Source organism: Mesorhizobium sp. B2-4-14, from assembly GCF_006442155.1.
Classification (GTDB): Bacteria; Pseudomonadota; Alphaproteobacteria; order Rhizobiales; family Rhizobiaceae; genus Mesorhizobium.
This window is the reverse complement of the sequence record NZ_VFVA01000007.1, coordinates 1-113,763: the sequence shown is the minus strand read 5'-3', so window position 1 is coordinate 113,763 and position 113,763 is coordinate 1. Positions and strand designations below refer to the sequence as shown.

Genomic DNA, 113,763 nt, shown 5'->3' with positions numbered 1-113,763 from the left:
GCCGAGATCGCGTCGGAAATCTATTCCACCGCCGGCAATTACGATCTGCTCGCCAAATTCTATGTCGACGACGAGGAAGACGTCGGACATTTCGTCAACGAAAAGGTGCAGGTTCTGCCGGGTATCAAGGACACCTTCACCGTCGTCACGTTTCGCGCCTTCTAGCTACCGAGCGGATTCGCCCGGGCATCATGCAAAGCCTGAGCAAGGTGATATTTCAGCTGCCTTAAATTTAGGCAAGCGCAAGATACTGATCGGCTACACCCCTCAAATCACCGATTGCGCTTGATTTTCTCCGGCGACGCCAGTGAAATGGCGTCACAGGGGAGTATGCGATTGGCAGCGTTCGATGAAATGCTTCCGGAGGTCTCCGGACTTAGAAGACCGTATTCGGCTTATGACCGTTGGCTGAAGGAGCAGGATCCAGCCAGGCTTACCGAGAAGATGCAGGACGCCGAACGCGTCTTCCGCAAAACCGGCATCACCTTCGCCGTCTATGGCGAGCAGGAAGCCTCCGAGCGGCTCATTCCTTTCGACATCGTTCCGCGCATTATTTCCGGCCAGGAATGGCGGCGCCTGACACAAGGCATCGAACAGCGCGTGCAGGCGCTGAACGCCTTCCTCGACGATATCTACCATCGCCAGGAGATCCTGCGCGCCGGCCGTGTCCCCAAGGACCTGATCGCCAGGAACGAGGCTTTCCTGCCGGAGATGATCGGTGTGCGGCCGCCGGCCGGCGTCTACACCCACATCATCGGCGTCGATATCGTACGCATCAGCGAGGACGAGTTCTACGTTCTGGAGGACAATGCGCGCACGCCGTCCGGTGTCTCCTACATGCTGGAGAACCGCGAGACGATGATGCAGCTGTTCCCCGAGCTGTTCCAGAAGATCAAGGTGCGGCCGGTGGAGAATTACCCCCAGCTGCTGCGCCAGTCGCTGGCGGCGGTTCGCCCCCAGAGCACCAAGGGCGCGCCGACCATCGCGGTGCTGACGCCCGGTAGCTACAATTCCGCCTATTTCGAGCACGCCTTCCTCGCCGACCAGATGGGGGTTCAACTGGTCGAGGGCCAGGACCTGCGCGTTATCGACGGCCACGTCGCGATGCGCACGACCGAAGGCTATAAGCAGATCGACGTGCTCTACCGCCGTGTGGACGATTCCTTCCTCGATCCGCTGACCTTCCGGCCGGATTCGGCTCTTGGCATACCCGGCATCATGGATGTCTACCGAGCCGGCAACATCACCATAGCCAATGCGCCGGGCACCGGCATCGCCGACGACAAGGCGATCTACTCCTATATGCCCGAGATCGTCGAATTCTACACCGGCCGCAAGGCGATCCTCGGCAACATTCCTACCTGGCGCTGTTCCGAGCCGGACAGCCTCAAATATGTGCTCGAGCACATCCACGAACTGGTAATCAAGGAAGTCCATGGCTCCGGCGGCTACGGCATGCTGGTGGGACCGGCAGCGACCAAGCAGGAATGCGAGGACTTCGCCAAGAAGCTGGCCGCGAAGCCTTCCAACTATATCGCCCAGCCGACACTGGCGCTGTCGACCTGTCCGATCCTGACCGAGAAGGGGTTGGCGCCGCGCCATGTCGATCTCCGGCCCTACGTGCTGGTCTCCGACCGCATCCAGATCGTACCCGGCGGGCTGACGCGGGTTGCGCTGAAGGAAGGTTCGCTGGTCGTGAACTCCTCACAAGGCGGCGGCACCAAGGATACCTGGGTGCTGGATGATTGAGATGAGAGGGATTAGGCAGTAGGCAGTAGTAGAGGGGGACAGCGCATGCCATATCCAGTGGAGATTCAACTGTTTACTACTGACTACTCACTATTCCCTACTCACTAGCTCGAAGGGGCCGCTTCACATGCTTCTCGGCCGCACCGCCAACGGGCTCTACTGGATGAACCGCTACATCGAGCGAGCGGAAAACATGGCAAGGTTGGTCGATGCCGGCTTGCGCATGGCGCTGACCCGGACGCAGGACGCATCCGAAGAGTGGAACTCAGTGCTGCTCAGCGCCGGTTCGGATGCTGCCTTCACACAGAAATATCAGGACTACACGGCGGCCAATGTCGCCGACTTCCTTTTGCGCGACACGTCGAACCCGTCGAGCACCATGGCGTCGATCGAGACGGCCCGCAACAATGCGCGCATGGTGCGCACCGCCCTGACGCGCGAGACGTGGGAAAGCATCAACGAGGCCTGGATGGCGCTCAAGCGGATGCTGGCGAGACCGATCGACGAGCGTGATCTGCCCAGCGTGCTCGACGCCATCAAGCGCGAGACGGCGCTGATCCGCGGCTCGTTCTACGGCACCATGCTGCGCAACGAGATCTTCGACTTCTCGCAGCTCGGCACCTATGTCGAGCGTGCCGACAATACGGCGCGCATCCTCGACGTGAAATACTACGTGCTTCTGCCGTCGATCTCCTGGGTCGGTTCGACACTCGACAACTACCAATGGGAATCGATCCTGCGCTCGGTGTCGGCGCATCGCTCCTACCGCTGGGTCTATGACGCCGACTACAAGCCGACCAATATCGCCGATTACCTGATCCTCAACGTCCGCATGCCGCGATCGCTGACCTTCTGCTACCGCTTCCTGGCGGAGCATCTGAAATTCCTCGGCGACGACTATGGCGAACGCCATGCCTGCCATGCGACGGCGGAGAAAACGCAGGCGATGCTGAGAGCCGGGTCGATCAAGGACATTTTCGATGCCGGCCTGCACGAGTTCCTGGCCAATTTCATTCGCGACAACACCAGGCTCGGCGACGAGATCGCACAGGACTACAGGTTTAATTGACCATGTTGCCCAACCGAAGGACCGCGTTAGCGAAAAATGGTTGCCGGTTTTCGGGCAGGTTCATGCATCCAAACGGACGATAGCCATGCGGCTGAAGATCTCTCACCGGACCGAATACCGCTACGATGCTCCGGTCCAGTACCTGCTGCAGCGGCTGCGGCTGCTTCCGGTAAGCGGGCAGACACAGACGGTGCTGTCCTGGGCGTTGAAGGTCGACGGCGCGCGCGAGGAGGTGAGATTTACCGACCACTATGGCAACGACACCAGATTGTTGAGCGTCGAGGGCGACCACGACTTCATCACAGTCGAGGCGTCGGGCGAGGTGGTGACGCGCGACACATCAGGCGTCAGCGGTCCGCATCAGGGCTTCGCGCCACTCTGGTTGTTCGCGCAGGAGACGCCCTTGACCGCCATAGGCAGCGGCATCCGTGGTATTGCCGAAGCGGTCGGCACGGGCACCGATATCGAAAGGCTGCACCGGCTGATGGCCATCATCGGCGAGCGCGTCGCCTATACACCTGGCATCACCAATGCGGCGACCCCCGCTGAAGAGGCCCTGGCGCTGAAAACCGGAGTTTGCCAGGACCATAGCCACATCTTTGCCGCCGCCGCGCGCGCCATGGGTTTTCCGTCCCGCTATGTCAGCGGCTATCTGATGATGGAGGCGGCTGTCGAGCAGGCGGCAAGCCATGCCTGGGCCGAAGCACATGTTCCGGGCCTCGGCTGGGTTGCCTTCGATCCCGCCAATGGTATTTCTCCCGACGAGCGCTATGTGAAGGTGGCCACCGGCCGCGATTATCGTGACGCCTCGCCGGTCTCGGGAATTCGGCTGGGACAGGCGGAAGAACAGCTTGCGGTCACCGTCACGGTGGAGCAGTAATCCCTCAGGATTGCCGCCAGAAGCAATTCCAGGAAAAGTGTGAAGCGGTTTTCCGTCCGGAATTGCGTCGAGCCACTCTAGAAGAGATTCCATGACCTATTGCGTCGGCCTGAAGATCGATCGCGGGCTCGTGTTCATGTCGGACACGCGCACCAATGCCGGTATGGATTCGATCTCGACTTTCAAGAAGATGCATGTCTGGGAACAGCCGGGCGAGCGCGTCATCGTGCTGATGTCCGCCGGCAATCTGGCGACGACACAGGCCGTGGTCAGCCTGCTCGAGGAGCGCACCAAGGCCGTGGCGGACCGCCATGCCACGCTGCTCGAAACACCGTCGATGTATCAGACGGTGCGGCTGGTCGGCGACACGGTCAAGGAAGTGATCGCCCATTCGTCGCCTGTCGGCGAGAAGGCCGATTCCTATTTCAATGCCTCTTTCATCCTGGGTGGGCAGATCAAGGGCAGCCCGCCACGGCTGTTCATGATCTATCCCGAAGGCAATTTCATCGAATCGACCGACGACACTCCATTCTTCCAGATCGGCGAGACCAAATACGGCAAGCCGATCATCATCCGCGCCTATGAGCGGACGATGAGCCTTGCCGAGACCGTGAAGCTGCTTCTGGTCTCGTTTGATTCGACGCTGAAGTCGAACCTGTCGGTTGGTTTGCCGCTCGACCTTCTGTTCCTGGAGAAGGATGCTTTCCAGATCGGGCTGAAGAAACGGATCAGCCAGGACGACCAATATTATCGCGCCATTTCCGAAGGCTGGTCGAATGCGTTGAAGTCAGCCTTTGCCAGCCTGCCGGACTTTCCGGGGTAGTGCTGCCGCCAGGCCTCTCGCCGGTTGCTCCAATGTATTTAACATGTTAATTAAAGAGACGGCTGGGGCAACCGGCCCGCTCGCCGGCTATTGGGAGAAAAGCATGGACAATGAAGAGTTCCGCGACTGGTCGAGGCGGGCCGCCGACTGGGGCGCCGACTATCGCGCCAGCCTGCGCGACCGGCCGGTGCGGCCAGCGATTGCGCCGGGCGATATATTCAGGAGCATCGAGGCCTCTCCACCCGAAGCCCCGGAGCCGATGGACACGATCTTCGCCGATTTCGAAGCGAAGATCGTGCCCGGCATGACGCATTGGCAGCATCCGCGCTTCTTCGCCTACTTTCCGGCCAACGCGGCACCGGTCTCGGTGGTGGCCGAGTATCTGGTTTCGGCGATGGCCGCGCAATGCATGCTATGGCAGACCTCTCCGGCGGCAACCGAGCTTGAAACGCGGACCGTCGACTGGATGCGCCAGGCGCTCGGCCTACCGGAAGGGTTCTCCGGCGTGATCCAGGATTCCGCCTCGTCGGCGACGCTCAACGCCGTGCTGACCATGCGCGAGCGGGCGCTGGACTGGCAAGGCAACAAAAAGGGACTGGCCGGACAGGCGCGGTTGCGTATCTATTCCTCCGACCAGGTGCACACGTCGATCGACCGCGCGATATGGGTTGCCGGTATCGGCGAGGACAATCTTGTCCGTATCCCGGTGGCAGGTCGCTTTCGCGCAATGGACACCGCAGCTCTTGAAGCGGCGATCGTCGCCGACAGGAAAGCCGGCCTGCTGCCGGCGGGCATCATTGCTTGCGTAGGTGGTACCAGCACGGGTGGCACTGACGACGTTGTCGCGGTCGCCGAGATCGCCAAGCGGCATGGGCTCTACCTCCATGTCGATGCGGCCTGGGCCGGATCGGCGATGATCTGTCCGGAGTACCGGCGCTTCTGGACAGGTATCGAAGGTGCGGATTCGATCGTCTTCAATCCGCACAAATGGCTGGGCGCGCAGTTCGACTGTTCGATCCAGTTCCTGCACGATCCCGAAAGCCACGTCAGGACGCTGGCCATCAAGCCCGACTATCTCAAGACGCACGGACATGACGGCATCATCAACTATTCCGAATGGTCAGTGCCGCTGGGCCGGCGCTTCCGCGCCCTGAAATTGTGGTTCCTGCTGCGCGCCCACGGGCTGGAAAACCTGCGCACCATGATCCGCAACCATGTCGCCTGGAGCGAGGGCCTTGCCGCCCGGCTGGCAAAGGAGCCTGACTTCGAGATTGTCAGCCAACCGATGCTGTCGCTGTTTTCGTTCCGGCACAAGGCTGCCGTGAACGGCGATGCCGACGAGCACAATCTGCGGCTGGTCAATGCGATCAACGATGATGGCCGCATCTACCTAACGCAGACGCGGGTCGATGGACGGGTGGCGATCCGCTTCCAGGTCGGTCAGTTCGAAGCGACCGGCGATGATGTCGATGCGGCTTTCGCTGTCATCACGGAAATCGCGCGCGGCATGGCTTGATCAACCCGGATTCGAATCGGACACGGGTGCTGGCATAATCAGGAATTTTCGTTAGCCGGCTTGCGCCTTTTCATTGGTTTCGTTTTCCGCTATAAGCAAGAAAAACGAAAATGGGAGCTGTCCAATGTATCTGTCGCCGCGTCATGCCGAGATCATCCAGATGGCCAAGGACCACGGCCGCGTGCTGGTTGACGATCTGGCCACGCATTTCAACGTGACGCCGCAGACCATTCGCAAGGACCTCAACGATCTGTGCGACCAGAGGCTGCTTTCGCGCATTCATGGCGGCGCGTTGTTCCCGTCCGGCATCGAGAACATGGAGTATGAGGCCAGGCGCAAGATCGCGGCGGACGAGAAGGAGGCGATCGGCCGCGCGGCGGCGCGACTGATCCCCGACAACGCCTCGCTTTTCATCAACATCGGGACCACGACGGAGGCGGTCAGCAAGGCGTTGCTCGATCATGATGGCTTGATGGTGATCACCAATAATATCAATGTTGCCAACAGGATGCGTATCTATCCGTCGATCGAGGTTGTGATTGCCGGTGGCGTGGTCCGCGGCTCGGACGGTGGGGTCGTCGGCGAAGCCGCGGTTGACTTCATCAGGCAGTTCAAGGTCGACTACGCCGTCATCGGCGCCTCGGCCATCGACCATGACGGCGCCTTGCTCGACTTCGATTTTCGCGAAGTGAAGGTGGCGCAGGCGATCATCGCCAATGCCAGGCACGTCATCCTGGTATCCGACCAGACCAAGTTCGAACGCACCGCGCCGGTGCGCATCGGCCATCTGTCGCAGGTCAACACCTTCATCACCGACCGCTGCGACATCCCGTCGGTGCGTAGGATATGTCAGGAGGCCGAGGTTCAGTTGATCGAGACGTCGCTTGGCTGAAACCATTCACGGTCATTTCACGGGCTCGTGATATTTCGTTTGACATTCGTTATCAGTTCGAAATAATTCCGCCACGGTTTCGCAAAAGGCCAAAAATGGTGCAATGCGAAATCGTGGAGGAGCTCAGTGGACACATCTTCGGTCCGGGACATTTTCGTCATAGGCGGCGGCATCAACGGCTGCGGCATCGCCCGTGACGCTGTTGGTCGCGGGTTCTCGGTTTTTCTCGCCGAGATGAACGACCTCGCCAGCGGAACGTCCTCGGGCTCGACCAAGCTGATCCATGGCGGCCTGCGCTATCTCGAATTCTACGAATTCCGCCTGGTGCGCGAGGCGCTGATGGAGCGCGAGGTTCTGTGGAAGAACGCGCCGCACATCATCTGGCCGATGCGCTTCGTGCTGCCCTATGCCAAGGGCCTGCGTCCCGCCTGGCTGATCAGGCTTGGCCTGTTCCTCTACGACCACATTGGCGGGCGCAAATTGCTGCCAGCGACCAGAACACTCGACATGGCGAGCGATCCGGCGGCCAAACCTCTGAAACCATTGTTCAAAAAGGCTTTCGAATATTCGGACGGCTGGGTCAATGATGCGCGCCTGGTGGCGCTCAACGCCCGCGATGCCGCCGATCGCGGCGCGACGATCCGGACCCGCACGAAGGTGATCGGAGCCCGTCGTGAAGCCGGCATGTGGGTGATCAAGATCGAGAACCTCAGGACCGGCGATACCGAGGAGGTCAGGGCCAGGCTGCTGGTCAACGCCGCCGGACCATGGGTCGACCACGTACTCTCCGACGTCGTCGGCCTCAATGACGTGCACAATGTCCGCCTCGTGCAGGGCAGCCACATCGTCATCGCCAAGAAATTCGACGATCCGCGCGCCTATTTCTTCCAGAACAAGGATGGCCGCATCATTTTCGCCATTCCCTACGAGGAAGAGTTCACCCTGATCGGCACCACCGACCGGGACTATCCCGGCGATCCGCATGACGTGAGGATCAGCGACACAGAGATCGATTATCTCTGCGCCGCGGCCAGCGAATATTTCGCTCAACCGGTCATGCGGTCCGACATCGTCTGGACCTATTCGGCAGTGCGTCCGCTCTATGATGACGGCGCGTCCAAGGCGCAGGAAGCAACGCGCGACTATGTGCTGAAGGCCGATGCCGGCGAGGGGGCCGCCCCGATCGTCAATGCCTTCGGCGGCAAGATCACCACCTACCGCCGGCTGTCGGAATCGATGCTGGAGAAGATCGAAGGGTTCCTCGGCACACGCGGCAAGCCATGGACCGCCAACGCACCGCTGCCGGGCGGCGATTTCCCGGCCACCGGTTTCGATGCGCAGGTGACGAAGCTGAAGGCGGCCTATCCGTTCCTCGATGCGCGCCTCGCCCGCCGGCTGACCCGGCTTTACGGAACGCGCGCTCAGGTTCTGCTCGGCCTTGCCAAGTCGAATGCCGAACTCGGCCGCAACTTCGGTGGTGACCTTTACGAGGCCGAGGTGCGCTATCTCGTTGAAAACGAATGGGCAGTTACGGCGGAGGATGTGCTGTGGCGCCGGACCAAGCGCGGTCTGCACCTTAACCGCGAGCAGGTCGCAGCGCTCGATGAATTCATGCGCGGCATAAGCCGCCGACATGTCGCTGCTGCCGAATGAAGAGGTTTTGAGCTGATGCAGAAAGCCTGGGAGGAGGCGTCATGCTTGAATTGAGGAACGTTACCAAGACGGTCGGTGCGGTCGAGCATATTCGCGACGTGTCGCTGACGCTTCAGCACGGCTCGCTCAACGTTCTGCTCGGGCCAACGCTTTCCGGCAAGACCAGCCTGATGCGGCTGATGGCCGGCCTCGATGTGCCGACCACGGGTTCGGTCTGGTTCGACGGCCGCGACGTCACCGGCACGCCGGTGCAGAAGCGCAAGATCGCCATGGTCTACCAGCAGTTCATCAACTATCCGGCGATGACCGTCTACGAGAACATCGCCTCGCCGCTGCGGGTGGCCGGCGTAGAGCAGGGCAAGATCGACAGCCAGGTGCGCGAGGCCGCGGCGCTGCTCAAGCTGACGCCCTATCTCGACCGCACACCGCTCAACCTTTCAGGCGGCCAGCAGCAGCGCACCGCGCTGGCGCGCGCCATCGTCAAGAATGCCAGCCTGGTGCTGCTCGACGAACCGCTGGCCAATCTCGACTACAAGCTGCGCGAGGAATTGCGGGCTGAACTGCCGAGGATCTTCGCCGCCGCCGGCACCATCTTCGTCTATGCCACCACCGAGCCGCACGAAGCGCTGCTGCTGGGCGGCAACACGGCGACGCTGTCGGAAGGCCGGATCACGCAGTTCGGACCGACGATCGATGTTTTCCGCAAGCCGATCGATCTGGTGACGGCCAGGACATTCGCCGATCCGCCGCTCAACACCATCGTGCTGGCCAAGAAGGGGCCCGACTTCCTGCTGGAGGGCGGCGTCAAACTGCCGGTGCCGACGGAACTCGTGGGCATCGCCGACGGCAATTACACGATCGGCTTCCAGCCGCATCACCTGTCGCTCGAACGGCCTGATGCCTTGGCGGTGCCGGTGCGGGCGAAAGTCATCATCACCGAGATCACCGGCTCCGAGAGTTTCGTCCATCTCGACTTCGCCGATGCCCGCTGGGTGATGCTGACCCATGGCATCAGGGATTTCGAGACCGACGCGGTGGTCGAAGTGTTCATCGATCCGCGTCACATCATGGTCTTCGACCAGCACGGCCGCGCCGTGACCGCGCCGAAGCTGGCGGCATAGGAGGGCGATATGGCGCGCATCGACGTCAACCATGTCAGGCATTCCTATCTGCCTAACCCGCGAACGGACGCCGATTTCGCGCTGCGGGAAGTGCATCATACGTTTGAGGATGGCGGCGCCTATGCGCTGCTTGGGCCATCCGGCTGCGGCAAGACCACACTGCTCAACATCATTTCAGGCCTGCTTCATCCCTCGCACGGCCAGTTGCTGTTCAACGGCAGGGACGTGACCAACCTGTCGACACAGGAGCGCAATATCGCACAGGTGTTCCAGTTCCCGGTCATCTACGACACCATGACCGTCTACGACAATCTGGCGTTCCCGCTGCGCAATCGTGGCGTGACGGAGACCGACGTTGACCGCAAGGTGCGCGAGACGCTGGAAATGATCGACCTGGCGTCCTGGGCCAAGAAGAAGGCGAGAGGGCTGACCGCCGACCAGAAGCAGAAAATATCGCTCGGGCGCGGGCTGGTCCGCTCGGACGTCAACGCCATCCTGTTCGACGAGCCGCTGACGGTCATCGATCCGCACATGAAATGGGTGCTGCGCTCGCAGTTGAAGCAACTTCACCGCCGTTTCGGCTATACCATGGTCTATGTCACCCACGACCAGACCGAGGCGCTGACCTTCGCCGACCAGGTCGTGGTCATGTATGATGGCGGCATCGTGCAGATCGGCTCTCCGGCGGAACTGTTCGAAAGGCCGCGTCATACTTTCGTGGGCTATTTCATCGGCTCGCCCGGCATGAATGTCATGCCGGTGGCGATCGACGGCAGGACGGCGACGCTCGGCTCGCAGCGCATCGAGCTGCCTGGCGTGCCGAAGGCCGGCAGCGGCGCCGTCGAACTCGGCATTCGCCCCGAATATATCAGGCTCGGCCGCGATGGCATGGCCGTTTCGATCAGCAAGGTCGAGGATCTTGGCCGGCACAAGGTGGTGCGCGCCAAGCTGGAGGGTCGCGACATCGCGGCGGTCATCGGCGAGGACGAGACCGTTCCAGCCGAGCCCAAAGTGCGGTTCGATCCTGCCGGCATCAACATCTATGCCGATTCCTGGCGTGTCGAGATGGGGGCTTAGATGGAAAAGACCTGGAACAACAAGGCCTGGTTCCTGGTGCTGCCGGTGCTGGTGCTGGTAGCGTTCTCGGCCGTCATCCCGCTGATGACCGTCGTCAATTATTCGGTGCAGGACACGTTCGGCAACAACGTCTTCTTCTGGGCCGGAACGGAGTGGTTCGAGGAATTGTTGCATTCCGACCGCTTCTGGGAGGCGATGGCCCGCAACCTGATTTTTTCCTTCATCATCATGGCCATCGAGGTTCCGCTTGGCGTCTTCATAGCGCTCAACATGCCGAAGAAGGGCTGGGGGGTGCCGGTTTGTCTGGTCTTGATGGCGCTGCCGCTGCTGATCCCGTGGAACGTGGTCGGTACCATCTGGCAGGTATTCGGGCGCGGCGACATCGGTCTGATGGGCTATTACCTCAACGCTCTCGGCATCGACTACAATTACGTACAGGATCCGTTCGATGCCTGGGTGACGATCATCATCATGGACGTTTGGCACTGGACCAGTCTGGTCGTGCTGCTCTGTTATGCCGGTCTGGTCTCGATTCCGGACGCCTTTTACCAGGCGGCCAAGATCGACGGCGCGTCTCGCTGGGCGGTGTTCCGCTACATCCAACTGCCGAAGATGCAGCGCGTGCTGTTGATCGCCGTGCTGCTGCGCTTCATGGACAGTTTCATGATCTACACCGAACCCTTCGTCGTTACCGGCGGCGGCCCGGGCAATTCGACGACGTTCCTGTCGATCGACCTGGTCAAGACGGCGCTCGGCCAGTTCGACCTCGGTCCGGCAGCGGCCATGTCGCTGGTCTACTTCCTCATCATCCTGTTGTTGTCGTGGGTTTTCTACACCGTGATGACCAATTACGACGCGGAGCGCTGAGATGACCGGCGTCAACGAACGCACCGAACGTAGTGCGATGAACGGGACCGCCGCCTCCGAGGGGCTCGCCAGTTCGCTGTCGCAGAGCGAACTGGACAGGCGGATGCGCCGGCGCGGCGAGGAATCACGCTGGTGGTGGATGGTGCCGACGCTGTACATCTTTGTGCTGCTGCTGCCGATCTACTGGCTCATTAATATGAGCTTCAAGACCAATGCGGAGATCGTCAACTCGCTGACGCTGTATCCGCACGAACCGACCCTGCATAATTACTACACCATTTTCACGCAGTCGGCCTGGTATTCCGGCTACATCAACTCGATCACCTATGTCGTGATGAACATGGTGATCTCTGTCACCGTGGCACTGCCGGCGGCCTATGCCTTCTCGCGCTACCGCTTCCTCGGCGACAAGCATCTGTTCTTCTGGCTGCTGACCAACCGCATGGCGCCCCCAGCGGTGTTCGCACTGCCGTTCTTCCAGCTCTATTCCGCCTTCGGACTCATCGATACCCATATTGCGGTGGCTCTCGCCCACTGCCTGTTCAATGTGCCGCTGGCTGTGTGGATCCTCGAAGGCTTCATGTCGGGCGTGCCGAAGGAAATCGACGAGACAGCCTATGTCGACGGCTATTCGTTCCCGCGCTTCTTCATCAAGATATTCATGCCGCTGATAGCTAGCGGCATCGGAGTCGCGTGCTTCTTCTGCTTCATGTTTTCGTGGGTCGAACTGCTGATCGCCCGCACGCTGACCACGACTGCCGCCAAGCCGATCGCGGCGACCATGACACGCACCGTGTCCGCGTCGGGCATGGACTGGGGGCTGCTGGCGGCCGCCGGCGTGCTGACGCTGATCCCCGGGGCGCTCGTGATCTGGTTTGTGCGCAACTATATCGCCAAGGGCTTCGCCCTGGGGAGGGTCTGATCCATGAACCTCAATTTCACCTGGATGGCATGGACCTGGCCGACGGCCGCCTTCTTTGTCGTCATCGCGCTGCTTCTGTTTGGCATGGGTGTTTGGGAATACGCTTCGCCGGGCGGCAACCCGCGCGTCGGCGTGCTGCGCTTCGAGACGACGCGCGGCGATCGCCTCTTCGTTTCGCTGCTTGGCAGCGCCTTTATCCATCTCGCTTGGTTGGGTCTCGTTGGATCCAACCTGTGGTGGGCTCTCGCTCTCTCCGTGCTCTACGCCGTTGGCGTGTTCCGCTACGTATAGAGGGAGAATACTGATGGAGCGGCCGCGTGTCGGCGGACGCTCCAGATCGCACTTGAAACCTTTTAAAAACTCGGAGGAGACACAATGCGACGGCAATTTTTAACGTCAACGACTGCCCTTGTCCTGTTGCTCGGCGCGGGCAATGCCTATGCCGGAATGGATGAAGCAAAGACCTTTCTCGACAAGGAGATAGGCGATCTGTCGACGCTTTCGCGCGCCGACCAGGAAAAGGAAATGCAGTGGTTCATCGATGCGGCCAAACCGTTTGCCGGCATGGACATCAAGGTCGTCTCGGAAACCTTGACCACACACCAGTACGAATCGCAGGTGCTGGCGCCTGCTTTCACCGCAATTACCGGCATCAAGGTCACGCACGACGTCATCCAGGAAGGTGACGTCGTTGAGAAGATCCAGACCCAGATGCAGACCGGCCAGAACATCTATGACGGCTGGGTCAACGATTCGGACCTTATCGGTACCCACTGGCGCTACCAGCAGGTGCGAAACCTGACTGACTGGATGGCGGGCGAAGGCAAGGACGTCACCGATCCGATGCTCGATGTCAACGACTTCATCGGCACCAAGTTCACCACTGCGCCGGACAAGAAGCTCTACCAGCTTCCCGACCAGCAGTTCGCAAACCTCTACTGGTTCCGCTACGACTGGTTCAACGACGAGAAGAACAAGGCCGACTTCAAGGCGAAGTACGGCTATGACCTCGGCGTGCCTGTCAACTGGTCGGCTTACGAGGACATCGCCGAATTCTTCACCGGTCGCGACGTCGGCGGCAAGAAGGTCTACGGCCACATGGACTACGGCAAGAAGGATCCGTCGCTCGGCTGGCGGTTTACGGACGCCTGGCTGTCGATGGCCGGCAATGGCGACAAAGGCCTGCCGAACGGCCTGCCGGTTGACGAATGGGGCATCAAGGTGGACGAGAACTCTCGCCCGGTCGGCTCATGCGTGGCGCGGGGCGGCGATACCAACGGCCCGGCGTCGGTCTATGCGATCCAGAAATACCTCGACTGGTTGAAGGCCTATGCGCCGCCGGAGGCGCAAGGCATGACCTTCTCTGAATCGGGCCCGGTTCCGTCGCAAGGCAACGTGGCGCAGCAGATCTTCTGGTACACCGCCTTCACCGCCGACATGGTCAAGCCCGGCCTGCCTGTCATGAACGACGACGGCACGCCGAAGTGGCGCATGGCGCCGTCGCCGCACGGCTCCTACTGGAAGGACGGCATGAAGCTCGGCTACCAAGACGTCGGCTCGTGGACGCTGATGAAGTCGACGCCGACCGACCGCGCCAAGGCCGCCTGGCTCTATGCTCAGTTCGTCATCTCCAAGACCGTGGATGTGAAGAAGAGCCATGTCGGCCTCACCTTCATCCGCGACTCCACGATCCACGACAAGAGCTTCACCGAACGCGCTCCCAAGCTCGGCGGGCTGATCGAGTTCTACCGTTCGCCGGCGCGCGTACAGTGGACGCCGACTGGTACCAACGTTCCCGATTATCCGAAGCTGGCGCAGCTCTGGTGGCAGAACATCGGTGACGCCTCGTCGGGAGCCAAGTCGCCGCAGGAGGCAATGAATGGCCTCTGCGCCGATCAGGAGAAGGTTCTGGAGCGTATCGGGAAGTCGGGTGTCCAGGGCGATATCGGTCCGAAGATGGCCGAAGAGCATGACCTTGCTTACTGGAACGCCGACGCGGTGAAGAAGGGCAACCTCGCGCCGCAGCTAAAGCTCGATAACGAGAAGGAAAAGCCGATCACCATCAACTATGACGAATTGGTCAAGAGCTGGCAGAAGTAAGACAATCCATGCGGGCGCCGTGCCCGTGTGAAATTGGGGGAGGCGGCGCATTGCCGTCTCCCTTCTTTGTGTCAAGGCGGAGGACGCGGGAATGAGCGGTTTTGTGCTGGCAATCGACCAGGGAACGACATCGACCCGGGCAATTCTGTTCGACGGCGACATGAAAGTCGTCGGCAGCGGGCAGCAGGAATTCACCCAGCACTATCCCGCGTCCGGTTGGGTCGAGCACGATCCGGAAGAAATCTGGGCAAGTGTCGTGGCTACCGTGAAAGCCGCGCTGAGGGCCCCCGATTGTGAGGCTTCGGATGTGGCCGCCATCGGCATTACCAACCAACGCGAGACCGTCGTCATCTGGGACAAGGCGACCGGCAAGCCGATCCACAATGCCATCGTCTGGCAGGACCGCCGCACCGCGCCGCTCTGCCAAAAATTAAAGAAGCAGGGCCTGGAGAAGAAATTCACCCGCAAGACAGGGCTTCTGCTTGATCCCTATTTTTCCGGCACAAAGATCGCCTGGATGCTGGACAAGGTGAAAGGCGCCAGGAAACGGGCGGAGAGGGGCGAATTGCTGGCAGGTACCATCGATAGCTTCCTGATCTGGCGGCTGACCGGCGGCAAAGTCCACGCCACCGACGCCACCAACGCCTCGCGCACGCTGGTCTACAACATCGCTGAGAATATTTGGGACGACGAACTGCTTTCCATCCTGCGTATCCCCGCCGCTTTGCTGCCTGAGGTGAAGGACTGCGCCGACGATTATGGGGTGACGGAAAAGAGCCTGTTTGGCACGGAGATAAAAATCCTCGGTGTCGCCGGCGACCAGCATGCCGCGACCATCGGCCAAGCCTGCTTCGAGCCGGGCATGATGAAATCCACCTATGGCACAGGCTGTTTCGCGCTGCTCAACACCGGCAACGATCTGGTACGCTCAAAGAACCGGCTGCTGACCACGATTGCCTACCGGCTGAACGGCAACACCACCTATGCGCTCGAAGGCTCGATCTTCATAGCCGGGGCCGCCGTGCAATGGTTGCGCGACGGCATCAAGGTGATCGGCAAGGCCGAGCAGAGCGGCAAACTGGCTGCCGAAGCCGATCCGACGCAGAACGTCTATCTGGTGCCGGCCTTCGTCGGATTGGGCGCGCCGCATTGGGACGCGGAGGCGCGCGGCGCCATTTTTGGGCTGACGCGCAATTCTGGCCCGGCGGAATTCGCCCGCGCGGCACTCGAATCCGTCGCCTACCAGACCCGCGACCTGCTGGATGCTATGCACAAGGATTGGAAAGGCGCCGCAGCCACGGTGCTTCGCGTGGATGGCGGCATGGTGGCGTCGGACTGGACGATGCAGCGCCTGGCCGACATACTCGACGCGCCGGTCGATCGCCCGACCATACTGGAGACGACCGCGCTGGGTGCGGCCTGGCTCGCGGGCTCGAAGGCCGGCGTGTGGCCCAAGGCGAAGGAATTCGCCAAGACCTGGGCGCTCGACCGGCGATTCAAACCGGACATGGACTCCGCCACACGATCCGCCAAACTGGCAGGCTGGCGCGATGCCGTGCGCAGGACCCTGAGCTCGCAATAAGGGGACTGCGCGGATGGATGTGGGGGAAATGACGCCAGATTGGTATTCTGATTGGCGCGATGAGGCCTTCGAACAGCTGAAGGTCAAGAACGAGCGCCTGCACAAAGATTTCCGCCTCGGCACCTGGCCGCGCTATGACTATGACCTGAAAACTGGGAAGCTCCTGTTCTCGGAGGAAGGAACGGTGAAGGTCATTGCCGAGATCCAGATCGCGGGCACCACGAGCGCCAAGGCAAACAACTGGCTCTGGGCCTGGGCAAACGCAAATTTGCCTGGCGAACTCCTCGGCGACGCAAAGCTGGTTCGGTCCTTCGGGGAGAAGAATGGCATAGACGAACTGGCCCGGGCCTATGTGACGGATGGGAACAACGACCTTGAACCGCTCGGTTGGGAACTGACCGGAGCAATGGTGCGGATTTGCAATGCCCTTGGCGCCTATCGCTCTCCAAGCGGCGAAGGTGGTGGACTTTATTTAATCATCAAAAGGATCGGCTGGGCCAACTGATTCGATCCTTTTTTACGATCTCAAGACCATGGGAAACCCCGCGCCCGTCCGGCGCGGGGTTAAAGAGACTCGTCCTTGATAGCTCCAATCAGTAGGGGGAGCGGCACTCCCGACGAGGACCATTGTTCGGCTGGAAGGTATTGTCCGAAGCGCGGTAACTCCGGTAATGGTCATAACACCACTGCACGTGGGCATTGCCTTCGTAAACGCGGTGGTTCTCGCTGTTGACAATAGCGCCAGTGATCAACGCGCCGGTAGCGAAGGCCGCAAGCGGGAACCAGTAGTCGCCATGGCGGCGATAGCCGCGATGATACTCACGATAGCCGCGATGGCCGTTCCAATACATGTCGCCGTTGCGAGCAAAGCTGCGATTGCGCGAGAAACTGCGATTGAACGGACGGTTTCGCCTCCATTCCTGATATTGCACCGTCTGCACATCCGGCGTTGCGATCTCGGGCGTGGGCACATAGGCCGGCTGGGCGTTGACCGGCACGGTCTCCGCAGCAATGAGTGTGGCTGAGAGGGCCGCAGCAAGAAGGCCCGATTTGACTCTGCTCATGGTATTCTCCTCGAGGGTTTTGCGAACGTCCCTGTCGACGGAAAACGAACGTCGCACGCGATTTGTTCCGCGGGAGGCGGGCGGCGGCTATCGGGTGAAGATCGTGGCCCACTCCTGACGGACTGCCCGCCCGACCGGTACCAGCAGGCAAAGGTGCCGCGATTTAGGGCGAAGAAGCGGCTGCCGAGCCGTCTTTTCCGGTTGACCGCTCGCGGCACTCTCCCTATGTTCCGCGCAATTTCGGGGGCGGCCTTTTCGAGCCCGCGGGAGCGCGTAGCTCAGCCGGTAGAGCAACTGACTTTTAATCAGTAGGTCATGGGTTCGAATCCCATCGCGCTCACCAAACATGCTCATCGCCAGCACGACTATGAATACCCAGGGCAACTATATGGGGACCGAACTCGCGCAAGTGCCTGGCACGCGAGTTCACCGTCTGGGATTGCTCATCACCTGCCAGGGCGGCGGCATCCAGCTGATCACACGCCCGGCGTCAAGATCCTTAAGTCTTATATCGAGCACCCGTCGTATAGGTTATTATTCCAATTTTGACCAAGGGGCGACATTGAGTCTTACAAACAGTAACGTCAAGACGTTTCACGTTTGGCTGGCGGCTTTCTTTGTTGGCGCCATTTTCCTGGGTGGCGTATGGCTCGGCAAGATTACGCTACCGATAAGCACGTTGATATTGCCGGTATTCTTCATGAGCCGCGCCCAGTTCAACTTGCGGCTCCCTCCGGCCTGCGTTCCGCTCTTGGTGATAGTCGTCGTCGTCCTGATCCAGTTCGGCATGTATCTCGGTAACCCCGCCTTCAGATGGAAATCCGATCTGGCGGTCTGGCTACCGGTTGCCTTTGCAGGCTTGACGATCGTGGCGCTGAGGCGCGCCTCTATTTCTGATCGGATGGCGCTTCGGTCCATGATCGCCGGCGGCGCGGTGACCGCCGCAATTATGGTTACGATGATCGTGTTTGTTCCAAACGGCGCGTTTCTTCTGCCGGGCCAAGACGCGGCCAATGTCGAGGCTGCATATGCAGCGGACGTGGAGAGGACCACGTCCCGCCCCATCATCGTGCAGCCGTTGGCGCAAGACCCCGCATCCATCGATGCCGAAAATCCTCCCCCTCAAACGCCACCAGTAGCTGCGCCCGCTGGCAGGGAGGCTTTCTCGCCTAAGGTCGGAGATCAAGGGTTCTATGACCTGAAAAACAGAGCCAGAAGCTTCCTTGGATTGTCGAATTATATCGCCGTTTTTTTGGTGTTTCTATTCGCGGTAACGCTTTTTTCCGGGCTTCCTCTCGTCGCCGCGGTCTTTGGTATCCTTGTGTTTCTGACCCTGTCCCGCTTTGGGATAGCCATGCTAGTGGTTGTCACTGGCGTCTATGTCTTGCGCTCGAAAGTGAACCCGGTGAAAGCTGCGACGTCGGCAGCGATCCTCTGCGCAGTCGGTCTGGTTGTTCTATATGTCCTAAGGGACGCCGTGCCACATATGCCTCACTTGGCGTCCTTGATGGCTAGGTTCGAATATTGGCGCTCCGGCGTCGATGCACTGAGGCTGCATCCGATCGTCGGCGCGCCTCGATCTGTCTATCTGATCGAGATGGGCTACAGCATCACATGGAACCCGCACAATTCGATTCTGTGGCTGGCCGTGAACTTTGGTCTTATCGGGGTTGCCGGCTACGGTGCCTACGTATGGATTGCTGTGCGAGAGATTGCCAAAGCGGCCGTCTCGTCCAGCCTCTGGACTGGAGTATTTGTCGGTATGGTCGCGCTCCTGGCATGGAGCTTCGAAGAGATTATCGTGCTTACGCCTGCCTTTGAGCTGTTGCTGGCAGCGATGTACTCCCTGGCGCGGTCCGCCGCCGCAGTTGACCCGCCGACAACGGCCTTAGTCTCCGTCTCGCAACAAGAGTGAGCGATATGTGCAAAGGCAAGGCGGAGAATCCGTTTCGTTCGAAGGCGCAACTGGACTAGCTCGCCCAGCCCTTGTGGGATCTCCGCACGGAAATCGAAGGATGATCGCGAAGCTGATCGGCGCTGTCACCGGTAGTGAAGACGCCGGGGAGGCATGCCTGCGCCTTGACTCGCCATGAACCGTTGCGGCGCGAGGTGATTGACCGCTCAGCCGCTCTGCGACAAATGAACGTGAAGAACGGCGGCTTTCTTTGCAATCAGTCCTTCCAAATCCGCGTCCGACCGTTTGGTGCCGGTCCGTTCCCGCAGCAGCGAGATCACCGCTTTCATAGAAAGCTGGGCCGTCTGACCGCTCAGGATGGCATCCACCGCGCCGGCAACATCCGGCGTCTCCGTTGGTGCTCGCATGATCGGCTCCTTTCTGTTCAGGTCGGCCTCGGTGCCGGCCGGTCCTCTGAGGCCGCGGTCGAAGAAGACGGGCAGGCCGTTCTTGACGGCGAGAGCGGCGACCATATCGTCGAGCTTGCGGTCGGAGAGTGCCGGGTCCGAAGGAGCGGGTTTCAGGATTCTACGGATCACTCGGGCAGCCTGGTCCGTCGACACAAAACCAAAACGCCGCTTTCTGGCCTCGACATATTGTTCGATGATCATGCTCAGACGTCGGGCTGCAACATCCTTCGGTTCCTGCACCTAGGCCTCCTTGGCTGCCATGCGTGCGATATCGGCAGCACAAACAGGAAATAGGGCAGCTTGATCGAACATCAAACAGGGGAATTGGCCATCATTCGCTCCATCTTCTCGTAAGACAGGAACGATCCCGCGCCTGAAGCATTTCGCTCTATGACCAGCTCATTGAGGGAACGCCGGGCCATGAAGATTGCCCATGTCGCACCGCTTTACGAATCCGTGCCGCCAAGGCTCTATGGCGGCACCGAGCGTATCATCTCCTACCTTACCGAGGCTCTCGTCGACCTCGGCCATAGCGTGACCCTGTTCGCCAGCGGCGATACGAAGACCTCAGCCAATCTGGTGCCATGCCGTGAACGGGCGCTTCGTCTCGATCCCCGTCCGCTGAAATCCGAGATAGCGGCGCATTTGTCGATGCTCGACGAGGTGCGCAAACGGGCCGACGATTTTGACGTCATTCATTTTCATCTCAGCCATTTCCTGCATTTCCCGTTTTTCCGCGACATGCCGCAGCGCACCGTGACGACGCCCCATGGCAGGCTGGATTACGCCGACCTCCCACAAGCCTACGATCGGTTCCCGCGGTTCCCGATGATTTCCATATCCCGCAGCCAGCGAGCGCGATTCGCATCCGCGAACTGGCTGGCCACGATCCATCACGGGCTGCCGATCGAGCTCTATGAACCCGATTTCGAGGCAGGATCGGATGGTTCCTATCTTGCCTTTCTCGGCCGGATGTCGCGTGACAAGCGGCCGGATCGGGCGATTGAGATCGCCCGCCGCACGGGGCTGAAACTCAAGCTCGCGGCCAAGATAGGTGATGGCGATCGCGCTTATTTCGAGGAAGTCGTCCAACCGATGATCGATGACGACCGGGTCGAATATGTCGGCGAGATCGGCGAGGACCAGAAGAGCAGGTTTCTTGGCAATGCGGCAGCCTTGCTGTTTCCCATCGATTGGCCCGAGCCTTTCGGCCTTGCCGTGATCGAGGCCATGGCCTGTGGTACCCCTGTGATGGCCTGGAGTTGCGGCGCCATGCCCGAGATCATCGATCATGGGGTCAGCGGCTTCGTCGTCGAAACCATTGAAGATGCTGTGGCGACGATGCCGGCTCTCCTCCAACTCGACAGGCGGCGAATAAGAGCGGTTTTCGAGAGGCGGTTTTCAGCCGACAGAATGGCCAGGGATTATGTCGCGGCCTATTCCCGGCTGAGCGACGGCCATCAGCAAAGCAGAGCCTCCTAGGCCCTTCACCCGTTCGGAAACCCAACACGGGGACAGTCTTCTTGACCATCATCCAACTCGACGAACGCAAGCTTGATCCGGCGATAGCGCTGGCTTCACTCGATGAAACCGCGCCCAGGGAGCCGCACAGGCTCTTCGCGCTCAAGCATGGCGATTGCTTTGCCGTCGCCGATGCCTATGGCGACATCCGTGGTGTCGGCGACGGGTTCTTCCGCGATGACACGCGCGTGCTTTCTGAATATCGCCTCGCGATCGGCGGCCGTTCGACATCCCTTCTTGGTGCGTCGCTCAGCCAGGACAATGTCCTGTTCACCGCCAATCTCACCAATCTGCCGATCGAAACCGTTGGTGGCCGGCCCATTGCGCAAGGCGCCATTCACATCGAGCGCGTCAGGCTGCTGTGGCAGGACCGCCTCTATGAGCGGCTGACGCTGTCGAACTACGGCCGGGAGCATTCCACCATCCTGCTTTCGCTGCGCTTTGCCGCCGATTTCCGCGACATGTTCGAAGTTCGTGGATCGACGCGGCCGAAGCGGGGCACCTCACATACGGCCGAGGTTGGCCGGAGCTCCGTGATGCTTCGCTACGAGGGGCTGGACAAGGTCGAGCGCAAATCGGCGATATCGTTTTCGCAAGTGCCCGACGAACTGACCTCGGAACGAGCGGACTTCCTCATCGCCGTCACCAAGCGCAGCCGCAAGACGCTGTATGTCGAGGTTGGCACCGATGCCAGGGATACGCCCGAACGCGAGCGGTTTCGCGCTGCGGCCGCCCGCGCGCGTTTCGGCATGCGCGCCAAGCGTCGCCACGGCGCAACGCTGCACAGCTCCGGCAGGGTGTTCAACGACTGGATCGAACGGGCGCGTGCCGACGTGGCGCTGCTCACAACGGAGTTGGCGACAGGTCCCTATCCCTATGCCGGCATTCCATGGTTCTCGACGGCCTTTGGCAGGGACGGGGTGATCTCCGCGCTGCAAATGCTGTGGCTCAACCCCGGCCTGGCGCGCGGCGTGCTCGCCTTTCTTGCGCAACACCAGGCAACCGAAACCTCGCCCTTCAGCGACTCCCAGCCCGGCAAGATCATGCACGAAACGCGCAAGGGCGAGATGACGGCGCTCAGCGAACTGCCGTTCGGCCGCTACTATGGCGGCGTCGACACCACGCCGCTCTATGTCCATCTTGCCTGTGCCTATGCTGACCGCACTGGCGACACGGACCTTATCGATGGCCTGTGGCCGTCGCTGTGCGCCGCCGCCGAATGGATCGAAGCCGCGAGCCGGCCGACAGGATTTGTCACCTACCTCCGTGCGGCGGAATCAGGCCTCGCCAACCAGGGTTGGAAGGACAGTTTCGATTCCGTTTTCCACGCCGATGGTCGCATCCCGAAGGGGCCGATCGCGCTGGTCGAGGTCCAGGGTTACGTCTTCGCGGCGTTCCAGGGGTTGGCGAAGCTGGCTCGGCTGCGCGGCGAAGACGAGAAGGCCGAAGGTTGGGAGAGGCGTGCTCAGGAAATCCGTCAGCGGGTCGAAAGCCATTTCTGGGTGGAGGAGCTTGGCTATTATGCGCTGGCCCTGGACGGCGACGGCCAGCCTTGCAAGGTGCGCACGTCCAATGCCGGACACCTGCTTTATGTCGGCCTGCCCGACCCGGATCGCGCGCGGATCGTCGCTGACCAATTGCTGTCGGCTTCATTCCACACCGGCTGGGGACTGCGCACGCTGGCGGATGACGCGATCTTCTTCAATCCGATGTCGTACCACAACGGTTCCATCTGGCCACACGACACCGCGATCTGTGCGGCAGGCCTTGCGCGATACGGCATTCGCGACAGCGTGGTGCGGCTGATGAGCGGTACATTCGAATCCGCCGTCCATTTCAACATGCGGCTGCCTGAGCTGTTCTGCGGTTTCACCCGCGCACCTGGCGAGGCGCCGATCGCTTATCCGGTCGCGTGCTTGCCGCAGGCCTGGTCGGCAGGCTCGGCCTTCATGCTCATGCAGGCGTGTCTCGGCCTTCAGATCGACGGCTGGACCGGTGAAATCCAGGTGACACGGCCGCGCTTGCCAATCGGCATCGACAATCTGGTGGTCCGCCATCTCGCGGTCGCGGGTGTTGCTGTCGATCTGACATTTCAGCGGGTAGGGGACCGCGTCGGCGCTTTCCTGGCCGATCGCCATGAGGGGCTGGTGCCTCTCGTGGTCAGAAGCTGAAAACATCGGAACCATCGCGCGCTGCGGACGTTGGACCCCCGCACGATGGGTGCCGGAACTCAGTCGACGAGGCCCGCCGCGGCATCCCATTGAAAGGTAATCGACTTCAAATGCCCGACAACACTTCGTACCTGGTCGCTCCCTCGTCCGCCTTGTGGCTCCTTGTCCTTGTAGCTGTCGGCATCCTGATCATCGCGCGGGCGACCATGATGTTGCGGGCGAAGAGGAGCAGGAAGCTTGCCGCCGTGACGGTTGAGCCGGCTCGCGGTCCATTGCCGGAATTCGCGAAGAATGGGCAGTCCGCCGCCGCTGCGCTGGTGCAGTGGTCGCCCGAAACGCTGCGTCACATATTGGCGACGGAGCTTCCCGATGCCCAGGTGATCGTCGTGTCAAATCGCGAGCCGTATATCCACAACCGCAAGGGGGAGGACATACAACTGGTCGTACCCGCCAGCGGCCTCGTCTCCGCCCTGGAGCCGATCACCCGGGCCTGTGCAGGCACGTGGATCGCCTATGGCGGTGGGTCGGCCGACACGCTCGTGGTCGACAAAAATGACAGGGTCGAGGTACCGCCCGAAAACCCTTCCTACACGTTGCGTCGTGTCTGGCTGAGCGAAGAAGAACAGCAAGGCTATTATCTCGGCTTTGCCAATGAGGGCCTCTGGCCGCTGTGCCATATCGCCTTCACCCGGCCAATATTCCGCGCCTCCGATTGGGAGTCCTACGAGGCGGTCAACCGCAAATTCGCCGACACCGTTGTCGCGGAAGCCCGCAACGGACGGCCCATAGTGCTGGTCCAGGACTACCATTTCGCGTTGTTGCCGCGGATGATCCGGGAGCGCCTGCCGGAGGCGATCATCATCACCTTCTGGCACATTCCATGGCCGAATTCGGAGGTGTTCAGCATCTGCCCATGGCGCGAGAAGATTCTCGAAGGCCTGCTCGGCAGTTCAATTGTCGGCTTTCACACCCAGTTCCATTGCAACAACTTCATCGACAGCGTCGACCGCTTTCTCGAGAGCAGGATCGAGCGGGAGGATTCGGCCATCTCCTATGGTGGCCAGATCAGCCTGGTTCACGCCTATCCGATTTCGATCGAATGGCCACCGGTGCAACTCGGCAAATTGCCTGACGTGGCGCAATGCCGCCAGCGTGTTCGTGAGAGATTCGGACTGGCTGAAAATATCAGACTGTGCGTGGGCGTTGAACGTCTCGACTACACCAAGGGTATCCTTGATCGCTTCAACGCGCTCGATGAACTGTTGAAACTCCATCCCGAATGGATCGGCAAGGTGGCGTTCCTGCAGATCGCCGCGCCCAGCCGCGGAAGCTTGCCTGCTTATCAGCAGTTGCATGAAGAGTGCCTGCGTCAGGCAGAGGATCTCAACCAACGCTATGGTCGCGAGGGTTATACGCCCGTCGTGATGGTGACGGAACACCACTCACAAGAACAGGTCTACGAGCTCTATCGCGCCGCTGATGTTTGCATGGTCACGAGCCTGCATGACGGCATGAACCTGGTCGCCAAGGAATTTGTCGCGGCGCGTGACGACGAACAGGGTGTCCTGCTGCTCAGTATGTTCGCTGGAGCTTCCAAGGAGTTGCTTGAGGCGCTGATCGTCAATCCCTATGACGCGGCAATGATGGGCGACGTCTTGCTTCAGGCTTTGACCATGTCGCAAGAGGAGCAGCGCCAGCGCATGCAGCGCATGCGTGAGGTCGTTCGCGACAACAATGTCTATCGATGGGCAGGCAGCATGCTGCTCGACGCCGCGCGCTTGCGCAAACGCATTGAAATCGATCGCGCCGTCGGTGCCGCTCCGGTGGCTCCACGTAACGTGATATCGTTGCTCGACCGCAAGCGGGTGGCGGCTCTGTGATGTCGATACTTCCGAACCTGCCCGCGCCTGACGTTCCCCAAGGGCCATGGGCCTTGTTCCTGGACATCGACGGCACGCTTCTTGAACATGCCGCGCATCCTGACGCAGTGGTTGTCAATGACGCGTTGCGCATGCTGTTGGCAAGACTTGAAGCGCAATTGGACGGAGCGTTGGCGTTTATCACGGGACGGTCGATTGCCGCTGTCGACCATCTCTTCCAGCCCCTTCGACTGCGCGCCGCCGGGCTTTATGGTCTCGAGCACAGGCTCGCTCGTGATGGTCCGGTCGAGGCGGCGGGCGAGCCGGCCGACATTGCAGCACTTGCCGGGGAAATCGAGGCGGAACTGGCCAGCGCTGATGTCTATATCGAACGCAAGGGACCGATCCTGGCCATTCATACGCGTGCGGCGCCACACTTGCTTCAGCGTGCGACACAGTTGGTCGAACGGGCGTTGAACAGGTTGCCCCCGGGATATCGGGTGCTGGCTGGCAATGCAGGGGTCGAGCTGATGCCGCTTGAGGCTGCCAAAGGAGCGGCGATCAGGCGCTTCATGGCGGAACCGGCTTTCAGGGAACGATGCCCGGTGTTTCTTGGCGACGATACGTCCGATGAGAACGGGTTCGACGTCATCAACGAAATGGATGGGGTCTCGGTACGTATCAGACCGCGCGCACCGACAGCCGCGCACCATACGCTTGCCAATGTCGACGAGGCACTCGCCTGGCTGGACGCCGTGAGCCGGAGTAATGCGAAGAGACTTACCGCCTGACCATCTCATGAACCGAAGGAGCCGGCAATGACCCAACTCGCAAGCCTCATTCGGGAGATCATGCCTACTTGGCTGCGCCGGCGCCCGCGCCAGAACGCGCAGCAGACCGAGTCAGGGCTCGATCCGTCTCGCCCGGCGAATGCAGATATGGTCTGGCGCAAGATTGTCGAAAAGGATCTCTTTGGCGCCAATACACAGGACTACGCGGAAACTCCAGACGAAGGGACCAAACGCCACTGAAGGACGGCTTCAGTCTTTCCCAAAAACCAGCGAAACATGGCCGCCCGCATGACGTTCGAGCCGGCCGGCGAGATCGAGTTCCAGAAGCACCATGAAAACCTGGGCCGGGTGCAGGCCGGTGTGGCGGATGATTTCGTCGATCGACACCGGCGTCGGGCCGAGCGCCTCGACTACCTCTGTGCGGTCGCTCTCGCCGGGCGGCGGTGTGGCCGAGAAATCGGGCGGGTCCTCAAACGGCGACACGTCAGGTGCCTGCATGCCGGTCAACGGCGCGATTGCCCTGGAAACATCCGATGCTTCGGTGACCAGCGTGGCGCCGTCCTTGAGCAGGCCGTTGGTGCCGGCAGCACGCGGATCGAGCGGGGAGCCCGGCACGGCAAAGACCAGGCGGCCCATTTCGCCGGCAAGCCTGGCGCTGATCAGGGATCCCGACCGCTGCGCCGCCTCGATCACCACCAGCCCAAGGGCGGCACCCGCGACGAGACGATTGCGGCGCGGAAAATCCTGCGCACGCGGCTGCCAGCCGAATGGCATCTCGGAGATGACCGCCCCATGTTCGGCGATTTCCTCGCACAGGCCGGCATTTTCGGGCGGGTAGGGCAGGTCAAGGCCTCCAGCCAGCACACCGATCGTGCCGGTCGACAGGCTGCCCTGATGTGCCGCTGTGTCGATGCCGCGTGCCAGGCCGGAGATGATCCCATATCCATCGCGCCCAAGATCGGCCGCCAGCATGCGCGCCATCTTGATGCCAGCCAGCGATGCGTTGCGCGCGCCGACGATGGCTACGCCCGGCAACCGGAACACGGCGGCATTGCCCTTGACCGCCAGCAGCGGTGGCGGATGGTCCATGCTGCGCAACAGCGGGGGGTAATCGGCCTCACCGATGCCGACAAAGCGTGCACCATTGCGCCGGGCTGCTTCCAGTTCGGCTTCTGCCTCGGCAACGGAAGGGATGCGGACCATCCGGTTGGCGCCCCCGGAAATCATCAGTTCCGGCAGCATTTGAAGCGCGACTTCGGCCGACCCGAAGCGGTTGATCAGGTCCCGGAAGGAAGCAGGGCCGACATTCTGGGTGCGGATCAGCCGCAGCCAGCTCAGCCGCTGCCGGTCGCTGAGGCGCGGCCCGGCGGCTGGATCGCTCACCCCTTGGCTCCGATCTTGCCCTCTGTGCCAGCAAGCAGGCGTGAAATGTTGGCGCGATGCTTGATGAAGACGATGATGCTCATCACCACGAAAACAGCGGCGATCCGCGGTGTGCTCAGGACGTAGAGAGCGATCGGCACGATCACAGCTGCCGTCAGTGCTGCCAGCGAGGAGTAGCGGAAGAGGTATGCCATCGCCAGCCAGGCGACGGCGAAGATCAGCGCCACTTGCCAGGCCAGGCCGATCAGCACGCCGAGATAGGTGGCGATGCCTTTGCCGCCCTTGAAGCCTAGCCAGGCCGGGAAGAGATGGCCGAGAAAGGCGCCAAGGCCGGCCCAGACCGCTGTTTCAGGCGCGAAATGGCCTGCTATCAGCACTGCGGTCGTGCCTTTCAGCGCATCGAGCAGCAAGGTCGCGGCTGCCAGGCCCTTGTTGCCGGTGCGCAGCACGTTGGTGGCGCCGATATTGCCGGAGCCGATATTGCGCACGTCACCAAGACCAGCGGCTCGCGTCAGCAACAGCCCGAAGGGAATCGACCCCAGAAGGTAACCGAATACCAATGCCAGGATCAGGCCGTAAGTCATTGTTTCCCCCGCATTTCCCCAACCGGATCAGGCGCGACGCCCGTTCCCGGTCTATGCCGAGAACACTGTGCGGCCCGCGACCAGCGTTTGCAAGACCTTGCCTTGCAGGCGCGCGCCTTCGAAGCAGGTGTTTTTCGAGCGCGAGCGGATCCCGCTCTCACTGACGATCCAGGGTTCATCGAGGTCGACAAGCGCAAGGTCCGCGATGGCGCCGGGCTTCAGCGTGCCGCCGGGCAATCCGAACAGCCTTGCCGGCGCGGTGGAGAGTGTCTCGATCAGCCGCGGCAATGGCACGTCGCCATTGTGGTAGAGCCGCAAGGCGGCGCCAAGCAACGTCTCCAGCCCGATGGCGCCGGCTGCCGCGTCGGCGAAGGGCAGGCGCTTGGTGTCGACATCCTGCGGATCGTGCGAGGAGACGATGATGTCGATCGTACCGTCCTTTACCGCCTCTATCATTGCCAGTCGATCTTCCTCGGCGCGCAGCGGCGGCGTCAGCCGGAAGAAGGTACGATATTCGCCGACATCGTTTTCATTGAGCGACAAATTGTGGATCGACACGCCCGATGTAACCGTCGCGCCGTCGGCCTTCGCTCGCGCCACCGATCCAACCGCCATAGCCGTCGAGATCTTGGCCGCGTGGTAGGAGCCGCGCGTCAGCCGAGCCAGCGCCAGATCGCGCTCGAGCGGAATGGATTCGGCTTCACGAGGAATACCGGAGAGACCAAGCCAGCTCGCGTAAAGGCCCTCATTCATCACCCCGGACGAGGCAAGATCTGCATCCTGCGTCTCATGCACAATCGTGGCGCCGAAGTCGCGCGCATAGGTCAGCGCGCGGCGCATCATCAGCGCGCTCGATATGGTGTGGCGGCCATCGGTGAAGGCGACGGCGCCTGCTTCGCGCAGCAGGCCGAACTCGGTCATCTCGCGGCCATCAAGGCCCCTGGTGATGGCCGCCGCCGGGAAGATGTTGACCACCGCCGTGTCCTTGGCGGTGCGCAGCACGAACTCGACCAGTGCCACATTGTCGATCACGGGATCGGTATCGGGCATCATGACGATGGAGGTGATGCCACCGGCCGCCGCGGCGACACTTGCCGACGCAATGGTTTCGCGATGCTCGCCGCCGGGTTCGCCGATGAAGACGCGGCCATCGACCAGGCCTGGGATGATCGCCTTGCCGGCACAGTCGATCAGCGCAGCCCCATCGGGCGCGCCCTGGTTCAGCGCCGCCTTGCCGGCGGCAACGATTTTCCTGCCGTCGACAATGACGGAGCCCACTTCGTCCATACCGCGCGAAGGGTCGACGATGCGGGCGCGCTCAAAGACCGTCGTGCTCATGCGCCGCAGCCCTCTTGGTTGCGGCCCTCTTGATTACGACGGGGATCGAGCAGCGCTTCCATCACCGCCATGCGCACGGCGACACCCATTTCCACCTGTTCCTGGATGACGCTTTGCGGGCCGTCGGCGATTTCCGAGGCGATCTCGACGCCACGGTTCATCGGGCCGGGATGCATCACAAGCGCATCGTCCTTGGCGGCCTTCAGTTTCTCGGCGTCGAGGCCGAAATAGCGGAAATATTCGCGGGTCGACGGTACGAAGGCGCCTTCCATCCGCTCACGCTGCAGGCGCAGCATCATCACCACGTCGGCATCCCTGAGGCCTTCGGCCATTGAACGCGACACGATCACGCCCATTCTGTCGATACCGGAGGGCAGAAGCGTCGAAGGCGCGACGACCCGCACCTGTGCGCCGAGCGCGTTGAGCACCATGATGTTGGAGCGCGCCACCCGCGAGTGCAGGATATCGCCGCAGATCGCCACGATCAGCTTCGACAGCGGGCCCTTGGCGCGGCGGATGGTCAACGCGTCGAGCAACGCCTGCGTCGGATGCTCATGCGCGCCGTCGCCGGCATTGACCACCGAGCAGCCGACCTTCTGCGCCAAAAGGGCGGCGGCACCCGCCGACTGGTGGCGGATGATCAATATGTCCGGCCGCATGGCGTTCAGCGTCATGGCGGTGTCGATGAGCGTTTCGCCCTTCTTCACCGAGGAACTCGCCACCGACATGTTCATGACATCGGCGCCGAGCCGCTTGCCGGCCAGCTCGAACGAGGACTGCGTGCGGGTCGAGGCTTCGTAAAAGAGATTGATCTGGGTGCGGCCTCGCAGCGTCGAAGTCTTCTTTTCGGACTGCCGCGAGATCGCGACCGCCCGATCCGCCCTGTCGAGCAACAGTTCGATGTCTCCAGGCGAAAGATCGCTGATGCCCAGAAGATGGCGATGGGGATAGAGTGGCAGGGACGAAGCGTCGGTCATCTCAAGGGGCTGCTATAGGGTGCGGATTTCACGCCCGCAAGCACCCGCTTTGGATTGGTGCCGTTCTCCCCGGTATTTTCGTCGCGCGCCCAGCGATGCTTGGGTTATATCTAGCCGACGGCCTCGGATTCGTGGCCTTTGGCAACAAGGACAGAGCGTGACCGACGACGTAACGAACCAGCCGCCGCCGCTGACGGGCGGCAACGCCTGGCGAGGCGATCCGTTGCTGATCCAGCTTGCCGAGCGCTTTTCCGATCCGGTACGCAAGGACCTCGATGGGCTCGGCCGTTTCGTCTTGACGCAGGAAGCGCAGGAACTGGCGCGCCTGGCCAATGTCGAGACGCCGAAACTCAGGACCCATGATCGCCAGGGACGGCGCATCGACGTGGTCGAATTCCATCCGGCCTACCATGCATTGATGCGGCGCTCGGTGGCGAACGGATTGCATTCTTCGGTCTGGGAAAATGGCGACGCCGAGATCGGCCGCCGCCATCAGGTGAGGGCCGCCCGTTTCTACCTGACCGCGGAGCTCGAGACCGGGCACCTCTGCCCCATCACCATGACCAGCGCCTCGCTGGCGGCGCTGATGGCCAGTCCAAAACTGTTTCGCGAATGGGCGCCGCGCGTAACGACGCGCAAATATGACCAGAGCCAAAAGCCGCCGGTCGAGAAGACCGGGCTGACGCTCGGCATGGGCATGACCGAGAAGCAGGGCGGCACGGATGTGCGCGCCAACGTGACCAGGGCCGAGCGCGTCGGCAGCGGGTTCTACCGCCTGACCGGGCATAAATGGTTCATGTCAGCGCCGATGTCGGACGCCTTCCTGGTGCTGGCGCAGGCGCCGGAGGGGCTGTCATGCTTCCTCGTGCCGCGCGTTCTCGGTGACGGGACGGGCAATGGCTTCCGCTTCCAGCGCCTCAAGGACAAGCTCGGCAACCGCTCCAACGCCTCTTCCGAGGTCGAGTTCGTCAACGCCATCGGCGAGATGGTCGGCGAACCCGGCGCCGGCGTGAAGACGATCATGGACATGGTGACGCTGACGCGGCTCGACTGCGCGGTGGCGTCTTCGGCGATCATGCGGGCGGGGCTGGCCGAGGCGGTTCATCATGTCCGCCATCGCCAGGTGTTCGGCGCCAATCTGATCGAACAGCCGTTGATGCAGCGCGTGCTGGCTGACATGGCGTTGGATGTCGCTGCCGCCACGGCACTGTCGTTCAGGCTGGCGCGTTCCTTCGACGAGGCGGCGAGCGACCGCGGCGAGGCGGCGTTTGCCCGCGCCATGACGCCGGTCGTCAAATACTGGGTGTGCAAGATCGCGCCACCGTTGCTCTACGAGGCGATGGAGTGCCTCGGCGGCAATGGCTATGTCGAGGAAGCGCCGCTCGCCCGCTACTACCGCGAGGCTCCGGTGAACGCTATCTGGGAAGGCTCGGGCAATGTCATGGCGCTCGACGTGCTGCGCGTGCTCGGGCGTGCGCCTGGCCTGTTCGAGGAGGTGCTGGCCGGCATCGACCGTGACCTCGGCGCCGGCGGGCGTGGCACGATCGGTGTGCTGAAGGCGGCGATGCAGGTCGCCGCAACCGACGAGGGCTCGGCCCGACTGCTGACGGAACAACTGGCGCTGTCGGCGGCGGCGGCGGAACTGCGGAGGCTGGGGGCAGGGCGGATTGCCGATGCCTTTGTCGAGACCCGCCTGGCCGGCCAGTGGCGCAACACCTATGGCATGCTCGATTCGCGCCACGACGCCCGCATGATCATCGATACGCTCTATCCGCCGTTGACCTGAACCGAACGCCGTCCAAGGACGGTGCCATCCAGCTTTCGATGATGCAGTCGGCATTCTGATCCGAGGCCGCCGCCGTTAACCTTAACAAATGGTTTCCATTGCGGCGGCGAAGCGCAAAGCCCACTGTCATTCCTGTCGAAGCAGGAATCACGATGCGACATGTATTGACCTCTTTCTTGTCCGTGCACTGGGCGATCGTTTTCGCCCTGTTGGCACTGATCTGCATCGACGGAAACCGTGGTGTGGCGGCGGCTCTAGGCGTGCTCGGCGTGACCATTGGGAGCGCTCGTTTCGTCGATCTGGAGAACGTCGTCGTGGTCGCGCCGCTGGCGATCGCATTGTTGGTCGTGTCGGTGCTGTTCTTCTGGGCCTTTGTCGATACGCTGATCAACGACACGGCCAGCCCGGGCGCGGACAGCGTTGTTCGCATAGCCTTCATCTCGGCTTCCGGCGTGTTGTCGATGATCCTGATCGGCGGCGCAGCTCAAGGCATCAACGGTCTTTTCATGGTGGTGGCCGTGCAACTGGCCGCGCTCCTGGCGTCGTATGTCGCCATGCTCGCCGAGCGGCGCTCGGCAGCGGTGTCGGATGATGCCGATTTCCGCGCCACGGCGCATGGCATGGCGAAGGCGGCGGCCCATAACTCGCTGCTGTCCCTGATCTCGGGCCGGGCCGGGCCGAAGGGAGGCCGCTGATGCGCTACATCTTCGCGATGTGGGCGGGCCCGATGGCGATTTTCTGGGGCTGGTTCTATCTGTCGGCCAACGACATCAATTTCGGCTACGTCATGTTCAGCCGGCAGACGCACGACTTCTTCTTCCAGCTCTACGGTCAGATGCTGGGCATCGACCCGTCGATCATCCCCGGAATGGTGGCGAAGACGTGCATCTTCGACGGGCTTCTGCTGATGGCGCTGTGGGCGTTCCGCCGCCGCCGCGAAATCTGGGGCTGGATCAAGGGGCGGACGGCGGGTCAGGCTCCGTTCGAGCGGCTGCATCGAGTGACTGGAGCCGGTCCAGAACTCCCTGCAGAATAAAGGCCGCCGCGGCCGAATCGATCTTGCCGGCGCGTTTGGCGCGCGAGAAATCCATTTCGATCAGCGTCCTTTCGGCCGCGACCGTCGACAGTCGCTCATCCCAGAACACGAATGGCAGGTCGCTCAATTGCGCCATGTTGCGCACGAAGGCGCGCGATTTCTGTGCGCGCGGGCCTTCGGACCCATCCATGTTGATCGGCAGTCCGATCGCCACCGCGCCGACGTTCTCCTTCTTCAGCAAAGCCAGCAAGGCCGCGGCATCGAGCGAGAATTTCCTCCGATTGATGACCGGACGTGGGTGAGCGAAGGAGAAACCCCGGTCGGAAACCGCGACGCCGATCGTCTTGTCGCCGAGATCGAGCCCTGCCAGCGTCCTGCCATCGGCGAGCCATGCCGGCAATTGCTCAATCGTGATGATAGCCAACGGTTTCCCTCGTCTTTTTCAGCCGCGCGCGCTCTTGCGGATGCAAGGCACACTATACCCTTTGATCTCGGGGCTATCGGCGTTCTATCCTGTGGGCCGGCAAAAATCGAGGAATGCATCCATGAAACTGACCTGGTACGGCCACTCGGCCTTTCGCATCGAAACCGGCGACGCCAAGATCCTCATCGACCCCTATCTGGTCGGCAACCCGTCCTGGACGGGCGGCTGGGAAGGGCCGGCGGAGGGGATCACGCATGTCCTTTTGACGCACGGGCACAGCGACCACATCAGCGGCGCGCTGGAAGTTCTCGGCAAGAGCGGCGCCCAGTTGGTCGCCAATTTCGAGATCTGCATGTATCTCGTCGGGAAGGGCGTCAGCGACAAGAAGATCAATCCCGGCAACATCGGCGGCACGGTCGATTGCGGCGGCTTCACCACCACTTTCGTCCAGGCGCTGCACTCGTCCTCGTTTGGCGAAGAGGGCGGCAAGAACGTCTATCTCGGCAACCCCGGCGGGCTGGTTCTGCATTTCCCGGAAGACAGCACGCTGTATCATATGGGCGATACCGACATCTTTTCCGACATGGCGCTGATCAACGAGTTGCATGAGCCGAAGATCGGCATCGTGCCGGTCGGCGACCGTTTCACCATGGGCGGCGCGGTGGCGGCGCTTGCCTGCCGCCGCTTCTTCAAGTTCGAGACGGTCGTCCCTTGCCACTTCGGCACCTTTCCTATGATCGATCCGACCGCCGAGAAATTCGAGACCGGCCTGGAAGGATCCGGCGTCAAGGTCGCTTTGCCGAAGATCGGCGAGACGATTACGATCTAGAAACAGTCGGCGCGTAATGGCAGCTGGAGATCGTCAGCGGAGGCTTTTTATGTATCGCCATCCTCCGCTGCCGGCTATCCTTGCAGCCGCTCCCTGATGCGCGGCTGACCATCTCGGTCCATCACGATACCGGGTACCGGCAGAGCTAAACGGCTTCGGAGTACGCCGGCCCACGCTTCGCATGATGCATGTTGCGCACCGCGTGCCGCGCCGCTATAGCCCGGACTGGTTTTCCCCGAGGCAAATAGGCAAATACATGTCCGTTGATCTCAAGACAGTGAAGCGCGTCGCGCATCTCGCCCGCATCGCGGTGAGCGAGGAAGATGCCGAACGCATGACCGGCGAATTGAACGCCATACTGGGCTTCGTCGAGCAGCTGAACGAGGTCGATGTTTCCGGTGTCGAACCGATGACCTCGGTGACACCGATGGAGATGAAGAAGCGCAGGGATGTCGTCACCGACGGCAACAAGGCGGCCGACATCGTCGCCAACGCACCGGCGGCCGAAGAAAACTTCTTCCTCGTGCCGAAGGTCGTGGAGTAACGCGCCGATGGCAATCGAGATCGCCATCGAGACGCCGTTGCAGGACGACGTGCGCGGCCTGGTCAGGGAACTCAACGAAACCCTGCTCGAATTGACGCCGCCGGAGCATTGCTACCACCTGACGGTCGAGCAGATGGCAGGCCAGGACACGACCGTTTTCATCGCCCGCGATAGGGGCGTCGCCATTGGTTGCGGTGCGCTGAAACGCCATGGTGACGGCATTGGTGAAGTCAAGCGCATGTATACGCGGCCTTCGCATCGCGGCCAGAAGATCGGCGCCAGGATCGTCGAGCGGGTCGAGGCGCTGGCGCGCGATGAAGGGCTGAAGCGGCTGGTGCTGGAGACGGGCGACCGCCATCCCGCCGCATGGACCGTGTACGAGCGTGCCGGGTTTTCGCGCTGCGGCCCGGTGCTGGATTATCCCGATTCCGAGTGGTCGGTGTTTTACGAAAAGAGCCTTTGATGAGCGACCTGACCCGACTGACGATTTCGCAGGCCCGCGCCAAACTGCGCGGCAAGGAAATCACCGCGACCGAGATCACCGAGGCTTATCTCTCCGCGATCGATCGCGCCAATCCGGCGCTCAATGCCTATGTCGCGGTCACCGGCGACAAGGCGCGCGACATGGCCAAGGCGTCCGATGCCAGGCTGGTCAAGGGCGAGGGCGGAGCGCTGGAAGGCATTCCGTTGGGGATCAAGGACCTGTTCGGCACCAAGGGTGTCCACACCCAGGCCTGCAGCCACGTGCTCGACGGCTTCAAGCCGCGCTACGAATCGACCGTCACGGCAAATCTTTGGGCCGACGGCGCGGTGATGCTCGGCAAGCTCAACATGGATGAGTTCGCCATGGGCTCGTCCAACGAGACCTCCTATTATGGCCCGGTCATCAATCCGTGGCGGCGTTCGCGCCTCGACACGGTGGTGATGCCGACGACGCATCAGGGCGATGGCGGTTTCGTATCGGCCGGTGGCACGAAAACCCAGCGCAGCCTGGACAATACGCAGCTGGTGCCGGGCGGTTCTTCCGGCGGTTCGGCGACCGCCGTCTCTGCCTTCCTGTGTGCCGGCGCCACGGCGACGGATACCGGCGGCTCGATCCGCCAGCCGGCCGCCTTCACCGGTACGGTCGGCATCAAGCCGACCTATGGCCGCTGCTCGCGCTGGGGCATCGTCGCCTTCGCTTCTTCGCTCGACCAGGCCGGCCCGATCGCCCGTGACGTGCGCGACGCCGCGATCCTGCTCAAGTCGATGGCCTCCGTCGATCCAAAGGACACCACTTCCGTCGACCGGCCGGTGCCGGACTACGAGGCGGCGATCGGCAAGCCGATCAAGGGCATGAAGGTCGGCATCCCCAAGGAATATCGCGTCGATGGCATGCCCGAAGAAATCGAGGCGCTGTGGCAGAAGGGCATTGCCTGGCTTAAAGAGGCCGGCGCCGAGATCGTCGACATTTCCCTGCCGCATACCAAATATGCGCTGCCGGCTTACTATATCGTGGCGCCCGCAGAGGCGTCGTCCAACCTGGCGCGCTATGACGGCGTCCGCTATGGGCTGCGCGTGCCGGGCAAGGACATCGTCGAAATGTATGAGAAGACCCGCGCCGCGGGCTTCGGCCGCGAGGTCAAGCGCCGCATCATGATCGGCACTTATGTGCTCTCGGCAGGCTATTACGACGCTTACTATCTGCAGGCGCAGAAGGTGCGCAACCTGATCAAGCGCGACTTCGAAAACGTCTTCGCCGCCGGTGTCGATGTCATCCTGACGCCTGCGACACCGTCCGCCGCCTTCGGCATCGCCGACGAGGATATGGCATCCGATCCGGTCAAGATGTATCTCAACGACATTTTCACGGTCACCGTGAACATGGCCGGCCTGCCGGGCATCGCCGTGCCCGCCGGTCTCGACCCCAAGGGGCTGCCGCTCGGCCTGCAGCTGATCGGCAGGCCGTTCGAGGAAGAAACGCTGTTCCAGACGGCGGCTGTCATCGAACAGGCGGCCGGCACATTCCAGCCGGAGAAGTGGTGGTAAGGGTATCGCTCGACTAGCGCATGGCCCCGAATACCGGAATCGATTTCGGAAAGGATCATGCGCAGAATCAAAGTTTTACAGCGTCCTTTGCGCGTCCAGGCACGCGCGGCGCTGTGATGAGGTGAGCGATGTTCTTCTATCTTTCCAAGATATTCTGGTTCTTCATTCAGCCGCTCAACCTTGCCATCTTGCTACTGCTGGCAGGCTTGCTGGCAGCGCTTTTCGACCACCGGCGGCTTACGGGCACCAGCAGCGTGCTCGCCTTCCTGATCCTCGCCCTGTCGGCCTGGACCTCGCTTGGCGCCATGATGCTCAATCCGCTGGAGGAACGCTTTCCACGGCCGCCGCTACCGGAGAAGGTGGACGGCATCGTCGTGCTCGGCGGCGGCTTCGAGGGCGCCATCAACCTCGTGCGCGGTGGCTACGAATTGAGCACCAGCGGCGATCGCATGGTCGAGACCGCGATCCTGGCCCGGCGCTTCCCGCAGGCCAAAGTGGTTATATCAGGCGGAAACGGCTCGCTTTTCCTTGATGGCGAGGGCGACGCCGACACCGCGCCCCGCCTGCTCGGCCCGCTGGGTGTCTCGGCTGATCGCCTCGTCCTCGAGGACAAGTCCCGCAACACTTATGAAAATGCGGTCTTCAGCCGCAAACTGGTCGATCCGAAGCCGGGCGAGACCTGGCTGCTGGTGACCTCCGCCTTCCACATGCCCCGGGCCAAGGCATTGTTCGACAAAGCCGGTTTTCCAACCATCCCATGGCCGGTCGACTATCGCACCTCTGGCAAAGAGGGCGTCGGCCTGTTTCGCGACAACGCCGCCGATTCCTTGCAGAACACGACCATGGCGATCCGCGAATGGATCGGGCTTTTCGCCTATTGGCTTTCCGGCCGTATCGATCAGCCCTTTCCGGCGCCGGGCGGCTGACCAATGACGGCGCGCCGCCGAGAAGAACTGGCGCCGCACGAGCACGGCCAGCAGCAGAAGCGTCGACAGCACGAACACCACGGGATCGACGAACCAGCCGAGATAGCCGATCGAGAAGAACACGCCGCGCAGGCCCGAGTTGAAATGCTTGCCGGCCAGCATGTTCATCTGCGTCGCGCGCCAGACAGCCGTTTCGGTGACCGGGTTGCGCGAGGCTTCGCCATGCGGGATCGGCACGGCGCCTATCAGGATCGAGCAATAGTTGAACAGCCGGTAGGCCCAGCCGAATTTGAAGAAGGAAAAAGCCAGGATCAGTACCAGCCCGAGCACCTTGATCTGAAAGGCCGAGCGTGACGGCGCGCTGCCGAGCGGCAGGTTGCTTAGCACTTCAAGAACCCGGTCGGAGGCGCCGAGCAAGGCAAAGCAGCCGCCGAGCGCGATCAGCGAACTGGAGGCGAAGAAGGCGGTTCCCTGCTGCAGGCCGCTCATGATGGCAGTGTCGACGATGCGGATCTCGCGCTCGGCCATGGTGCGCATCCAGGCTTCGCGCTGCGCATTCATCGCCGTCGTCAGTGACATGCGGCTGACCAACCTGCCGTCGGAAGCAAGCGTGTGCAGCACCCAGGCCAGGAGGAAAAAGCCGAGCGCCGCGAGGTCTGCCGTCGACAGGTAGGAGGAATCGTCCATGCTTTCTTGTACCTGCTTTGGTTGGCTCAGGTCAGCAAGGGTTCGGTGGCTTCCATCTCCAAGGCCTTGATGACTTTGTCGGTGCTGGTGACCCATCCCAAGGCGTTCTCGAAATTCCACAATGTCGATTGGCGATTGAAATCCGGGCCCGAATGGTTGATCGCGTCCTCGACCAGGATAGGCCAGAACTCCAGCATGTAGGCGTCGCGCGCGGTTGCATCGACGCAGATGTTGGTGGCGACCCCTGTGAAGAGGAGATAGCGGATTTTACGGGCACGCAGGTATGTTTCCAGGCCGGTGTTGCAAAAACCGCTGTAGCGCGATTTGCGAATAACCTCGTCGCCCGGCTCGGGCTTCAGGGCGTCGACGATCCGCCAATCCCAGCTGCCGTCGATCAACAGTCTGCCGCGAAGCTCCGGGCGCTCGCGCATCAGCACCATGCCCAATTCCTTCTGGTAGTTCGGCGAGGAAGGGTCTCCCGCGTCGCTGAGGTCGGGTTTGTAAGACATCTGGAGGTAGACCACCGTCACGCCGCATTTGCGGGCGGCCGCGAGCAGGCGCCTGTTGGCGTCGATGGCCGGGGCCGCGCCCGATATGTCGATGCCAGCCAGGTCGAACATGCCGCCCTCCGAGGCAAAGGCGTTCTGCATGTCCACGACGACGACCGCTGTCCGGGCGGGATCGATATGCACCGGTTTCGGCCTGGCATCCAACACAAGCATCAAATCCCCCTGGGCAACCGCAAAAATCGCATCGATGCGCGACGTGCAGAATAGCCGCGCCCTGATTCTCCCGCAATCAATGTCGCTGCCGGAGCAAACAAGGTCGGCAGATGCTGCGCCGCGATTGCCAAAAGAGCGGAAACATCCCGACACAATTCCTATATGTAGTCCTCGACGTGACTCAGGAGACAGCGTGTTCCTTTCGGTTTTCGACCTGTTCAAGATCGGCATCGGCCCCTCCAGTTCGCATACGATGGGGCCGATGACGGCCGCGCGGCGGTTTCTCGACGAGGTCGCGGGAGATGACTGGCCTCGGCCCGCCGGCGCCAAAATTGCCCGCATCGGCGCCAGCCTGCATGGCTCGCTCGCCTATACCGGCATCGGCCATGGCAGCGACCGCGCTGTCATCCTTGGCCTCGCCGGCCAGACCCCGCAAACGGTCGACCCCGACCAGGCCGATGAAATCGTCAGCCGGATCACCGCCGACAAGCTGATCTCACCGCCCGGCCATCCCTCCTACCGTTTCGACCCGGCCACCGATCTGGTGCTCGACCGCAAGACGCCGCTTACCGGGCACGCCAACGGCATGGCGTTCTATGCCTACGATGCCGGCGGCCGCCTGCTGCTCAAGCGCATTTACTATTCGATCGGCGGCGGCTTCGTGGTCTCGGAAGAAGAGTTGCAGCGGATGAGGGCCAAGGGGTCGGTGCCGGCAGAAGGCAAGAAAGTGCCGTATCCCTTCAAGAATGCGGTCGAAATGCTGAAGATGGCGGCCAGGAGCGGCCTCTCCATTGCCGACATGAAGCGCGTCAACGAGGAAACGCAGATGTCGCGCGAAGAGCTCGACGCCGGTCTCGACGCCATCTGGAATGCCATGAAGAGCTGCATCGACCGTGGTCTGTCGCAGGACGGCGTCATGCCGGGCGGGCTGAAGGTGCGGCGCCGCGCCCGGCAGCTCCACGACAAGCTGCAGGAGCAGTGGCAGCAGAACCGGCCGAATCCCTTGCTCGCCAATGACTGGCTGTCGATTTACGCTATGGCCGTGAACGAGGAGAATGCCGCCGGCGGCCGCGTTGTCACCGCCCCCACCAATGGGGCCGCGGGCACGCTGCCGGCAGTGCTGCGCTACTGGCTGCATTTTCATCCCGAGGCCGACCAGCCGAGCATCCGCGACTTCCTGCTGACGGCTGCCGCTGTCGGCGGCATCATCAAATCCAATGCGTCGATCTCCGGCGCCGAGGTCGGCTGCCAGGGCGAGGTGGGCTCCGCCTCGGCAATGGCCGCGGCGGGCCTGTGCGCCGTCATGGGCGGCACGCCCGAGCAGGTCGAGAACGCCGCCGAGATCGCTCTCGAACACCATCTCGGCATGACCTGCGATCCGGTCGGCGGGCTGGTGCAGGTGCCGTGCATCGAGCGCAACGCGCTTGGCGCCGTCAAGGCGGTGACGGCGGCATCCCTGGCGATCAAGGGCGACGGCGTCCATTTCGTGCCACTCGACGCAGCGATCGAGACCATGCGCCAGACCGGCCTCGACATGAACGAGAAGTACAAGGAAACCAGCCTTGGCGGCCTGGCTGTCAATGTCGTGGAGTGCTGAGCAGGCGTCTGGCACTGTGGAGAACTTGTTCAGGCCGTTGACGCGTTGGTGCGCCGGATTAAATCTTCGGGAATGGCTCTCAATCTCCTGAAACTATGCGTCGGCTGCGACAGCGTCGAGGATCTCGAGGAATGGATTGCATTCCGCCTCGACGAACGGCGCCGGGCCGGCGAAGCGGCCGAACACTGGCACACGACCCGCATGGTGCCGACGCGCGGCGCCGAGATCACCGACGGCGGCTCGCTCTATTGGGTAATCAAGGGCAGCGTCCAATGCCGTCAGCTGATCACGGAGATCCGACCTTTTACCGACGATGAGGGCATCGGCCGCTGTCACCTGGTTCTCGACCAGCAAGTCGTGCGCACCGACTGGCAGCCGCGCCGGGCATTCCAGGGGTGGCGCTATCTGAAGCCATCGGACGCACCGGCCGATCTCGGCAAAGGCAAGGCAGGTTTGGTCGAGATGCCGCCGAAACTCCGGCGCGAGCTTGCCGACCTGGGCTTGCTATAGCTCATCGAGCCGAAGCGTTGCCCGTCGCTGTCGCGGGCTGGTTTCTGGCCCTCTATCTTGCTTCGCACTGGACTTGCAAGCGGCGCGACAACGCCACATCTTGAAATTCATGCGCGATGAAACTGTCGAAGTCGACGAAGGCTGCGGCGTTGGCGGACCCGGTTCGTATCGCGGCCCTATTCTTGTCCGCGGGAAGGCCATGATTCCGGCGCAGAAAAAGTGTTGAAGGACATCACGCGGTTGTCCAGGCGGACAGGGCACCTGCGGGGCAGTGGGAAATGTTAGGCGCAATTATCGTTCTGGTCGCATTGCTGCTGGTGCTGCTGGGCATAGCCTCGGCTTTCCTCCAGGCCAATCCGGCCCGGCTCGCAACCGGGATGAAAACAGTTGGGCCGATCCTGCTGGCACTGGTTGGTGGCGCGGTGCTCCTGGTCGGACGTCAAGGGATCGGCGGTATCATCCTGTTCGCGTCGATCGCCTGGTACGGCGCCACGCGCGCGAGCCGGCCAAATGCCAATCTGGCGCCTGGGAAACGCTCGATGGTGCGGACGGCAGCCCTCGAGATGGAGCTCGACCACAATACGGGTGGCCTAGAAGGACTGGTTCTGGCCGGCCGCCACGACGGCAAGATGCTTGGCGCGATGGGTCTTTCGGAATTGCAGCATCTCTACCGCGAACTCTCCGGCGATGCGGAGAGCCGCCAGCTGCTAGAGACGTATCTTGACGGCAGATTTCCCGTCTGGCGCAAAAACACTGAGACGAACGGTGGCGAAGGGCTGGGTGTTGCGCCAGGTCCGGGCGCCATGACTAAGGAGGAGGCCTACAAGGTCCTTGGTCTTGAAGCGGGGGCCGCCGCGGCGGATGTCCGCAAGGCGCACCGCCGCCTGATGCAGCGCCTGCACCCCGATGTCGGCGGCACGTCTTTCCTGGCGGCGCGGATTAACGAAGCCAAGGACGTCTTGCTCTCCAATCACAACTAGTTCTCCTTCGACGCAGAAATTTTCCGGGAGATATCTCGCCGCCTTACTGCTGGACGGCGTAGCAGGCGATCTTCTTCTTCTTCAAAGCGGTGCAGGCCTTCCAGGCGGCATCCTTCGAGTCGAAACCGCCGAAACGGGCGCGGTAGTAGGTCTCGCCGTCCTTGTCGAAGGCGACGGTGAAGCCGGAAGCATCGGCCAGCACCTTGGGCGCTTGCTTGGTGGTCTTGTCGAGGAATGCCTGGGCTTCGGACTGTTTCGGCGAAGAGGCGACCTGGATCGCCCAGCCTGACGGTACCGACGCGGTGCTGACCGGATCGACGGCAGGGGCCGGCTCGGCATAGGCGGCCACGACCTGTGCCGTGGCGACCTTCGGGCTGGAGACGATGACCGTCTTCACCTTCTTTGCCGGGACGACGAGTTTGGGAGTCTCGGCCTCGGCAGCGCTGTCGGCATTGTCTTCATCCTGGGCGACCGTCACGTCCTCGGCAGCGGCGTCATCCGCGCTGGCCACCGCCACCGGTTTGTCGTCCGGGGTCGGGGCGTCGTGCTTGGGCAGGAGGACTTTGGCAATTGCCTTGACCGGGTTGCTGTCGGCCTTGGCAACCAGATCACCATCGCCACGGGTCGAGGCCCTCGGCATATAGGCATGGATCAGGCTCGCCATCTGGTTGTCACGGCTGCCGCCCGAGGTGCCGCCCATCACAACGGCGACAAGGCGGCGGTTGCCGTCGGACACTGACGAGACGAGATTGAAGCCGGAGGCGCGGGTATAGCCGGTCTTGATGCCGTCGACGCCCTTGATGCGTCCAAGCAGACGGTTGTGACCGTTGATGCGCTGGCGGCCGTAGAGAAAAGATCGCTGCGAGAAATAGCCGTAATATTGCGGGAAATGCTCCCGGAGCGCGATGCCGAGCGTGGCCATGTCGCGCGCCGTAGTGAACTGACCCGGGTCGGGCAGGCCGTTGGCGTTGCGGAAGACGGTGCCATTCATGCCGAGCTGACGCGCCTTGGCGGTCATCATGCGGGCGAAATTGGTTTCGTTGCCGCCCAACATTTCGCCGAGTGCTGTCGCCGAGTCGTTGGCCGACTTGGTGACTATCGACAGGATGGCGGTCTCGACCGTGACCGAACCGCCCGGCTTCACACCGAGCTTCGTCGGCGCCTCCGCGGATGCCTTGGCGGAAAACACGACTGGCGAGTTCTTGCCGATCTTGCCCGCCGCCATCGCTTCGAAGGTCAGATAAAGCGTCATCATCTTGGTGAGCGAGGCCGGGTAGCGGCGGCCGTTGGCATCGGCTGAATAGAGCACCTTGCCGGTCTTGGCGTCGACCACGATGGCGGACGACCTCGCCGCCAAGGACGAGGCGGCGCCGGCAACGACAAACGTCATCGCCATGGCGATGATCATGATCGTTTTGAGGGGAGAGGTGGATTTGGAAACGATGCCCGACAACGCCTGACGCACTGGTAGTTCCTTTGAATTCTCGTTGCTTTGGAGGCGGCAAAGGGATCCTGCCTCACTTCCGGCCAAGCTACCGGGGCAGCGTTACCAATCCGTTTATGGTAACCGCCGCGTTCACCATTTTCTTCGGGCTTGAAGCTCTCTTTATTCGAATCTTAGCCATTGACGTTCGGGCGGTGCCTCCAGCGGGCGAAATGTTGACTTTTTGTGCAGCGCACAATATATAACGTGCATTGCACAAAACGCCGCCCGGGCAGGGCGCGTCCTATGAACAGGCAACCGTCAAGGGAATCAGGAAATGACCCAGACCTACGAAGATTTCAGCAAATACGGCAAAGAGTTTGCCGACACCGGATTGAAGAGCTTCGCTTCGCTGTCGAAGGGCGCTCAGGCGATCGCCACCGAGGCCGGTGAATACACCAAGAAGAGCTTCGAAGCCGGCAGCGCCGCCTTCGAGAAGCTGTTCTCGGCCAAGTCGCTGGACAAGGCGATCGAGATCCAGTCCGACTACGCCAAGCAGTCCTACGAGGCATTCGTTGCCGAGGCCACCAAGATTGGCGACCTCTATGCCGAACTCGCCAAGGAAGCCTACAAGCCGTTCGAATCGATCGTTGCCAAGGCGAAGTAATTTTCGCCTGACAGTCTAACTCCGGCCCTTTGGGCCTGGGACAAACCCGGTCGCGGAAACGCGGCCGGGTTTTTTCATGTCAATTTCCGGTCCAGGGCCGCGTCACGCTTCACGATTGCGAAAATCCGCCAAGTTTGGTCACCTAGCCATATTGTCAGCTAACCAGAAGGGCTTAAAATCGTCCATCGAACACCTACATGTTGAACTCGCATGAGGATTCGAAGAGGCAGGATTACGTGACGATCGGTTTGACTGCCACGAAACAAGTGGCGCGGATGCAAAACGGCGGCGGCGACGGCAATGAGGCCGGCCGCGGGACGGCCGTCATCACGCGCACCAAAACCAAGACCAAGAAGCCCAGCCTCTACCGGGTCCTCATCCTCAACGACGACTACACTCCGATGGAGTTCGTGGTTCACGTGCTGGAGCGTTTTTTCCAGAAGGACCGCGAAGCCGCCACACGCATCATGCTTCATGTTCACAATCATGGAGTGGGCGAGTGCGGGGTCTATACATTCGAGGTGGCCGAGACCAAAGTGTCTCAGGTCATGGATTTCGCCCGACAGAATCAGCATCCGCTGCAATGCGTGATGGAGAAGAAGTGAGGTAACATGCCGGCTTTCTCCCAAGGCCTGGAAAAGGCGCTTCACCAGGCGCTGACGCTCGCCAATGAGCGGCACCATGAATATGCAACCCTTGAACATCTGCTGCTCGCGTTGATCGACGACACGGAGGCCGCCGCCGTCATGCGCGCCTGCAACGTCGATCTCGACGAGCTGAAGCACACTGTTCTCACCTATATCGACACCGAGCTCGACAACCTCGTCACCGGTTACGACGAGGATTCCAAGCCGACGGCCGGCTTCCAGCGCGTCATCCAGCGCGCTGTGATCCATGTGCAGTCCTCGGGCCGCGAGGAGGTATCGGGCGCCAACGTGCTCGTCGCCATTTTCGCCGAGCGCGAGAGCCATGCCGCCTATTTCCTGCAGGAACAGCAGATGACCCGCTATGACGCGGTCAACTATATCTCGCACGGCATCGCCAAGCGTCCGGGCGCATCGGAGACGCGCTCGCCGCGTGGCGCCGATGACGAGCAGGGCGGCCAGAATGGCGCCGAGCCGCAGGAGGAAGGCGGCAAGAAGAAGCAGCAGCAGGATGCGCTGACGGCTTATTGCGTCAACCTCAACAACAAGGCCAAGGCCGGCAAGATCGATCCGCTGATCGGGCGCGAGTCGGAGATCAACCGTACCATCCAGGTGCTGTGCCGCCGCTCGAAGAACAACCCGCTCTATGTCGGCGATCCCGGCGTCGGCAAGACGGCGATCGCCGAGGGGCTGGCCAAGCGCATCGTCGAGGGCGATGTCCCCGAAGTGCTGCACAACGCCACCATCTTTGCGCTCGACATGGGCACGCTGCTGGCCGGCACGCGCTATCGCGGCGATTTCGAGGAACGGCTGAAGCAGGTCGTCAAGGAACTCGAGGATTATCCCGGCGCGGTGCTCTTCATCGACGAGATCCACACCGTGATCGGTGCGGGCGCGACGTCGGGCGGCGCCATGGATGCGTCGAACCTTTTGAAGCCGGCCCTGTCGTCGGGTGCGATCCGCTGCATCGGCTCGACCACCTACAAGGAGTTCCGCCAGTTCTTCGAGAAGGACCGCGCTTTGGTGCGGCGCTTCCAGAAGATCGATGTCAACGAACCGACCGTCGAGGACGCCATCGAGATCATGAAGGGCCTCAAACCCTATTTCGAGGAATTCCACAAGGTCCGCTACACCAGCGAAGCCATCAAGGCCTCGGTGGAACTGTCGGCGCGCTACATCAACGACCGCAAGCTGCCGGACAAGGCGATCGACGTGATCGACGAGACCGGGGCCTCGCAGATGCTGGTGCCGGAAGCCAAGCGCAAGAAGACCATTGGCATCAAGGAGATCGAAGCCACCATCGCCACCATGGCGCGCATCCCGCCGAAGACGGTTTCGGCCGACGACGAGAAGGTGCTGCAGGGCCTCGATATCGAGCTGAAGCGCGTCGTCTACGGCCAGGACACGGCGATCACGGCGCTGACCTCGGCGATCAAGCTGGCGCGGGCCGGCCTGCGCGAACCGGAAAAGCCGATCGGCTCCTATCTGTTCTCGGGCCCGACCGGCGTCGGCAAGACCGAGGTCGCCAAGCAGTTGGCTGCTTCGCTTGGCGTGGAGCTGATCCGCTTTGACATGTCGGAATATATGGAACGCCACACCGTTTCCCGGCTGATCGGCGCGCCTCCCGGCTATGTCGGCTTCGACCAGGGCGGTCTGTTGACCGATGGTGTCGACCAGCATCCGCATTGCGTGCTGCTGCTCGACGAAGTGGAAAAGGCACATCCGGACCTGTTCAACATCCTGTTGCAGGTCATGGACCACGGCAAGCTGACGGACCACAACGGCAAACAGATCGACTTCCGCAACGTGATCCTGATCATGACCACCAATGCGGGTGCGTCGGATGCGCAGCGCGCGGCGATCGGTTTTGGTTCGACCAAGCGCGAAGGCGACGATGTCGAGGCGATCAACCGGTTGTTCACGCCGGAGTTCCGCAACCGCCTCGATGCGATCATCCCGTTCGGCTCGCTGCCGGTGCCGGTCATCCATCAGGTGGTGCAGAAGTTCGTCATGCAGCTCGAAGCCCAGCTCTCCGAGCGTGGCGTCACCTTCGACCTGTCGCCGGATGCGATCGCCTGGCTCGCCGACAAGGGCTATGACGAGCGCATGGGGGCACGGCCGCTCGGCCGCGTGATCCAGGAGCACATCAAGAAGCCGTTGGCCGACGAGGTGCTGTTCGGCAAGCTGAAGAAGGGCGGCACGGTGCGTGTCACCGTCGAGAAGAAGGAAACCGGCGAGACCGGCCTGAAGCTCGAATCGCTGGCCGACGAAGCGCCGGTGAAGCCGAAGAAGGAAGAGCCGGAAGACGCGCCGAAGCCGCGCAAGGCGGTGGCCAAGAAGCCTTCCGCAAGGAAGGTAGTGGCGCAGAAGCCGGAGCCCAAGGGCAAGGATGGCGGCAAGCGCAGCCTTGTACCGCAGCTGCCCCGCAAGGGCTGACAGCTCTTGCTCCAGTAATAAAAAAGCCCCGGAGACGGGGCTTTTTTATTGCGCCATAGTCATCATGCGAGTGCGGCGAACAGACGCCTCAGCTTGCGAGTGCGGCACGGATCTTGCCGGCATTCTCGGCCAGCACTTCCGGCTTCTCCATCTGTCCGGAATGCGGTTTGAGCGGCACGCCCTCGAAGCGCGGAACCACATGGACATGCAGGTGGTAGACGGTTTGTCCGGAGGCCGGCTCGTTGAACTGCATGAGGGTGACGCCGTCGGCGTTGAAGGCCTTTTTCACGGCCACCGCCACTTTCTGCACGACGGCAAACAATGGGCCGAAGGTCGCCGGGTCGGCGTCGAGGATGTTGCGCGACGGTGCCTTTGGCACCACCAGCGTATGCCCCGGTCCTTGCGGCATCACATCCATGAAGACCATGACCGCATCGTCTTCGTAAACGCGATGCGAGGGAATTTCTCCACGCAGGATCTTTGCGAAGATGTTGTCGGTGTCATAGGCGGTTTCAGCCATGGCGAATGCTCCAGATTGTGCCTCGCCGTCCCGTGTAGCGAAGCTCTTCGGGAGCGGCAAGACGATGACGGGCGATCAGGCGAGATCGACCATCCAGATTCGACAAGTGCGCGATGGAAGCGCCTTTTGCGATGCGATGATCTATCGAAATAAAATGCGGCGCAGACGCCAAACCCTGCATGTGTCCTTAGGGGCTTACGCACCCATGGCCGGGGCATGGCATGCCAAAAAGCCTGCTATTCCTCGAGATCCTTGCGGAATGGGGTATGCTCTTCCAGATATTCGCCCATCCGCTCCACCTCGCGCCTTTCGCGCCTGAGGTAGTCGGCGACCGCGTTGCGTAAGCCAGGGTGCGAAATGTAATGGGCCGAATGCATGGTCACCGGCCGGTAGCCGCGTGCCAGCTTGTGCTCCCCTTGCGCGCCCGCCTCGACCACCTTCAGCTTGCGTTCGATGGCGAAGTCGATGGCCTGGTGGTAACAGACCTCGAAATGCAGGAAAGGGTGATCCTCGATGCAGCCCCAGTTGCGGCCGTAGAGCGCGTCGGAGCCGATGAAATTGATGGCTCCGGCAATGTAGCGCCCGTTGCGCCTGGCCATCACCAGCAGGATGTCGTCCGCCATGCGTTCGCCGATCAGCGAAAAGAACTGGCGGTTCAGATAGGGGCGGCCCCATTTGCGGCTGCCGGTGTCCATGTAGAAGGTAAAGAAGTCGTCCCAGGCCTTTTCGGTCAGATCCTTGCCGGTCAGCCAGTCGATTGAGATACCGTCGGCAAGCGCCTCGCGCCGTTCCTTCTTCATTGCCTTGCGCTTGCGCGAAGCCAGCGTGGCGAGGAAGTCGTCATATGTCGAAAAGCCTTCGTTGAAGAAGTGGAACTGCTGGTCGGTGCGATGCAGGAAGCCCGCGGCCTCGAGCGTCGCGACGTCGTTCTCCTGCGCGAAGGTGACATGCGCCGAGGACACGCCGAGCTTGTCGGTCACCATTTTGAGACCGGCCGCAAGACCAGCCTTCACCGCATCCTGATCCTCGCCCTTGCTGACCAGCAGGCGAGGGCCGGTGACGGGCGTGAATGGCACGGCGCACTGCAGTTTCGGGTAATAGCGGCCGCCGGCCCGCTCGAAGGCATCCGACCAGCCGTGGTCGAACACATATTCGCCCTGGCTGTGCGATTTCAAATAGCAGGGGACTGCGCCCAGCAGCCTGCCTTGTGCATTTTCGAGCCGCAGGTGATGTCCTTGCCAGCCGGTGCGCCTGACAGCGCAACCGGAATCCTCAAGCGCGCTCAAAAAAGCAAATGAAACGAGGGGATTGTAGCCGCTTTCTGCATTATTGCGCGACGTGCCGACAAAGCCATCCCATTCATCGCAAGTGAAGGCACCGATACCAGCGGCGATGCGGATTGAAAACTCCGCGTTCGCTGTTTGCCCGTCGCCGTCATCGCCCTGATCCATGCGGCTTATTTAAGCTCCATCCGGGCCGCTACAAGTCACGTTTGAGTCACCTCGTTCAGGCGATCTCGACGAGGTCGGGTTCGAACCCTTCGAATGTCATCTGATCCGCATATTTGAAGGTCAGGTCGACCGCGGGCTGATCATGCACTGTCCAGGTGATAACTGGCATTTTGAGTTTTTCACGCACGAAACTGACAAACGGGTTCGGCAGGTCGCCGGCGGCATACGACGTGAAGGAGAGCTCATGCGCCAGCATGGCGAAATGCGCTTCGATCAGCTTGAGGTCCCTGCCGTAGGCCGTCAATCCAGCGGGAAGGCCAGGCGCGTGCTTTGGGAAATCGCGGATCAGCCAATGATCGAACGACATGATCGCCGCCTTGCCCGTGTAGCGCTTGAGCATCTTGCCGACTCGCGCCACCAGGCCTTCGTCCCGACCGGGAATCCCTTTCAGTTCGACGACAATGGGCACGCGACCATCGACGAGGTCGAGCGCTTCCTGCAGCGTCGGCACGTGATCGGCCGTGCCCCCAACCTTGAGCGCGGTCAGTTCAGCCGCGCTGCGTTGCCAGACGAAGCCATCCTGTCCGGTCAGCCTTTTCAGGTCGTCATCATGGATGATGATGGGAACGCCGTCCGACGACAGATGCACGTCGCATTCGATGGCATAGCCACGTTCGGCCGCGGCTGCGAAGGCGGAAAGCGTGTTTTCCCAGCGCGTCTTGTTCATGTCGTGAAAGCCGCGATGGGCAACGGGCCGGGCGATCAGCCAGGAGAGGTCGGTCATGTCAGGCCTTCGCTCACTCGACTTCGAAGATTGCTTCGATTTCCACCGCGGCGTTAAGCGGCAGCGAGGCGGTGCCGACAGCGGAGCGGGCATGCTTGCCGCGCTCGCCAAGGGCGGCGACCAGGAAATCGGAGGCGCCATTGGCAACCAGATGCTGCTCGACAAAGTCAGCGGCGGAGGCGACGAAGACGGTGATCTTCACCAGCCTGCGGATCTTCTCAAGATCACCGAGGGCGGCCTTGGCCTGGGCCAGAATGTTGATCGCGCAGTATTTTGCCGCGTCCTTGCCGGTAGCGGTGTCGACGTCGCGGCCGAGCAGCCCGGTCGCCTGCAGCTTGCCGTCCTTGAGCGGCAACTGTCCGGCGGTGAACAGCAGGTGGCCGGTCCTGCAATAGGGCACGTAGTTGGCCGCGGGCGCGGCCGCGACAGGAAGCGTCACGCCGAGATCGCTTAGCCGCTTTTCGATTGTTTCACTCATTGCTTTTCCCTATTGCTGGAAGGCGCCGCGCTGGCCGGGCCGAAATTGCTATTTTTGCCTCGCTTCCGCCACGACTTTTTTTAAGCTGGACCATCTTTCCCTGCGGCCTGCCACCAGCCGCGACGATCGGAGTACCTCATGCGCGCAACGCGCCTCGCATTCAACGCCGTTTTTTTGTCGGCGGTCTTCTCGATGGGCCCCGCCTTTGCCGTGCCGGCGTTGCAGGCGCACCGCGCCGTGTACGACCTTACCCTCAACAAGGCCTCAGACCGCTCCGGCATTACAGGCATATCCGGGCGCATGGTCTATGAATTCAACGGTTCGGCTTGCGAAGGCTATACGGTTAAATTCCGTTTCGTCACCCAGATCGTCACCAACGACAACACCAGACTGACCGACCAGCAGACGACGACGTTCGAGGACGCCGAAGGCAAGACCTTTTCGTTCGTGACCAAATCCTTTGTCGACCAGAATCTCGACAAGGAGGTCAAGGGTATGGCCACGAAAAATGCCAAGGGGTTGAAAGTCGTTATCGACAAGCCCGAGAAGAACAGCCTGGAGCTAGCCACCACCCAGTTTCCGACCCAGCATCTGGTCGAACTGATCGGCAAGGCCGAGAAGGGCGAAAACTTCTACCAGACAAACCTGTTCGACGGTTCGGAAGATGCCAACAAGGTGATGACGACCACCGTCGTCGTCGGCAAGAAGACCGACGCCGACAAGGCCGATCCCGAGGCGCCGGCGCTGGCGAAGCTCGCCACCGACAAATACTGGCCGGTCGACATCGCCTATTTCGACGACAGCGCCCAGAACGGCGAAGAGGTGCCGGAATACCGGATCAGCTTCAAGCTGCACGAAAACGGCATCACCCGGGATCTCGTCATGGACTATGGCGATTTCTCGATGACCGGCAAACTGGTCAACCTGTCGCTGTTCGACCAGACAAAGCCCTGCCCGGTGTCGAAGTAGCAGCGCAATTGAGCTGGCCGCGGCGGGCTTGATGGCGGTCTATGTCGATGCGGCGATCTGGAAGTGGGCCGGTCATCTCTGGTGCCACCTCCTGGCTGATGATACCGACGAGTTGCATCGCTTTGCCGCCGAGCTCGGCATCAAGCGCTCGTCCTACCAGGGCCCGCCCAAGACATCGGCGCCGCATTATGACATAACCGGCTTCGAGCGCGACCGCGCGGTGCGGCTCGGCGCCGTCGAATGCAGCCGCGAGCAGATCGTCGCAATCTTCCGGCGCGTGCGTGTGGCCAACGGAAAGGCTAAGCCATGACACCAACGGCATTCCTGGCTTATTGCGCCGCGATTACGCTGGCCGCCGCGACGCCAGGTCCGGCGATGTTCGCGGTCATCACCAATGGTGTGTCGCGCGGTTTCCGTCGCGCCTTCATGGCCGGCGTCGGCGTCGCCGCCGGCGATGCCGTGCTGGTCACCCTCGCACTGCTCGGGCTGGTGGCGCTGGCCCAGACGTTCGAATGGGTCTTTCTTCTGCTGAAATATGCAGGCGCCGCCTATCTGATCTATCTCGGGATCCGGATGTGGCGTGCCGCAGCCGCGCAGCCGGATAAACCGCAGGCGACTGAAGCAAGGTTGTCGCGATCGTTCCTGCTCGGCGCGTCCATTGCGCTCGGCAATCCAAAGGCGATCCTCTTTCACGCCTCGATCATGCCGCTGATCCTCAACCTCGATACGATGACCTTTTTCGACGGCCTGCTCGTGGTGGCCGTTGTCATCAGCGTCAATGTCCTTACCATGGGGGTCTATGCCGCCCTGGCGGGCCGAGCATCGGGCTGGTTCACGACGCCGAGGCGCATGCGGCTGATGAACAGGTTCGCCGGCAGCGCCATGATCGGTACCGGAGCGCTGATTGCCGCACGCTGAGCGCTGACGCGCCACAACGCTTGCGTTTGTCGCGCTTCCCCTCTATATGCCCGCTCATTCCACACACGGACTTTGGTGTCTGCCCGGGAGAAATCCGGCTGAAACCTCCGGTGGCGTTCGAGGACTGAAGTCCAAAAATGCCTGTGTCCGTGGAGGCTAACCGGAAAGGAAAATGAGAATGGCACTGCCTGATTTCAGCATGCGCCAGCTTTTGGAAGCTGGCATTCACTTCGGCCACCAGACCCATCGCTGGAACCCGAAGATGGCGCCCTACATTTATGGCGCCCGCAACAACATCCACATCATCGACCTGTCGCAGACGGTGCCGTTGCTGCACCAGGCGCTTAAGCAGGTTTCGGACACCGTCGCCAAGGGCGGCCGCGTGCTGTTCGTCGGCACCAAGCGCCAGGCGTCTGATATCGTCGCCGATGCGGCGCAGCGTTCGGCACAGTACTATGTCAATTCGCGTTGGCTCGGCGGCATGCTGACCAACTGGAAGACGATCTCGAACTCGATCCAGCGCCTGCGCAAGCTCGACGAGATGCTTGCCGGCGAGGCGCAAGGGTTGACCAAGAAGGAACGCCTGAACCTCGATCGCGAGCGCGAGAAGCTCGACAAGGCGCTGGGCGGCATCAAGGACATGGGCTCGACGCCCGACCTGATGTTCGTGATCGACACCAACAAGGAAGCGATCGCCATTCTCGAGGCCAAGCGCCTCGGCATTCCGGTCGTCGCGATCATCGATTCGAACTGCGACCCGGACAAGATCGACTTCCCGATCCCCGGCAATGACGACGCGGCCCGCGCCATCCAGCTCTATTGCGACCTGATCGCCAAGGCTGCGATCGACGGCATCGCCCGTCAGCAGGGCGCGCTCGGCGTCGACATCGGCGCTTCGGTTGAAGCCCCGGTCGAACCGGCGCTCGATCCGGCTCCGGCGTCGGAAGCTCCCAAAGCTTGATAGTCGAAGGCCGGTTGCGGCCTTCATCTTTCTCATATTTTGGCACGCTAAACAGACGCACCATCGAATGCCGATGGTGCGTCGGTGCATTTAAAACAAAGAGGCGACAATGAGCATTTCGGCTGCACAGGTCAAAGAACTCCGCGACTTGACCGGCGCGGGCATGATGGACTGCAAGGCGGCGTTGAACGAGACCAACGGCAACATGGAAGAGGCCGTCGACTGGCTGCGCAAGAAGGGTATCTCCAAGGCCGACAAGAAGGCCGGCCGTACCGCTGCCGAAGGCCTGATCGGCGTCGACAATGGGGTGCGCGAGGCTGCGGTCGTCGAGGTCAATTCCGAGACCGACTTCGTTGCCCGCAACGCCGCCTTCCAGGAAATCGTCGCCAACGTCGCCAAGGTGGCGCTTGCCTACGGCACGACCGAGGCGGTTGCGGCGGCCCAATATCCGGGTTCGGACAAGTCGGTCACCGACACGATCAAGGACGCGGTCGGCACCATCGGTGAGAACATGGGCTTCCGCCGCTCGGCCAAGCTCACCGTGCCACATGGCGCGGTGGCGACCTATGTGCACAACGCGGTTGCCGACGGCCTCGGCAAGCTCGGCGTGCTGGTCGCGATCGAGACCACCGGCAATGAGCACGCCGCCAACGCCTTTGGCCGTCAGGTTGCCATGCATGTCGCTGCCACCAACCCAATGGCGCTGACGGCAGAGCAGATCGATCCGACCGCGGTGGAACGTGAAAAGGCGATCTTCTCCGACCAGGCGCGCCAGTCGGGCAAGCCGGAGGCGATCATCGAGAAGATGGTCGAAGGCCGCCTGCGTAAGTTCTACGAGGAAGTCGTGCTCCTGAAGCAGGCCTTCGTGCTCAATCCCGACATCACCGTCGAGAAGGCGCTGAAGGATGCCGAGAAGGAAATCGGCGCCCCGGCCAAGATCACGGCCTATCTGCGCTTCGCGCTCGGCGAAGGCATCGAAAAGGAAGAGACGGATTTCGCGGCGGAAGTCGCGGCGGCGGTCAAGAAGTAAGCCGCTTACCGCCATATCCCGAAAGCGGTTTTCCGGCCTGGCGTCCGCAGGGATGTCAGGCCGATTTCTTGCGCGATGTCGATAAAGGCCCGCAGTTTCAGCGCCCGATATAGGCGGGGAGACAGACGATCACGGCGTGAAAGGGTGGCGCCAGCCGGATCGTGACCATGTCCTGCGCGATCATTTTCTGCTTCGGTTCACAGTCCAGGTCAAGGTCGCCGGAGGCGTCGTGACCGGCGACAAGCCTCTCTGCCATTCGCCGCCCGTGGTGGTCGAGGGCCGGGCCGCCAGCCTCAGCAGCACCTGATCCAGAAAGCCTGAAATTTTGCACAAGGGCGCGGCGTGACATCGCTGCGCCCTTCGTGTATCCGATCAACCCGCCATGACAGAACCGCCGGGTGAAGCAAGGGCCTTTCGCCTCCGGAACCTGCCGCGCCGAGATTTTCGAGGAACCAGATGACGGTGAAGCCCCTCTACCGACGTGTCTTGCTGAAAGCCTCGGGTGAAGCGTTGATGGGCGAGCAGCATTTCGGCATCGACGTTTCGGTCGTGGATCGCATTGCCGCCGACATCGCGGAGGCCCGCGCGCTGGGCATCGAGGTCGGTGTCGTCATCGGCGGCGGCAATATCTTTCGAGGTGTGGCCGTCGCCTCCAAGGGCGGAGATCGCGTCACCGGCGATCACATGGGCATGCTGGCCACGGTCATCAACTCGCTGGCGCTGCGCACGTCGCTGAACAAGATCGGTGTCGACGCCGTCGTGCTGTCCGCGATCGCCATGCCCGAGCTGTGCGAGAGCTTTTCGCAGCGCCAGGCGACCGCCTACATGAATCAGGGCAAGGTGGTGATCTTCGCCGGTGGCACCGGCAATCCGTTCTTCACCACTGATTCGGCCGCGGCACTTCGCGCCGCCGAAATCGGTGCCGATGCACTGTTCAAGGGCACGCAGGTCGATGGTGTCTATTCGGCAGATCCGAAAAAGGACCCGAATGCGACGCGTTTCGAGCGCATCAGTCACGCTGAAGTCATAAAGCGCGGCCTTTCCATCATGGATACGGCTGCGATTGCACTTGCGCGCGAAAACAACATTCCGATAATCGTCTATTCGATCCACGAAAAAGGTGGTTTCGGCGATATTCTGAGGGGCGGCGGCCGCTGCACGGTCGTCGCGGATGATTGATCCGGGCCTGATCCCTAAAAAGGGAAACCGGCTTTTCGAGAATCAGGCTCGCACATGGGGCGTTGCCCCGAAGCAGTGAACCCGCGGCAGACGGGTCGAGGAGACTAAGATGAGTGGTGAGTACGACGACCTCAAGAGGCGCATGGATGGGGCGATCGCCGCGTTCAAACATGATCTGGCTTCGCTGCGGACCGGTCGCGCCTCCAGCAATCTGCTCGATGCCATCCAGGTTCAGGCCTACGGCACCACCATGCCGATCAATCAGGTGGCCAACGTCACCGTGCCGGAACCACGTATGATCTCGGTGTCCATCTGGGACAAATCGATGGTCGGCGCGGTCGACCGCGCCATCCGTGAATCCAATCTGGGCTTCAACCCGATCGTCGACGGCACCAATCTCAGGATTCCGCTGCCGGAACTCAACGAACAGCGCCGCAAGGAACTGGTCAAGATCTCGCATGGCTATGCCGAGAACGCCCGCGTCGCTGCACGCCATGTGCGCCGCGACGGCATGGACTTCCTGAAGAAGGCCGAGAAGGACGGCGCGATCAGCGAGGACGATCATCGCAAGCGTTCGGATCAGGTCCAGAAGCTTACCGATGAAACGATCAGCACCATCGATCATCTGCTTTCCGACAAGGAAGCTGAAATCATGCAGGTTTAGGGTTGGGCTTCGGCTGACCCGAAAGCGAGATCATGACAACGCCCGCGCATGTCGCGATCATCATGGATGGAAATGGACGCTGGGCCAAGGCGCGCGGCATGCCGAGGCTCGCGGGTCATCGCGCCGGCGTCGAGGCGCTACGCAAGACGGTGCGCGCGGCACCGGCTCTCGGCATCTCATTCCTGACCGTCTATGCCTTCTCGTCGGAGAACTGGTCGCGGCCAAAGTCCGAAGTCAGTGACCTAATGGGGTTGTTGAAACTGTTCATCCGCCGGGATCTGGCCGAACTGCACCAGAGCGGCGTGCGGGTCAGGATCATCGGCGACAGGGCAGGGCTGCAGCCGGACATAAGAGGCCTGCTCGAAGAGGCCGAATCGCTGACAATCCGGAACACGTCACTGACGCTGGTCATCGCCTTCAACTATGGCGGACGCGATGAGATCGTGCGCACGGCGCGCAAGCTCGCCGAAGCCGTCGGGCGGGGTGAGTTGGACAGCGAGGCGATCACCGCCGACAGCTTTGCCGCCTCTCTCGACACACAGGGCATCCCCGATCCCGAACTTGTCATCCGCACCAGCGGCGAGCTTCGCCTTTCCAACTTCCTCCTATGGCAGGCTGCCTATAGCGAGCTCGTCTTCCTGCCGTGCTACTGGCCGGACTTCAGCCGCGAACACCTGGCAGAAGCCCTGCGCGAATTTGCCGGCCGCGAACGCCGTTTCGGCGGACTGGACCCGCAAGACGTCGCATCGCGACCGGCCGCGGGATGAGCAATCTTCAGCTCCGCGTCATTTCAGCGGTCGTGCTTGCCATCGTTGCCCTTGGCCTGACCTGGCTGGGTGGCCTGCCTTTCCGGCTGCTGTGTGCCGTCATGTCGGCGATGATCTTTTACGAGTGGACGCGCATGTCGCGGCCCGCTGGGGCCAAGCGGCTCGGCTTCCTGCCCGAGATGCTGACTGTCGTTTTCATCGGCGCCTTGATTGCCGGCCTTCCCGCATTCTGGCTGCTGTCCCTCGTCTTGTTTCTGATTGCGGTGACAGCGATTGCCGCTCTGGTTCGCGAGACCGGGCAGTGGGAGGCGAGCGGCCTTGCCTATGCCAGCGTGTCCGGCCTGTCGCTTGCCTTGCTGCGCAATGGCGATCATTCGGGTCTTGTCGCCATCCTGTTCCTGTTCGCGGTCGTCTGGGCGACCGACATTTTTGCCTATTTCGTCGGGCGCGCCGTCGGCGGTCCGAAATTGGCGCCGTCAATATCACCCGGCAAGACGCGCAGCGGCGCGCTTGGCGGCGCGGTTGGCGGTGTTGTCGCCGGGCTCATTCTGGCCGCTATTGCCGGTGCCGGCAATCTGGCCTTGCTTGGCGTGGTGGCGCTCGTGCTTTCGATTGTCGCCCAGGCCGGCGACCTATTCGAATCCTGGGTCAAACGGCGTCACGGACGCAAGGATTCGGGCGTGCTCATTCCAGGCCATGGCGGCGTCATGGACCGCGTCGACGGGCTTGTCGCGGCGGCTCTCGCCCTATACGTCATCGGCTGGATGGCGGCGGGCGCCGATCATCCGGCGCAGGGGCTGTTTCCCATTTGACCTTGTCGTTTCACGATCTGGTGCGGATACGCCTTGGATTCGCCTGGATTGATGTCACAGTCACGCCTCAACGGCGGAAGAATTTTGAGGGCATGACTTGAACGGGATTCTTCACGCGATTTTCAGTACGGAAGGTTTCTTCCTCGGCACGCTCGTGCCGTTTCTCTTCGTGCTGACCGTGGTGGTGTTCGTCCACGAAATGGGCCACTACCTTGTCGGCCGCTGGTGCGGCATTGGCGTCAGGGCCTTTTCGATCGGCTTCGGTCCCGAACTCATAGGCTTCAACGACAGGCACGGCACGCGCTGGAAGCTTTGCGCCATACCGCTTGGCGGCTATGTCAAATTTGTCGGCGACATGAGCGCCACCTCCAGCCAGCCGACATCGCAAGAACTCGAAACACTGACCGACGAGGAGCGCAAGGTTGCCTTCCACACCCAGGCGATCTGGAAGCGCGCGGCGACGGTGGCGGCCGGGCCTCTGTTCAATTTCCTGCTGACGATCGTCGTCTTTGCCGTGCTGTTTGCCGCTTATGGCCGTTATGTCGCGGAGCCCATGGTGGCTGAAGTTACCGCCGACAGTCCGGCGGCGAAGGCCGGCATCATGCCCGGCGACCGATTCGTCAGCGTTGATGGCAGCAAGGTCGAGACCTTCGGCGACGTGCAGCGGCTGGTCTCGGGCCGTGCCGGCGACACCATCACCTTCGTCATGCTGCGCGACGGCAAGGAAGTCACGGTGACCGCGACCCCGAAGTTGATGGAGCAGGAAGACGCGCTCGGCAACAAGATCAAGGTTGCGGTGATCGGCGTCGTCAACAACAAGGAACTCGGCCAGCCCCGTCTCATCACCTACACCCCGGTGGGAGCGGTTGCGGCGGCAGTCGAGGAAACAGGCCATGTCATCGAGCGCACGGGCCAGTTTTTGCAGCGCTTCGCCGTCGGACGCGAGGACAAGTGTCAATTGGGTGGTCCCGTCAAGATCGCCGACATGGCCGGCAGGGCGGCCAAGCTGGGTTTCGAGTGGCTGGTGCAGCTTGTCGCGCTGCTGTCCGTCGGGATAGGCATTCTAAACCTTTTGCCGATTCCCCCCCTCGACGGAGGCCATCTCTTGTTCTACGGGGTGGAGGCCGTCATCCGCCGGCCGGTGTCGGAACGGATGATGGAAATGGCCTATCGGGCCGGTCTGCTTCTGGTCTTGTGCTTCATGGGTTTCGTATTCTGGAACGATCTGTTTGGGTGCTGAAATCATGAAGAAATTTGGCTTTGGCATGGTCGATGTTGAGACGCCGTTTACCATGCACGGGGATATGAGTGACGCGAAAGCCACGCAGCAGGGTTAAGTAAATACAAATTAACCAGAAGCCTTGCGTGTAGGGAAAATCCGGTTAATACGGTAGGGGAAATTACCGCACGTCCGGTTTTCTCGCCGTGGGGACTACGAGAAAAGGTTATTAAGCCCGATGAAGGCAGCATCCAAGTTTTTGAACGCCGCGTCAGCGGCGGCACTGTCCGCCGCTTTGGTTGTGCCAGGCGCGCTCGCAGTGCAATTCGTTGCCACATCGGCGGCTGAAGCCGCTGTCGTCAGCAGGGTGGAGGTCAGCGGCAACCAGCGTGTCGACGCCGATACGATTCGCAATTACATCACCATCAAGCCGGGCAAGGCCTTCTCGAGTTCCGACATCGACGCCGCGGTCAAGGCGCTGTTCGGCACCGGGCTATTCTCGGACGTGCGGATCAACCAAGTCGGCTCGACACTGGTGGTCAAGGTTTCCGAATACAAGGTCGTCAACCAGGTGCTGTTCCAGGGCAACAAGAAGCTCAAGGACAATGCACTCCAGGCCGCGGTCCAACTGAAGCCGCGCGGCACCTTCTCGCAGGCGACGCTGGATTCGGACGTCGAGGCGGTCAAGGCCGCCTACAGGCGCATCGGCCGTGACGATGCCGGCGTGACCACGCAGGTCATGGAGCTCGGCGACAACCGCGTGAACGTGGTGTTCCACATCACCGAAGGCGACCGCACGCAGATCGCGGCGATCAATTTTGTCGGCAATAGCGCTTATTCGAGCCGCCGCCTGTCGGACGTAATCAACACCAAGCGCTCGTCCTGGGTTTCGTTCATCCTGCGTGACGACGTTTATGACGAGGACAAGCTGCGCGCCGACCAGGAACTGCTGCGCCGCTTCTATTACAATCACGGCTATGCCGATTTCCAGGTCGTGTCCGCTGTCGGCGAACTCGACAGCGCGACGAACAAGTACACGGTTACTATCACCGTCCAGGAAGGCGAGCGTTACACGTTCGGCGATATCAGCGTCGAAAGCACCATCCCGGAAGTGGACTCGAAGGCGCTTGAATCGGTGGTCGAGACCCACAAGGGCGATGTCTACAACGCCAAGGACGTCGAAGACACCATCGTAGCGCTCACCGAGAAGGTGGCCGGTTCGGGCTATGCCTTTGCGCAGGTGACGCCACGCGGCGACCGCAACTTCGAGAACCATACGATTTCGGTCGTTTATACGATCGACCAAGGAACCAAGGCCTATATCGAGCGCATCGAAATCCGCGGCAACGACCGCACGCGCGACTATGTCATTCGCCGCGAGTTTGACGTCAGCGAAGGCGATGCGTTCAACCAGGTACTCATCCAGCGGGCGAAGAAGCGCCTGGAAGACCTGAATTATTTTGACAAAGTCGAAATCTCGACAGTGCCCGGTTCGCAGCCCGACCAGGTTGTGCTGGTGGTCGACGTGGTCGAGAAATCGACGGGCGAATTCTCGGTTGGCGCCGGTTATTCGACTGGCGGTGACACGGCCGGCCCGTCGGTCGAAGGATCGATCACCGAGCGCAACTTCCTCGGCCGTGGCCAGTACATAAAGCTGTCGGCGGGTGGCGGCAGGCATTCGCGCGACTACAGCCTCTCGTTCACCGAGCCGTATTTCCTCGGGCGGCGCATCGCCGCCGGCTTCGACATCTACAAGTCGACGCGGCAATACAACGGCAATTACGACAGCGACACCACGGGTGCGACCGTGCGCTTCGGCCTGCCGATCACCAACAGCATTACGACCCAGCTGGCCTACAACATCTCGCAAGAGAAATATTCGGTGGATGACAGTTGCGGTCCCACCAGTCCAGGAGATCCCAGCGGCACCTGTAACATTTCCCAGGCCGTTCTGGATGGCATTGAGCAAAGCCCCTGGATCAAGTCGTCGGTCAGCCTGGGGCTGGTCTACAACACCATCGACGACATGAAGAACCCGCATGAGGGTATCTACGCCAACACGACGGTGGAGGTCGCGGGCCTGGGCGGCGATGCCAAGTTCGTGAAAATAACGGGGCGCGGCAGCATCTACCAGACGCTTTCCGAGCAACTCGACCTCGTAGGCCTGGTTTCGGGTGGCGCTGGTCATGTTGAGAGTTACGGTGGCGGCGATCTGCGCATTTTCGACCACTTCCAAAGCACCGATCGCATGATCCGGGGCTTCGCCTATGGCGGCATCGGGCCGGTCGCTTCCGGAACCAGCGGCGACCATGTAGGAGGGACGACCTACTTCAACGCGTCGACCGAGGCCCAGTTCCCGCTTCCGGTCATTCCCGAGAGCTTCGGCCTGCGTGGTGCAGTGTTTGCGGACGCGGCGACGCTTTATGGCAGCAAGCTCGCATCCGGCTTGGTCAATCCAGATTCTACTGGTATGAAATTGCGCGCTTCGGTGGGTGTCGGCGTGATGTGGGCTTCGCCGTTCGGCCCGATCCGTATCGACTATGCGATCCCGGTCAAGAAGGAAGCGACCGACGATGTGCAGGAATTCAACTTCGGCATATCGACCCGCTTCTGATCGGCGGCTAACGATGCTCCCGGATTTTTCGGATCCGGGAGAAATGTTCCGACCTAGCTGGATATAGCTTCTGGAATGACCGATCCGGTGTTCTTCGCGCCATCACGCCGGTATACGGCGGCCGAAGTCGCGAATCTGACCGGCTCGGTGCTTGTCGATTCCGGCCAATCCGATGTTTCGATCGAAGCACTGGCACCAGCCAGCGAGGGCGGAGCGAATGCGCTCGTCTTCGTGGACGGCAGGCGTAATTCCGCGCTGATGCCATCGCTGCGGGCCGCGGCGGTGCTATGTCCAGCCGAATTCGCCAACAAGGCGCCGGTCGGCATCGCTGTGCTGATCCACCCGCGACCGCAGCAGGCATTCGCGCTGGTCGGGCGACTGCTGTTCCCCACGGCCGCCACGCCAGGGCCAATGACCGGCGAAACCGGCGTTTCGCCGCATGCCCATGTCGATCCAACCGCGCATGTCGAAGCCGGCGTGATCATCGAGGCCGGCGCGGTCGTTGGGCCGGGCGTCTCGATCGGCAGCGGCACCGTGATCGCGCCCAATGCCGTCATCGGGCAGTCCTGCCAGATCGGACGTAACGGCTATGTTGGCCCGGGCGCGAGTATCCAATATGCGCTGATCGGCAACCGGGTCATCATCCATGGCGGGGCCAGGATCGGCCAGGATGGCTTTGGCTTCGTCGGCGGCGCCAAGGGGCCGGAACGTGTTCCCCAGATCGGTCGGGTGGTCATCCAGGACGATGTCGAGATCGGCTCCAATTCCACTGTCGATCGCGGCGCCATGTCGGATACGATTATCGGTCAGGGCACCAAGATCGACAATCTCGTGCAGATCGCCCATAACGTCCGCATCGGTCGCAATTGCATAGTCGCCGGGCTTTCAGGTATTTCCGGTTCCGTGGTCGTGGGTGACAATGTCACCATGGGCGGCGGCGTCGGACTTGCGGATCATCTGACCATCGGCACGGGAGCCAAGCTTGCCGCCAGAAGTGGATTTATGAGCAATGTTCCTGCCGGCGAGATCTGGGGCGGCTATCCGGCGCAGCCGATGGCGGAAGCGATGCGAGAGATAGCCATGTTGCGCACGATGGCCAGGGCACGCAAGCAGGGCAAGGACAATGGCTGACATGGTGGCGGCGACGACGCTGGAAGCGGTCGACATAATGGGGCTGATGAAGCTTCTGCCGCATCGTTATCCATTCCTGATGATCGACCGCATCGTCGACATCGATGGCGATGAATCCGCCATCGGCATCAAGAACGTCACCATCAACGAGCCGCATTTTCAGGGCCATTTCCCCGAGCAGCCGGTGATGCCGGGCGTGCTGATTGTCGAGGCAATGGCGCAGACGGCCGGCGCCATCTGCATCCGCAGCCTTGGGGCGTCGAAGCCATCGCTGGTCTATTTCCTGACCATCGACAACGCCAAATTCCGCAAACCGGTCGTTCCCGGCGACCAGTTGAAGATCCACGTCAAGAAAATCAAGAAGCGCGGCAACCTGCTCAAATTCGCCTGTGAAGCCATGGTCGAGGGCACCAAGGCGGCCGAGGCCGAGATTTCAGCCATGATGGTCACCGGCGACTGACGATCGAATGCTTATGAAAATCATGACTTCAATCCATCCTTCCTCCGTCGTGGAGGAAGGCGCTCAGATTGGCCAGGGTGTGCGTATAGGGCCGTTTTGCCACGTCAGCGCCGAGGCCGTGATCGGTGATGATGTCGAATTGGTCAGCCATGTCTCGGTGATGGGCGCGACCACCATCGGTTCCTCGACCAAGGTCTACCCGATGGCGATACTGGGTGGGCCACCGCAGAACACCAAGCACAAGGGCGGACGCACCACGCTGGTTATCGGCGCCAACTGCACCATCCGCGAAGGCGTCACCATGCATGTCGGCACCGACACCAGCCGCGGCGAGACGACGGTGGGCGACAATGGCAACTTCCTCGCCTATGCCCATATCGCCCATGATTGCGTGGTCGGCAACAACGCCACCTTCGCCAATGGAGCGACGCTGGGCGGCCACTGCGAGATCGGTAACAGTGTCTACATTGGCGGCCTGACCGCCGTCCATCAGTTCGTGCGCGTTGGCGATAACGCGTTTCTGGGCGGTTGCTCCGCGATCGTGGGCGATGTCATTCCTTACGCCATCGCCGTTGGCAACCGCGCCAGCCTGCGCGGCCTCAACATTATCGGCCTGAAGCGTTCCGGCCTGCCAAGGTCCGAAATCCATTTGCTGCGGAAAGCTTACAAGACGATCTTCGACCGTTCCCGAACCGTTGGCGAAAACATCGAGTTCGCGAAAGCAGAGTTCGCTTCGTCCCCAACCGCGATGAAGATCATCGATTTCATCACCAGTCGCGGCAAGCGGCACTATGCGGTGCCATCGCTCAAGGGTGGCGATGACGACGATGCCGACGATGAAGACTAAGACAGCGGCAAGCGGTCTTGATCTCCCGCCTGATGCCAGGGTTGGCATCATCGCCGGCGGCGGCAGTCTTCCGGTCGAAGTCGCGCAAGGCTTGGCCACACGAGGGTATCCGCCTTTCGTCCTGTTGATGGAAGGCGAAGCTGATCGCGAGCGGGACCTGCGTCTATACGAGCATGACAGCCTGGCCCTGGAGCAGATCGGCTCCCTGGTACCGACGCTGAAGCGATATGGAATCACGCATCTGGTTCTGGCCGGCGAAATCAAACGAAGGCCGCAATTGGCCAGGATTCGCCTGAGCCTTGGCCTGCTGGCGATTTTGCCCTCGGTGATCATGGCGCTGGCGCGTGGCGATGACGGCCTGCTGAAGGTCGTGACACGCGGTCTGGAAAGGCGGGGCATCAAGGTGATCGGCGCGCATCAGGTCGTTCCCGAACTCGCCGCCGCCGAAGGCACGCTGACCGCCACGGCACCGAAGCAATCGGACTGGCGTGACATCGAAGCGGCGAGGCAGGCAGCCAAGGCCATCGGCGCACTCGATATCGGCCAGGCGGCAATTGCCATCGGTGGCAGGGCGATCGCGCTCGAAGGCATCGAAGGTACGCACGGCCTGCTCGAAAGAACACGAGAGCTGCGCGGCCATGGCCGGCTTGCCGGCAAGACCCGTGGGGTTCTGGTCAAGTGTGCCAAACCTGGCCAGGAATTGCGCGCCGACCTGCCGTCGATCGGACCACAGACGGTCGAGACGGCGCATGCGGCCGGGCTTGCCGGCATCGCGGTCGAGGCTGGACGTTCGCTGATCCTCGAAGGTCCGGTGACGCTGGGGCGCGCCAATGCGCTCGGCCTGTTCATCGTCGGCCTGCCAGCAACGGAGCCGCCACATGGCTGACAAGGCGCTGAAGATCGCAATCGTGGCCGGTGAAGAATCCGGCGATCTGCTGGGCGCCGACATCGTGCGTTCGCTGAAGGCATTGACAGGCCGCGAGGTGCAACTCGTCGGCCTTGGCGGTCGCCATTTGCAGGGGCTAGGGCTGGTTTCGCCCTTCGATGCCGGCGAGGTCGCGCTGATGGGTTTCAGTGCCGTCCTGCGCGATCTGCCGCGCCTGATGCGGCGGATCGGCCAGATGGCCGGGATGATCGCGGACGCGAAGCCGGATTGCCTGATCACCATCGACAGCCCGGACTTTTCGCTGCGCGTTGCCAGGAAGGTACGCGCGGCCAACCCGTCGATCCCGATCGTCCACTATGTCTGCCCGAGCGTCTGGGCGTGGCGGCCGGGCAGGGCGGTGGCGATGAAGCCCTATGTCGATCACATATTGTGCATCCTGCCGTTCGAAGTGAAGGAACTCGCCAGGCTTGGCGGCCCGCCCGGCACCTATGTCGGGCACCGTCTCGCTCATGACGCGGGTGTGCTCTCGGCGGCGAAGGCTCAAGGGCAGCCGCGCGACCTTTCGCCGGACCGCGTGAAGACGCTGCTTGTCCTGCCCGGCTCGCGGCGCGGCGAGGTGCGGCGACTGCTGGAGCCGTTTGGCGAGACCGTGTCGATGCTGCGGGCACGCGGACACCGTCTTCGGCTGATATTGCCGACGGTGCCCCATGTCGCGGACACCGTCCGTTCCGCTGTCACGCGCTGGGATGAGAAACCCGAGATCATCCTCGAGCCCGAGCGTAAATGGCAGGCCTTCGGCAAGGCCGACGCGGCGTTGATCGCGTCCGGCACGGTCTCCCTGGAACTGGCGTTGTCCGGTGTGCCGATGGTCTCCTGCTACCGCCTCGACCCTGTCGCGCGCGTCGTCGCGCCGTATCTCGTTACCGTCTGGTCGGCGCTGCTGCCCAACCTGATCTCGGATCGCGCGCTGATCCCGGAGTTCTACAACGAGTACGTCAAACCGAACAATCTGGCGCGCCAGTTGGAAGGGTTGTTGACCGACACCGGCATCCGCGCCTGGCAGAAAGATGGGTTTGCCGAGATCGCACGGCGCATGGCGACGGACAGGCCGTCCGGTGAGATCGCGGCGCAGGTAGTGATGGAGTGTGTGAGGAAGCGAGTGAGTAGTGAGTAGTGAGCTGACTGCTGACTGCTGACTACTCCCTGTCCTTTTTACCGCTTGGCGATCGGCACGTAATCGCGCTCCGGCGCGCCGGTATAGAGCTGGCGCGGGCGGCCGATCTTCTGGCGCGGATCCTCGATCATCTCTTTCCATTGCGCGATCCAGCCGACAGTGCGGGCGACCGCGAACAGCACCGTGAACATGGTGGTGGGGAAGCCCAGCGCCTTCAGCGTGATGCCGGAAAAGAAGTCGACATTCGGGTAGAGCTTCTTCTCGATGAAATAAGGATCGGTCAGCGCGATCTTTTCCAGTTCCATGGCGATGTCGAGCAGCGGATCGTCCTTGATGCCGAGCTCGCCCAAAACCTCGTGCGCCGTTTTCTGCATGATCTTGGCGCGCGGATCGTAATTCTTGTAGACGCGATGGCCGAAGCCCATCAGCCGGAACGGGTCGTTCTTGTCCTTGGCGCGGGCGATGAACTCCGGGATGTGGTCGACATGGCCGATCTCGCCCAGCATGTTGAGCGCCGCTTCATTGGCGCCGCCATGCGCCGGGCCCCACAGGCAGGCAATGCCAGCGGCGATGCACGCAAACGGGTTGGCGCCCGAAGAGCCGGCGAGGCGAACCGTGGAGGTCGAGGCGTTCTGCTCGTGATCGGCGTGCAGGATGAAGATGCGCTCCATGGCGCGCGCCAGCACCGGGTTGATCTTGTACTCCTCGCACGGCACGGCGAAGCACATATGCAGGAAGTTTGCCGCGAAACCGAGATCGTTCTTCGGGTAAATGAACGGCTGGCCGATATGATATTTATAGGCCATGGCCGCGATGGTCGGCATCTTGGCGATCAGCCGCATGGAAGCGACCATGCGCTGGTAGGGGTCAGAGATGTCGGTGGAGTCGTGATAGAAGGCCGACAGCGCGCCGACCACGCCGCACATCACCGCCATCGGGTGCGCGTCGCGACGGAAGCCGGTGAAGAAGCGCGACATCTGCTCGTGCACCATTGTGTGGCGTGTCACGCGGTAATCGAAATCGTCCTTCTGCGCCTTGGTGGGCAGTTCGCCGTAGAGCAGCAGGTAGCAGACTTCCAGGAAGTCGCCGTGTTCCGCCAACTGGTCGATCGGGTAGCCGCGATGCAGGAGAATGCCCGCATCGCCGTCGATGAAGGTGATCTCCGATTCGCAACTCGCGGTCGAGGTGAAGCCGGGATCGTAGGTGAAGGCGCCGGTTGTGCTGTAAAGCGTGGCAATGTCGATGACGTCGGGGCCGACGGAGCCACTTCGCACCTTGAACTCATGAGTCTTGCCGCCGAGCTCCAACTTGGCCGTGGCCTCCTGGGTCTTGCCGCCAAATTCCAGTTTTGTCGCAGCTTCGGTCATTGCAAACTCCTTCTCGTTTCATCATGCCGGCAAAGGCAAATTTCTGCGAAGCGACACGTCGAAATCACTGCAATGCGCGTATTCGCCACCGCATTTTAGGAGGTGCGTGCCAGATTGGGCCAAGGCCTAATGTTGCACTGCGAAACCCGCCTTTCAATGCCAATCTTTTTGGGCCAGTTTGCTCCTAATCGATTTGATCCGCTATGCGACCCAGGCTTTCCTCACGCCCCAGCACGGCCAGTACGTCGAACACGCCGGGCGAGGTGCTTTTGCCGGTCAGGGCGGCGCGCAAGGGCTGTGCCACGGCGCCCAGCTTGTGGCCTCCAGCCAGCGCATAGTCGCGGATCGCGGCCTCCGCAGCGGCAGCCGTCCAGTCCCCCGGAAGCGCATTCAAGGCTTCGTGGGCGCCGCGCAGGATCTTGCGGGAATCGTCGTTGAGCAGCAGCGCCGCCTTGTCGTCGACCGGCAGCGGCCGCTCCGCAAACAGGTAAGCGGCGCCATTGACGAGTTCTACCAGCGTCTTGGCGCGCTCCTTCAGGCCCGGAAGGGCCGCCAGCAATTGCGCCTTGTTATGCTCGTTGAGGCGCGCGGCCATCGCCGGGCCGCCCTCGAGATAGGGCAGGGCGGCGATGAAGATGTCGAACAGTTCGGCGTCGCTCATGCGGCGCATATGGACGCCGTTCAGCGCATCCAGCTTGGCGAAATCGAAACGGGCGGCGCCCTTGTTGACGTCGCCGATGTCGAACCAGGAGATCATGTCCTTGATCGACATGATCTCGTCGTCGCCATGGCTCCAGCCGAGGCGCGCCAGGTAATTGAGCAGCGCCTCCGGCAGATACCCCATGGCGCGATAGGCTTCGACGCCGAGCGCGCCATGGCGCTTCGACAGCTTGGCACCGTCGGCGCCGTGGATCAGCGGGATGTGCGACATCGATGGCACGTCCCAGCCCATGGCCTTGTAGATCACCGTCTGGCGGGCCGCATTGGTCAGGTGATCGTCGCCCCGAATGATATGCGTTACGCCCATGTCATGGTCGTCGACGACGACGGCGTGCATGTAGGTCGGGTTGCCGTCCGAACGCAGAATGATGAAATCGTCGAGATCCTTGTTGGGGAATCGCACCTCGCCCTGGACACGGTCGTGCACCACCGTCTCGCCCTCGGTTGGCGCCTTGATGCGGATTGCGCCCTTGACGCCGGGAGGCGCCTCGGACGGATCACGATCACGCCACTGGCCGTTGTAGCGTGGCGGCAGGCCCTTGGCACGCGCTGCCTCGCGCATCGCCTCCAGTTCGGCAGGCGTCTCGTAGCTGTAGTAGGCCTTGCCCAGGCGCACGAGTTCCTCGGCCACCTCGCGATGCCGCGGCGCGCGCTCGAATTGGGAGACAGCGTCGCCGTCCCAGCCAAGACCGAGCCAGGAGAGTCCGTCCAGGATGGCGGCCGTCGCCGCATCGGTCGAACGCTCGCGATCGGTGTCCTCGATGCGCAGCAGCATCGTACCGCCAGTGTGTTTGGCATAGAGCCAGTTGAACAGCGCCGTGCGGGCGCCGCCGATGTGCAGATAGCCGGTGGGCGAGGGGGCAAAACGGGTGACGACCTTGTCGGACATGAAATTCTTGGAAACCATCTGAAGCGGGGTTGGGTTGCGCGGACTTTCGCGCGTCGCGGGTTCATGTACCATAGGGCGTCAGGGGTGCAAGGGGCAGACCCGATGGCTGGACGAGGCCGGGGCTCGGATCAGGGCGAGGACGCTGTTGCCGGCGTCAGCGAACGGTCATTGTTTGCAACGCGTCCGGCTATCCCGTTGCCATCGCCGACATCCCTTGTGCCGGCGCCCGGCACCCGGCAGCCGCAGGCGGATATCCCTGCGCCAAGTCCACCGCCTGCCGCAGGCAGGATTGCGCGCGTACGCCGGCAATTCGGCCTGACATCATTGCCTCGCCTGCGCCATGGCGTGGCCAAGGCGGCGGAACTGGAACTTGACCGGGGCATCGCCTTTCTGCTGGTGCCGGTCTGTCTGGCCGCCGGAGTGATCGGCTACTATTCGCTGGCGGCGGAGCCTGATTTTGCCAAGCCTGTAGCGGTCGTCGTGCTGACGGCGCTCTGTGCGCTTGCCTCGCGTTCCTGGCCAAAAACCCATCTGTGTTTCACGGCGATGCTGCTGTGCGCGCTGGGCCTGCTCGCGGCGAAGGTCGAAACATGGCGAGCCGGAACACGCATGCTGGGCTCTGAGATTTCGACTGAGGTGACGGGCCGCGTCGTCTCGCTCGACCGGATGGAGACCGGCCGCATCCGGCTGACCATTGACGTGACGTCCACCGCCCGGCCGAAACTGCGCTATGCGCCGGAAAGGGTCCGGCTTTCGGCACGCAAGATACCGCGGGAATTGGCCGCCGGCTCGTTGATATCAGGCTATGCCAAACTCTTGCCGCCGACCGGTCCGGTGCGGCCGGACAGCTATGATTTCTCCTTCGACAGCTACTTCGCCGGCATCGGCGGCAGCGGGTTTTTTCTCGGCAATCCCAGGATTGTCACAGCCGAGGACGACATGCCTCTTTTGGCTCGCCTGTCCGCTGCGGTGGAAAATGCCCGCCAATCCATCGCCGGCCGCATCACGGGCATCGTCGGCGGCGCCGAAGGCGAGATCGCCGCGGCACTGATCGTCGGCGTGCGCGCCGGCATTCCCGACGAAATCAACGAGGCGATGCGGCGCACCGGCATCTATCACATCATCTCCATTTCCGGACTGCATATGGCGCTGGTCGCGGGCACCGTCATGGGTCTGCTGCGCGGCGCCTTCGCGCTGTTTCCAGATTTTTCCGCACGAAGGCCGGTGAAGAAATACGCGGCCGCCGCAGCGCTCTTCTCGATCGCTGCCTATCTCGTCATTTCGGGCATCGTCGTTGCCGCCGAACGCAGCTTCATCATGCTGGCGGTGATGCTGATCGCGGTTCTGTTCGATCGCGCGGCACTGACCATGCGCAACCTGGCGATCTCGGCGATCGCCGTCATACTGGTCTCGCCGCATGAGGTGGTCGGACCGAGCTTCCAGATGTCGTTCGCCGCGACCGCCGCCCTGGTTGGCGCCTATGCCGGTTGGGCGGATTATCGTGCGCGAAAAACGAGGCCGCCATCGCCGAAGCTATCCCTGCCAGGGCTTCTGACGCAAAAATTCCTGCTGACGACGGGTGGATTGGCTATGACCTCCATCATCGCCGGCAGCGCTACGGCGCTGTTTGCCATTTGGCATTTCCAGCGTGTATCGCCGCTCAGCTTGTTCGCCAATCTGGCCGTCATGCCGATCGTTTCGGTCGTGATGTTCCTGGCCGTCGCCAGCGCGTTGCTCATGCCGTTCGGCTTGGATGCGCCATCCCTTTACCTGATGGGCAAGGGCCTGACGGCAATGATCGCCATATCGGCGTGGATATCGGAACGCTCTCCTGTCGATGCGGTCGGGCTGATTTCCCAGCAATCCGTGCTGCTGGTGACGGTCGCCCTGGTCATCGCGACGATGGCGACGACATGGCTGCGGCTCGCCGCACTCCCATTCGCACTTGCCGGCCTGTTGACTGTGTCGGATACGCGCACGCCCGATGTGCTGATCTCGGAAGATGCCCGACTGGTCGCGGTGCCGATCGGCGGTGGCGAACTCGCGGTCAGCCGGGCACGCCCGAACGAATTCACCGTCGACAACTGGAAACGTGCATTGGTATCCGAAAGCATCGTCGTGCCAGAGGTGTTCAACAAGACAGACGGGCAGTTCGCCATCGCCGATGCCGTAAACCTGCCGCCGGGAGCACCGTTCTACTGCACCGACGGCGTCTGCCTCGCCAGGCACCCGTCCGGAGCGATCGTCGCGCATGTCGAAGACCGCAAGGATACCTGGAAGGCCTGCGGTTTCGCCGACGTGATCGTCGTCAACGACGCGACCGGCTATGACGCCTGCCATAACCCGCTGGTTCTCGTCGTCACCAAACGGCAACTCGCTCGCAAAGGGAGTGCTGCGGTCTTCTTCGACCGCCAATCGGCGACTGGCCCACCAATCGTCAGCTTCGCCGTCGACAGGCCATACCGTCCCTGGCATGAACAGCGCAAATTCTCGCGCGAGGCGAGGGGCCTGCCGCCCTATAAAAAGCCTGACAAAACAAGCGCAACAGCCCCTGCTCAGTAGCGCCTGATCAGCCCGACGAGCTTGCCTTGCACCTTGACCCTGTCCGGTCCGAAAATGCGGGTCTCGTAGGCCGGGTTAGCGGCTTCAAGGGCAATCGAAGCTCCCTTGCGGCGGAACCGTTTCAGGGTCGCTTCCTCTTCGTCGACCAGCGCCACGACGATCTCGCCCGGGCTCGCTGTATCGGCGTTGCGGATGATGACCGTGTCGCCATCGAAGATCCCGGCCTCGATCATCGAGTCCCCCTTGACCTCCAGCGCATAGTGCTCGCCCCCCATGATCATGTCAGGCGGCACCGAGATCGAATGCGTCTGGTGCTGGATGGCATCGATCGGCACACCGGCGGCGATACGGCCCATCACCGGGATCGAGACCGCCGGAACAGCATCGTCGTCATTGCCGGCCGCGGGCAAGCGCGACGGCGCCGGCTTGATCTGACGACCAAGGTTGCCCTGACCGAGGCTGCCCTGGATGACACTTGGCGAAAATTTCTTTGCCGCATTGAGGCCCGGCGCGATCGAATCCGGCAACCTGAGCACTTCCAGTGCGCGCGCCCGATTGGGCAGTCTCCGAATAAAGCCACGTTCCTCCAGCGCCGTGATCAGGCGGTGGATCCCCGACTTGGAGGCAAGATCAAGAGCCTCTTTCATCTCGTCGAAGGAGGGCGGGATGCCGCTTTCCTTGAGCCGTTCATGAATGAACATCAGCAGTTCATGTTGCTTGCGCGTCAGCATGGCGGCCCCCAAGGCATTGAACGAAGGGTCTGAATCGGAATCGAAAAACAAACCCAGAACAAACACTATCTGTTCCAGTTGTGTTCCGCAACCGTTTAAAGTTTAGTGAATTTGTTAAGGGGTTCGAAATTTTTGCCGCCGGCAACAAACGGCAACCGACGCTTACCGACGATTTCTGCCCCGGACACACGCATTGAAATCGTTTTGGTTAATGGCCTGTGGCCCACCCCTTGTTGAGGTTTGGCTTCAGTCGTTTGAAAGGCGCACGGGGCGGATTTATGGAGTCGCCCAGTGTCATCCCAGCGGAACGAAACGAAACCAAAACGCCAACGTTCGCCAGCTCGCTTGGGGGATGGATCCGTGTGTAAGCGTCGGACGGCGCGGAAGCGCCGAAATCATCCGGAAACCGCTTTCAGGCTGCCGGCGCGTGCGGTGTAGTTGTTGGCGCCGCTGTCTTCGCTGTGAACATAGACGTGCAGCGTGTAGCCGATATGCGCCGTCATCAATGCCTTTGCCCGCTCGACATCACGATCGAGCGCCGCCTCCATGATCGCGGTGTGATGCTCGATCGCGATCGCCTCGCGCAGTGCGTCCATGGCCTCTCCATAGCCATGCTTGAGGCCGGCCGCTGCCCGCAAAGTCGGCGCCAGGCCGAGAAAACGATGATGTCGCCGCAGCTGATCCGCGATCGTCGAGCGGAATCGCAGCAGCCAGTTGGACGTCGCACCACTCAGCAGCGCCGCGTGAAAGGCCTCGTGGCTTTCGTCCCACTGATCGACGGCCGCATCCGAGGGGTCGTCAACCGCGGTCTTGCAGCGAGAGAGCCGGTAATGAGCGGTGACAACGGCATCTTCCCATTGCCTGTCGCCTTTTTCCATCGATTCCAGGAACAGGGGCATCTCGACAACCATCCGCGCGCGCGCCAGGTCCTCGAGTTCGGCCCGCGACACGGGAGCGACGGCAAAGCCGCGATTGCTGATGGCAGTGACAAGGCGCTCGGCTTCAAGCCGAGACAATGCTTCACGCAGCGGCGTCCAGCCGACGCCATATGTGCCGCGCAGCGCACTCAACTTGAGCGGCGCACCCGGCATGAGGCGCGTCGTCAGAATATCGCGCCGCAGCAGCTGATAGGCCGCCTCCGTCTTTGTGGAACTATTCTGATCCTGCATCGCAGTCCGTCCATCGTCAGGCTTGGAAAATTATATATCATGGCGGTGCATGGCAAGAATTATATATAATGTTTGACATGGACCGGCGGACTGACCATGATCGCCTGATGTGCCGTCTTTAAGCGGCGCTAATCAAATCTGGGAGGAAATGATGTTGAAGTCGAAATGGCTGTCAGGATTGGCCCTGGCAGGCGCCTTGATGGTCAGCGCCGGCAGCGCCGCGGCTGATCAGATTCGTATCGGCATAGCCAATTTCGGAGAGCATCCTCAGTTGAATGCCGCCATAGCCGGTTTCAAGAAGGCGCTGACGGACAACGGCTTCGTCGAGGGCAAGGACGTCGTCTACACCGAGAGCCATACCAATTTCGACGCATCGCTGGTGCCGCAGATGATCGCCAAGCTGCAGGCAGAGCAGCCCAAGCTGATTTACACCATCACCACGCCGGTCTCGCAGATCGCCAAGAAGGCGCTCGCAGGGTCCGACATTCCGATCGTCTTTGCCGCGGTCACCGATCCGGTCGCGGCCAAGCTGGTGCCGTCATGGGACTCCGGAGACGAAGGCATGACCGGCGCCAGCGATCTGCAGGATGTCGCCGCGGTGATGGCCTTCACCAAGAAGCTGCTGCCGAACGCCAAGCGCTTTGGCGTGCCCTACAATCCAGGCGAAGCCAATGACGTTGCCCTGATCGAAAAGATCAAGGCGGCGGCACCCGCGGCCGGCTTCGAGGTCGTGGAGGTCGGCATCGACAACGTCAATGACATTCAGCAACGCATCGCTTCGCTCGCCGGCAAGGCCGACGTGATCTACGGCCCGGCCTCGAACCTGATCCAGCCGGCGATCGCCGCTGTCTCCGCAGCCGCTCGTCAGGCTGGAATCCCGGTCGTCAACTCCGATGACAGCGCGGTCCGCAACGGCACCGTACCGGCAAGCTTCGCGGTCAACTACACGCAGGTTGGCGTCAATGCCGGCAACATCGCCGCCGAAATCCTTAAGGGCAAGGATCCGAAGACGATCGCGCCGTCGCGCCCGGCTTACAAGGACCACATGGCAACGATCTCCCGCAAGGCGATGGCCGCGTTCGGCATCGAGATACCCGCTTCGATGGCCGATTGCGGCTGCATCGTCGACTGACGTTGGGCTGCAGCGGTGACGGCGTCGGCGCCGTCACCCTTCAGTTGTGGGAGGAACGATGCTCGAGATCCGATCCGCGCGCAAAGTGTTCTACAAGGGCCAGGCCGACGAGAAGGTCGCGCTGGACGGCCTCAACCTGTCGTTGGCCACGGGCGAGTTCGGTATCGTCATCGGCTCCAATGGGGCCGGCAAGAGCAGCATGCTCAACGCCATTTCCGGAGCTCTCATCCTCGATTCCGGCAGGATCCTGATCAACGGCACCGATGTGACAAACATGCCGGTGCACAAGCGCGCGGCAAAATTGGCGCGCGTCTTCCAGGATCCGATGCGCGGCACAGCCGCCAGCATGACCGTGGCGGAGAACATGTTGTTGGCTGACCTTCGCGGCCACAAACGCGGCTTGCGGCAAGGGCTGAACGCCACCCGGCTTGCGTCCTACAAGGAGCGCTTGTCCATACTGGGTCTCGGCCTTGAAAACCGCCTGGACACACGCGTCGACCTGCTTTCGGGCGGGCAGAGGCAGTCGCTGTCGCTGATCATGGCGGTTGGCGGATCGCCGGACCTGCTGCTGCTCGACGAGCATACGGCAGCGCTCGACCCGCGCACGGCCGAAATCGTCATGCAGGCGACGGTGCGCGCCGTCAATGCGCTGAAACTGACCACGCTGATGGTGACCCACAATATGCAACATGCCGTCGACCATGGCAGCCGGGTGATCATGCTCGGCGCGGGCCGGGTCAGGCTGGAAGTCACCGGCGAGGAGAAATCGGCGGTCACGGTTGCAGATCTGATCGGCCATTTTTCCGTCAAGACCGATCGCATGTTGCTGGCGAGCTGATCACCATGAGCTTTATCCAGGACGTTCTGACGAGCTTCGTCGCGATCATCCCGGTCACACTGGCGCAGAGCCTGATCCTGGCCTTTGTCGTGCTCGGGATCATGATCCCGTTTCGCATGCTGAATTTTCCGGATCTGACCAGCGAGGGCGCCTTTCCGCTGGGCGGCTGCGTCTGTGGCGTGCTTCTTGCAGCCGGTGCATCGCCGCTGACAGCCATCGCGGTCGCCGTCGCAGCGGGCTTTGTGGCGGGTTGCTGTACCGCCTTCATCCATCTGCGCTTCCGCATCCACACGCTTCTTGCGGGTATCCTGATGATGACGATGCTCTACAGCATCAACCTGCGCATCATGGGCAAGTCCAATCTCTCCGTCTTCGGCTCGCCCACCGTGTTCGACTGGGTGCCGTTCGCGCGGCCTGGTTTTCCGGCCAGCAAGATCGTTGTCGCCGGCCTTCTCGCGCTCCTCGTCTTCCTGGCGCTCTACATGTTCTTCAGGACCGAGAAGGGGACCGCGGTGCGCGCGGTGGGCGCCAACCCGGACATGGCCGAGGCTCAAGGCATCAATGTCTGGGCGGCGACCATAGGCGGTGTCGGGCTGGCGAGCGCGTTTTCGGCGTCAAGCGGCGCGCTGATGGTGCAGTCGCAGGGATTTGCCGACGTCAATATGGGACTGGGGATTCTCATCAACGGGCTTGCCGCGCTGATGATCGGCGAGGCGGTTGTCGGCAAGCAGACGGTCTGGCGTCAGCTGCTGGCGCCTTTCGCCGGCGCGATCATCTACTATCAGCTGGTGTCGTTCTGCCTCGCCGCCGGCATGCCGCCGCCTGACCTGAAGCTTGCCACCGGCTTGTTCGTGCTCGCCATGCTGGCCTTGCCCAGCCTCAAGCGCAGCCGGGGATCCGCGCCGGCTCGCGAAGCCATTCGTGAATAAATTAGAGCGTGAACAAACCAGGGAATGTCTGAAATCATGCGTGCAACGCTCGATCTCGCAGCAGTCGAAGCCATGGATGCGGCGGATCCGCTGCGTGCCATGCGCGACCGGTTCATCTTGCCGGACGGGGTTATCTATCTCGACGGCAATTCGCTAGGCGCGGCGGCTCCCGCCGTCTTCAACGAGCTGCAGAAGGCCGCGACCCAGGAATGGGCGCAGGATCTGATCCGTGCCTGGAACACCGCCGGCTGGTTCGAAATGCCGGTCGTCCTTGGCGACCAGCTCGGACGCCTGATCGGCGCCGCGGCCAGCCAGACGGTGGTCTGCGATACGACCTCGATCAACATCTACAAGGTGCTGCATGCCGCGCTTGGCATGCGGCCGGACCGGTCGGTAATCGTCGCCGAAGGCGACAGTTTCCCAACCGACCTCTATATGGCCGAAGGTGTCGCATCGACACGGCCGGGTACGGTGCTGCGGCTCGAAGGGGTCGACGCGCCTGATATCGAGGACCTCATCGACGAACGCGTCGCCGTCATCCTGGTCAACCACGTCAATTACAAATCCGGGCAGTTGCGTGACATGGCCGCGCTGACGCGCAAGGCCCATCAGGCTGGCGCGCTGATCGTCTGGGATCTCTGCCACACAGCCGGGGCCTTACCGGTCGAACTCGACAGCGCGAACGCTGATTTCGCCATCGGCTGTACCTATAAATATCTCAATGGCGGTCCGGGCGCGCCGGCCTTCATCTACGCCGCAAAACGTCATCACGGCGATGTCCGGCAGCCGCTGAGCGGCTGGTGGGGGCATGCAAGGCCTTTCGCCTTCGAACAGGGCTATGAGGTAGGCACCGGCATCCGCCGGTTCTTGTGTGGTACGCAGCCTGTGCTTTCGATGCGGGCGCTGAAGGGGGCACTGGATCTTTGGGACGACGTAGACATGGCGGTGGTGCGCCAAAAGGGCATCGCGCTGACCGACCTGTTCATTGAGCTCGTCGAGACCAGATGCGGCGCCTACGGCCTTGAGCTCGAAAGCCCGCGAGACGGCAACGCGCGCGGCAGCCAGGTATCGTTCATCCACCCGCAAGGCTATCAGGTAATGCGGGCCTTGATCGAGCGCGGCGTGATTGGCGATTTCCGCGCGCCGTCGACGATCCGCTTCGGCTTCACGCCGCTCTATGTCGGCTACAGGGACGTTTGGCAGGCGGTGGAGGTGCTGGAAGACATCCTGCGCACCGGCGCCTGGCAAGAAGCGCGTTTTGCCGTCAAGACCGCCGTGACCTGAGTGGCTGTTGCCCGAAAGCGTTCAGCGGGCGACGACATTTACGAAGCAAAGGCGCTCGTCAGAGCCGGGTGCGGACGGTCCAGAGTTCCGGAAACAGGACGACCTCGAGCATTTTCTTGAGATAGGAGGCGCCTGACGTGCCGCCGGTGCCGCGCTTCATGCCGATGATACGTTCGACTGTGGTGACGTGATTGAAGCGCCAGCGACGGAAATAGTCTTCGAAGTCAACCAGTTTCTCGGCCAGTTCATAGAACATCCAGTAGCGCTGCGGATCGCGGTAGACGGTCTGCCAGGCGACGAGGACTTCTTCGTTCTCGGTACGGGTTTCACGCCAATTCGTGCGCCTGGCATCGGCACCAATGTCGAACCCGTTGCGCGCCAGAAGCAGCAGCGCTTCGTCGTAGAGTGATGGCTCGGCCAGGATCGCCTCCAGCTTTTGGCTGAGGTCCGGCCGGTGCTTGTGCGGGCCGAGCATTGCGAGGTTACGGTTGCCGGCCATGAACTCGATGGCGCGGTATTGCCAGGACTGGAAGCCCGAGGATTGGCCGAGCGCGTTGCGGAACTCGGTGTATTCGCTGGGCGTCATCGTGCGCAGCACGTCCCAGGCATTATTCAACTGCTCGAAAATGCGTGCGACGCGCGACAGCATCTTGAAGCTCGGCTCAAGCCGGTCAGCCCGAATGGAGCGGATCGCGGCACCGATCTCGTGCAGCGCGAGCTTCATCCAGAGTTCCGATGTCTGGTGCTGGATGATGAACAGCATCTCGTCATGCGCCGACGACAGCGGTGCCTGCGCGTCGAGGACTTTTTCCAGATGCAGATAGTCGCTGTAGGACATGCGCTCCTTGAACGACATCTGTGCGCCTTCGGACGCCGGATCGTAGGGCTCGCTCAATTGATTTTCTCCATGCGCAACCGGAAGCGCTGGATCTTGCCGGTCTGGGTCTTGGGCAGGGCGGCGATGAATTTCACCGAGCGCGGATATTTGTAGGGGGCGATGGTTGCCTTGACGTGGTCCTGCAGGCGCTTGATGGTCAATGCATCGGGCGCAACGCCTTGCACCAGCACGACATGCGCCTCGACGATCTGGCCGCGTTCTGGATCCTCGGCGCCGATCACTGCACATTCGGCGACATCGGGATGCGCCAGCAGCGCCGCCTCGACCTCGGGCCCGGCGATGTTGTAGCCGGCGCTGACGATCATGTCGTCGGAGCGCGCCGCGAAGTGGAAGAAGCCGTCCTCATCCTGGGTGAAGGTGTCGCCGGTCAAGTTCCAGCCGTCGCGCACATAGTCCTTCTGCCGGTCATCGGCCATGTAGCGGCAGCCGGTCGGTCCGCGCACCGCCAGGCGTCCGGGTTGGCCACGCGGCACGTCGCGCATCTCGTCGTCGACAATGCGCGCTTCGTAGCCGACCACAGGCTTGCCTGTCGACGCGGGCTTCATGTCGTCAAAGCGGTTGGAGATGAAGATGTGCAGCATTTCGGTGGCGCCAATGCCGTCGAGGATCGGCTTGCCGGTTTTTTTCGTCCACTCTTCGAAGACCGGGGCCGGCAATGTCTCGCCGGCCGAAACGGCGACGCGCAGCGATGACAGGTCGGCGCCTTCATCCATCGCCTTCAGCATTGCGCGGTAGGCGGTCGGCGCGGTGAAGGAAATGGTCGCTTTGTAGGTCTCGATGATGTGGATCATGTTGGGCGGCGTCGCCTGTTCCAGCAGCGTGGCCACGGCACCGAAGCGCAGGGGAAAGATGGCGAGCCCGCCAAGGCCAAAGGTGAAAGCGAGGGGCGGCGAGCCGACGAAGATGTCGTCCGGCGTTACCTGCAGGACCTCGCGGGCATAGGAGTCGGCGATGATCAGAAGGTCGCGGTGGAAATGCATCGTCGCCTTTGGCACGCCCGTGGTGCCCGAGGTGAAGCCAAGCAGCGCGACGTCGTCGCGGCCGGTATTGACAGCAGTGAAGGTGACAGGCTTGTCGAGGGCAGCGCGATCGAGTTCGGCATCATGGTTGGCGGTGCCGTCGAAGCCGATGACCTGTTTCAGGAACGTGCTGTCCTTGGCGCAGGCGGTCATCTCGTCCATCAGCCTGGTATCGCAAAGCGCGATGGTGATCTCCGCCTTGTCGACGATCTTGGTGAGTTCGCCGGCGCGCAGCATCGGCATGGTGTTGACGACCACGGCGCCGACCTTGGTGGCGGCCAGCCAGCAGGCGACCATTGCGGGGTTGTTGGCGGAGCGGATCAGCACCCGGTTGCCTGGCTTGACGCCGTAATTCTCGACCAGCGCATGGGCGAGTCTGTTCGTCCAGTCGGACAATTCCTTGTAGGTGCGGCGGCGACCATTGCCGATCAGTGCGGTGTGGTCACCGAGACCTCTTTCGACCAGCCTGTCGGTCAATTCGACGCCGGCGTTGAGATGTTCGGGATAGTCGAAGCCGTCGAGCAGGAAGTCCGGCCATTGATCCGGCGGCGGCAGATGATCACGTGTGAACGTATCGATATGCGCTGAAGGCCCAAGCATCTCGCCGCTATCCTGTCTGCTGCCTGGCCGGTGCGCGCGGCACCTGGCGAGGTGGTGGATATGAAGTTCCCGTCTTTCGCGAGAGGGCTTCGTGCAGCCAGCTACACCTGTTCGGCGACGCCACCGGAAGGTGGACATCTGTAGGTTTAGACAGCACAGCAGACCTCCCATTGTCGGCTGTTCGTCCGGCAGGATCGCACCAGTCGGAATTTGTTTCAAGCCTAAAATGTTTTGCCCCGCATTGACGTGTGCGGCCTAGGAAACGATGGGAAAATCGAGAAAAGTGTCTTGCCGGGTCGCCAGGGCGGCGCATAAATCACTGGGCTTTGCGATGTCACTGAGCCGACGGACCATATCGTCGCCGAACAGAGCCTGGAGAGCCGCCATGCCCCACGACCTTAATGGTCTGATGAAATTCCTCGATCGCGACGAGTGGCGCGGCTGCTTCGAAGAAGTGTTCGACGAACACTTCGGCCCGGTGCTGGAGGTCGGCGATGCGGAGTTTGAAGATCTTGCCGAAGTCATCGGCGACGACTGGGCTATGATACTGTGGGGCTGCGCCTTTGAGGATTTTCTGACGCAGGACTTCGATGTCGAAGGGGGCAACATCGTCGACGAGTATCTCAAGCGCCGCGGCTGGAAGGAGGGCGCTCGGACAAAGACCTACATGAAGGCGTTGCGGACCTCGATCATGAGTCTTTACGAGGTGAGCGACATCGTGCCGGGAAAATCGCTTGTGGCGCGCGACCTAATTCGCGGCGGCGATCCAATCGTCGTCAGTGAAGGCACGGCTACCAAAGCGCTAAAACAGTGGGACAGGATCGCCGCCCGCATCGTGCCTGTTATGGGCAAGAACATCTTAGCCGGTGGACTTTTGTCCTTCACACCGCGGGCCACGGAAATGCTGCTCGATGGACTGCGGCGCACCTTCGGGAAAAGGGGCGCGAAGAAACTCCCCGCGATCAGGAGCGAAGATCTACAGGAGGTCGCCGCCATATTCACCTTGTCGTGGCTGTTCGACACGCTCGATCGGGCCATGAACAGGCCTTCGGTTCAAAACTCGGATGGCGACGACATCATGTTTCACAATGTCCAGTTTCCACTGGCACCCGGCGCAACCCAGAAAGACATCGCCGCGCGGTTGAATGTCATTCAAGGAATGGCACAGGAAAACCCGAAATTCTGGAACTGGCTAGAAGACGAGCCGACTGGCCGAGGGAAAAAGAAGCAAGGCGGCTCGCCTTCTCTTGATACCACCATGGACACTGGTTTGCGTGTTCTGGGCAATGTCGAGTTGAAGGGACGCTTCCTGCACCTTTCAACCAATTCCTCCAGGCGCGCGGACGAGGGGACCACCTTGCTTCGGCAGTTTCTCGGCGAACTGGTCGGCACACCTCTGACCGAAATCGTCACCGTCGACCAGATGATCGCCGAGCGACGGACCCACGGTCGCAAGAAGGCTTCCTCGAAAATTCCTCCCGAAATGGCCGAAGAAGTCGTCCACGAGTTCATGGACCGCCAATACCGTGAAACCCTCGATCAGCCGGTCGGTATGCTTGGCAATAAGACCCCGCGCCAGGCCGCCAAAACACCGATGGGCCGCCAAAAGGTGGCCGAGTGGCTCAAATACCTCGAAAACCAGACGGCAAAGCGGCCGGATCCAACGGATCCCATGGCTACCTACAGCTTCCAATGGATGTGGCGAGAACTCGGCGTCCATGATTTACGTCAATAATCGCGCCGCACATCCTGTCCAGTGCTGGGTCGGGAACACCCTGCCGGTTTTTAGCTGCTGAAAGATGCCGATCTTGGGGAGGACACGAATGCTCGACCATCGCATTGCCGATTGGGACAATGCCTACGCCAACGGCGCGAACATTGCCGGCGGCGATCGCTGGCCGGCCGCCTGGGCGGAACCCGCGCAAGCGTTTCGTGACGCGATGTTGGCGCAAGGCCGCGCAAGGTTCGACATCGCCTATGGCGATCGACCGCGCAATCGGTTCGACCTTTTCCTTCCCGAGGCCGCTCCCAAGGGGCTCGTCATGTTCATCCATGGAGGTTACTGGCTGGAGTCCGACAAGAGCACCTGGTCGCACCTCGCCAAGGGCGCGGTCAGCAGCGGCTTCGCCGTGGCGATGCCATCCTATACGCTGTGCCCGGACATACGCATCGCCGGCATCGTCGGCGAAATCGGTGCGGCAATCGGCAAAGCGGCGGCGATGGTCGAGGGGCCTCTGATGCTGTCCGGACATTCGGCCGGCGGGCATCTCGCCAGCCGCATGGTGACCACAACCACGCCTCTGGCTGGTGACGTGGCAAGACGCGTACGTCATGTCGTTTCGATCTCGGGCCTCCATGATTTGCGGCCGCTGATGCGCACCGGCATGAACGCAGCATTGGCAATCGATGAGGCCGAAGCCCTGGCCGAAAGCCCGGCGCTGCTGCGTCCCATGGATGGTGTTCGCATCACCTGTTGGGCCGGCGGCGGCGAGCGTTCCGAATTCCTGCGCCAGAACGCGTTGCTAGCCAACATCTGGACTGGGCTCGGCGCCACCACAAGCGCCGCGGTCGAACCCGACCGGCATCATTACGACATTGTCGACGGCCTCGCCGATCCGGCGCATCCGCTGACGCGCGCCTTGATCTCGCAATAACCGAGATCATTTTCCATCTTGTTATCAGATATCTATATGGCGGCTCTTCAGCGCAGCATCAGCACGCTGCAAGATTGTCCGGCAGCTGACGCAGGGGTAAACGGGGATCGCACGATCAGCCCATTGGCGTCAGCCAGCATCCTCAGCATCGAGGAGTCCTGGATGCTGAACGGCGTCGCCACCAGCCCGCCATCGTCCTCCCTGACCACCGCCCGAACGTAATCCTGGCGCAGATCATTGGCCGCCATTGCGGCGCCCAGCCGCGCCTGGCGTATGTCCTGACGATAGTCACGGCCGCCAAGCCTTGCCAGCAGCGGCTTCAGGAACAATTGCGAGCAGACCAGGCTTGCCACGGGGTTGCCGGGAAGGCCGACGCATCTTATCCCGCCGAGACGCCCGAACATCAGCGGCTTGCCGGGACGCATGGCGATCTTCCAGAAGCCGAGCGTCATGCCTTCGCCCATCAACACGTCATGGATCAGGTCGTGGTCGCCAACCGAGGCGCCGCCGAGAGTGACGATGACATCCGCGCCGGCCCCGACCGCTTTCCTGACCAGCGCGGCGATTGCGTCCTTGCGGTCGGCGGCTATGCCAAAATCGAGCGCGCGGGCGCCGACAGACTGAGCGGTGGCGGCGACGCCATAGGCGTTGGACGAGATGATCTGGTCCGGCCCGGGTTCGCTGCCGGGCCGCAACAACTCGTCCCCGGTAGCGATGATGGCGACCAGCGGCCGTTTCACCACGCTCACCCGGGGATGATTGGCCGATGCTGCCAGGGAAAGGGCTGCCGGATCCAGCATCCGTCCTTTTCCCAGAAGGACGTCGCCCCTGGAAAAGTCGAGGCCGATGCGGCGGATGTTGCGCCACTCGGCGGTGGGTTCGATCACTTCGATATCGCTACCGCCGAGATCCCGGACATTCTCCTGAATGACGATGGTGTCGGCGCCGTCAGGCAGCGGCGCCCCTGTGAAAATGCGCACCGCCTGCGCCTTGCCGACCGTGCCGTCGAAGCCACGTCCGGCCGGCGCCATGGCGATCACCGAGAGTTTCGACGGTACGGAGGCTACATCTTCGGCACGGACAGCATAGCCGTCCATCGCCGAAGCGTTGAAGGGCGGCTGGGTGCGCAGCGCCACGACGGGTTCCGCCAGCACGCGATCAGCCGCTTCGATCAGAGGCACGCTTTCACCGGCCAGCGGCACAGCGCCGTCCAGCAGGCGTTCCAGCGCCTCCACCACCGGAAGCAGCGCCATCAGGCACCTGCCTTGTAGTCGCCCGACTTGCCGCCGGACTTTTCGACCAGCCGGATGCCGGAGATGACCATCGCGCGATCCACCGCCTTGGCCATGTCGTAAATGGTCAGGCAGGCAACCGATGCGGCGGTCAATGCTTCCATCTCGACGCCGGTCTTGCCGGTGACGCGCGCCAATGCGGTGACCTTGAGGCCTGGCAGCGCGTGGTCCGGCTCAATGTCGACGGAAACCTTGGTCAACAGCAGCGGATGGCAGAGCGGGATCAGCTCATGTGTCTTTTTCGCCGCCATGATGCCGGCGAGGCGCGCGGTGCCGAGCACATCGCCTTTCTTGGCGTTGCCAGCGAGGATGGTCTTCAGCGTTTCGGGCTGCATCGAGACGAAACCCTCGGCGATCGCCGTGCGCGTCGTCTCGTCCTTGCCGCCGACATCGACCATGTTGGCCTCGCCATGCGCGCCGAGATGAGTGAGGGCAGGTGCCATCGTCAGACGGCCTCGGCCGGCGCCTTGCCCGTCAACAGCAGGCGCGTCGCCATGGCGACGTCCTGTTGGCGCATCAGGCTCTCACCGACGAGGAAGGTGCCGATGCCACTCTTCTGCATCCTGAGGCAATCATCATGAGTGAAGATCCCGCTTTCGCTGACCAGCAGGCGATCGGCAGGCACCATCGCGGCCAGCCGCTCCGAGGTTTCAAGGCTGGTCTCGAATGTTCTGAGATTGCGGTTGTTGATACCGATCAGCCGCGAAGACAGCTTTACCGCGCGCTCCGTCTCCGCCTCGTCATGCACCTCGATCAGCGCATCCATGCCGAGTTCGAACGCCGTCGCTTCAAGCTCGCTCGCCAGGGCATCGTCGACGCTGGCCATGATGATCAGGATGGCATCAGCGCCCCAGGCGCGGGCCTCAAAGACCTGATAGGGATCGAACAGGAAATCCTTGCGCAGTGCGGGCAGGGCGACTGCTGCTCTTGCCCTGGTGAGGAATTCCGGCGCGCCCTGGAAGGACGGCGCATCGGTCAACACCGAAAGACAGGCGGCACCGCCCTTCTCATAAGCCTTTGCCAACGCCGGTGGATCGAAATCGGCACGGATCAGCCCTTTGGAGGGGCTCGCTTTCTTGATTTCGGCGATCAGCGCGAAACCGCCCGATCCGCGCTTCGCCTCGAGAGCCGCAAGGAAGCCGCGTGGCGCATCCGTGTCCTTCGCCCGCGCCTTGACCTCGGTCAGCGGCAGGCGCGCCTTGGCGGCGGCGATCTCGTCGCGCTTATAGGCCTCGATCTTGCGCAGAATGTCAGACACGGCTCACCCGTTCGAAATTTCGACCAAATGGTCGAGCACCTGCAGCGCCCGGCCGCTGTCGATGGCCTGCGCGGCCATCGCGATGCCGTCGCCAAGCGTCGTCGCCTTGCCGGCGATCACAAGTCCGGCGCCGGCATTCATCAACACCGTGTCGCGGTAGGCGCCGGCAACGCCGCCCAGCATATCGCGCAATGCCTTGGCATTGTAGGCGGCATCACCGCCGCGCAGCTCGTCCTTGGCATGGCGCTTCAGCCCAACCTCTTCCGGGGTCAGTGTGAAGCTGCGGATCTCGCCGCCAACCAGTTCGGCGACCTGGGTCTCGCCGGTTGTGGTGATCTCGTCATAGCCATCGCCATGCGCCACCCAGGCATGCTCGGTGCCCAGCGCCTTCAGCGTCTCGGCCACCGGCATGATCCATTCCGGCAGGAATACGCCGACCATCTGGCGCTTGACGCCCGCCGGATTGGAAAGCGGGCCGAGCAGGTTGAAGATGGTGCGGGTGCCAAGCTCGACCCGGGTCGGGCCGACATGCTTCATCGCCGGATGGTGCGCGGGCGCGAACATGAAGCCGACGCCCGCCTCCTGGATGCAGCGGCCGATGAATTCGGGCGAGAGATCGATCTTGACCCCGAGTGCGATCAGGACATCGGCCGCGCCAGTCAGCGACGACAGGCCGCGATTGCCGTGCTTGGCGACGGGAACGCCGCTGGCGGCGATGACGAACGCCGAGCCCGTTGAAATGTTGACACTGTGGGAATTGTCGCCGCCGGTGCCGACGATATCGATCGCGTCGGCGGGTGCCTCGACGCGGAGCATCTTGGCGCGCATCGTGGCGACAGCGCCCGAGATTTCGCTCACCGTTTCACCGCGCACGCGCAGCGCCATCAGGAAGCCGCCGATCTGCCCGGGGGTCGCGTCGCCCGACATGATGATGTCGAAGGCCTCACGCGCTTCCTCGAAGGAAAGTGCGGTGCCGGCCGCGACCTTGGCGATATGGGTTTTCAGCGCGCTCATCTTGTCGAGGCTTGGGCAACGGCGGCCTGGTCGACGCGGACGCCGTACTGCGTCTGCAACTGCGCCACCAACTGGTCGAGCAGATCGTCCGACATGCCGGAGGTGAAAGATTTTTGCGCATCCTCCGGCACCGAACTGGCATCGGCCCCGGCGGGTTCGAACACTTCGGCGACCTTGAACAGGATTTGCCCATCGCCGGTGGGCGAGGGGATCAATCCGGTGCCGCCTTCGCCGACGCCGAACATGACGGCAGCGCCCTCCTTGCCGAAATCGGCATCGTCGGCTTCGCGCTTCAGGCCGCGCTTGGTCTGCTTTTCCAGCTTGAACTCACCGGCGATCACGTCGAGCGTCGCGCCGGCCTTGAGGCGCTTTTCGAGTTCGGCTGCCTTGGCGGCGAGCCGCTTGGTCGTCTCTGCCGCCGTCCAGTCGGCGACGACCTTCTGGCGGACCTCATCCAATGTGCGGTCGCGAGCCGGCGTGATCGAACCAACCTCATAGAAGATGAAGCCGTTGTCCGCCGTGGTCAGCGCTTCGTTTTCGGTGTTGGGTTCCGCGTCAAAGACCGCCTTGATCAGTGCCGGCGATTCCGGCAAGTCCTTGACGATGGAACCATCCGGCCTGAGGCCATTGCGATCGATGGCGTCGATGGTGACGTCCTTCAGTTTCAGCTTTGCGGCCGCAGCTGCCAGCGAACTGCCGGACGCGCGGGTGTCTTCATAGTTGTCGTGCACATCCAAAAGGATGCGGCTTGCCTCACCCAGCGCCAGATCCTTGCGGATCTGGTCCGACACTTCGGCCAGCGGCTTCACCACCTCGGGCTTGATCTCGGTGACGCGCAACAGCACTGGACCGAAGGCACCCTGGACGACCTGGCTGACTTCGTTGGCGTTGAGCGCGAAGGCGGCATCGGCAACCGCCTTGTCGGCGATCTTGTCCTTGGCGAGTGTGCCAAGCAGTGTGTCGGCGGGGGTCTTGCCTTCGGCGGTCACCAGCTTTTCGAAAGTGGCGCCTGCCTTGAGCGAATCGAGCGCCGCCTTGGCAGCGTCCGGTGTCTTGAACACAAGCTGCTCGATGGTGCGCATTTCGGGCGTGGTGTAGCGCGCCTTGTTCTTGTTATAGTCGTCGCTCACCTGTTGGTCGGTGACCGCGGTCGGATCCATGATGTCCGCCGGCTCGAGCCGGACATAGGAGAATTTGCGGTATTCGGGTGCGGCGTAGGTTTTCTTGTTGGCCTCGAAATGGGCCTGAAGCACGCTATCGCTCGGCGTCTCTATGGGTTGGACGAGTGTCTTCGGCAATGTCAGGTAATCGACAGTGCGGTCCTCGCCGCGGTAGAGTGCCACCGCCTTGAGGAAAGTGTCCGGCGCCTTGAGGCCGTCCGAGACCGCTTCGACGATCTGCTGACGCACCGCGACCTGGGCGCGGTTCTTCAGATAGTCCTCGGGCCGCATCCCGACCTCGCGCAACAGGTACTCGAACGTCCTCCTGTCGAACTGGCCGCTCGGGCCCTTGAACGCAGGGTCTTCGCGCGTTAGCTCGGCCAGCCTGTCCTTGGACAAGCCCAGACCCAGCTTGCGCGCCTGTTCGTCGAGAACGGCACCGGAAACCAGCTGCGACAGCACCGTGTTGTCGATGCCAAGCGCCTTTGCCTGTTCGTGGGTGAGGCGCTGGCCGAACTGCTGCGACATGACGGCGAGCTGGCGATCATAGGCAAGGCGATATTCGTTGATCGACACCTTGGTGCCACCCGCCGTTATGACCGAATCGTGGCCCGCAAAGCCGCCCATCAGCCGCCCGGAAATGCCCCAGGCGGCGAAACTCACCACCAGCAGCGAAAGCAGTGACTTCGCGACCCAGGTACCCGCCGCGCTTCTCAATGTACCAAGCATGGTTACTTCCGATTTATGCGCATTTTCGGATGCGCCGAGTCTGAAACAAGCGCAATAGCGCCCTTCCGGCCCACTGTCGATTGCTTTGTGGCTTGATTTTGGTAGTGAGGGCCAGAGCCCGATATCGCCCCGGAGAAGCAGACCATGACACCAGGAATTCGCCCGTTCGTCGCCGGCAACTGGAAAATGAACGGCACCAGCGCCTCGCTGAACGAACTCAGGATGATCGGCAATGGGTTCATGAGCGGGCTCGACGCGGAAACCGAGGCACTGATCTGCGTTCCCGCGACGCTGCTTTCCCATGCCGCGGAGATTCTGTCGCGCACGCCGGTCCATGCCGGTGGTGAGGATTGCCACCCCAAGGAAAGCGGCGCCTACACCGGCTGCATCTCGGCGGAGATGCTGAAGGACGCGGGCGCGAGCCATGTCATCGTCGGCCATTCCGAGCGCCGCGAGCAATGCGGCGAGGACGATGCGACTGTCCAGGCCAAGGCCGCCGCCGCATGGCGTGCCGGGCTCGTGGCGATCGTTTGCGTCGGCGAGACGCGGCAGGAGCGCGAGGCCGGAGCCGCGCTGGAGGTGCTGTCGCGCCAGGTCGCCGGCTCGGTGCCGCCAAGCGCCACGCCATCCAACACCGTCATTGCTTATGAGCCGGTATGGGCGATCGGCACCGGCCTGACGCCAACCGCGGCCGACGTGGCCGCAGCGCATGCGCATATCCGCGAAAGGCTGTCGGAAAAACTCGGCGCCGCCGCTGCCAGGATACGCATTCTTTATGGCGGCTCGGTCAAGCCGTCGAATGCCGTGGAGTTGCTTGGCGTCCGGAATGTCGATGGCGCGCTGGTTGGCGGCGCCAGCCTGAAAGCTGCCGATTTCCTCGGTATCGCGGAAGCGTATCGCAGCATTTCAGGATGAATCCACGACGATGGACGGGTCGCGGCGCGTCCAAATTCGTTGCAAAGGACGCGTTGCTTCCCATATTCCGGCCACGGGCTTGGAAATGCCGTGAAAGCATTGTATTGAGCCGCCTCCAATTCACCGGTCGTGTCCGCGGCCGGGCAGGGCCTTGCCAGGATAAACTATGCAAACCGTACTGATCGTCATCCATCTCATGGTCGTGCTCGCCCTTGTCGGCGTGGTGCTGCTGCAACGCTCTGAAGGCGGCGGCCTTGGTATTGGTGGCGGATCGGGGTTCATGACGGCGCGCGGCGCCGCCAATGCGTTGACGCGTGCGACGGCGATCCTGGCGGCCGCTTTCTTTGTGACGTCGCTGACATTGTCGATCATTGCCCGCTATGGCGAGAAGCCGATCGACATTCTCGATCGGGCTCCCGCGACCTCGGACGGCGCCGGCAAGGGCGTGCTCAACCAATTGCCCGGCACGACGACCCCGGCGCCCGCCGGCACTGCCACGCCGACGCCGCCATCCGGCAATGACGCCGCCACGAAGCCTCCGGCAACAGCACCGGCCACCGCGCCCGCCGCCGGCTCGACGTCACCGGCGACGAACGGCGCCACCAACACCGCGCCGGCGGCACCGCAGGTCCCGAACCAGTAGCCTCCACTTCTCCCAAACCGCGACCTGTTGTCGTTTGAACACAGTCGCGGCAAATGCTGCGCGATCACGAAGATTCGACGCGCAGCAGCGAGGTCTCGCGCTTGAGACCGCCGAGCTTATTCGACTATAGATTGCACGCGGCATTTTCGGTGTCCTTGGGGGACGCCGGGCGACGCCGTGGGCAACAAGCATTGAACGATCGGATCTTCGCCATGCAGCTTCGCAGCTTCATTCTCCTGGGACTTTGCGCCGTACTTGGCCTCAGTTCCCCGGCCTTCGCCGGCGTACCGGCCAATCTGGCCGCCAATCAGTCGGTCGAGAAAACCGACGTCATCAACGTCGCAGTCAAGAGCGATGCGGCGCAGTTGAGGCTTCTCAAGAAGAAGAAAAACCCGACGCCGGCCGATCTCGCCCAGATCGACAAGATCGAGGCCAAGATCGCCGCCGACAAGGAAGATGCCAAGGCCAAGGCGCTGGAGGCCAGGAAGCTGGCGATGCGCGAGGCGGCAAAAGCCAAGGCCGAGGCGGAACGGCAGGCCTTCCTGGCCAACAAGGGCAAGAGTGCCCCGGCGACCGAGGTGGCCGAGGCGAAGCCCGCCAAGAAGACCACCAAGACCATCGAACCGGTGACGCCGATCGAGCCGATCCAGTCGGCCGAACCGATACCAGCCGAGGTGATGAACGTCGCGCTGACCGGGAACAATGGCGAGCTGCGCAGCGAGACGCCCGGCCAGAAGCAGAACACTGGCGGTGGCGGCCTGTTCGCAGGCCTGTTCGGCGGCACCTCTTCCGGATCGTCGATAAGCTATCTGCCCGAGACGCGCGCGCTTGACTCGGCCCTTGCCAAGCGAGACGCCAAGAAGCCGTTCAAGGTGAAACCGGAATTCGTGCCGCAGGACGTGGAGTTCACCGGCTACGAAGCAGGCACCATCGTCATCGACACCAGCGCCCGCCGTCTCTATCTCGTCGAATCGTCGTCCACCGCCCGTCGCTATGCGATCGCGGTCGGCCGCGAAGGCCTGCAGTTCAAGGGCACCGTCGCGGTCGGCGACAAGCAGGAATGGCCGCGCTGGATCCCGACGCTCGACATGCAAAAGCGCGAGCCCCAGCATTACGGCCAGTACAAGGACGGCATGCCTGGAGGCGGCCAGAACCCGCTCGGCGCACGCGCCATCTACCTCTATGACGGCAAGAAGGACACGCATCTGCGTATCCATGGCACCATCGCGCCGCAGTCGATCGGAACCAGCGCCTCCAATGGCTGCTTCCGGATGATGAACGAGCACGTCATGGACCTCTACAGCCGCGTCAGGATCGGTACCAAAGTCGTCATCATCTGACGCTTCCACCAACATCCCGAAAGGGCCGGCTCAGCCGGCCCTTTTGTTTTGCCTCCTCCCCGGCGCCTTCTTGAGAAAAATCCTTCGCGGCGGTTTTTTCTCTGGCGGAATCAATCAGGCCGCGTTAAGCGATGAATCCCATGGCGCGATATGTATTCATCACAGGCGGCGTGGTTTCCTCACTTGGAAAAGGCATAGCCGCGGCGGCCCTTGGAGCTCTCCTGCAGGCGCGAGGCTATCGCGCACGCATCAAAAAACTCGACCCTTACCTCAATGTCGACCCCGGCACGATGTCGCCGTATCAACATGGCGAGGTGTTCGTCACCGATGATGGCGCCGAGACCGATCTCGATCTTGGCCACTACGAGCGCTTCACCGGCCGCTCGGCCAATCAACAGGACAACATCACCACCGGCCGCATCTACAAGAACATCATCGAGCGCGAGCGGCGCGGCGACTATCTCGGCGCCACGGTGCAGGTCATCCCGCACGTCACCGACGAGATCAAGAATTTCGTCCTCAACGGCAATGACGACTATGATTTCGTGCTGTGCGAGATCGGCGGCACGGTCGGCGACATCGAGGCGATGCCGTTCCTCGAGGCCATCCGCCAGCTCGGCAACGATCTGCCGCGCAACAACGCCGTCTATGTGCATCTGACATTGATGCCCTACATCCCGACGGCCGGCGAGCTGAAAACCAAGCCGACTCAGCATTCAGTCAAGGAATTGCGCGGTATCGGCATCGCGCCCGATATTCTTTTGGTACGAGCAGACCGCGCCATCCCCAAGGAAGAGCGCAGAAAGCTCTCGCTGTTCTGTAACGTCCGGGAAAGCGCGGTCATCCAGGCGCTCGACGTGCCGCACATCTACGACGTGCCGATGGCCTACCACAAGGAAGGGCTTGATTCGGAAGTGCTGGCGGCCTTCGGTATCGACCCGGCGCCGAAGCCGCGCATGGAGCCCTGGCAGAAAGTGTCGGATCGGATCCACAATCCGGAAGGCGAGGTGACCATCGCCATCGTCGGCAAATATACCGGCCTCAAGGATGCCTACAAATCGCTGATCGAGGCACTTTCGCATGGCGGGCTGGCCAATCATGTCAAGGTCAAGCTCGACTGGATCGAATCGGAGATCTTCGAAAAGGAGGATCCGACGCCGTGGCTGGAAAAGGTGCACGGTATCCTGGTTCCCGGCGGCTTTGGCGAACGTGGCTCCGAAGGCAAGGTCCTGGCGGCGAAGTTCGCGCGCGAGCGCAAGGTGCCGTATTTCGGCATCTGCTTCGGCATGCAGATGGCTTGCATCGAGGCGGCTCGCTCGCTGGCCGGCGTCGAAGACGCGTCCTCGACCGAATTCGGCCCGACCAAGGAGCCGGTCGTCGGGCTGATGACCGAATGGCTGAAGGGCAACATGCTGGAGAAGCGGCGGGAAACCGGCGATCTGGGTGGCACGATGCGGCTCGGCGCCTATCAGGCCGATCTCGCCAAGGGATCCAAGATTGCCGATATCTATGGCGACACGCAGATTTCCGAGCGCCACCGTCACCGCTACGAGGTCAACATCGACTACAAGCAGCGGCTCGAGGATTGCGGCCTGGTGTTTGCCGGCATGTCGCCCGACGGCGTGTTGCCGGAAACGGTCGAATACCCTGACCATCCCTGGTTCATCGGCGTGCAGTATCACCCCGAGTTGAAGAGCCGGCCACTCGATCCGCACCCGCTGTTCGCCAGCTTCATCGAGGCGGCGGTGGAACAGTCACGCCTGGTTTGAGCGATAGGCCGGAGGATCTGGCCATGCAAACTTATGTCGCGCTGCTCTACAGCATTGGCCTCGGCGAGGGGCGGCGCCTTGTCATGTCCGATCTAAGGGCAATGGCGGAGGACCTGGGCCTCAAGAATGCCCGGACGCTGATTGCGACCGGCAATCTGGTCTTCGAAGCGCGGGCATACAAGATTTCCAGTTTAGAGCAGCGGCTGGAAACAGCCTTCGAAAAGACCTTTGGCCGCCATGTCGATATCATCGTGCGCGGCGCGAAGGACTGGCTAAAGCTTGCTGCCGGCAATCCATTCGCCGATCAGTCCGTAGATGCTGGCGACCAGGTGGCGGTGCGGGTGATGCGGGAGCCGGTGCCGCCGGACGCTGCCGCGGCGCTGCAGGCCTATGCCGCCGCAGATGAGAAGGTGCTCTATGTCGGCGGCGACATCTGGGTGGTCTTTTCGCGCGAGCGACCAAGCTCGCGGCTGCTTGCGGCGACCAACCACAAGCGTCTCGGCATAGGCACGTCGCGCAACTGGAACACGGTGTGCAAGCTGGCCGAGATGGTCGCAGATAAGGGAGTAGGGCAGTAAGGCAATAAGGCAATAAGGGGTAGGGACGGTACTGCCCTACTGCCCTACTGCCCTACTGCCTCATTCCCCTATTCAAGCTTTCGCCATTCTGGCCCCCGCACCCACTGCGGCGGTGCGCAGCACATAATAGATGATGCCGGCGATGGCGACGCCGAAGAACCAGCCATAGACGCCCCACCAGGACGGAAGCCAATTGGTGAAATTCGGCAGGATCGACGAGAAGACCGCGCCGATGCCGGCGGCGATGAAGGCATTGACGTGCCATCCACCTTGGAAGCGGAACTCGCCGTCCTCGCGATAAAGCGCCTCGACATCGACCTCGCCCTTCCGGATGAGGTAGTAGTCGACCATCATGACGCCGAAGATCGGCCCCATCGTCGCGCCGATGATGTTGACGAAGGACGCGGCGCTGCCTTCCCACGGGGCGAAGGGATAGAGCACAAGCGCGATGATAGCCGCGATGTAGCCGCCCTTCTTGAAATCGATCCGACGTGGGAAGACGTTGGAGAAGTCGAATGCCGGCGAGACGAAGTTCGCCACGACGTTGATGCCGAGCGTCGCGACGGCGAAGGTCAAGGCGGCGAGCGCGGCCAGGAACCAGCTGTCGAACTTGGCCGAGATCTGGTCAGGGTGCAGCAGCACTTCATGATAGACGTCATAGGCGGCGATGGTGGTGACGCCGGCGACCAGCGAGAACAGGATCAGGTTGATCGGCAGGCCCCAGATGTTGCCCTTGCGCAGTGACGCCTTGTCCGGCGCGTAGCGGGCGAAATCGCAGAAGTTGAGATAGAGCGCCGAGAAATAGGTCACCCAGATGGCGGCCACCGCGAACAGCGAGGTCCATGAACCCGGTTCGCCCGGCACGCCCGCGTCCTTGGTCTTTTCCTTCAGCACGTCCATCGGGATGTCGCTGGTGAAAGCGAAGGTACCGGATTTGACGCAGAGATAGACTGCCAGGATCAGCATCATCACCCAGACGGCAGGCCCGGCCCAGTCCTGGAAGCGGCGCACCGTTTCCATGCCCTTCTGGATGATCAGCAGTTGCAGCGCCCAGATGACCACGAAGCAGATCACCTCCAGGCCTGAATGGCCGAGGAAATGCGTACTGGCGTTGAAATCGGCGAACCATTGCGAGCGGATCAGCAGGGCGACGATCGCGCCGGAGGCGGCCGCCGTTTGCGCGCCGTACCAGAAGCAGGCGACGATAGCGCGTACCAGCGCCGGTATGTTGGCGCCCCAGATACCGAAGGAAGCGCGGGCAAGAACGGGGTAGGGCACGCCCGTCTTCACGCCCGCATAGCCGACCATGTTCATCAGCGCGTAGATGATCAGCGAGCCGATGCCGATTGCGATAATGAAGTTGACGAAGCCGCCGCAGAACAGAAACAGGCTGGCGGCGAGATAGTAGCCCCAGAGGCTATGAACGTCCGACGTCCAGACGTTGAAGATCGAAAACGGTCCCCAATTGCGGATTTTCGCGGGAGCGAGATCCTCGTTGTATAGGTCAGGCGATGCACCTTGTATTGTCATTGCAACGTCCCCTTTTGCCAAAACGCGCCCTCACGCGTTGACCGCAGAGATTAAGCCTGACGTCAGGGAACCGGCAAGCAATCCATTTGTCGGCTTTGGCCTTAAAGATATTCAATGCGAACCGCGATTATCGTGGGACCGCAATGGTGGGCCGCTGCCGAATCCCCGGTCGGGTGATTCGAATTTCGGTAACGGCGATGCTGTCCAGGCGATGCCCGATCGCAGCGGGAGCACTGCCGTTCGGGCGGCTGGAGGTAAAGGAATATCGGCCCGGCCACAAAGTGGCTTGTCATATCCCGACGATGTAGCCAGCTTCTTCGGTGGCCGCTTTCGACCGGCGGATTTTTTTAAAGATTTTACCTTCTGCGTGGAACCAACCGCCAGATGCCGCGTTTCATTGGGTTCGATCGCGCGCAATGCGATCGACCGGGAGGAAACTATGGACTACCTGCATTTCTTTTCGCCCGTGCGGATATCGCGCGGGCAGGGACACCCTGTAGAAGAAGTAGATAGTGTCGCCGAAGCGATGGTTTTCCTGCGCAAATGGCCAGCGGGAAGGCGTGGGCCTGTGTATCAGTGTGCGCTGAACTGCTGCTCGGCTGCCCTGTCGGGCCAGATGTCGGCCGAAGAAGCAAGGAAAGCGTTCACTGGCTTTGCCCGGATCACGCGGCTTCTCGATGATGACATGGCGATGCCGATAGGCAGCGACAGTATGGCAAGCGTACACGCGCTACGGCGCTAGGTGCCCGCGCCCCTTTGCTCCTGGTGGGTCGCGCCCGTTGCGGGCGCGACGTTGCCGCGTTTGACCTTCAGGGCAGGTCGGCGGGTGCCGAGCCACTTGACCGGGAGTTAATCGGGCCTGCTAACCAGAGCCGGCATATGCGGTGGCAGCATCGCTCCGGTGCCTGCCAATCTGAACACGATCGCACGAGTTCTCACTGAAGTAGCCATTCATTGTGATGACGAGGCGTCAGCGGCCCGGTCGCCGCGTTGGGCGCCGCGTTGCAAGTGTATGCTTGCGGGTGCCATCTCGATCGACGCACTTTAACTCTTTGTCTTGTGCGCCATTACGTCATCTTTCCCTGAACGCCTCCGAAGCAACCTTGGCGAGCGGGGAGAGCAAGTAATCGATGACGCGGCGGCTGTCGGTTTTGATTTCCACGGTCACCGTCATGCCCGAAGCCAGAGGGATCATCCCCCCGTCTATGTTGATAGCCTGTTCCTGAAGCGCGATGGTGACCGGGAAGACGAAGTTCTGGGGCTGGCCGGCCTGGCCGGCGGGCGCGGCGCCGGCCGTATTGGCGGCGGCTGCGGCGTTGGCGAAGCCACGCTTGGCCTCCTGCTCCTCGACCGCCGCGGAGGCGACGCGCGTGACCGTGCCGTGCAACACGCCAAAACGAGTGAAGGGGAAGGCGTCGACCTTGATGACCGCGCTCTGGCCGGGCTTGATGAAGCCGATGTCGAGGTTGGCGACGAGCGCCTCAACCTGAAGCGCCCGCGCCGTCGGCGCGACGACCAGGAGTTGCTGCCCGGTGGTCACGACTTGACCGACCGTGGTGACCGCGATCTCCTGTGCGATGCCGTCGATCGGCGAATAGAGCTTGGTATGCGCGAGGCGTGCGCTCGCCTTGATGACGGCCTGTTCGGCTTCGTCCGCTTTGCGCTCGGCGTCGGCGAGTTTGTTCTCGTTGTCGGCTGCGAATTGCGAGAGTGTCACAATCTTCTCGCTCGCGAGCTCTTTCAGCGCGGCATCGGTTTCGATCAGTTGCCCCTGGTCCGAGGCGAGCGACGATTGTGATTTTTCCAGCTGCTCCGTTGAGTCGTAGAGATTGACCTTGCTGCCGACCTGGCGATCGAGCGCCTCCTGACGGGTGCCGACAAGCTGGGTCAGCGTTTCGATTAACTTGTTCTGGTAGGCGATGCTCATCCCGAGGCGCTGACGCGTCGCTTCCTTCTGCAGACTCTGCTTGTCGAGGCTCTGCAAGGCGCCGATGAGCTGGTTGATGTCTGCCGTCAGCACTGAAGCCTCCCGCAGGCGTATCGCCTCCGGCAACTCGGTTCCCCACACGATTTGCGGCTGGGGGTCGGCCGCGGCTTGCGCCAACTGCGCGATTACGACCTCGTGCTCGTTCGCCTCGCCCGATCTCGCCGGACCATCGAGCACCGCGCGCGCCGTCGCGATAGCGAATCGCCGGCGCGCGATTTCGGCGAGGATCGCATTGAACTCATCGCGCTGCGCCTTCTCTTCCGCCGCCGCCTCAGCCGGATCCAACTCCAGAAGCAGGTCTCCCGCCCTCACGGGCTGTCCATTCTCGACGCGTATTGCGGCGATCTTACCTGGATCGAGCGGTTGAACCACCTTGGCATGGCCGGCCGTGTCGATTTTGCCGGGCGCCACGGCGTGCACGTCGAGCCGCCCGTAGAACGACCAGGCGAGCGCGGCCGCGAAGAAGGCGCAAATCGTCAACATGGTCACCGACGACAGCGGCGGTGCCGGCGTTTCCAGGATCTCGATCGCCGCCGGCAGGAATTCGCGATCGCGGCCGGAGATGACCGCGGGTCGGGCGGCCGGCTGTGGCGATGCGGGAGGGGGCGGCTCGGTTCTCTGGTTCATGCCCCGCCCCTCGCCTGATCCGACTGCAGCGCCCAGAGCCGGGCGTAGAGGCCGCCTTTGCGCGCGAGGAGTTCCTCGTGGCTTCCAATCTCGACGATCGCGCCCCTTTCCATTCCGACGATGCGCGTGCATGGGCGCACCGCCGCCAAGCGATGGGCGATGATCAGCACCGTGCGGCCGCGCACGATCGCGCGCATGTTCTCCTGCACGATGCGCTCGCTCTCGTAGTCCAGCGCCGAGGTCGCTTCGTCGAAGATAAGGATGCGCGGATTGGTGGCGAGCGCGCGGGCGATGGCGATGCGCTGGCGCTGTCCGCCCGAGAGATTGGCGCCGCGCTCCTCGATGATCGTGTCATAGCCCTGCGGCATCTGCGCGATGAACTCGTCGGCGCCGGCGAGCCTGGCCGCCTCAATAACCCATGCCCGCGCCACGGCGGGATCGCCGAGCGCGATGTTTTCGTGAATTGACCGGTTGAACAGGATGTTCTCCTGCAACACGACTCCGATCTGGCGGCGAAGCCAACCCGGATCGAGCTGGGCGATGTCGATGCCGTCGAGCATGATCTGGCCTGCCTGCGGCGAATAGAGCCGTTGCACCACCTTGACCAGCGTCGACTTGCCGGAGCCCGACGCACCGACAAAGCCGATGACTTCGCCCGGGGCGATCGACAGCGTGACATTGCGCAGCGCCTCAGCCGCGTCGGGCCGATAGCGAAGCGACACGCCGCGCAGGTCGATCCCGCCCCTCGGCGGCGGCAGCGTCAGCAGGTTCTGAGGCATCGGTTCTGGCGGCGTGTTCAGGATGTCGCCGAGCCGCGCCACCGAAACCTGCACCTGCTGGAAGTCCTGCCAGAGCTGAGCGAGGCGAAGAATCGGGGCAACGACCTGGGAGGCGATCATGTTGAACGCGATCAGTTCGCCGACCGTCATCGCGCCGTTGATCACCGCCTGTGCGCCGAAGAGCAGGATCAGCGCCGTCGTCACCTTGCTGACATACTGGATGAGGTTCTGTCCGAGCGCGCCGGTGACACCGGCGTCGAACGAGGTGCGGACATAGGACGCGAGCCGCTCTTCCCATTGCGCCTGCATCATCGGCTCGACGCTCGCCGCCTTCAGGGTCGGCGCTCCGACAATCGATTCGACAAGAAACTGCTGCGAGCGCGCGCCGCGGTTGAACTTTTCATTGATCTGCTCGCGAAGAATCGGGCGGATCAGCACCGCAATCAGGAGATAGACGGGGATCGTCCCGAGCACCACCAGCGTCAGTGTGGGCGAATAGATGAACATCACGACGAAGAAGACCGCCGTGAAGACGAGGTCGAGCAGCGAGGTCAGGCCCTGTCCGGTCAGGAAGCCGCGGATCGTCTCGAGTTCGCGCACGCGCGCAACCGTCTGACCGGTTGCGCGCGTCTCGAAATAAGCGAGGGGCAGGCGAAAGAGGTGGTGGAACAGGCGCCGGCCGAGCTCGACATCCATTCGGTTGGTTGTATGGCTCAGCGTATAGGCGCGCAGGAATTGCAGGACCGACTCGAACAGTCCCAGCGTCATCAGGCCGACGATCAGCACCGTCAGGGTGGACACCCCCTTATGCACCAGCACCTTGTCGACGATGAGCTGGAAGAACACCGGCGTGATAAGCGCGAACAGCTGCACGAAGAGCGATGCGATCACGACCTGGGCGAGAGGCCGCCGGTAACGCAGGATCGAGGGCAGGAACCAGCGGAATCCGAAAGTTCTGGGATCGGTTCCCGCGCCGCCAAGGCGGCGCGTGACCAGAACCACTTCGCCGGACGACAGCGCGGCAATGTCCTCGATCGGCAATTCCCGGGCAATGCGGACGATCGGATCGAGCAGCCGCGCGAGCCCCTTCGTGGGGGAGGCCGCCAGGACGCCGAAGGTGCCGTCCTTGAGGCCGATCAGCGCGGGATAGGGAATGGTGGCGAGGCGCTTGGCTTTGATGCGGCGCAGGATGCGCGAGCGCAGCTCCAGGACATTCGCGCCGCGGACGATATCCTCGGCCGCGGCGAATCGCCCCGTCAGCGCAAGCTGATGGCGCATTTGCGCCGGGTCGGCGGCGATGCGGTAGTAGCCCGCGATCACCGCCAGCCCGGCCAGGCCAGAATCCATCGGCGTGAATAGCGGCGGAGCGGGTTCGACTCTGGACAGCTCGGTCGGCGCGCGCGCTGCTTCGGGCGGCTCGGTCTCCGCGGTCACGCCGGTCATCTCGCTGCTCGCTTGGTCCACTGCCCACCCCCAAAAAAGGGCCGAGCCGGGTTCCCGGCTCGGCCGAAGCATCCCTAGACAGTGGGCGCCGTCAGGTTGATGTTGAGTGTGCCTGTCCCTGCCTCTAGGCCGGTGTTCGGCACGCTGTGGAACGCATCGTAGTCCTGTAGCGCGAGGTTGAAGGCCATGTGGACGTCCGAGCCTGCGACGAAGGTTCCGGCACTCACCGGGCCCACGTCGAACGAGTGATTGGCGTTGTTGTAAGTCGTGTCGACGTTGGTAGCGACCAGGCGGTCGAACCCGTCGGCGGTGCTGGCGAGGATATAGACGCCAGGAATGTATTTGAGGCCCTCCACATCCACGCCCTTGACGTCCCCCGTCGGTGCGAAATTGAACGTCACGGACTCGGTCTTGCCGCCGGAGGTGATCGATTTCGTCCCATCCCCGGTGAAATCGGCGAGGACTGTCTCATTGCCACTGCTGTCAAAGGTCACGAGCTTGACTTCGGTGATCGCGTCCTGACCCGAATCGCTCGGGAACGTCCCTCCTTGGGCGAGCGGGCCTTGAGCGACATCGTAGGCGTCGAGGCGGATGTCGACGGCCGCGTTCGGGCCGCCCGACCCATTGACTTGGGCCAGGGTAAAGCCGCTGTCGTTGACCTCGTAGTGACCGGCATAGCCGAGAGTACCGAGGGACTTCAGGTCGTTCGTGGTGTTGATCGAATGGACGTCGTTGACGAAGTCGATCCGGATGGCGTTGCCGTCCTTGACCGACTGGGCGTCAGTGCCGGTGCCGATCGAACTGGGGTTGACCGTGTCCGTGCCGGCAGTCTTGCCGGTGAAGACCACAGACATGCCCGGGGTGACCGGCTGCTTCGTCGTCGGGTTGAACGGCAGCGAGAACCAGGCGTAGTCACCGGCCGGAACGTCGGCGAAGTCGCTGAAGAGGGTATGCGAGCCGTTGCCGATCGCCTGCAGCATGTCGAACGTGTACTGATTGTTGCCCGGATCGGTCGTGATGGTGAACACGTCGTCCGCAGCGTTCACGCCGGTGGAGTCGGTCGTCGCAGTCAGCGTGCCCGTGCCGAAGCCGAACAGGTAGATGGCCGACCCGTCCGCTGTTGTCAGGGGGGTCCCGGTCGCGCCGCTGTCGAGCTGGCCCGTGAGTTGCGAGCCGTTCGTGCCGGTGAAGGTCAGGGCGCCGAAGCCGTCGGCCCCGGCGTGGTCATCGATGTTCAGGGCGGGGTACGGATCATTCGCACCGCCAGTCAGGTTTTTGGTGGCCGTCGAGCCGGCGGCGTCCTGGATGTTGTCCGCACTGGCGATCGGCACCGGCGTGAAGTTTTCCGGCACGTCGTCGACGACCGTCACCGTCAGCGCCGCGAGGGCGGCGGTGGCCGTACTGCCGTCGGCGTCGGTCGCCTGGACGATCGAGCTGAAGTCAATCGTGGTGACGCTCGAGTCGTCCGCGCCGGGCTCCTGATCAACGGGCGCCAAAAGCGTGAAGGTCCAGACTCCCGTCGCCTCGGTCAGCTCGAGCGTGAATACAGTTGTCGTGCCCGCCTTCGCGGTCAGGGTGTCGACCCCGCCATTGCTCGTCACTGGGTCGTAGGTCACCGCCGTCCCGTCGGATACCAGGTCCGTTGGTAGGCTGGAGGTGTCAGTCGAAAGCCGGTAGGAGAGCGGCGTATCGACGCCCGGATTGAACAGGGTCGTCACCGAGCCGGTCGCCATGTCGCTGCCGTCCTTGTCCGGAAGGAGATTGGTCGACAGCTTGTCCTCGTCGACCGCCCCCGTCACCGTCTTGTCGCTCGCGCTCGGCACGCTGTCCTCGAAGATGATGCGCGAGCCGACTTCCTGGGTCTCGGTGGTGGGCGTCGTCGTCGTCTGCGTTTGCGTGACGTTGAGAATGTCGAAGCCCGGATTGTTGCCCGGGGGCATGATGTTCTCGACCACGAACTGGTCGAATTGCGCGCCGCTCAGGGAGGTGAATCGGACCTTCTCGCCCACGGTGAGGCCGTTGACGATCCCATTGGGGGCGCTGGGGGTGCCGCCGAAGGTGATGCCGTTTTGTGCGCCAGCTATGGCCGAATCGGCGAGTAGGATCGTCCCTCTGTAGACTTGGATGTCGCCGAGCGCGACCAGGTTGGTGGACGTGCTCGTGTCCGTGCTGTTGAACGTTGAGTTGGTCTGGTTCTGGGCGATGATCTGCACGTTCACCGACCTGCCAGTGGGGGTTACCTGGCTGATGTCGAAGCTCGCCCCCGTTCCTTCTGTATAGGCGAGGGTGTTGAGTGACCCGGTGGTGAGGAAGGCCTTGTCCTTCGTCGAGCCGCCCGAGAAACTCGAGACGAAATCGAAGCGCAAGGCCCCGCCGGGAGTGATCGACTGGGTGTTGCTGCCGTCACCGACCGAACTGGTGTTGACGGTGTCGGGACTGGACGTGCTCGCGTCGAGCCCGGTCATGAGGACCTTCGCCGTAACGTCGCTGCTGCTCGTGAACGACAGCCAATAGTTTTGTCCGGGCTTCTTGGTGCCGATGTTGAATGATGTGGTGGTGGTGGAGCTGGACGATCCGCTGACGTAGACATGGTCGGAGAGATTGAGGGTGTTGGCGTCCTCGCCCGCCGCGGGGTTGGTGTTGGTGAGGGCTTCGTACTGCACGACCCAGATCGTCGCGCCGTTGCTCGTTGGCTGCAGCAGGAGGGCGAAGGCGACTGTGCCGGTGCTGTTCAGCTCGCGGCCGAGCACGATGTCGGGGTTGCTCGAGTCGGAGTAGAGGAAGATCTCCTGGCCGTCGATAGCCTTGAAGCCGGTGTCGACGCCGTTCAACGCCAATCCGCTGCTGTCGGTGAACTTCAAATTCTGGTCGGTCGTGCTGACGATCGTCGTGTCCTCGGAGATGCCGATCGCCTTGGTCGTACCGCTGGCGGTGGTCGTATCGGGATAAATGCCGAGCGCCGTCAGCCTGTCCCCGAGCGAGGATGAAATATTGGTCTGGAAAGTGGATAGCGTGACGTTGTCGTCGGAATCGGTGGCGTCGCTGTCCGTCGCAAGAGTTGTCAGTCCTAGGTTTTCGTCCTCAATGACTTTGCCGAAGATGGTAATTGACATGGTGTACCTCCCTGCTCAGCGGCCAATGCGCTGGAGCGTTCCTGTTTGCAGTTGATTTCCGATGATCACCCGAACCCATCCAAGCGGATGGGGCGGCGACGGCGCTGATGGTTTCCGCCACGTTTGCCGTGGCCTGCACGAAGTCGGCCTGAAAGATGACCTCCGGTGAGGTCAGTCCGCCCAGACCGTAGCGACTTGGAAGATATTGCGGTGTGGTGTTGGCGCTGTCCGGCGCAATGGACGGATCGACATCGTCGTCCGTTAGGTCGGTGGGCTCGTCGACTAGGATGTCCTGGGACGGGATGTCGAGCGACATCGAGATTCTCCCTGGTTTAATGCGGCAGGTGCAAATCGGCCCCAACGCCGGCAACCGGCCGCATGGGCGCGCATCCGCCGGCAAGGCCGGCGCTACGCGTCCTCGTTAAAGAAACTGGAGTAATGCAATGGATCGGGGGTAGGGCGTCGAGGGCATTCCAGGCCCTTCGCTCATGCCCCGATCAGGCATTTCTGCGAGGACGCATCCCGCGCGCGTGGATCATCCGCAGTCGGCGAATGCTATTAGGCAACAAATAGGCCATGATGATGACCCCCTCCGTGGCACGCCCCCAATGTGGATGCCTGCCTCCCTTTATTAGCAATAGCTAAAAAGCTACTCCAATTTGTGGATAATTCAATATGCCTCTTGCATTTTGAAATAAATTGTGACTCTAAACCGATTCAAACGAGCGGCAAACAAACCGCAGAGTCGCGGCATTGCTCGCCCGGCAAGCGTTTGAAAAGCAAAGACAAGATCATAGGCTTGGGCCGCAGTTCATTGGGTCAACACTGACCGGCCTTGCCAGAAACGAATACATGCTGGAAGCAAAACTCGCAATCGCCCCGATGATGGACTGGACGGACCGCCATTGCCGGTTCTTCCATCGCCAGCTGACGGGCCATGCGCTGCTTTATACAGAAATGGTGGTCGCCGACGCAGTTATCCAAGGTGCGCGCGAAAGGCTGCTCGGCTTCGATGCGGCGGAACATCCCATCGCCTTGCAGCTCGGCGGCTCTGATCCCGCAAAACTTGCCGAGGCGGCGCGCATCGGCGAGGCCTTCGGGTATGACGAGATCAATCTCAATGTCGGCTGCCCGTCCGACCGCGTTCAGTCAGGTATGTTCGGCGCCTGTCTGATGAAAGTGCCCGACCTCGTCGCCGACTGCGTCGCGGCGATGAAGGCGGCGGTAGCAATACCCGTCACGGTCAAGTGCCGGATCGGCGTCGACGAACAGGATCCGGAGCCGGCACTGGATGCGCTGGCCGACCAGGTGTTCGCTGCCGGCGCCGACGCTTTGTGGGTGCATGCACGCAAAGCGTGGCTCGAGGGATTGAGCCCCAAGGAAAACCGGGACATCCCGCCGCTCGACTATAACAGGGTCTATCGGCTGAAGGCTGGAAAACCGAACAAATTCATCGGCATCAATGGCGGTATTCAGTCGCTTGAAGAAGCGCGCGTGCATCTCGACCATGTCGACGGCGCCATGCTTGGCCGCGCCGCCTACCACACGCCCGGCATTCTGGCCGGCGTCGATGCCGCCTTCTACGGCGCGAAGCCCGAAGCGTTCGATTTCGCCGCGCTGATCGATGCGATGGCGGACTATGCGGCACACCACATCGAGCAGGGCGGGCGGCTGGGCCATGTCACCCGCCATATGGTCGGGCTGTTCCATGGGCTGCCCGGTGCGCGGCGCTACCGCCAAATTCTGTCGACGGACGCGACGCGGCCCGGTGCCGGGCCTGCCCTGCTGAAGAAGGCCTTCGAGGCTGTCGAGTTCGGCGGAGCCGCAGCCGAGGCGGCCTGACCTCAATCCCTGAGGATCATACGATCGCCGCGCACGTCGAAACCCGACAGCGAGCCGATGAAATTCATGCCGAGCAGGCTTTGGCTCAGCATGCCGGGCGCGGCGACCATCACCGACATGTCCTTGCGCACGATGCCGCCGATCGCCACTTGGTCGGTTTTGACCGCCGCGGCGCGTGCCATGCCGTTGGCTGTCGAAACCGGGATCGTGTAGTTGAGCGCGGCCGGATTGAAGCCGGCGGCTTGCGCATCCTCCGAAGTCAACACGGTGCTGGTCGCGCCGGTGTCGACAACGGCCCTTACCGGATTGCCATTGACCAGGATGCGCGCTTCGAAATGACCGTTGTCGGCCTTGTCAAGGGTCACCGTGGCATGGCCGTCTTCGACGCCGAGCGCCAGCGGGCTGCCGGGAACGAGGCCGGCAGTGACCCGGCTGGCGATATCTTGCAGTTCGTAGCGATACTGATAGCCTGCGACCAGCGCGAGCACGATGGCCACCCAAGCGCCGAGGTTGCGGGCCATGGCGCCCAAGGGGCGGCCGGAGCGAAGCAGGCCGGCGCCGATGAGGGCGCCGAAGGCACCAAGCCAGATCAGCCGGCCGAAATCATAATTCTCGATGCCGAGCGTGCTGCCGGCGGAATCGTTGATCATGAGCAGGACCACTCCTACCCCGATCACGGCCATCACTATCCAGAATAACCGGCCCATCAACGCCTCATCAAAGTGCGTCGCGTTCGCGCGCCATGCGGGTGCGGCGCGTTTCCCGGCGAGGCCGGCGCTCGACCGTTTCCAGCCGAGCCGGCAGTTCAGCCATCACATTGCGGCGTGCTTCCTGCGTCATGCTCATCCAGGCGCCGATTTCATCGCGCGTGCGGCCGCAACCGAAGCAGAAGCCGGTTTTCATATCGATCGAACAGACCAGGATGCAGGGAGATTCGATGGCCGTCATGACTTTCTCTCGAGGGATCCGTGCGGAATCCGCTCTTCCACTCCCACATGGTGCAACGGCAAAGCCAATGCAAGCCCTCGCGATCACGCCTTCCGCGGCCGCCTTTGCGGCAACCAGGGACAATGATCAGGGAAGGTTGTGCCAATCGCGCAACGCGGCTATGCCGCTCACCAACTCCAGGAATGATTGCTCACGACATGACCAGCGCGCTGCCTTTCGACGATTTTCGCAACCTGCTCGACAACCTGCCGGCTGCCGACCTCAAAGCTGAAGCGCGGGTGCGCGCGCTGTTTGCCAAGGCCGACAAGCCACGCAATTCGCTCGGCCGCATCGAGGACATCGCCGCGTGGCTTGCCGCATGGAGCGGCCGGGCTCCGCCCGCCGTGATAAGGCCGTTGATGGCTGTCTTTGCCGGCAATCATGGCGTTGTCAGGCACGGCATTTCGCCACGGCCGGTGGCGACTACCGCCAACGCGGTGGAGCTTTGCGCGGCCGGGGGTGCGGCTATCAACCAGATCTGCATTGCCAACGATCTCGGACTGAAGGTGTTCGATCTTGCCCTGCACATCCCGACCGGCGACATCATCGAGGATGCTGCACTCGACGAGCGTGGCTGTGCCGCCACGATGGCCTTTGGCATGGAGGCGATCGCCGGCGGCACCGACCTGCTTTGCCTTGGCGACCTCGGCGTCGGCAATTCCACTGTCGCCGCCGCCCTGCTCGCAGCGCTGTTTGGAGGTAGGGGTGCCGACTGGATTGGTCCGGGATCCGGCGCCGATGCGGCCATGCAGGCCCGCAAGGCGGAGGTGGTCGATGCGGCCCTGGCATTTCATGGCGGCCATCTCGAAGCCCCGTTCGAAGTGCTGCGCAGGGTCGGCGGCCGCGAGTTCGCGGCGATAGCCGGCGCCATCCTCGCCGCGCGGATGCAGAACGTCCCGGTGGTGCTCGACGGCTTTGCGGCAACCGCGGCCGCGGCGGTGCTGTATGCCGCGAACGCCGCAGCCCTCGACCATTGTGTTCTCGCCAGCCTGTCGCCGGAGCCCGCGCATGCAAGGGCCGCCGAGTTGCTTGGCTTGCGGCCGCTGCTCGACCTGGGTATCAGCCACGGCGAAGGGGCAGGGGCAGCGCTTGCCGCGGGCCTGGTCAAGGCGGCGGCGCTGACCAGTTCGGGAATGGCAGCAGCAGTGCGGTTATAGCCACCCGCGCACCGATGAAATCCTCTACCGCCTGCGCGCCGCCACCGCCGCGGTCGGCAGCGCCGGCAGTTCTTCCATCACTCGGCTCAGCGGGAAAATGGCGATCGCCTCTGTGCCTTCGCGCAGCTTGGAGTGCAACTCGAACTCGCCGCCATGCATGGCGAGCAAGCCTTGCACGATGGGCAGGCCAAGGCCGGTGCCCTGTTCGGCGCTCTTGATGGCGATCGAGCCCTGGCCGAAGGCCGAAAGCACGACAGGAATCTCGTCCTCGGGAATGCCCGGGCCATTGTCCTTGATCGAAATGTATTGCCCACCCCCAGCCGTCCAGCCGACGCGGACGCGGATTTCGCCGCCGGTGGCGGTGAACTTGATGGCATTGGACAGGAGGTTGAGTGTGATCTGGCGCACGGCACGCTCGTCGGCGAACAGCCGTGGCAATGTCGGTTCGAAATCCTGGACGACGCGGATGTCCTTGTTGCGTGCCTTCAACTCCATCATATGGCAGCAATCCTCGACGATGTTGAGCAACATCACCGGTTCCTCGTTGAGCTGGTAGCGGCCGGCCTCGATGCGGGACAGATCGAGGATCTCGTTGATCAGATCGAGCAGATGCTGGCCGGAATCATGCACGTCGTGGGCGTAGTCGCGATAGGTGGGATTGCTCATCGGCCCCAGCACTTCGTTCGCCATCACTTCGGAAAAGCCGAGAATGGCATTGAGCGGCGTGCGCAATTCATGGCTCATCGAAGCGAGGAAGCGCGACTTTGCCAAGTTGGCATCCTCGGCCCGCCGGCGTGCTTCGTCCGACATCGATTTCGCTGTTTCCAGCTCAGCGATCAGCGCGTCCTTTTCGGAGCGGAACGACAACAGCATCAAGGAGGAGCGATTGATGTGACGGGCGACATAGGCGAAGAAAGGCAACGACAGGGCAAGCAGCGCCGCCATGATCGCCTCGACCGGCATCCACAGCTTGGCCCCGGTATAGGCATAGAGCGCCACCGGTACGGCGAAGGTTGCCAACAGTGCGCCGCTGAGGGACGAGGCCATGACCGCCGTCCCGGCCATGGCAAGCAGCAGCACCACCGCCTTGACCACCTGGAACTGGTCGAGGGCGCAGGCGCCGCAGCCGAGCCAGACGAACCAGGCCCAGCCGAGACCGCAAAGGAAATGGCCGGCCAGGAACTCCCTTCGCGCCTGCGAGGGATTGATCTCGGAAGCCTCCGTCCGCTCAATGCGCCGCGCCATTAAGGCGACGATCGTGTAGCAGGTGAGCGTGAACAGCGCCCAGAGCCCGATCTCGTTGCCGACGCCGGCGAACCGTCCCGTCGCGGCGATCGCCAGCACGAGTAGCGGGATGACCACGGCGCCGCTCGTCATGGCGCGGGCGTGGAGTTTCAGGAGTTCGCGGTCGAAATCGGGATTGCCCGCCTGCTGCGAAAGACGGTCGCGCGTCTTGCGCACCGCGCGCGCCACATCGCTGTTGCGATGCGGTTTCCTGCGGTCCACAATGAACTTGTCCGCTGTGTTCGAGCGTTGCAGGGGCATCAAAGACTTCAATTTATGCGCGCAGCGATTTCAAGGCGTTAAGCTACGTTCGAATGATTAACCAACCGTTTGCCATATGAGCCGTTCCTGGTCACCAAGGCCGCGCCGGCGGTATGCGGTGCCGCGCCCGAGAAGCCTGCGGCGTAAAATGCTGGACTACGGGCTGACCGTGATCATTCTCGGCCTGCTGATCCTGTTGGCGGCGCGCCTCGACCGGGTGGAGACACGCAAGACGCAAGGTGCAGCCGTCGTCAATGATGGCGATTCGATTACGCTCGGCACCGAACGCATCCGGATGCGCGGCATCGACGCCCCGGAATACACCCAAACCTGCCGCAAGAACGGCGCCGATTATCCCTGTGGTACGCTTGCGCGCCAATCGCTGGTGCGCCTGATCGCCAGCCGGCCGGTCACCTGCAGCGGCTGGCAACGCGATCGCTATGGCCGGTTACTCGGCCACTGCATGGCCGGCGGTACCGATCTTAACCGCGCTCAGGTCGAGGCCGGCTGGGCCGTCGCCTATGGTGACTTCGAAAACGAGCAAGCGATTGCGCGCGCGACAAAGGTTGGTATCTGGGCGGGTACCTTCGACCAGCCGCAGGACTGGCGCGCCAGCCATCGCGGCGAGCTTGTCGAGCGCAAGCACGGCACGCTGGCGTCGATCGGTGACGCCGTGCGAGAGATCTTTCGCTTCTGGTGAAGCGTATCTGGTGGAAGGGAAGGAGGATCGAATGAAACTCTTCGACGGCGGCCGGGCGCCCAACCCGCGGCGGGTTCGCATTTTCCTCGCCGAGAAGGGGATCTCGGTTCCGCTGGTATCCATCGACATGGGCGCGCTGGAGCACAAGAACGAAGCGGTGAGTTCGCGCAACCCTTTGCAACGCCTGCCAGTGCTGGAGCTTGACGACGGCACCGTCATCACCGAATCCGTCGCCATCTGCCGCTATTTCGAGGAGTTGCACCCGGAGCCAGCCCTGTTCGGACGTGGCGCGCTCGGCAAGGCACAGGTCGAGATGTGGCAAAGACGAATGGAGTTCAATTTGCTCAGTTGCGTCGCCCAGGCCTTTCGCCATATCCATCCGGCGATGAAGGAATGGGAAATCCCACAGATCCCCGAATGGGGCGAGGCCAACAAGCCGAAGGCGGTCGCGTTCCTGAAACTCCTCGACGGAGAGTTGGCCAATCGGGAGTTCGCCGCCGGCGACAGCTATTCGATTGCCGACATCACCGGCCTGATCGCGATCGACTTCATGAAGCCGGCACGGATCAAGGTGCCGGAGGAATGCAGCAATGTGCTGCGTTGGTATCAGGCGATCTCCAGCCGGCCGAGTGCCGCCGCTTGAGCGTGGAACTGGACAGATTCGCCGCGACGGTCCGCACCTGCCGCATCTGCGTCGAAAATCCCATCGGCAAGCCACTGCGGCATGAGCCGCGACCGGTGCTGCGGCCATCGTCCAGCGCCCGCATTCTGATCGCCAGCCAGGCGCCGGGAACCAAGGTGCACCTGTCGGGCATGCCGTTCACCGACGCTTCCGGCGACCGCCTGCGTAACTGGCTTGGTGTGACCAGCGACGAGTTCTACGACATCGAGAAATTCGCCATCGTGCCGATGGGCTTCTGCTTCCCTGGCCAGGACGCCAAGGGCGGTGACCTGCCGCCAAGGCGCGAATGCGCGCCGGCCTGGCGCGCGCCTTTGATGGCCTTGATGCCGAAGATCGACCTGGTGCTGACGATCGGCATCTATGCTCAGTCGTGGCATATGGGCGCCGCGCGCCGTCCCTCGGTGACGGAAACGGTGATGGACTGGCGGGCCATATGGGACAATTCTGTCGGCCCGAAAGTGCTGCCGCTGCCACATCCGTCCTGGCGAAACACCGGCTGGTTGAAGCAGAATCCATGGTTCGAAATGGATTTGCTGCCTTTCCTGCGGTCGGAAATCCGCTATCGCATCGGCTGAGCGTTCAGCAAGAAATCACCTGCTTTCAAGCCAGCCGGCAGAATTTCTTTCTTGTGAATGGCCTGAATAAAAGGGAATATAGCGAAACTATTCCTCAGGAGCCCCCGATGGACCGCCTTGACCGAAAAATTCTCCGCCTCCTGCAGGAGGACGCGACGCTCGCTGTCGCCGATGTCGCCAAGAAAGTCGGCCTGTCGACCACGCCATGCTGGCGCCGCATCCAAAAACTCGAGGAGGAGGGTGTCATCAAGCGGCGCGTCGCCATTCTCGACCACGAGAAGGTCAATGTGCGCGTCACCGTTTTCGTGTCGATCCGCACCAATTCGCACAGCCATGAATGGCTGCGGCGGTTTTCCGAAGTCATCCAGGAATTTCCCGAGGTCGTCGAGTTCTACCGCATGAGCGGCGACGTCGACTATCTGCTGCGCGTCGTGGTGCCCGACATCGCCGCTTACGACGCGTTCTACAAGCGGCTGATCGCCAAGATCGAGATTCGGGACGTGTCCTCGTCGTTCGCCATGGAGCAGATCAAATACACGACCGAAATCCCGCTCGACTACATGGTGCTGGACAAGGAATCGGGCGCGAACGCCGCCTGAGCTTTCGGTCGATCAGTTCTTCTTCTTGTTGAGGAATGTCCAGGGCGAGTTCACCGGCAGGGTGATGGTGTCAGACACAGTGTCGACCCCGACCACTTCCGCCTTGCGGACGGTGTAACCGGACTGAATGACGCTGACGCCATCGAGAATGAACAGCTGGCTTTTCTCCATGCCCGGCTTCAGGGCACCTGTGACGGCGACCGGCTGGTAAGCTTCCGACATCTTGTAGGGATGGGCTGGTGTGACCAGTACGATCTGGTTGGGCGGCGGCGTCGGCATGTGGCTGCATGCGCCCGTCCACGGTACCAACAGGAACTGATAGACGAGGTCGCCGTCGCGATCGACCGGCAATGCATAGCCGGCTAATTGTATGATCTTGTCCTGCAGGCCAACGGACAGCGTCTCGCCATGGTCGGGCAATTTTGCCGCGATCATCGGCAGGCCGGCATCTTCGGTAAGCGCCTGGGTGGCCGGGCGCAAATCCTTCCAGAAGATGTGCATGGTCGCGGCCGAGGCGCCGGCAACGGAGAGAGACAGCGCCGCCGCGAGCGCTATGATCGACTTGAAACAGTTCATGGCCGCTTCCCTTGCTGGGGAGTAAAGACTTCGAGCCCAATGGCGTCAATGCTCGAGCCTCATCACATGTCGGCGAGAGCCGGCCATCCCGGTCTCGTTGAAACCGCGAGCAGCAAACATGTCGCGAAAGCCCATGAAACGGTAGCTCGGTGACGCCTCGTCCACCGGATAGGCCTCTGACGCGCGCCCCCTTGGTGAAGGCGTGCTCGATGGCCGCATCGAGCAATGCCGAAGCAAGCCCGCCGCCGCGCAAAGCCCTTGGCACGTAGAAGCAGACGATCGACCAGACGCCCGTCTCGGCGTCGTCCTGCTGCCTTGAAAGCTTGCGATAGGTCTCGCGCGGCGCGACCGAGCACCAGGCGACGGCCTTTCCGTCGATATGGGCGAGGATGCCGACCGGCGTGCCGGCGTCGATGAGCGCCGTCATCCGACGTTTCTTCTCGTCGTTCTGGATATGCTCGCGACCGGCGTGTCGCCAGGCCATGCACCAGCAATATTTCGGCGCACCGGGCTGCTCGAACAAGGTCTCGAAGCTGACGCGTGTTGCCGGTGTCACCTCGGTGAAACGGATATCGGCGTATTCAGATTTTTCTGGCGGCGAGGCGTTCGAGCGTCTTGGCATCTGACAGTTCCTTCGCGGCATCTTTGCCGACCCAACGCCTGGTCTTGTCGCTGGAAACCGCAAATTTCTGCGCCAGGGCGAGGGCAGGAGCATGCAACGTCACCGATCGCTTACCGATCTGCCGCAGCGCCCAATTGACCGCTTTCCTGACGAAATTGCGTTCATCACCGGCATGGGCGTCGATCAATCGCAGATAAGGCAGGAACGTCGCGTCAGGTTCCTTCTTCAGATGCACCGCCGCCCATGCCAGCATCGCAAAGGCCGTGCGGCGGACGAATTCGCGCTCGTCGGCCGCGAACTCTTCGATCAGTTCACGCCAGAACGGCGTGTCCACGAACAAGTCCGACACAGTGTCGACAACTTCCCAGGAATCGAAATCGCCGGCCCAGCGGCGGCATTCCTCAATGGTGATCTCCTTTGGCTCACCAGTGAAAGCGATCAGCCTCGCTTCGCGAATGCCGCTGTCCCACAGCGCCAGGGACCGTTCGTGGTTGCGCTTCAGCTTGCGCGCCAAGGGCCGCAAATCCACATTGCCAACACCGAGCGCGGTCGCGGTGTTGATGCCGAACCGCGCCATGCCGCGGCGATTCTCCTCGGTGCCGATCGAGCGCAGATGCGCGACGACCTCCTGCGCGGTCCAGCCTGGAGCGGGCAGGGACATGGGCGCCTACTTCTCCAGCCGCGCCAGCAGCGAGGACGTGTCCCAACGCTTGCCGCCCATGGCCTGCACGTCCTTGTAGAACTGGTCGACAAGCGCGGTCACCGGCAGCTTGGCGCCGTTGCGGTCGGCTTCCGCCAGGCAGATGCCGAGGTCCTTGCGCATCCAGTCGACGGCGAAACCGAAATCATATTTACCGGCATTCATGGTCTTGTGCCGGTTCTCCATCTGCCAGGAGCCGGCCGCGCCCTTGGAGATCACCTCGATCACCTTCTCGATGTCGAGACCGGCCTTCTTGCCGAAATGGATGCCTTCCGACAGTCCCTGCACCAGCCCGGCGATGCAGATCTGGTTGATCATCTTGGTGAGCTGGCCGGCGCCTGCCGACCCCATCAGTCCGACCATACGGGCGTAGGCGTCGATGACCGGCCTGGCTTTGTCGAAG

The 113,763-nt window shown here is 62.2% G+C and carries 107 protein-coding genes, 1 tRNA gene and 2 pseudogenes (1 of these 110 only partly in view); 72 read left to right on the top strand and 38 right to left on the bottom strand.

Annotation, left to right across the window (positions count from 1 at the left end; translation table 11 throughout):
• From FJ938_RS09075 to FJ938_RS09000, 16 genes are all read left to right on the top strand, one after another.
• On the top strand, positions 1-165 hold the 3' portion of the coding sequence (locus tag FJ938_RS09075) for an Lrp/AsnC family transcriptional regulator (RefSeq protein WP_091574954.1). Its footprint begins 72 nt before the window's first position; 165 of the gene's 237 nt are visible here — the last part of the coding sequence; its start codon lies beyond the left edge, outside the window; the stop codon is at positions 163-165.
• A 171-nt stretch (positions 166-336) separates the two neighbouring features.
• Positions 337-1,749: a circularly permuted type 2 ATP-grasp protein gene (locus tag FJ938_RS09070; protein WP_181169038.1), complete on the top strand. Its 1,413-nt coding sequence runs from the start codon at positions 337-339 to the stop codon at positions 1,747-1,749.
• A 127-nt stretch (positions 1,750-1,876) separates the two neighbouring features.
• Positions 1,877-2,818, top strand: a complete 942-nt coding sequence (locus FJ938_RS09065; RefSeq protein ID WP_140692958.1) for an alpha-E domain-containing protein — start codon at positions 1,877-1,879, stop codon at positions 2,816-2,818.
• An 85-nt stretch (positions 2,819-2,903) separates the two neighbouring features.
• Complete coding sequence (locus FJ938_RS09060) at positions 2,904-3,698, top strand: transglutaminase family protein (RefSeq protein ID WP_140692956.1); 795 nt, start codon at positions 2,904-2,906, stop codon at positions 3,696-3,698.
• 91 nt (positions 3,699-3,789) lie between these two features.
• Complete coding sequence (locus tag FJ938_RS09055) at positions 3,790-4,521, top strand: peptidase (protein WP_140692955.1); 732 nt, start codon at positions 3,790-3,792, stop codon at positions 4,519-4,521.
• Between the two features lie 103 nt (positions 4,522-4,624).
• Complete coding sequence (locus tag FJ938_RS09050; RefSeq protein ID WP_140692953.1) at positions 4,625-6,037, top strand: aspartate aminotransferase family protein; 1,413 nt, start codon at positions 4,625-4,627, stop codon at positions 6,035-6,037.
• Between the two features lie 124 nt (positions 6,038-6,161).
• Positions 6,162-6,929, top strand: coding sequence for a DeoR/GlpR family DNA-binding transcription regulator (locus FJ938_RS09045; protein WP_140692951.1), 768 nt, complete (start codon positions 6,162-6,164; stop codon positions 6,927-6,929).
• 126 nt (positions 6,930-7,055) lie between these two features.
• A complete protein-coding gene (gene glpD, locus FJ938_RS09040) occupies positions 7,056-8,582 on the top strand; it encodes a glycerol-3-phosphate dehydrogenase (RefSeq protein WP_140692949.1) in 1,527 nt (508 codons plus the stop codon).
• 41 nt (positions 8,583-8,623) lie between these two features.
• Positions 8,624-9,703: an ABC transporter ATP-binding protein gene (locus FJ938_RS09035; RefSeq protein WP_140692947.1), complete on the top strand. Its 1,080-nt coding sequence runs from the start codon at positions 8,624-8,626 to the stop codon at positions 9,701-9,703.
• A 9-nt stretch (positions 9,704-9,712) separates the two neighbouring features.
• Positions 9,713-10,780, top strand: coding sequence for an ABC transporter ATP-binding protein (locus FJ938_RS09030; RefSeq protein WP_140692945.1), 1,068 nt, complete (start codon positions 9,713-9,715; stop codon positions 10,778-10,780).
• Complete coding sequence (locus tag FJ938_RS09025; protein WP_140692943.1) at positions 10,781-11,647, top strand: sugar ABC transporter permease; 867 nt, start codon at positions 10,781-10,783, stop codon at positions 11,645-11,647.
• A gap of 1 nt (position 11,648) precedes the next feature.
• On the top strand, positions 11,649-12,569 hold the full coding sequence (locus tag FJ938_RS09020; RefSeq protein ID WP_140692940.1) for a carbohydrate ABC transporter permease: 921 nt from the start codon (positions 11,649-11,651) through the stop codon (positions 12,567-12,569).
• A gap of 3 nt (positions 12,570-12,572) precedes the next feature.
• On the top strand, positions 12,573-12,860 hold the full coding sequence (locus FJ938_RS09015; protein ID WP_140692938.1) for a DUF2160 domain-containing protein: 288 nt from the start codon (positions 12,573-12,575) through the stop codon (positions 12,858-12,860).
• Between the two features lie 84 nt (positions 12,861-12,944).
• Positions 12,945-14,669: an ABC transporter substrate-binding protein gene (locus FJ938_RS09010; RefSeq protein WP_140607025.1), complete on the top strand. Its 1,725-nt coding sequence runs from the start codon at positions 12,945-12,947 to the stop codon at positions 14,667-14,669.
• A 91-nt stretch (positions 14,670-14,760) separates the two neighbouring features.
• Positions 14,761-16,251 carry a glycerol kinase GlpK gene (gene glpK, locus FJ938_RS09005; protein WP_140692936.1) on the top strand — a complete coding sequence of 497 codons (1,491 nt, stop codon included), beginning with the start codon at positions 14,761-14,763 and terminating at the stop codon, positions 16,249-16,251.
• A gap of 13 nt (positions 16,252-16,264) precedes the next feature.
• Positions 16,265-16,756, top strand: coding sequence for a DUF6882 domain-containing protein (locus FJ938_RS09000; RefSeq protein WP_246673239.1), 492 nt, complete (start codon positions 16,265-16,267; stop codon positions 16,754-16,756).
• An 88-nt stretch (positions 16,757-16,844) separates the two neighbouring features.
• On the opposite strand, the gene FJ938_RS08995 is transcribed toward FJ938_RS09000, so the two are convergent.
• Positions 16,845-17,315 carry a BA14K family protein gene (locus FJ938_RS08995; RefSeq protein ID WP_140692934.1) on the bottom strand — a complete coding sequence of 157 codons (471 nt, stop codon included), beginning with the start codon at positions 17,313-17,315 and terminating at the stop codon, positions 16,845-16,847.
• A 267-nt stretch (positions 17,316-17,582) separates the two neighbouring features.
• On the opposite strand from FJ938_RS08995, the gene FJ938_RS08990 reads away from it, so the two are divergent.
• Both FJ938_RS08990 and FJ938_RS08985 read left to right on the top strand, forming a co-directional pair.
• A tRNA-Lys gene (locus FJ938_RS08990) sits at positions 17,583-17,658 on the top strand.
• A gap of 3 nt (positions 17,659-17,661) precedes the next feature.
• Positions 17,662-19,230: an O-antigen ligase family protein gene (locus tag FJ938_RS08985; RefSeq protein WP_140692933.1), complete on the top strand. Its 1,569-nt coding sequence runs from the start codon at positions 17,662-17,664 to the stop codon at positions 19,228-19,230.
• Positions 19,231-19,436: 206 nt separating this feature from the next.
• Here the strand turns inward: FJ938_RS08985 and FJ938_RS29365 are convergent, their stop codons facing one another.
• Entirely contained in the window at positions 19,437-19,919 is a 483-nt protein-coding gene (locus FJ938_RS29365; protein ID WP_181168726.1) for a hypothetical protein, read from the bottom strand.
• A 180-nt stretch (positions 19,920-20,099) separates the two neighbouring features.
• Here FJ938_RS29365 and FJ938_RS08970 point away from each other — a divergent pair, with 180 nt between their 5' ends.
• The 5 genes from FJ938_RS08970 (at position 20,100) to FJ938_RS08950 (ending at position 26,261) form a co-directional block, all read left to right on the top strand.
• Positions 20,100-21,161, top strand: coding sequence for a glycosyltransferase family 4 protein (locus FJ938_RS08970; protein ID WP_140692931.1), 1,062 nt, complete (start codon positions 20,100-20,102; stop codon positions 21,159-21,161).
• Between the two features lie 41 nt (positions 21,162-21,202).
• Positions 21,203-23,371 carry an amylo-alpha-1,6-glucosidase gene (locus tag FJ938_RS08965; RefSeq protein WP_181168727.1) on the top strand — a complete coding sequence of 723 codons (2,169 nt, stop codon included), beginning with the start codon at positions 21,203-21,205 and terminating at the stop codon, positions 23,369-23,371.
• 110 nt (positions 23,372-23,481) lie between these two features.
• A complete protein-coding gene (locus tag FJ938_RS08960; RefSeq protein WP_140692929.1) occupies positions 23,482-25,251 on the top strand; it encodes a trehalose-6-phosphate synthase in 1,770 nt (589 codons plus the stop codon).
• Positions 25,251-26,021 carry a trehalose-phosphatase gene (otsB, locus tag FJ938_RS08955; protein WP_140692926.1) on the top strand — a complete coding sequence of 257 codons (771 nt, stop codon included), beginning with the start codon at positions 25,251-25,253 and terminating at the stop codon, positions 26,019-26,021. The genes FJ938_RS08960 and otsB overlap by 1 nt, the downstream gene beginning before the upstream one ends.
• A gap of 27 nt (positions 26,022-26,048) precedes the next feature.
• Positions 26,049-26,261 (top strand): hypothetical protein, encoded by a 213-nt coding sequence (locus FJ938_RS08950; RefSeq protein WP_140692923.1) that lies wholly within the window; start codon positions 26,049-26,051, stop codon positions 26,259-26,261.
• Positions 26,262-26,270: 9 nt separating this feature from the next.
• Here the strand turns inward: FJ938_RS08950 and dprA are convergent, their stop codons facing one another.
• The 4 genes from dprA to FJ938_RS08930 are packed head-to-tail and all read right to left on the bottom strand — an operon-like array spanning position 26,271 to position 30,303.
• Positions 26,271-27,404 (bottom strand): DNA-processing protein DprA, encoded by a 1,134-nt coding sequence (dprA, locus tag FJ938_RS08945; protein WP_140692920.1) that lies wholly within the window; start codon positions 27,402-27,404, stop codon positions 26,271-26,273.
• Positions 27,401-27,988 (bottom strand): glycerol-3-phosphate 1-O-acyltransferase PlsY, encoded by a 588-nt coding sequence (plsY, locus tag FJ938_RS08940; RefSeq protein ID WP_140692917.1) that lies wholly within the window; start codon positions 27,986-27,988, stop codon positions 27,401-27,403. Before plsY ends, dprA begins: the two co-directional genes overlap by 4 nt.
• Positions 27,989-28,039: 51 nt before the next feature.
• Complete coding sequence (locus FJ938_RS08935; RefSeq protein ID WP_140607015.1) at positions 28,040-29,326, bottom strand: dihydroorotase; 1,287 nt, start codon at positions 29,324-29,326, stop codon at positions 28,040-28,042.
• On the bottom strand, positions 29,323-30,303 hold the full coding sequence (locus FJ938_RS08930) for an aspartate carbamoyltransferase catalytic subunit (RefSeq protein WP_140692914.1): 981 nt from the start codon (positions 30,301-30,303) through the stop codon (positions 29,323-29,325). Before FJ938_RS08930 ends, FJ938_RS08935 begins: the two co-directional genes overlap by 4 nt.
• 157 nt (positions 30,304-30,460) lie before the next feature.
• Here FJ938_RS08930 and FJ938_RS08925 point away from each other — a divergent pair, with 157 nt between their 5' ends.
• The 3 genes from FJ938_RS08925 (at position 30,461) to FJ938_RS08915 (ending at position 33,125) form a co-directional block, all read left to right on the top strand.
• On the top strand, positions 30,461-32,089 hold the full coding sequence (locus FJ938_RS08925) for a DNA alkylation response protein (protein ID WP_140692911.1): 1,629 nt from the start codon (positions 30,461-30,463) through the stop codon (positions 32,087-32,089).
• A 152-nt stretch (positions 32,090-32,241) separates the two neighbouring features.
• Positions 32,242-32,784 carry a hypothetical protein gene (locus FJ938_RS08920; RefSeq protein ID WP_140693050.1) on the top strand — a complete coding sequence of 181 codons (543 nt, stop codon included), beginning with the start codon at positions 32,242-32,244 and terminating at the stop codon, positions 32,782-32,784.
• Complete coding sequence (locus tag FJ938_RS08915; RefSeq protein ID WP_140692908.1) at positions 32,784-33,125, top strand: DUF6105 family protein; 342 nt, start codon at positions 32,784-32,786, stop codon at positions 33,123-33,125. Before FJ938_RS08920 ends, FJ938_RS08915 begins: the two co-directional genes overlap by 1 nt.
• On the opposite strand, the gene ruvX is transcribed toward FJ938_RS08915, so the two are convergent.
• On the bottom strand, positions 33,043-33,549 hold the full coding sequence (gene ruvX / locus FJ938_RS08910) for a Holliday junction resolvase RuvX (protein WP_140692905.1): 507 nt from the start codon (positions 33,547-33,549) through the stop codon (positions 33,043-33,045). The genes FJ938_RS08915 and ruvX overlap by 83 nt on opposite strands.
• 121 nt (positions 33,550-33,670) lie before the next feature.
• Here ruvX and FJ938_RS08905 point away from each other — a divergent pair, with 121 nt between their 5' ends.
• The 5 genes from FJ938_RS08905 to FJ938_RS08885 all read left to right on the top strand — a co-directional run bounded on the left by FJ938_RS08905 (position 33,671) and on the right by FJ938_RS08885 (position 37,876).
• Positions 33,671-34,378 (top strand): metal-dependent hydrolase, encoded by a 708-nt coding sequence (locus FJ938_RS08905; RefSeq protein WP_140692902.1) that lies wholly within the window; start codon positions 33,671-33,673, stop codon positions 34,376-34,378.
• A gap of 256 nt (positions 34,379-34,634) precedes the next feature.
• Positions 34,635-34,922: an Asp-tRNA(Asn)/Glu-tRNA(Gln) amidotransferase subunit GatC gene (gatC, locus tag FJ938_RS08900; RefSeq protein WP_140607009.1), complete on the top strand. Its 288-nt coding sequence runs from the start codon at positions 34,635-34,637 to the stop codon at positions 34,920-34,922.
• Between the two features lie 7 nt (positions 34,923-34,929).
• Positions 34,930-35,385, top strand: coding sequence for a GNAT family N-acetyltransferase (locus tag FJ938_RS08895; RefSeq protein ID WP_140607008.1), 456 nt, complete (start codon positions 34,930-34,932; stop codon positions 35,383-35,385).
• The gene (locus tag FJ938_RS08890) at positions 35,385-36,950 is read left to right on the top strand and encodes an amidase family protein (RefSeq protein WP_140692900.1); all 1,566 of its coding nucleotides are present in this window, start codon (positions 35,385-35,387) and stop codon (positions 36,948-36,950) included. Before FJ938_RS08895 ends, FJ938_RS08890 begins: the two co-directional genes overlap by 1 nt.
• Positions 36,951-37,078: 128 nt before the next feature.
• Complete coding sequence (locus FJ938_RS08885) at positions 37,079-37,876, top strand: YdcF family protein (RefSeq protein WP_140692897.1); 798 nt, start codon at positions 37,079-37,081, stop codon at positions 37,874-37,876.
• Here FJ938_RS08885 and FJ938_RS08880 read toward each other — a convergent pair.
• Positions 37,849-38,563, bottom strand: a pseudogene (locus FJ938_RS08880) (DUF599 domain-containing protein). The gene FJ938_RS08885 and the pseudogene FJ938_RS08880 overlap by 28 nt on opposite strands.
• A gap of 26 nt (positions 38,564-38,589) precedes the next feature.
• The gene (locus FJ938_RS08875) at positions 38,590-39,285 is read right to left on the bottom strand and encodes a cysteine hydrolase (protein WP_140692895.1); all 696 of its coding nucleotides are present in this window, start codon (positions 39,283-39,285) and stop codon (positions 38,590-38,592) included.
• A 193-nt stretch (positions 39,286-39,478) separates the two neighbouring features.
• Here FJ938_RS08875 and FJ938_RS08870 point away from each other — a divergent pair, with 193 nt between their 5' ends.
• The 3 genes from FJ938_RS08870 (at position 39,479) to FJ938_RS08860 (ending at position 42,372) form a co-directional block, all read left to right on the top strand.
• Positions 39,479-40,882, top strand: a complete 1,404-nt coding sequence (locus tag FJ938_RS08870; protein WP_140692893.1) for an L-serine ammonia-lyase — start codon at positions 39,479-39,481, stop codon at positions 40,880-40,882.
• 72 nt (positions 40,883-40,954) lie between these two features.
• Complete coding sequence (locus FJ938_RS08865; RefSeq protein ID WP_140692890.1) at positions 40,955-41,392, top strand: DUF1489 family protein; 438 nt, start codon at positions 40,955-40,957, stop codon at positions 41,390-41,392.
• Positions 41,393-41,670: 278 nt separating this feature from the next.
• Positions 41,671-42,372 (top strand): DnaJ domain-containing protein, encoded by a 702-nt coding sequence (locus tag FJ938_RS08860; protein WP_140692888.1) that lies wholly within the window; start codon positions 41,671-41,673, stop codon positions 42,370-42,372.
• A 43-nt stretch (positions 42,373-42,415) separates the two neighbouring features.
• Here FJ938_RS08860 and FJ938_RS08855 read toward each other — a convergent pair whose 3' ends face one another.
• The gene (locus tag FJ938_RS08855; RefSeq protein ID WP_140692886.1) at positions 42,416-43,837 is read right to left on the bottom strand and encodes a D-alanyl-D-alanine carboxypeptidase; all 1,422 of its coding nucleotides are present in this window, start codon (positions 43,835-43,837) and stop codon (positions 42,416-42,418) included.
• A gap of 295 nt (positions 43,838-44,132) precedes the next feature.
• Between FJ938_RS08855 and FJ938_RS08850 the strand changes: the two genes are divergently transcribed.
• From FJ938_RS08850 to clpA, 3 genes are all read left to right on the top strand, one after another.
• Positions 44,133-44,462, top strand: coding sequence for a phasin family protein (locus FJ938_RS08850; protein WP_095774324.1), 330 nt, complete (start codon positions 44,133-44,135; stop codon positions 44,460-44,462).
• A gap of 275 nt (positions 44,463-44,737) precedes the next feature.
• Positions 44,738-45,067, top strand: coding sequence for an ATP-dependent Clp protease adapter ClpS (gene clpS / locus FJ938_RS08845; protein WP_010909565.1), 330 nt, complete (start codon positions 44,738-44,740; stop codon positions 45,065-45,067).
• 6 nt (positions 45,068-45,073) lie between these two features.
• Positions 45,074-47,542: an ATP-dependent Clp protease ATP-binding subunit ClpA gene (clpA, locus tag FJ938_RS08840; RefSeq protein ID WP_140606999.1), complete on the top strand. Its 2,469-nt coding sequence runs from the start codon at positions 45,074-45,076 to the stop codon at positions 47,540-47,542.
• 88 nt (positions 47,543-47,630) lie between these two features.
• Here the strand turns inward: clpA and FJ938_RS08835 are convergent, their stop codons facing one another.
• The 4 genes from FJ938_RS08835 to FJ938_RS08820 all read right to left on the bottom strand — a co-directional run bounded on the left by FJ938_RS08835 (position 47,631) and on the right by FJ938_RS08820 (position 50,775).
• Entirely contained in the window at positions 47,631-48,062 is a 432-nt protein-coding gene (locus FJ938_RS08835) for an HIT family protein (RefSeq protein WP_140606998.1), read from the bottom strand.
• A 236-nt stretch (positions 48,063-48,298) separates the two neighbouring features.
• Complete coding sequence (locus tag FJ938_RS08830) at positions 48,299-49,513, bottom strand: GNAT family N-acetyltransferase (RefSeq protein ID WP_140692883.1); 1,215 nt, start codon at positions 49,511-49,513, stop codon at positions 48,299-48,301.
• 55 nt (positions 49,514-49,568) lie between these two features.
• Complete coding sequence (locus FJ938_RS08825) at positions 49,569-50,297, bottom strand: glycerophosphodiester phosphodiesterase (protein WP_140692881.1); 729 nt, start codon at positions 50,295-50,297, stop codon at positions 49,569-49,571.
• Positions 50,298-50,310: 13 nt separating this feature from the next.
• The gene (locus FJ938_RS08820) at positions 50,311-50,775 is read right to left on the bottom strand and encodes a RidA family protein (protein ID WP_140606995.1); all 465 of its coding nucleotides are present in this window, start codon (positions 50,773-50,775) and stop codon (positions 50,311-50,313) included.
• A gap of 138 nt (positions 50,776-50,913) precedes the next feature.
• Here FJ938_RS08820 and FJ938_RS08815 point away from each other — a divergent pair, with 138 nt between their 5' ends.
• The 5 genes from FJ938_RS08815 to tsf all read left to right on the top strand — a co-directional run bounded on the left by FJ938_RS08815 (position 50,914) and on the right by tsf (position 54,653).
• A complete protein-coding gene (locus tag FJ938_RS08815; RefSeq protein WP_140692878.1) occupies positions 50,914-51,744 on the top strand; it encodes a cell envelope integrity EipB family protein in 831 nt (276 codons plus the stop codon).
• A 31-nt stretch (positions 51,745-51,775) separates the two neighbouring features.
• A complete protein-coding gene (locus tag FJ938_RS08810; RefSeq protein WP_140692876.1) occupies positions 51,776-52,054 on the top strand; it encodes a DUF4031 domain-containing protein in 279 nt (92 codons plus the stop codon).
• Positions 52,051-52,662, top strand: coding sequence for a LysE family translocator (locus FJ938_RS08805; protein ID WP_140692874.1), 612 nt, complete (start codon positions 52,051-52,053; stop codon positions 52,660-52,662). The genes FJ938_RS08810 and FJ938_RS08805 overlap by 4 nt, the downstream gene beginning before the upstream one ends.
• A gap of 178 nt (positions 52,663-52,840) precedes the next feature.
• A complete protein-coding gene (rpsB, locus tag FJ938_RS08800) occupies positions 52,841-53,623 on the top strand; it encodes a 30S ribosomal protein S2 (protein WP_140606991.1) in 783 nt (260 codons plus the stop codon).
• A gap of 109 nt (positions 53,624-53,732) precedes the next feature.
• Positions 53,733-54,653 (top strand): translation elongation factor Ts, encoded by a 921-nt coding sequence (gene tsf / locus FJ938_RS08795; RefSeq protein WP_140692871.1) that lies wholly within the window; start codon positions 53,733-53,735, stop codon positions 54,651-54,653.
• A gap of 97 nt (positions 54,654-54,750) precedes the next feature.
• On the opposite strand, the gene FJ938_RS29360 is transcribed toward tsf, so the two are convergent.
• The gene (locus FJ938_RS29360; protein WP_181169039.1) at positions 54,751-54,909 is read right to left on the bottom strand and encodes a hypothetical protein; all 159 of its coding nucleotides are present in this window, start codon (positions 54,907-54,909) and stop codon (positions 54,751-54,753) included.
• A 200-nt stretch (positions 54,910-55,109) separates the two neighbouring features.
• Between FJ938_RS29360 and pyrH the strand changes: the two genes are divergently transcribed.
• The 11 genes from pyrH to lpxB all read left to right on the top strand — a co-directional run bounded on the left by pyrH (position 55,110) and on the right by lpxB (position 66,406).
• Positions 55,110-55,832, top strand: coding sequence for a UMP kinase (gene pyrH / locus FJ938_RS08790; RefSeq protein WP_140606988.1), 723 nt, complete (start codon positions 55,110-55,112; stop codon positions 55,830-55,832).
• 109 nt (positions 55,833-55,941) lie between these two features.
• Entirely contained in the window at positions 55,942-56,496 is a 555-nt protein-coding gene (frr, locus tag FJ938_RS08785) for a ribosome recycling factor (protein ID WP_140606987.1), read from the top strand.
• 32 nt (positions 56,497-56,528) lie between these two features.
• Positions 56,529-57,263 carry an isoprenyl transferase gene (locus tag FJ938_RS08780; protein ID WP_140606986.1) on the top strand — a complete coding sequence of 245 codons (735 nt, stop codon included), beginning with the start codon at positions 56,529-56,531 and terminating at the stop codon, positions 57,261-57,263.
• Positions 57,260-58,075 (top strand): phosphatidate cytidylyltransferase, encoded by an 816-nt coding sequence (locus FJ938_RS08775; protein ID WP_140606985.1) that lies wholly within the window; start codon positions 57,260-57,262, stop codon positions 58,073-58,075. The genes FJ938_RS08780 and FJ938_RS08775 overlap by 4 nt, the downstream gene beginning before the upstream one ends.
• 97 nt (positions 58,076-58,172) lie before the next feature.
• Positions 58,173-59,315, top strand: a complete 1,143-nt coding sequence (gene rseP, locus FJ938_RS08770; RefSeq protein WP_140606984.1) for an RIP metalloprotease RseP — start codon at positions 58,173-58,175, stop codon at positions 59,313-59,315.
• 217 nt (positions 59,316-59,532) lie between these two features.
• Entirely contained in the window at positions 59,533-61,908 is a 2,376-nt protein-coding gene (gene bamA, locus FJ938_RS08765) for an outer membrane protein assembly factor BamA (protein ID WP_140692869.1), read from the top strand.
• 75 nt (positions 61,909-61,983) lie between these two features.
• On the top strand, positions 61,984-63,039 hold the full coding sequence (gene lpxD, locus FJ938_RS08760; protein ID WP_140606982.1) for a UDP-3-O-(3-hydroxymyristoyl)glucosamine N-acyltransferase: 1,056 nt from the start codon (positions 61,984-61,986) through the stop codon (positions 63,037-63,039).
• Positions 63,032-63,499 (top strand): 3-hydroxyacyl-ACP dehydratase FabZ, encoded by a 468-nt coding sequence (gene fabZ / locus FJ938_RS08755; RefSeq protein ID WP_140606981.1) that lies wholly within the window; start codon positions 63,032-63,034, stop codon positions 63,497-63,499. The genes lpxD and fabZ overlap by 8 nt, the downstream gene beginning before the upstream one ends.
• Before the next feature lie 13 nt (positions 63,500-63,512).
• Positions 63,513-64,346 carry an acyl-ACP--UDP-N-acetylglucosamine O-acyltransferase gene (lpxA, locus tag FJ938_RS08750; protein ID WP_140693048.1) on the top strand — a complete coding sequence of 278 codons (834 nt, stop codon included), beginning with the start codon at positions 63,513-63,515 and terminating at the stop codon, positions 64,344-64,346.
• Positions 64,318-65,232 (top strand): LpxI family protein, encoded by a 915-nt coding sequence (locus FJ938_RS08745; RefSeq protein WP_140692867.1) that lies wholly within the window; start codon positions 64,318-64,320, stop codon positions 65,230-65,232. Before lpxA ends, FJ938_RS08745 begins: the two co-directional genes overlap by 29 nt.
• Positions 65,225-66,406, top strand: coding sequence for a lipid-A-disaccharide synthase (gene lpxB, locus FJ938_RS08740; protein ID WP_140692864.1), 1,182 nt, complete (start codon positions 65,225-65,227; stop codon positions 66,404-66,406). Before FJ938_RS08745 ends, lpxB begins: the two co-directional genes overlap by 8 nt.
• 38 nt (positions 66,407-66,444) lie before the next feature.
• Here lpxB and gltA read toward each other — a convergent pair whose 3' ends face one another.
• Positions 66,445-67,773 carry a citrate synthase gene (gltA, locus tag FJ938_RS08735; RefSeq protein ID WP_140692862.1) on the bottom strand — a complete coding sequence of 443 codons (1,329 nt, stop codon included), beginning with the start codon at positions 67,771-67,773 and terminating at the stop codon, positions 66,445-66,447.
• 184 nt (positions 67,774-67,957) lie between these two features.
• On the bottom strand, positions 67,958-69,382 hold the full coding sequence (gene gltX, locus FJ938_RS08730; protein WP_140606977.1) for a glutamate--tRNA ligase: 1,425 nt from the start codon (positions 69,380-69,382) through the stop codon (positions 67,958-67,960).
• A 102-nt stretch (positions 69,383-69,484) separates the two neighbouring features.
• On the opposite strand from gltX, the gene FJ938_RS08725 reads away from it, so the two are divergent.
• A complete protein-coding gene (locus FJ938_RS08725) occupies positions 69,485-71,944 on the top strand; it encodes a ComEC/Rec2 family competence protein (protein WP_140692860.1) in 2,460 nt (819 codons plus the stop codon).
• Here FJ938_RS08725 and lexA read toward each other — a convergent pair.
• Positions 71,938-72,675 (bottom strand): transcriptional repressor LexA, encoded by a 738-nt coding sequence (gene lexA, locus FJ938_RS08720; protein ID WP_140606975.1) that lies wholly within the window; start codon positions 72,673-72,675, stop codon positions 71,938-71,940. The two genes, FJ938_RS08725 and lexA, sit on opposite strands and share 7 nt — an antisense overlap.
• A gap of 395 nt (positions 72,676-73,070) precedes the next feature.
• A complete protein-coding gene (locus tag FJ938_RS08715; protein WP_140692858.1) occupies positions 73,071-73,844 on the bottom strand; it encodes a GntR family transcriptional regulator in 774 nt (257 codons plus the stop codon).
• A 151-nt stretch (positions 73,845-73,995) separates the two neighbouring features.
• Between FJ938_RS08715 and FJ938_RS08710 the strand changes: the two genes are divergently transcribed.
• From FJ938_RS08710 to kynU, 4 genes are read left to right on the top strand one after another with little or no spacing between them, the layout of a single operon-like run.
• The gene (locus FJ938_RS08710; RefSeq protein ID WP_140606973.1) at positions 73,996-74,976 is read left to right on the top strand and encodes an ABC transporter substrate-binding protein; all 981 of its coding nucleotides are present in this window, start codon (positions 73,996-73,998) and stop codon (positions 74,974-74,976) included.
• Between the two features lie 58 nt (positions 74,977-75,034).
• Positions 75,035-75,814 (top strand): ABC transporter ATP-binding protein, encoded by a 780-nt coding sequence (locus FJ938_RS08705; protein ID WP_140692855.1) that lies wholly within the window; start codon positions 75,035-75,037, stop codon positions 75,812-75,814.
• A gap of 5 nt (positions 75,815-75,819) precedes the next feature.
• Positions 75,820-76,743 (top strand): ABC transporter permease, encoded by a 924-nt coding sequence (locus FJ938_RS08700; protein WP_140692853.1) that lies wholly within the window; start codon positions 75,820-75,822, stop codon positions 76,741-76,743.
• A gap of 36 nt (positions 76,744-76,779) precedes the next feature.
• On the top strand, positions 76,780-78,027 hold the full coding sequence (gene kynU, locus FJ938_RS08695; RefSeq protein WP_140692851.1) for a kynureninase: 1,248 nt from the start codon (positions 76,780-76,782) through the stop codon (positions 78,025-78,027).
• A gap of 58 nt (positions 78,028-78,085) precedes the next feature.
• On the opposite strand, the gene kynA is transcribed toward kynU, so the two are convergent.
• Both kynA and FJ938_RS08685 read right to left on the bottom strand, forming a co-directional pair.
• Positions 78,086-78,922 (bottom strand): tryptophan 2,3-dioxygenase, encoded by an 837-nt coding sequence (kynA, locus tag FJ938_RS08690; RefSeq protein ID WP_140692848.1) that lies wholly within the window; start codon positions 78,920-78,922, stop codon positions 78,086-78,088.
• Entirely contained in the window at positions 78,919-80,544 is a 1,626-nt protein-coding gene (locus FJ938_RS08685) for an AMP-binding protein (RefSeq protein ID WP_140692846.1), read from the bottom strand. Before FJ938_RS08685 ends, kynA begins: the two co-directional genes overlap by 4 nt.
• 385 nt (positions 80,545-80,929) lie before the next feature.
• On the opposite strand from FJ938_RS08685, the gene FJ938_RS08680 reads away from it, so the two are divergent.
• Together FJ938_RS08680 and FJ938_RS08675 are read left to right on the top strand one after the other, a co-directional pair.
• Complete coding sequence (locus FJ938_RS08680; RefSeq protein WP_140692844.1) at positions 80,930-82,279, top strand: hypothetical protein; 1,350 nt, start codon at positions 80,930-80,932, stop codon at positions 82,277-82,279.
• 88 nt (positions 82,280-82,367) lie between these two features.
• Complete coding sequence (locus FJ938_RS08675) at positions 82,368-83,198, top strand: alpha/beta hydrolase (protein ID WP_140692841.1); 831 nt, start codon at positions 82,368-82,370, stop codon at positions 83,196-83,198.
• 47 nt (positions 83,199-83,245) lie between these two features.
• On the opposite strand, the gene glp is transcribed toward FJ938_RS08675, so the two are convergent.
• Genes glp through FJ938_RS08650 form a run of 5 tightly spaced genes read right to left on the bottom strand, consistent with a single transcriptional unit; the run spans position 83,246 to position 88,651 of the window.
• Positions 83,246-84,451: a gephyrin-like molybdotransferase Glp gene (glp, locus tag FJ938_RS08670; protein ID WP_140606965.1), complete on the bottom strand. Its 1,206-nt coding sequence runs from the start codon at positions 84,449-84,451 to the stop codon at positions 83,246-83,248.
• Positions 84,451-84,933, bottom strand: coding sequence for a cyclic pyranopterin monophosphate synthase MoaC (gene moaC, locus FJ938_RS08665; RefSeq protein WP_140606964.1), 483 nt, complete (start codon positions 84,931-84,933; stop codon positions 84,451-84,453). The genes glp and moaC overlap by 1 nt, the downstream gene beginning before the upstream one ends.
• A gap of 2 nt (positions 84,934-84,935) precedes the next feature.
• Complete coding sequence (gene trpC / locus FJ938_RS08660) at positions 84,936-85,748, bottom strand: indole-3-glycerol phosphate synthase TrpC (protein WP_140606963.1); 813 nt, start codon at positions 85,746-85,748, stop codon at positions 84,936-84,938.
• Between the two features lie 3 nt (positions 85,749-85,751).
• Complete coding sequence (trpD, locus tag FJ938_RS08655) at positions 85,752-86,762, bottom strand: anthranilate phosphoribosyltransferase (protein WP_140606962.1); 1,011 nt, start codon at positions 86,760-86,762, stop codon at positions 85,752-85,754.
• Positions 86,759-88,651 carry a SurA N-terminal domain-containing protein gene (locus FJ938_RS08650; RefSeq protein WP_140692838.1) on the bottom strand — a complete coding sequence of 631 codons (1,893 nt, stop codon included), beginning with the start codon at positions 88,649-88,651 and terminating at the stop codon, positions 86,759-86,761. Before FJ938_RS08650 ends, trpD begins: the two co-directional genes overlap by 4 nt.
• A 144-nt stretch (positions 88,652-88,795) precedes the next feature.
• Between FJ938_RS08650 and tpiA the strand changes: the two genes are divergently transcribed.
• The 5 genes from tpiA (at position 88,796) to FJ938_RS08625 (ending at position 93,896) form a co-directional block, all read left to right on the top strand.
• Positions 88,796-89,566: a triose-phosphate isomerase gene (gene tpiA, locus FJ938_RS08645; protein WP_140692836.1), complete on the top strand. Its 771-nt coding sequence runs from the start codon at positions 88,796-88,798 to the stop codon at positions 89,564-89,566.
• Positions 89,567-89,732: 166 nt separating this feature from the next.
• The gene (gene secG / locus FJ938_RS08640; protein ID WP_140692834.1) at positions 89,733-90,209 is read left to right on the top strand and encodes a preprotein translocase subunit SecG; all 477 of its coding nucleotides are present in this window, start codon (positions 89,733-89,735) and stop codon (positions 90,207-90,209) included.
• Between the two features lie 212 nt (positions 90,210-90,421).
• The gene (locus FJ938_RS08635) at positions 90,422-91,549 is read left to right on the top strand and encodes a L,D-transpeptidase (protein ID WP_140692831.1); all 1,128 of its coding nucleotides are present in this window, start codon (positions 90,422-90,424) and stop codon (positions 91,547-91,549) included.
• Between the two features lie 131 nt (positions 91,550-91,680).
• Positions 91,681-93,318, top strand: coding sequence for a CTP synthase (locus tag FJ938_RS08630; RefSeq protein ID WP_140692829.1), 1,638 nt, complete (start codon positions 91,681-91,683; stop codon positions 93,316-93,318).
• A 23-nt stretch (positions 93,319-93,341) separates the two neighbouring features.
• On the top strand, positions 93,342-93,896 hold the full coding sequence (locus tag FJ938_RS08625; RefSeq protein WP_140760196.1) for a DUF1697 domain-containing protein: 555 nt from the start codon (positions 93,342-93,344) through the stop codon (positions 93,894-93,896).
• Positions 93,897-93,968: 72 nt separating this feature from the next.
• Here FJ938_RS08625 and FJ938_RS08620 read toward each other — a convergent pair whose 3' ends face one another.
• The gene (locus FJ938_RS08620; protein ID WP_140606956.1) at positions 93,969-95,426 is read right to left on the bottom strand and encodes an NCS1 family nucleobase:cation symporter-1; all 1,458 of its coding nucleotides are present in this window, start codon (positions 95,424-95,426) and stop codon (positions 93,969-93,971) included.
• A 439-nt stretch (positions 95,427-95,865) separates the two neighbouring features.
• Between FJ938_RS08620 and FJ938_RS30375 the strand changes: the two genes are divergently transcribed.
• A complete protein-coding gene (locus tag FJ938_RS30375) occupies positions 95,866-96,168 on the top strand; it encodes a DUF982 domain-containing protein (protein ID WP_140606955.1) in 303 nt (100 codons plus the stop codon).
• Positions 96,169-96,498: 330 nt separating this feature from the next.
• Here the strand turns inward: FJ938_RS30375 and FJ938_RS08610 are convergent, their stop codons facing one another.
• From FJ938_RS08610 to FJ938_RS08595, 4 genes are all read right to left on the bottom strand, one after another.
• Entirely contained in the window at positions 96,499-98,040 is a 1,542-nt protein-coding gene (locus FJ938_RS08610) for an HlyD family type I secretion periplasmic adaptor subunit (RefSeq protein WP_140692827.1), read from the bottom strand.
• Positions 98,037-100,166 (bottom strand): type I secretion system permease/ATPase, encoded by a 2,130-nt coding sequence (locus FJ938_RS08605; protein ID WP_140693046.1) that lies wholly within the window; start codon positions 100,164-100,166, stop codon positions 98,037-98,039. The genes FJ938_RS08610 and FJ938_RS08605 overlap by 4 nt, the downstream gene beginning before the upstream one ends.
• A gap of 170 nt (positions 100,167-100,336) precedes the next feature.
• Positions 100,337-103,375, bottom strand: a complete 3,039-nt coding sequence (locus tag FJ938_RS08600) for a hypothetical protein (RefSeq protein ID WP_140692825.1) — start codon at positions 103,373-103,375, stop codon at positions 100,337-100,339.
• Positions 103,344-103,691 carry a hypothetical protein gene (locus FJ938_RS08595; RefSeq protein ID WP_140606951.1) on the bottom strand — a complete coding sequence of 116 codons (348 nt, stop codon included), beginning with the start codon at positions 103,689-103,691 and terminating at the stop codon, positions 103,344-103,346. Before FJ938_RS08595 ends, FJ938_RS08600 begins: the two co-directional genes overlap by 32 nt.
• 536 nt (positions 103,692-104,227) lie before the next feature.
• On the opposite strand from FJ938_RS08595, the gene dusA reads away from it, so the two are divergent.
• Positions 104,228-105,217 (top strand): tRNA dihydrouridine(20/20a) synthase DusA, encoded by a 990-nt coding sequence (gene dusA / locus FJ938_RS08590; RefSeq protein WP_140692823.1) that lies wholly within the window; start codon positions 104,228-104,230, stop codon positions 105,215-105,217.
• A gap of 2 nt (positions 105,218-105,219) precedes the next feature.
• Here the strand turns inward: dusA and FJ938_RS08585 are convergent, their stop codons facing one another.
• On the bottom strand, positions 105,220-105,924 hold the full coding sequence (locus FJ938_RS08585; protein WP_140606949.1) for a TIGR02281 family clan AA aspartic protease: 705 nt from the start codon (positions 105,922-105,924) through the stop codon (positions 105,220-105,222).
• A gap of 10 nt (positions 105,925-105,934) precedes the next feature.
• Entirely contained in the window at positions 105,935-106,165 is a 231-nt protein-coding gene (locus tag FJ938_RS08580) for a DUF1289 domain-containing protein (RefSeq protein ID WP_140692821.1), read from the bottom strand.
• A 197-nt stretch (positions 106,166-106,362) separates the two neighbouring features.
• On the opposite strand from FJ938_RS08580, the gene FJ938_RS08575 reads away from it, so the two are divergent.
• Entirely contained in the window at positions 106,363-107,361 is a 999-nt protein-coding gene (locus FJ938_RS08575) for a nicotinate-nucleotide--dimethylbenzimidazole phosphoribosyltransferase (protein ID WP_140606947.1), read from the top strand.
• Between the two features lie 24 nt (positions 107,362-107,385).
• Here the strand turns inward: FJ938_RS08575 and FJ938_RS08570 are convergent, their stop codons facing one another.
• The gene (locus tag FJ938_RS08570; protein WP_140606946.1) at positions 107,386-108,906 is read right to left on the bottom strand and encodes an ATP-binding protein; all 1,521 of its coding nucleotides are present in this window, start codon (positions 108,904-108,906) and stop codon (positions 107,386-107,388) included.
• 76 nt (positions 108,907-108,982) lie between these two features.
• On the opposite strand from FJ938_RS08570, the gene FJ938_RS08565 reads away from it, so the two are divergent.
• From FJ938_RS08565 to FJ938_RS08550, 4 genes are all read left to right on the top strand, one after another.
• Positions 108,983-109,606: a thermonuclease family protein gene (locus FJ938_RS08565; protein ID WP_140606945.1), complete on the top strand. Its 624-nt coding sequence runs from the start codon at positions 108,983-108,985 to the stop codon at positions 109,604-109,606.
• A 31-nt stretch (positions 109,607-109,637) separates the two neighbouring features.
• Complete coding sequence (locus FJ938_RS08560; RefSeq protein ID WP_140606944.1) at positions 109,638-110,249, top strand: glutathione S-transferase; 612 nt, start codon at positions 109,638-109,640, stop codon at positions 110,247-110,249.
• The gene (locus tag FJ938_RS08555) at positions 110,189-110,863 is read left to right on the top strand and encodes a uracil-DNA glycosylase family protein (protein ID WP_140606943.1); all 675 of its coding nucleotides are present in this window, start codon (positions 110,189-110,191) and stop codon (positions 110,861-110,863) included. Before FJ938_RS08560 ends, FJ938_RS08555 begins: the two co-directional genes overlap by 61 nt.
• Before the next feature lie 107 nt (positions 110,864-110,970).
• Entirely contained in the window at positions 110,971-111,462 is a 492-nt protein-coding gene (locus FJ938_RS08550) for an Lrp/AsnC family transcriptional regulator (protein WP_006205209.1), read from the top strand.
• Positions 111,463-111,474: 12 nt separating this feature from the next.
• Here the strand turns inward: FJ938_RS08550 and FJ938_RS08545 are convergent, their stop codons facing one another.
• From FJ938_RS08545 to FJ938_RS08530, 4 genes and pseudogenes are all read right to left on the bottom strand, one after another.
• Positions 111,475-112,038, bottom strand: coding sequence for a DUF3299 domain-containing protein (locus tag FJ938_RS08545; protein WP_140606942.1), 564 nt, complete (start codon positions 112,036-112,038; stop codon positions 111,475-111,477).
• 241 nt (positions 112,039-112,279) lie between these two features.
• Positions 112,280-112,465 (bottom strand): annotated as a pseudogene (locus tag FJ938_RS29840) (GNAT family N-acetyltransferase); the annotation flags it as partial.
• 154 nt (positions 112,466-112,619) lie between these two features.
• Positions 112,620-113,321 carry a DNA alkylation repair protein gene (locus tag FJ938_RS08535; protein ID WP_140692818.1) on the bottom strand — a complete coding sequence of 234 codons (702 nt, stop codon included), beginning with the start codon at positions 113,319-113,321 and terminating at the stop codon, positions 112,620-112,622.
• A 6-nt stretch (positions 113,322-113,327) separates the two neighbouring features.
• Positions 113,328-113,763, bottom strand: a 436-nt coding sequence (locus FJ938_RS08530; RefSeq protein ID WP_140692816.1) for an NAD(P)-dependent oxidoreductase, incomplete at its 5' end; no start/stop codon positions are given.

Bases quoted from the DNA above. Each gene is read 5' to 3' on its own strand.
- FJ938_RS08820 (WP_140606995.1), bottom strand. From the start codon at position 50,775: ATGAGTGAAACAATCGAAAAGCGGCTAAGCGATCTCGGCGTGACGCTT.
- FJ938_RS08835 (WP_140606998.1), bottom strand. From the start codon at position 48,062: ATGGCTGAAACCGCCTATGACACCGACAACATCTTCGCAAAGATCCTG.
- FJ938_RS08565 (WP_140606945.1), top strand. From the start codon at position 108,983: ATGAGCCGTTCCTGGTCACCAAGGCCGCGCCGGCGGTATGCGGTGCCG.
- FJ938_RS09000 (WP_246673239.1), top strand. From the start codon at position 16,265: ATGGATGTGGGGGAAATGACGCCAGATTGGTATTCTGATTGGCGCGAT.
- FJ938_RS09010 (WP_140607025.1), top strand. From the start codon at position 12,945: ATGCGACGGCAATTTTTAACGTCAACGACTGCCCTTGTCCTGTTGCTC.
- FJ938_RS08680 (WP_140692844.1), top strand. From the start codon at position 80,930: ATGCCCCACGACCTTAATGGTCTGATGAAATTCCTCGATCGCGACGAG.
- FJ938_RS08650 (WP_140692838.1), bottom strand. From the start codon at position 88,651: ATGCTTGGTACATTGAGAAGCGCGGCGGGTACCTGGGTCGCGAAGTCA.
- glpK (WP_140692936.1), top strand. From the start codon at position 14,761: ATGAGCGGTTTTGTGCTGGCAATCGACCAGGGAACGACATCGACCCGG.
- FJ938_RS08700 (WP_140692853.1), top strand. From the start codon at position 75,820: ATGAGCTTTATCCAGGACGTTCTGACGAGCTTCGTCGCGATCATCCCG.
- FJ938_RS08825 (WP_140692881.1), bottom strand. From the start codon at position 50,297: ATGACCGACCTCTCCTGGCTGATCGCCCGGCCCGTTGCCCATCGCGGC.
- bamA (WP_140692869.1), top strand. From the start codon at position 59,533: ATGAAGGCAGCATCCAAGTTTTTGAACGCCGCGTCAGCGGCGGCACTG.
- FJ938_RS08930 (WP_140692914.1), bottom strand. From the start codon at position 30,303: ATGACCGACGCTTCGTCCCTGCCACTCTATCCCCATCGCCATCTTCTG.
- FJ938_RS08630 (WP_140692829.1), top strand. From the start codon at position 91,681: ATGAATCCCATGGCGCGATATGTATTCATCACAGGCGGCGTGGTTTCC.
- FJ938_RS08560 (WP_140606944.1), top strand. From the start codon at position 109,638: ATGAAACTCTTCGACGGCGGCCGGGCGCCCAACCCGCGGCGGGTTCGC.
- gltA (WP_140692862.1), bottom strand. From the start codon at position 67,773: ATGACCGAAGCTGCGACAAAACTGGAATTTGGCGGCAAGACCCAGGAG.
- FJ938_RS08905 (WP_140692902.1), top strand. From the start codon at position 33,671: ATGAAACTGACCTGGTACGGCCACTCGGCCTTTCGCATCGAAACCGGC.
- FJ938_RS08935 (WP_140607015.1), bottom strand. From the start codon at position 29,326: ATGAGCACGACGGTCTTTGAGCGCGCCCGCATCGTCGACCCTTCGCGC.
- FJ938_RS08580 (WP_140692821.1), bottom strand. From the start codon at position 106,165: ATGACGGCCATCGAATCTCCCTGCATCCTGGTCTGTTCGATCGATATG.
- lpxD (WP_140606982.1), top strand. From the start codon at position 61,984: ATGACCGATCCGGTGTTCTTCGCGCCATCACGCCGGTATACGGCGGCC.
- tpiA (WP_140692836.1), top strand. From the start codon at position 88,796: ATGACACCAGGAATTCGCCCGTTCGTCGCCGGCAACTGGAAAATGAAC.
- FJ938_RS08860 (WP_140692888.1), top strand. From the start codon at position 41,671: ATGTTAGGCGCAATTATCGTTCTGGTCGCATTGCTGCTGGTGCTGCTG.
- FJ938_RS08745 (WP_140692867.1), top strand. From the start codon at position 64,318: ATGACGACGATGCCGACGATGAAGACTAAGACAGCGGCAAGCGGTCTT.
- FJ938_RS08705 (WP_140692855.1), top strand. From the start codon at position 75,035: ATGCTCGAGATCCGATCCGCGCGCAAAGTGTTCTACAAGGGCCAGGCC.
- FJ938_RS30375 (WP_140606955.1), top strand. From the start codon at position 95,866: ATGGACTACCTGCATTTCTTTTCGCCCGTGCGGATATCGCGCGGGCAG.
- FJ938_RS09035 (WP_140692947.1), top strand. From the start codon at position 8,624: ATGCTTGAATTGAGGAACGTTACCAAGACGGTCGGTGCGGTCGAGCAT.
- FJ938_RS08675 (WP_140692841.1), top strand. From the start codon at position 82,368: ATGCTCGACCATCGCATTGCCGATTGGGACAATGCCTACGCCAACGGC.
- FJ938_RS08830 (WP_140692883.1), bottom strand. From the start codon at position 49,513: ATGGATCAGGGCGATGACGGCGACGGGCAAACAGCGAACGCGGAGTTT.
- FJ938_RS09025 (WP_140692943.1), top strand. From the start codon at position 10,781: ATGGAAAAGACCTGGAACAACAAGGCCTGGTTCCTGGTGCTGCCGGTG.
- FJ938_RS09065 (WP_140692958.1), top strand. From the start codon at position 1,877: ATGCTTCTCGGCCGCACCGCCAACGGGCTCTACTGGATGAACCGCTAC.
- FJ938_RS08960 (WP_140692929.1), top strand. From the start codon at position 23,482: ATGCCCGACAACACTTCGTACCTGGTCGCTCCCTCGTCCGCCTTGTGG.
- glp (WP_140606965.1), bottom strand. From the start codon at position 84,451: ATGGCGCTGCTTCCGGTGGTGGAGGCGCTGGAACGCCTGCTGGACGGC.
- pyrH (WP_140606988.1), top strand. From the start codon at position 55,110: ATGACGGTGAAGCCCCTCTACCGACGTGTCTTGCTGAAAGCCTCGGGT.
- clpA (WP_140606999.1), top strand. From the start codon at position 45,074: ATGCCGGCTTTCTCCCAAGGCCTGGAAAAGGCGCTTCACCAGGCGCTG.
- lpxA (WP_140693048.1), top strand. From the start codon at position 63,513: ATGAAAATCATGACTTCAATCCATCCTTCCTCCGTCGTGGAGGAAGGC.
- FJ938_RS08625 (WP_140760196.1), top strand. From the start codon at position 93,342: ATGCAAACTTATGTCGCGCTGCTCTACAGCATTGGCCTCGGCGAGGGG.
- FJ938_RS08545 (WP_140606942.1), bottom strand. From the start codon at position 112,038: ATGAACTGTTTCAAGTCGATCATAGCGCTCGCGGCGGCGCTGTCTCTC.
- clpS (WP_010909565.1), top strand. From the start codon at position 44,738: ATGCAAAACGGCGGCGGCGACGGCAATGAGGCCGGCCGCGGGACGGCC.
- fabZ (WP_140606981.1), top strand. From the start codon at position 63,032: ATGGCTGACATGGTGGCGGCGACGACGCTGGAAGCGGTCGACATAATG.
- FJ938_RS08635 (WP_140692831.1), top strand. From the start codon at position 90,422: ATGCAGCTTCGCAGCTTCATTCTCCTGGGACTTTGCGCCGTACTTGGC.
- FJ938_RS09050 (WP_140692953.1), top strand. From the start codon at position 4,625: ATGGACAATGAAGAGTTCCGCGACTGGTCGAGGCGGGCCGCCGACTGG.
- FJ938_RS09055 (WP_140692955.1), top strand. From the start codon at position 3,790: ATGACCTATTGCGTCGGCCTGAAGATCGATCGCGGGCTCGTGTTCATG.
- FJ938_RS08715 (WP_140692858.1), bottom strand. From the start codon at position 73,844: ATGCAGGATCAGAATAGTTCCACAAAGACGGAGGCGGCCTATCAGCTG.
- FJ938_RS08875 (WP_140692895.1), bottom strand. From the start codon at position 39,285: ATGCTTGTGTTGGATGCCAGGCCGAAACCGGTGCATATCGATCCCGCC.
- FJ938_RS08920 (WP_140693050.1), top strand. From the start codon at position 32,242: ATGCGACATGTATTGACCTCTTTCTTGTCCGTGCACTGGGCGATCGTT.
- lpxB (WP_140692864.1), top strand. From the start codon at position 65,225: ATGGCTGACAAGGCGCTGAAGATCGCAATCGTGGCCGGTGAAGAATCC.
- FJ938_RS08600 (WP_140692825.1), bottom strand. From the start codon at position 103,375: ATGTCAATTACCATCTTCGGCAAAGTCATTGAGGACGAAAACCTAGGA.
- FJ938_RS08805 (WP_140692874.1), top strand. From the start codon at position 52,051: ATGACACCAACGGCATTCCTGGCTTATTGCGCCGCGATTACGCTGGCC.
- FJ938_RS08620 (WP_140606956.1), bottom strand. From the start codon at position 95,426: ATGACAATACAAGGTGCATCGCCTGACCTATACAACGAGGATCTCGCT.
- FJ938_RS08775 (WP_140606985.1), top strand. From the start codon at position 57,260: ATGAGCAATCTTCAGCTCCGCGTCATTTCAGCGGTCGTGCTTGCCATC.
- FJ938_RS08550 (WP_006205209.1), top strand. From the start codon at position 110,971: ATGGACCGCCTTGACCGAAAAATTCTCCGCCTCCTGCAGGAGGACGCG.
- FJ938_RS08725 (WP_140692860.1), top strand. From the start codon at position 69,485: ATGGCTGGACGAGGCCGGGGCTCGGATCAGGGCGAGGACGCTGTTGCC.
- FJ938_RS09015 (WP_140692938.1), top strand. From the start codon at position 12,573: ATGAACCTCAATTTCACCTGGATGGCATGGACCTGGCCGACGGCCGCC.
- FJ938_RS08970 (WP_140692931.1), top strand. From the start codon at position 20,100: ATGAAGATTGCCCATGTCGCACCGCTTTACGAATCCGTGCCGCCAAGG.
- FJ938_RS08585 (WP_140606949.1), bottom strand. From the start codon at position 105,924: ATGGGCCGGTTATTCTGGATAGTGATGGCCGTGATCGGGGTAGGAGTG.
- lexA (WP_140606975.1), bottom strand. From the start codon at position 72,675: ATGCTGACGCGCAAGCAACATGAACTGCTGATGTTCATTCATGAACGG.
- FJ938_RS09045 (WP_140692951.1), top strand. From the start codon at position 6,162: ATGTATCTGTCGCCGCGTCATGCCGAGATCATCCAGATGGCCAAGGAC.
- FJ938_RS08815 (WP_140692878.1), top strand. From the start codon at position 50,914: ATGCGCGCAACGCGCCTCGCATTCAACGCCGTTTTTTTGTCGGCGGTC.
- FJ938_RS08995 (WP_140692934.1), bottom strand. From the start codon at position 17,315: ATGAGCAGAGTCAAATCGGGCCTTCTTGCTGCGGCCCTCTCAGCCACA.
- plsY (WP_140692917.1), bottom strand. From the start codon at position 27,988: ATGACTTACGGCCTGATCCTGGCATTGGTATTCGGTTACCTTCTGGGG.
- FJ938_RS08850 (WP_095774324.1), top strand. From the start codon at position 44,133: ATGACCCAGACCTACGAAGATTTCAGCAAATACGGCAAAGAGTTTGCC.
- otsB (WP_140692926.1), top strand. From the start codon at position 25,251: ATGTCGATACTTCCGAACCTGCCCGCGCCTGACGTTCCCCAAGGGCCA.
- rpsB (WP_140606991.1), top strand. From the start codon at position 52,841: ATGGCACTGCCTGATTTCAGCATGCGCCAGCTTTTGGAAGCTGGCATT.
- FJ938_RS08915 (WP_140692908.1), top strand. From the start codon at position 32,784: ATGCGCTACATCTTCGCGATGTGGGCGGGCCCGATGGCGATTTTCTGG.
- FJ938_RS09060 (WP_140692956.1), top strand. From the start codon at position 2,904: ATGCGGCTGAAGATCTCTCACCGGACCGAATACCGCTACGATGCTCCG.
- FJ938_RS08555 (WP_140606943.1), top strand. From the start codon at position 110,189: ATGCAGCAATGTGCTGCGTTGGTATCAGGCGATCTCCAGCCGGCCGAG.
- FJ938_RS09030 (WP_140692945.1), top strand. From the start codon at position 9,713: ATGGCGCGCATCGACGTCAACCATGTCAGGCATTCCTATCTGCCTAAC.
- FJ938_RS08610 (WP_140692827.1), bottom strand. From the start codon at position 98,040: ATGAACCAGAGAACCGAGCCGCCCCCTCCCGCATCGCCACAGCCGGCC.
- gltX (WP_140606977.1), bottom strand. From the start codon at position 69,382: ATGTCCGACAAGGTCGTCACCCGTTTTGCCCCCTCGCCCACCGGCTAT.
- FJ938_RS08865 (WP_140692890.1), top strand. From the start codon at position 40,955: ATGGCTCTCAATCTCCTGAAACTATGCGTCGGCTGCGACAGCGTCGAG.
- moaC (WP_140606964.1), bottom strand. From the start codon at position 84,933: ATGGCACCTGCCCTCACTCATCTCGGCGCGCATGGCGAGGCCAACATG.
- FJ938_RS08985 (WP_140692933.1), top strand. From the start codon at position 17,662: ATGCTCATCGCCAGCACGACTATGAATACCCAGGGCAACTATATGGGG.
- FJ938_RS08595 (WP_140606951.1), bottom strand. From the start codon at position 103,691: ATGTCGCTCGACATCCCGTCCCAGGACATCCTAGTCGACGAGCCCACC.
- gatC (WP_140607009.1), top strand. From the start codon at position 34,635: ATGTCCGTTGATCTCAAGACAGTGAAGCGCGTCGCGCATCTCGCCCGC.
- FJ938_RS08535 (WP_140692818.1), bottom strand. From the start codon at position 113,321: ATGTCCCTGCCCGCTCCAGGCTGGACCGCGCAGGAGGTCGTCGCGCAT.
- frr (WP_140606987.1), top strand. From the start codon at position 55,942: ATGAGTGGTGAGTACGACGACCTCAAGAGGCGCATGGATGGGGCGATC.
- kynU (WP_140692851.1), top strand. From the start codon at position 76,780: ATGCGTGCAACGCTCGATCTCGCAGCAGTCGAAGCCATGGATGCGGCG.
- FJ938_RS08570 (WP_140606946.1), bottom strand. From the start codon at position 108,906: ATGCCCCTGCAACGCTCGAACACAGCGGACAAGTTCATTGTGGACCGC.
- trpD (WP_140606962.1), bottom strand. From the start codon at position 86,762: ATGAGCGCGCTGAAAACCCATATCGCCAAGGTCGCGGCCGGCACCGCA.
- FJ938_RS08605 (WP_140693046.1), bottom strand. From the start codon at position 100,166: ATGGATTCTGGCCTGGCCGGGCTGGCGGTGATCGCGGGCTACTACCGC.
- FJ938_RS08950 (WP_140692923.1), top strand. From the start codon at position 26,049: ATGACCCAACTCGCAAGCCTCATTCGGGAGATCATGCCTACTTGGCTG.
- FJ938_RS29360 (WP_181169039.1), bottom strand. From the start codon at position 54,909: ATGGCAGAGAGGCTTGTCGCCGGTCACGACGCCTCCGGCGACCTTGAC.
- secG (WP_140692834.1), top strand. From the start codon at position 89,733: ATGCAAACCGTACTGATCGTCATCCATCTCATGGTCGTGCTCGCCCTT.
- FJ938_RS08575 (WP_140606947.1), top strand. From the start codon at position 106,363: ATGACCAGCGCGCTGCCTTTCGACGATTTTCGCAACCTGCTCGACAAC.
- FJ938_RS08685 (WP_140692846.1), bottom strand. From the start codon at position 80,544: ATGCTTGGGCCTTCAGCGCATATCGATACGTTCACACGTGATCATCTG.
- FJ938_RS08810 (WP_140692876.1), top strand. From the start codon at position 51,776: ATGGCGGTCTATGTCGATGCGGCGATCTGGAAGTGGGCCGGTCATCTC.
- tsf (WP_140692871.1), top strand. From the start codon at position 53,733: ATGAGCATTTCGGCTGCACAGGTCAAAGAACTCCGCGACTTGACCGGC.
- FJ938_RS09020 (WP_140692940.1), top strand. From the start codon at position 11,649: ATGACCGGCGTCAACGAACGCACCGAACGTAGTGCGATGAACGGGACC.
- FJ938_RS08780 (WP_140606986.1), top strand. From the start codon at position 56,529: ATGACAACGCCCGCGCATGTCGCGATCATCATGGATGGAAATGGACGC.
- FJ938_RS08885 (WP_140692897.1), top strand. From the start codon at position 37,079: ATGTTCTTCTATCTTTCCAAGATATTCTGGTTCTTCATTCAGCCGCTC.
- FJ938_RS08710 (WP_140606973.1), top strand. From the start codon at position 73,996: ATGTTGAAGTCGAAATGGCTGTCAGGATTGGCCCTGGCAGGCGCCTTG.
- dusA (WP_140692823.1), top strand. From the start codon at position 104,228: ATGCTGGAAGCAAAACTCGCAATCGCCCCGATGATGGACTGGACGGAC.
- FJ938_RS08890 (WP_140692900.1), top strand. From the start codon at position 35,385: ATGAGCGACCTGACCCGACTGACGATTTCGCAGGCCCGCGCCAAACTG.
- FJ938_RS08895 (WP_140607008.1), top strand. From the start codon at position 34,930: ATGGCAATCGAGATCGCCATCGAGACGCCGTTGCAGGACGACGTGCGC.